This is a genomic window from Massilia sp. YIM B02443, assembly GCF_030411955.1.
Taxonomy (GTDB): domain Bacteria; phylum Pseudomonadota; class Gammaproteobacteria; order Burkholderiales; family Burkholderiaceae_D; genus Telluria.
Genome location: NZ_JASNRA010000013.1, coordinates 1 through 110934, shown reverse-complemented (window position 1 = coordinate 110934; position 110934 = coordinate 1). Strand labels below are relative to the sequence as shown.

The following is a 110934-nucleotide window of genomic DNA, read 5'->3' as shown; positions in this document are numbered from 1 at the left end:
CGGCACCGCCGGCGCATCGTCCGCAGGCGCGTCGGCGCCATCGTCCGGCGGCGCCGCGGCCGGATCATCGAGTGGCGGCGCGGCCGGTGGCCTGCCCCCGGGCGGCCCGCCGCCGGCGGTGGCCGCGCCGCGCATGGGTGGTCCGGGCCGCGCCGGCCTGCTCGACCGCCTGGCGCGTCCGCTGCCGATGGCGGTGATCGCGCTCGCGGTGCTGCTGGCGCTGCAGACCTTCTCCTCGCACAACCGCATCAATTCGCTGCGCCAGGACATGGCGCGCTCGCTGCAGAAGGGGAACGCGGTGAACGCCGAGACGGCGGCGCTGGCGCGCGACGTGGCCGACCAGTCCAAGGAACTGCAGATCAAGGTCGGGGTGCTGGAAAGCCGCCAGAGCGAGGCCCAGAGCCAGCAGCTGGCGCTCGAACAGCTGTACAAGGACCTGTCGCAGAACCGCGACGAGTGGGCGCTGTCGGAGATCGAGCAGGTGCTGTCGACCGCCAGCCAGCAGCTGCAACTGGCCGGCAACGTGCAGGGCGCGCTGATCGCGCTGCAGAACGCCGACCGCGCGGTGTCGCGTTCGGACACGCCGCAATTCCTGTCGATCCGGCGCGCGATCGCGGCCGACATCGAGAAGCTCAAGGGCCTGCCGGCGGTGGACCTGGCCGGCGTCGCGCTGCGGCTGGACAACGTGATCGGCCAGGTCGATGCGCTGCCGATGCTGGCCGACGAGACGCCGCTGCTGCCGGTGGCGCCGGTGCGCAGCACCCGTCAACATGAGAACAAGGCCGCCGCCAAGGCCGGCACTGCTGCCGCCGCCGAAGCTGCGCCGCTGGGCGTGGGCCAGCGCATGCTGCAGACCTGGCGCCTGTGGAGCCAGGAGATGTGGGACGACGTGCGCCAGCTGATCCGGGTGCGCAGCGTCGAGAAGCCGGAAGCGCTGATGCTGTCGCCGGCCGAATCGTTCTTCGTGCGCGAGAACCTGAAGCTGCGCCTGCTGAACGCGCGCCTGGCGCTGTTGTCGCGCAACGAAGCGACCTTCCGCGACGACATCGCCACCGCCCAGGCCACGCTGAACAAGTATTTCGATACGCGCGCCCGCGTCACCCAGTCGGCCCAGGCCGCGCTGCGCCAGGTGCAGGCGAATAACCTGACGATCGAGATACCGACGCTGGCGGACAGCCTGAACGCCGTGCGCAACTACAAAGCGAAACAATAAGCCATGCACAAAGCGAAGCGATAATAATGCGTTTACTCCTCTGGTTAGTCGCGCTGATGGCCACTGCCATCGGCATTGCCGTGACCGCGCGCTTCAATCCGGGCAACGTGGTGCTGTTCTATCCGCCGCACCGGATCGACATGTCGCTCAACCTGTTCGTGCTGATGCTGGGCGCGCTGTTCGTGGCCCTGTACGGGCTGGTGCGCGCCTTCTACGCCACCGCGCGCATGCCGCAGCGCGTGGCCGCCTATCGCCAGCGCAAGCGCGAGCGCGAAGGCAACAAAGGCTTGCGCGATGCGCTCAAGGCCCTGTTCGAAGGCCGCTTCGGCCACGCCGAAAAGGCCGCCATGCGCGCCGCCGAGCTGCCCGAGAACGCGGGCCTCGCGTCCCTGATCGGCGCGCGCGCCGCGCACCGCATGCGCGAGCCGGCGCGACGCGACGCCTGGCTGGCCGGCGTCGCCCACGACGCTTCGCTCAAGACCGCACGCCTGATGACGGTGACCGAGCTGCTGGTCGACGACCACCAGCACGACGCCGCGCTGCAGGCGGTGGACGAACTGTTCGCCAGCGGCCAGCGCCATATCCACGCCCTGCAATGGGCGATGAAGGCCAACCAGCAGGCGCGTAATTGGCCCGAAGTGCTGCGCCTGGTGCGCATCCTCGACAAGCGCAAGGCGCTGCATCCGGCCCTGGCCAAGCGCTTGCGCGAGCTGGCCTACCAGTCCTTGCTGGGCGAGGGCGGACACGATGCCGAATCGATCCGCCGTACCTGGGCCGGGGTGCCGGCGGCCGAGCGCACGGCGCCGTATATCGCGGCGCGCGCAGCCGAGGCCTTCAATGCGTGCGGCCTGCACGACGAAGCACGCGCCATCGCCGAAGAGTCGCTCAAGGCGGACTGGGACGAGCGGGTGGTGCGCGCCTACCGCGACGCCGCCGGTCCGGCCGGTTCGCCGACCCTGCTGGCCCAGATCGAAAGCTGCGAACAGTGGCGCAAGACGCGTCCGATGGATGCGCAGCTGGCGCTGACGCTCGGTTCCCTGTGCCTGAAGCAGAAACTGTGGGGCAAGGCGCAGCGCTACCTGGAGCAGGCGCTTTCAGACGCGCTGGACGCGGAGATGGTGCGCGAGGCGCACCTGAAGCTGGCCCAGATGCACGAGGCGCTGGGGCAGGAGCAGGAGGCGGCGAATCATTACCGGCAGTGTGCGCTGGTGGGTTGGACGGCGATGCCGTCGAAGCGGTCGGCGCTCGTCTGATCGGCGTTGCGCGTCGGGCCGTGCCGGCGGTGGGGGGGCAATACCTCCCGGCACGCGTGATTTGAACGCGTGGACGGGATGCCCGTCCACCCTGCGTCGCCATCAACGGTTGCCGGTCGATCGGGATCCACGGGCCGGTCACCGTTCGCGCAGCGCACGCACACCATTGCCTACCGACCACCCGCACAGGGATTGTGCGTTTCGCTATAATGACGGTCTATTATTGACTCTTGAGCAACCAAGGACCATCCATGAGCCTGAATAACGTCCCAGCCGGCAAAGACGTGCCGAACGACTTCAACGTCATCATCGAAATCCCGATGAACGCCGACCCGGTCAAGTACGAGGTCGACAAGGACAGCGGCGCGATCTTCGTCGACCGCTTCATGGGTACCGCCATGCACTATCCGTGCAACTACGGCTACGTGCCGCAGACCATCGCCGACGACGGCGACCCGTGCGACGTGCTGGTCATCACCCCGTTCCCGCTGCCGCCGGGCGTGGTGGTGCGTTGCCGCGCGCTGGGCGTGCTGAAGATGACCGATGACGGCGGCGGCGACGCCAAGGTGATCGCCGTGCCGGTCGAAAAAGTCCTGCCGATGTACAAGAAAATCCAGTCGCTGGACGACCTGGAAGAACTGCGCGTCAAGCAGATCCAGCACTTCTTCGAACACTACAAGGATCTGGAACCAGGCAAGTGGGTCAAGATCGAAGGCTGGGCCGGCATCGACGAAGCCAAGGCCGAGCTGGTCAACGGCGTGGAAGCGTTCAAGAAGCAAAGCCAGGCCTGAGCCACCGTCGGATCGTGCCGGGTCGAACCTGGACCGGGGCTGTGCGCAGCCTCGGCCAGTATCGAGCTGTTATTTGCCGAATGAAGCCGGCGCCCGCGAGGGCGGCCGGCTTTTTGCTTTTTGCGTGTCACATCTTGCGGCTACTTTCTATTGCCGCAGCCATTGTCGGACGATGGCCGATCAGCAGCCGCGCTTACCAGCCAATATCGCGCAGCAGCGGATAGGTCAGGTCGCGCGGCGGCGTCACCACGTGCGGCAGGTCGTCGTTGATCGCCGGTTCCATCAGCTGGTTCGGGCGCGCCTCGGTGGTGTAGTGCGATACCGAGGAGCCGGGCGCGTTGACGCTCGGCGTGTACATCAACATGCGCCGCTGGGCGTCGGCGCCGGCCAGCCTGGACGCGTCGGACGCCAGCCGCGCCACCACGCCCGAGCGGGTGCGCGAGCGCTGCTGCAGCGCCGTCTTCAGCGTCTGGCCGTCGGCCTGGGTGATGCGCACCGAGGTGATCGTGATCGCCGGATCGGTCCCCGGCAAGCCGGCCACCTCGCCCGGCACGACGTCGGCCAGCACCATGCCGATCGCGCCGGCCGCCTGGACGTTGCGGGCCTTGACCACGAAGTCGCAGCTGCCGCGATCGACCAGGGCGATGTTGCCGCGCACGGCGCGCGCATTGGTCGCGTTCAGCGCAGTGCAGGCCAGGCCAGTGCCGTTGCTCTGGTCGACCACCGGCATCAGCTGGCCGCTCACCGCGCTGCCCGACACCGGCGTGCCGAAGGTGGCGTCGCCGACCGCATAGGCGCCGGCCGCGCCGCCCGCGTTCGGCCCGCTGATGCTCAGCACCGAGGCCGGTCCCAGCGCGGCCGGGACGGCGGCGGTGACGTTGGCGCCGTTCCATGACAGGCCGCGCCAGGCGATGGCCGAGGCCACCCGTTCGGCGTCGGTCATCTGCACCCACAGGCGCTCGGTGCGGTTGTCGATCAGATAGTGGTCCCAGATCGACGGAATGTCGAGGATCCGGGCGCCGGTCTCGTCGTCGGTGAAGGTCTGGAAGCCGAGCCCGTGCGCGATCTCGTGCAACAGCGTGGTGACCAGGTCGATCCCGTCGCCGGCGTTGTTGTCGAAGCCCAGGTAGAAGGTCAGGCCGGGCACGCAGTCCGGGAACAGGCCGAGCCGCGAATTGAAGCGCGCGATGATGTGCGGCACGGTCGGGGCGCTGACGTCCAGGCCGAGCAGCTTGCTGGCCAGCGCGGCCGGATACCAGGTGTTGGCGCGCGGCGCGTTGGGGAAGTCGCTCCAGATCTCGTTGGCGCCGGCCGAGCCGAGCACGGCGCCGGTGGCGTCGCAGGCCAGCGGCACGAACGAGGCGCCGATCCGGATCGGCACGTCGCTGGTCAAGGTCGCGCCCCAGATGTCGGCGGCGCGCTGGAACGCGTTCAGGCGCTGCTCGCCCAGCGTGGTGCCGGGATTGCCGCCCACCGGCGCGGCCGGGGTCGGATCGTTGAAACCGACGCCGGCCGCGTTCTGGTTGACGATCACGATGGTGGCGGCGCGCGCGGCGCCGACGTTGGCGAAGGTGGCCAGCGCCAGCAGCACGATGGCGGTTGCGCGGGCGGCGAGATTAGCGGTGATCATGGCGGGCCTCCTGGACGGCGCCGTTGCGGTCGAGCGTGGGTTGGGCGAGGGCGCGCCCGGCGGCGGCGGCGCCGTGCACGCATTGCTGGTCGAGCTTGCCGTCAGGGGCGCGCTTGACCACCGAATACACCAGGCCGCGCTCGCCGAGCTGCACGTGGCGCCTGCCGTCGGGGCCGGTGATCATGGTCGGCGGCGGGGGCGCGGCCAGCGCTGACGGACCCTTGCGCTGCAGGGCGCGCATCTCGTCCGGGGTCGGGGCGCGCAGGCGGCCGGTTTCGGCGTCGCGCACGACGGTCAAGCCCTGGGCGCCGCCTGCGGGCGTCGAACCGGCGCCCGAACCCGGGACGCCATTCGAAGCCGGCGCCGGAGTCCGGGTCGAGGCCTGGGCCGGACTCTGGGCCGAAGCCTGTGGCGCCGGCTGTGCTGCGGGCGATGGCGGCGCCTGGTTGGTCGCGCCGGCTGCCGAACACAGCAGGGCCAGCGGCAGGATAAACAATGGGGCGGTGGTTCTCATGATCTTCTCCGGTAGCCTTATTGACCGAGGCGGCGCCGCGCCAGGCCGACCATGCCGAGGCCGCCGGCCAGCATCAGCCAGAAGGCCGGCTCCGGCACGGCGGTGACGACGCGCACGGTGTCCAGTCCGATGTAGCTGAGCGTGGCGGCGTCGCCCAGGTAGCGGAAGGCGAAGCGTCCTGGCCCTTCGACCGCGAGATCGGCGTTCCATTGCGTCCAGTCGGTCGGGAAGGCGCTGGCGCCGCCGATCGTGGCCAGGACGGTGTCGAACGAGGCGGCATCGGTGCCGCTGCCGGCGCCGAAGCGCACTTCGAGCAGGTCGGCAAAAGGCGCCGCGGCCTCGCGGTTGGTGAAGAACGACAGCGTGCTGAGGCCGGTCAGGGTGAGGGTGGGCGTGATCAGCCAATTGTCGACTGCGCCGGCGCCGTTGGCGGCGCCGAGGAAGTTGGCGCCGGCATACGAGTTCTCGGGCCCGGCCTGGGCGGCGAAGATGCCGGCATTGCCCTGGAACCAGCCGGTGCCGGGCGGGATGCTGCGGTTGATGCTGTCCCAACCGGTCAGCCCCGCCAGATTGGCGAAGCCTTCATCCAGCACGGTAACGCCGGCCTGCGCCTGCGCCGGCGCGGAGGCGGTTGCGGCCGCGGCGACGATCGCCGCGGCGGCCGCCGAACTACGGAATGTGAGCCGTTTCATGAAGATGTCTCTCTGTTGAGCCAGAAGGATGGGAGTCCCCGCGCTGGCAAACGACGAGGCCATTGCCATCTTCAGAATAAGAACGACAAGCGAAGCGGTATTGATGTGGTTTGGACGGCCCGAGCCGTTGATCACGGTTGGCTCAAGGTGGATTGTGGAACTGGGCCGTTAACCTTGCTTTTGCTGAACAGTCCGCCAAAAAAAATGGCCTCCGAAGAGGCCCCTGGAATAGTGACGGGCGCTAGCGTTGCCGTGCCAGCCAGGCGCGCAGGCGCAGCTTGCCGACGATCCCGATCGGGAAGAAGTAGATCGACAGGATGAACAGCACCCCCAGCCACAGCATCCAGCGGTCGGGATGCAGGGCGGCGGCCAGCATCGGCGCACCGGCCATGGCCTCGGAGCCGTGCGCCATCAGTTCCTTCAGGTAGTTCTGGGCCAGGATGAACAGGGTGGCGCCGACCACCGCGCCATACATCGTGCCCATGCCGCCGATGACCACGATCAGCAGGATGTCGGTCATCACCTCGAAGCCGAGCGAGGTCTTGGGGCCGACGTAGCGCAGCCACAGCGCCATCAGGGCGCCGGCCAGGCAGGCCACCAGCGCCGCCAGGCAGTTGGCCCAGATGCGGTACACCATGGTGCGGTAGCCGAGCGCCTCGGCGCGGAACTCGTTCTCGCGGATCGCCTGCAGCACGCGCCCGAACGGCGAATTCACCAGCCGCAGCAGGAAGAGGAACAGTACCAGGCAGCCGCAGAACACCAGGTAATAGGTCAGCACCTTGCCGTCGACGTAGCGGCCCAGCACGTCGTTCTCGAACAGGAGGAAACTCGGCGACAGCAGCTCGGGCACGCTGAAAGTGACGCCGTCCTCGCCGCCGGTGAAGTCCGACAGTTGCGAAGCCAGTACCGCGAACGAGGAGGCCACGGCCAGCGTGATCATGGCGTAGAAAATGGCGCGTACGCGCAGCGCGAACAGGCCGACCACCAGCGCCAGTGCCAGCGCCAGCAGCAGCGCGAGGCCAAGCCCGGCCAGCGCCACGCCCCAGGTCGGCTCGTCGACGCGTGCCAGCGCCAGGCCGATGCCGTAGGCCCCGATGCCGTAGAACATGGTGTGCGCGAACGAGACGATGCCGGTGTAGCCCAGCAGCAGGTCGTAGGAGGCGACCAGCACGATGTAGACGCAGATGGTGGCGGCGGTGTTGAGCGGACGCGCGCCCGAAAACAGGAACGGCGCCAGCGCCAGGCCGGCTACGATCAGTAGCAGGACGCCGGTGAGTACGCGGCTGCGCGGCAGGTCGCCGGAAAGGAGTCGGTGCAGCATGCTTACCTCCGCCTTATCGGCCAATGCGTGAATACAAGCCCGCCGGGCGCCACAGCAGGATCGCGATCATCAGGATGATGTTCGAGACCAGCGCGACCTTGGGCGCCAGGAAGCCGGCGTAATTGGCCACCAGCGCCGTCAACAGCGCGGCGATGAAGCAGCCACCCACCGAGCCGAGGCCGCCGATGATCACCACGATGAAGATCATCACCATCAGCTCGCCGCCCATGGCCGCGTTCAGGGTTTCCTTGTACAGGCCCCACATCACGCCGCCCAGGCCGGCCAGCGCCGAGCCGGCGGCGAACACGGCCACGAACAGGCGCCGGATGCGGTAGCCGAGCGCCTCGACCATCTCGCCGTTCTCGACACCGGCGCGGATCAACAGGCCGATCCTGGTGCGGTTCAGCACCAGGAACATGACGGCGAACACCACCAGGCCGACCACCACCGCCACCAGCCGGTATTTCTCGATCGCCGCGTCCTGGAACAGGATCGCTCCGCGCAGCGCGGTGGGCAGCGGCAGCGGGATGGTCTCGGCGCCCCAGATCACGTGGATCAGTTGCTCGGCGACGATCATGCCGCCCATCGTGATCAGGATCTGCTTCAGGTGCTGGCCATAGACCGGCATGATGATGATGCGTTCGAAGGCCCAGCCGAGCAGGCCGGTGACCAGCATCGCCAGCAGCACCGCCAGGCCCAGCACGCCCAGGTTGAGCAGCAGCGAGTCGACTTCGAGCCAGCCGCGCATTGGCAGCAGGACCATTGTGGCGGCGAAGGCGCCGACCGAGACGAAGGCGCCGTGGCCGAAGTTCAGCACGCTCATCAGGCCGAACACCAGCGTCAGGCCGCTGGCCATGATGAAGATCATCATGCCCATCGCCAGGCCGGCGACGCTCAGCGTGACCCAGGTGGGAAAGCTGCCAACTAGTGGCAGCATGGCCAGCATCAGGATCGGCACCAGCAAGGGCGGCGCGATGTCGCGCCTGGCGCCGGGGAGGGCGGCTTCATGCTGCGGGAGAGGAAGGGTTGCACTCATGATTGTTCCTATTGATGCGTATCGAGCGACAGGCCGAGCAGGCGTTGCTGCAGGGCGGCGTCGCCGGCCAGCGCCGCCATCGTGCCGGCGTGGGCCACGCGACCGTCGTCCATCACGCTCACGGTGTCGCCCAGCGAGCGGACGAAGTTGAAGTTCTGCTCGACCAGCAGGATGGTGGTTTCGCGCTCCTTGAGTTCGCGAAAGGCCGCGATCAGGCTGTGCACGATGCTCGGCGCCAGGCCCTTGGTCGGTTCGTCGACCAGCAGCAGTTTGCGCGGCTCGACGATGGCGCGCGCGATCGCCACCATCTGCTTCTGGCCGCCCGACAGGTTGCCGGCCGGGTAGTTCCAGAACTTGCGCAGGGCCGGGAAGAAGCCGCAGATCCAGTCCACGCGCGCCTGGTCCAGCGCGCCATTGCGCGCCGCCAGCACCAGGTTCTCGCGCACCGTCAGTTCGGAAAACACGGCCATGTTCTCGGGCACGTAGGCGATGCCGGCACGCGCGATGTCGGGCGTGGCCAGTGTCGTGATGTCGCGCCCGTCGAAGCGGATCGTGCCTTCGCTCGCCTTCCACAGGCCCATGATGGTGCGCAGGGTGGTGGTCTTGCCGGCGCCGTTGCGGCCCAGCAGCACCGACAGGCCGCCGCGCGGCACCGCCAGGTCGACGCCCTGCAGGATGTGGTACTGGCCGATGCGGGTGTGCACGCCAGTCAGCTGCAGCAGTGGTTCGGCGTGGCCCGGATCAGGCCTGAGCGTGTTCGGATTCGGCTGTTCCAAGATAGGCTTCCTGTACGATCTTCGATTGCATCACCGCGCCCGGTTCGCCGTCCGCCACCAGGGCGCCGTTGTGCAGCACCACGATGCGGTCGGCCAGCTGGCGCACCACGTCCATCTTGTGTTCGACCAGCAGCACGGTCTTGTCGCGCTCCTGCTTGACCTGGCGGATCAGGTCGAGCACGACCGGCACTTCGTCCACGCTCATGCCGGCGGTCGGCTCGTCGAACATCATCACGCTCGGCTCCAGCGCCAGCAGGATCGCGACCTCGAGCTTGCGTTGGTCGCCGTGCGACAGGGCGCCGACGAACATGTCGCGTCGTCCGATCAGGGCCACTCGCTCCAGGTAGTGTTCGGCGCGCGCGATCAGTTCCTTGTGGCTGGGCCAGATCGAGAAGAAATGCAGCCCAAGGCCGGCGCGGCTCTGCACCGCCAGGCGCACGTTCTCGATCACGGTCAGGTGCGGGAACAGGTTGGTCAGCTGGAAGGCGCGTCCGATGCCGAGCCGGGTGCGGCGCGCGGCGCCGTCCTTCGTGATGTCGCGCCCGTGCAGGTGCACGCTGCCGGCGCTGGCGGCGAGCTGGCCCGAGACCAGGTTGAAGTAGGTGGTCTTGCCGGCGCCGTTGGGGCCGACGATCACGGTCAGGGTGCCGGGATAGAAGTCGGCGCTGACCGCGTTCACCGCGACGTGGCCGCCGAAGCGGATGGTCAGGTCGCGGGTCGAGAGCGATGGCGCGCCGATGTCGATGGAGCTCGCCATGTCAGCGCTTGTTCCGCACCGGCAGCGGCATCTCGCTGGCCGGGATTTCGCGCACCAGTTCCAGCAGGTCCCACTCGTTCTTCTGGTCCTTCTTGATCTTGAAGTGGTACATCGGCTGGATCGCCTGGTGGTCTTCCTTGCGGAAAGTCATGGTGCCTTTCGGCGATTCAAAACTCATGCCTTCCATCGCCGCCACCATCTTGTCGCCGTTGCCGTCGCCGACCTTGGACAGCGCCGCCACCACGGCGCCGGCCGCCGCCATGCCGCCGGCGGTGAACATGTCGGGCGGGGCCTTGAAGCGCTTGACGTGCTCCTTGACGAACCAGTCGTTCATCTTGTTCTTCGGGAAGTCGTAGTAGTAATAAATCGTGCCCTGGGTGCCGGCAAAGTTCTTCCAGGTCTTCATCACCGGCAGGATGTTGCCGCCGGGGGAGAGCACGATGCCATGGCGTTCCGGCTTGAGGTCGGCGATCTTGTTCATCGGATTCGGGCCGGCCCAGACGATCTGCAGGATGCGCGGCTGCGGCTTGTCCTTCAGTGCATCGAACAGGCGCTGCGACGAGGCGGTGAAATCCGTGGTCGTCATCGGCGCATATTCCTCGTGCACCACCTTGGCCTTGCTGCCGGTGGCGCTCAAGGCTTCCTTGCCGGCCTTGATGGCGTCGCGGCCGAATGCGTAGTCCTGGGTCAGGAAGCCGATGCTGCCGCCCTTCAGGGTGCTGGCGGCGGCCAGCGCGTCCTGCATCGAGCTGCGCGCGGTGCGGAAGATGTACTTGTTCCACTTGTCGCCGGTGATGGCGTCGGCCACCGCCGGTTCGATGATCAGGACCTTTTTGTACTCCCGGGCCACCGGCAGCATCGCCAGCGCCGAGCCGGACGAGGTGGTGCCGACGGCGATGTCGACCCGGTCGTCGCCATAGGCTTCGGCCAGCAGGGTGCGGCCGAGGTCGGGTTTGCTCTGGTCGTCCTTGACGATCACCTTGATCTTGCGGCCATTGACGGCCATGGTGCCGTTGGTGAGGTATTCGAGGCCCAGCATGAAACCGGTCTCGGTCTCGCGCGCATAGGTTTCCAGGGCGCCGGTCTTGCCGGCGATCAGGGCGACCTTGAAGTCCTTGCCCTGGGCCAGGACGGATGGGACGGCGCTGATGGCGAAGGCAGCCATCAGGGACAGGGCGAGTGGTTTGATGGATTGCGGCATTTGCTTGGTCTCCTTGATCTCTTGTTTTTTACGTTATGGCACCCGCGCCAGGAAGGCGCGGATCGCCTCGAGGGCGTCGGGTTCGGTCAGCATCGGTGCATGGCCGACGCCGGGCACTTCGGCATAGTCCATGCCGGGGGCGGCGCCGCGCATCCAGGCCGCCTGGCGCGCTTCGACCAGGTCGGACAGCTCTCCGCGCACCAGCAGCGTGGGGCGTTGCCGGGTCAGGCGCCGGAACGCCATGCGCAAGGCGAGCGAGGTGGCCGGCAGTTTGCCGTTCAGCAGGCTGTTGGCGATGCCGGGGTCGTAGCGCGGGCACAGCGTGCCGTCGTCGCGCTGCTCGAACGCGCGCCGGGCCCACTTGGCCCATTCGCTGTCGGGGTTGGACGGGAAGGCGCAGGCGTTGATGTCGCGCACGTGGCCGGCCGCTTCGTCCCAGCTGGCGAAGGTCGGCTGCTTGCCGGCGTAGCCGGCGATGCGGCTCAGGCCGCGCTGGGACAGCACCGGGCCGACATCATTCAGCACCGCCGCCGCGATCAGGTCGAGGCGGCGCGCAGCCAGGGTCATCGTGATCAGGCCGCCCATCGACGTGCCGACGAAGACGGCGCGTTCGATGCCGAGCGCGTACATCAGCCCGGTGACGTCGTCGGCGTAGACCGACAAGGCATAGTTGTCGGGATTCGGGTCGCGTGCGGAGTGGCCGCGGCCGCGCACGTCGACGGCCAGCACGCGCCGGCCCATGGCGGCCAGCTGGGGGGCGAGCTCGTCGAAGTCGAGCGAATTGCGGGTCAGGCCGTGGATGCAGATCACCGGGAGGCGAGCCTGGCCGCCGGAGCCGGGGTAGTCGCGTGCGTAGAGCGAGAGGCCGTCGCTGCTGGGGTAGCTGATGGGGGTGAAGAGGGGCACGCTGGGTGGTTCCTGTGTTGAGCGATCTAGTGAACGGTTTACCTGTTCTGACGGTGCGGTTTCGGTTTGGGAACTTGGGTCCCCGCCTTCGCGGGGATGACAGGCTTGAGCCAACACATCGAACTGGATGTGTTGGCTGCTCATCGCGTTCACAGGCACTGCGTTAGAACCTCAGCTCGAGCGTGGCCGAGATCGTGCGCGGGTTGCCGTAGAAGGCGGTCAGGGTGCCTTCGTTGCCGAGGGTCGGGAACAGGTAGCCGGCGGTCTTGTAATGCTCGTCGTTCAGGTTCTTGCCGTGCAGGCCGGCGCGCACCTTGCCGTCGGCGCGGGTCCAGACGATGCTGGCGTCCCAGATCTTGTAAGATTCCTGGTCCAGCACCGACGGCGTCTCGAACTGGTAGGTGGCGCCCTTGTACGAGACGCTGCCGATCAGCGACACGCGCCCGGCGCGGCCCATGATCGGCAGCGGGATGTCGTAGTTGGCGCGCAGGTTGGCCGAGTTGCGCGGGGTGTTCTGGAACACCCGCGCGTCGGCCACGTTGACGCCGGCCACGATGTATTCCTTGTAGTCGGCGTCGATGTAGCTGTACATGCCGGCCACCATGAAATTCGGCGTGAAGTTGGCGATGGCTTCCAGCTCGGCGCCCTTGATCTTGGCCTTGCCGGCGTTGGTGGTGACGCCGGCGAAGCTGTCGTCGCGCCCGTCGCCATCCGAGTCGATCGCCACCGAGCCCGGAATCTGCACATCCTGGTAGTCGCTGTAGAACAGGGCGGCGTTGGTGGTGATGCGCCCGCCGTTGAAGGCGGACTTCAGACCCAGTTCCCAGGTCTCGATGGTTTCCGGTGCATAGCCGGCGCGCGCGGTGGCCAGCGGAATCCGGGTGCCGATCACGTTCAGGCGCGGATCGAACCCGCCGCCCTTGAAGCCTTCGGAATACGAGGCGTACAGGTTGTGGTCGTTGTGCAGCTTCCAGTTGACCGCCACGCGCGGGGTGAACTTTTTGTCCTCGCGCTCCAGCAGGCCGTTGCGCAAATCGGTGTCGGTGCGGAACAGGATCGCGCCCGGGTTGCCCATCTCGGGCGAGCCGCCCAGGCCGAAGTAGATCTGGCGCAGCACGTCGGCTTCGCGCTTGTCGACCGTGTAGCGCCCGCCCAGCGACAGGTTGAGGGTGTCGGTCAGGGCGTAGCTGCCGTCGAAGTAGGCGGCCCAGGCCTTGGTATCGATGTCTCCCATCGTGTAGGTGGACGTGGGTACGGCGCCGGCCAGGATGGTGTCGAACTTGTTGAAGGCGTTGGCGTCCATGTAGTACAGGCCGGCCACGCCCTGCAGCCGCGCGCCGGTATAGGTGACCTGCAGCTCCTGGCTGAACTGGCGGTTGGTGTACAGCGCCGGCACTTCCATGTCGACCACTGGCAGGGCGTCGAAGTCGATCGGCGCCCACGATTTGTCGCGGCGGGCGGCGGTGATCGACTTGACGCTCCAGACGTCGTCGATCCGGTACTCGATGGTGGCCGAGCCGCCGTAGGAACGCACTTCCTGGTCGCGGCCCAGCGCCCTGGTCAGGTTGCCCTGGGTGTCGAACACGTCGTCCAGCAGCGGCCAGTTGCCCGAGCGGCCGGGAATCAGGCGATGGCCGTTCTTGGGGTTCGAGTCGTCTTGCGTGAAGTCGCCGGCCAGGCGAATGAACAGGTCGGACGTTGGCGCGATCTCGGTCGACAGGCGCGCCGCGGTGACGTCCTTGTCGTAGTTGCCCTTGCCGGTGAACAGATTGTCGCCGAAGCCGTCGCGCTTGAAGCGCGCCACCGTGCCGCCGATGCGCACGGTCTCGGACAGCGGCGTGCTGGCCGTGATCACGGCTTCCTTCTGGCCGTATTCGCCGACCGTGGCGCGTACGCGCAGGTCTTGCTGGGGCCCGAGCTTGCGCGTGACGTACTTGACCGCGCCGCCGATGGTGTTGCGTCCGTACAGCGTGCCCTGCGGTCCGCGCAGCACCTCGATGCGTTCGACGTCGTAGATGTCGGCCACCGCCGCCTGCGGCCGGGCCAGGTAGATGTCGTCGATATAGATGCCGACGCCGGACTCGAAGCCGGCCAGCGGATCGGCCTGGCCGACGCCGCGGATGAAGGCGGTGAGGGTCGAGTTGGTGGCGCGCGACGCCTTGAGGGTGGTGTTGGGCAGGGCCAGCGCCAATGCGGTGACGTCCGGCACTGCCTGCTTGGACAACTGGTCGGCGCTGAAGGCGGTGACCGACACCGGCACGTCCTGCAGCGTTTCCTCGCGGCGGCGCGCGGTGACCACCACCTTGGACACGCTTTCCTCGCCCGCGGCCGGGGCGCCGGCAGCATCCTGGGCGTGCGCGGCGCCGATCCCCAGTGTCCCACCGGACAGCGCCAGCAGCGCGGCCGCCGACCCGTTCAGCAATTTGGCTTTCTTGTTGGTTCTACGCATTCTTGTCTCCATATTTGTCGGTATCGGCATGCGTGGTGGCGTTCTGTGACGCGCATGCCGAGCAGTGTGCATCGGTCGGGTTTGGTTGAACAGTCAACATTTGCCCACCCCGTTGTGCGTGAATGCACAGGCCGATGCACCGACTGCGTGCGCGCCGCGAACCAGGTTTTGACAGTAGGAACATGCCGCACTGCACAAATTCTGAGCGCGGGCAATCACCATGGGCAAACTGCTTGCAGGAGGAATGTGCACCGGTGCACAATGAATTACCTTGATCTGGGACAAGCGCTCTCATGAATACGCTGCCTGAGTGGACCGACCTGCGATTCTTCCTCGAGCTGGCGCGTGCCGGCACGCTCTCCGGCGCCTCGCGCCGCTTGGACGTCGAGCACACCACGGTGGCGCGCCGCATCGACCGTCTCGAGCACCAGCTTGGCGCGACGCTGTTCGACCGTTCGCGCGAGGGCTACGAGCTGACCGAGGTCGGCCAGGCGCTGCTGCCGCACGCCGAGGCGATGGAGGGCGCGGCGCTGGCCGCGGCCGAACAGATCGGCGGCGCCGAGGTGGCCGCGCACGGCGTGGTGCGCCTCGGCGTGCCCGAGGTGTATGGCGTAAAAGTTGTGGCGCCGCTGCTGGCGCGCCTGCTGGAGCAGCACCCCGACCTGCAGATCGACCTGCTGGCGCTGCCGCGCTTCGCCAACCTGGCCAACCGCGAGGCCGACCTGGGCGTGATGCTCGATCCGCCGTCCACCGGGCGCTACGTCGTCACGCGCCTGGCCACCTTCCGCTTCTACCTCTACGCGGCGCCGTCCTACCTGGCGCGCCACCCGCCGATCCGCACCCAGGCCGACCTGGCGCGCCACGACTTCGTCGACTACGTGCAGGACCGGCTGGCCAGCCGCGAGCTGTCCTACCTGAACGAGCTGGGTTTCACGCCACGGCGGCGCATGTGCTGCTCGGGCATGACCGCGCAACTGGAGGCGGCCGCGCTCGGCATGGGCCTGATGATGGCGCCGCCGTATGCGGTGCCGGGCGACGGCCGCCTGGTGCCGGTGCTGCCCGACTTCTTCGCCGAGCGATCGTTCTGGCTGGCCGCGCCGACCGACCTGTACCGGCTGCGCCGGGTGCGTGTGGTGTGGGACATGCTGCGTGAATACGCCGACAGCCGGCCCGGGCTGTTCGTGCACGGCGCGGCGCCGGTGATGGGGACCGGGCAGAGGGAGGGCGGGGCGCCGAAGAACGCGCTGCGGCGCGTCGCATTGCCCAAGCGCTGAACACGCGTTATCCTCGCGTTTTACCCGTGTCAGAAGGCCCCCATGCGCAGCCAGATCAGCGACGACATCACCTTCCGCAAGCTCGAAATCCTGCTTGCCTACATGGAAGGCGGCAACCTGAACGCCGCCGCGCGCATGCTCGACATCAGCGCCGTGAGCGTGCACCGGGCGCTGCATTCGCTGGAAGAGGGGATGCGTTGTCAGCTGTTCAGCCTGCAGGGCCGCAACCTGATCCCGAACGAGGCGGCGCAGGTGCTGGCCGACGTCAGCCGCGAGGTGGTCCGGCTGATGGCCGACGGCATCGCCGCCACCCGCTCGGCGGCCGGCTACTCGGCCGACCACCTCAAGATCGGCTCGCTGTATTCGCTGACCACCGGCGTCATCCCCGAGATCATCATCGGCATCAAGCTGCGCAAGCAGGAACTCGAGACCGAGCTGCTGCTCGGCTCGAACGCCGACCTGCTTCATAAACTCAAGGGCAACGTGATCGACGCCGCCCTGATGGCGCTGCCGGATCCCGATCCCGACATCGAGTCGATTCCCCTGTTCGAGGACGAGGTGTTCTTCGCCGCGCCCGCCAATTCGCCGTATGCGCACATGCCCGACGTCGACCTGCGCGAGTGCGCCAACGAAAAATTCGTGTGCCTCAAGGACGGCTTCGTGACCTTTACCGGCTTCCAGGAAGCGTTTCGGATCGCCGGCTTCACGCCCAGCATCGTCACCCGCGTGGGCGACATCTTCTCGCTGATGAACCTGGTGGGGGCGGGGATCGGCTACACCCTGCTGCCGGGACGGGTGCGCCATGCGTTCGGCGACAAGGTGCAGCTGATCCCGTTGAAGGGCGAGTACCCGATCCGCCAGACCATCGGCCTGAACTTCCTGCGCGTGCGCGAGCGCGACCCGAACCTGCTGGCGCTGGCGGCGGTGTGCCGCATGCTCAAGCACCAGCCGGCCTGATCGGGACCGCTTGCGGGCCCGTTCTCATCGCGCTTGCCGAGCCGGAAGCGCGCTGCGCTACCCACACGACATACCGTTACTGCCGATAGTTCCGCTGACAGTAAACGTCAGCGCAAGAACGTAATTGATCTCGGCAGGATTCACGGCTACCTTAACGTCACAAAATAGCATAACAAAAGAGCATGCCCGGGCCTGCCAGCGGCTGGCCGCAACGGCGGCGGTGCACGGCGCTGGCATGCATTTGGAGACGTATCACCAGCGGTGTCGGCCAGCCCACAGAGGCAATGGCGCCGCGCGTTGAAGGAGTTCCGCCGTGTCTTCTCATGTGATTTCGATTTGCGTGCTGGCGCTGATGTTCGTGGTGGCCACCGCCCTGCCCATCAATATGGGCGTAATTGCCTTCGTCGGCGCCTTCCTGGTCGGCACCCTGGTTGCCGCGATGCCGGCCAAGGCCATCATGGCCGGCTTCCCGGCCGAGCTGTTCCTGACCCTGGTCGGCATTACCTTCCTGTTCGCCCAGGCCCAGAACAACGGCACCATCGACTGGCTGGTGCGCCTCGCCGTGCGCGCGGTGGGCGGGCGCATCGCCGCCATTCCCTGGGTGATGTTCTTCATCACCGCGCTGCTGACCTCGGTCGGCGCGGTCAGCCCTGCGGCGGTGGCGATCATCGCCCCGATCGCGCTCGGCTTCGCCGCCAAGTACAACATCAATCCCTTGATGATGGGCCTGATGGTGATCCACGGCGCCCAGGGCGGTGGCTTCTCGCCGATCAGCATCTACGGCGGCATCACCAACAAGGTGGTGCAGGAAGCCGGCCTGCCGATCTCCGAACTGACCACCGCCTTCACCAGCCTGGGCGTGAACTTCGCCGTCTCGCTGCTGCTGTTCTTCGTGTTCGGCGGCGCCAAATTGATGCGCCAGCAGGTGCCGAAGTCGAAGAGCGCGGGCGGCATGCCGATCTCGCCGTTCGGCCCGCCGGTGGCGGTGGCGGCGCAGGGACCGCAGATCTATGGCGACGCCGAGAACGAATCGGGCAGCGAAGAGCGCCTGACCGCGCAGCGCTCGAGCGCGGCGGTGGGCGCGATCGGCGGCAGTGCCGGCGTCGGCGGGGCCGGGGCCGGGGCGGGCGTGGGCGCTGCCGGCGCCCGCGACGAGGTGCACGAAGGCCCGACCCTGCACCAGGTCGTCACCGTGGCCGGCCTGATCACGCTGGCCGTGCTGACCCTGATGTACAAGCTCGACCTGGGCTTCGTGGCGATCTCGATCGGCTTCATCATTTCGCTGCTGCAGCCGCAGGTGCAGAAACGCGCCATCGGCCAGGTGTCGTGGCCCGAGATCATGCTGATCGTCGGCGTCAGCACCTATGTCGGCGTGATGCAGAAGATGGGCACCATCACCTGGGTCGGCGACAGCGTCGCCAGCATGACCTCGCCGCTGATCGTCGCCTTATTGCTGCTGTTCGTCGGCGCCGTGGTGTCGGCCTTTGCTTCGTCCACCGCGGTGCTCGGTTCGCTGATCCCGCTGGCGGTGCCGTTCCTGTCGGCCGGCACCGGCGTCGATCCGATCGGTTTCATCGCGGCGATGGCGGTGGCCTCGACCATCGTCGACGTCAGCCCGTTCTCGACCAACGGCGCCCTGGTGCTGGCCAGCGCCCAGCACGTCGATCGCGACGTGTTCCTGCGCCAGTTGATGATTTATGGCGGCATCGTCACCCTGGTTGCGCCGGTGGTGGTGTGGCTGCTGTTCGTGGTGCTCTGACGCGCAACGCGTCGGGCGCCGGATTTTTTAAGGGATACCATGAATGCAGTAGCTGCTACCGAAGGTCGCTGGGGTACCCAGCAAAGCAACCGCAGCGCCCGCCTGGCCCGCGCCGGGCAGGCGCTGGGCAGCGCGCTGGACGGCAAGGTGGTCGAGGCCGGACGCATCGTCGACCTGCTGCACGCGGTGCTCGAGCCGGGCGACCGCGTGTGCCTGGAAGGGAACAACCAGAAGCAGGCCGACTTCCTCGGCAAGGCGCTCACGCGGCTCGACCCGCAGCGCGTCAACAACCTGCACATGTTGCTGTCGGTACTGTCGCTGCCCGAGCACCTCGACGTGTTCGACAAGGGTATCGCCGGTCGCCTCGACTTTTCATTCTCAGGGCCGCAGGCGGGGCGCCTGGCCAAGCTGGCCCAGACGGGCAAGCTGAACATTGGCGCGATCCATACCTACCTGGAACTGTTCGCGCGGTATTTCATCGACCTGACCCCGCGCGTGGCGCTGGTGGCGGCCGAGATGGCCGACCGCGAGGGCAACCTGTACACCGGCCCGAATACCGAGGACACGCCGGCCATCGCCGAAGCCACGGCGTTCAAGAGCGGGATCGTGATTGCCCAGGTCAACCGGATCGTCGACAAGCTGCCGCGCGTCGACATTCCGGGCGACTGGGTCGGCTACGTCGTGCAGTCGCCCACGCCGTACTACATCGAGCCGCTGTTCACGCGCGACCCGGCCCAGATCTCCGAGATCCAGGTGTTGATGGCGATGATGGCGATCAAGGGCATCTATGCCGAATACCAGATCGAGCGCCTGAACCACGGCATCGGCTTCGATACCGCCGCCATCGAGCTGCTGCTGCCGACCTACGCGGCCGAACTCGGCCTGAAGGGCAAGATTGCCCGCCATTGGGCCTTGAATCCGCACCCGGCCCTGATCCCGGCGATCGAAGCCGGCTTCGTCGAGTCGGTGCACTCGTTCGGCTCCGAGCTGGGCATGGAAAACTACATCCGCGCCCGGCCCGACGTGTTCTTCGTCGGCCCCGACGGCTCGATGCGCAGCAACCGCGCCTTCTCGCAGGCTGCCGGCCACTATGCCTGCGACATGTTCATCGGCTCGACGCTGCAGATCGACCTGCAGGGCAATTCGTCGACCGCGACGCTGGGCCGCATCGCCGGTTTCGGCGGCGCGCCGAACATGGGGGCGGACGCGCGCGGCCGCCGCCATCCGAGCGCGGCCTGGCTGAAAGCCGGGCAGCAGGCCAGGGAAGGCCGCAATACCATCCCGCGCGGCCAGAAGCTGGTGGTGCAGATGGTCGAGACCTTCCGCGAGCACATGGCGCCGGCCTTCGTCGAACGGCTCGACGCCTGGCAACTGGCCGAGCAGGCCGGCATGGCGATTCCGCCAGTGATGATCTACGGCGACGACGTCACCCACATCCTGACCGAAGAGGGCATTGCCAACCTGCTGCTGTGCCGCAGCGATGAAGAGCGCGAGCAGGCGATCCGCGGCGTGGCCGGCTACACCCCGGTGGGGATGGGGCGCGACAAGCGCATGGTGGAAAACCTGCGCGACCGCGGCATCATCCGCCGCCCGGAAGACCTCGGCATCGACAAGCGCATGGCGACCCGCGACCTGCTGGCCGCCAAGAACATGAAGGGCCTGGTACGCGCCTCCGGCGGCCTGTACGACCCGCCGAAGCGCTTCAGGAACTGGTAAGCGGAATAAGTAGACAAGCGCAAAAGGATTCACATGGAAACGCTGCAATTCAGATTCGGGCAGGGCAGTCGCCCACTGGCGGGCGACGCCCAGCTGGTGGGCGTGGTCGGCTCGGGCAACCTCGAAGTACTGATCGAAGCCGTGCCCCTGGACGGGGCCTGCGAGATCGACGTCCACACCGCCGCGGTCGGCTTCGGCGCCACCTGGGCGGCGGTGATGGACGATTTCCACGCACGCTGGAGCCTGGCGGACGCCCGCATCAGCATCAACGACAACGGCGCCACGCCGGCGGTGGTCAGCCTGCGCCTGGACCAGGCGGTCGAGTCGCTGATCTCCCCCGCGGCGCCATCGACCGGAGGCACGCCATGAGCAGTTACCTGGAACTGACCGCGCGCCAGCGCATCCCGGCCATCTTCGACGCCGGCAGCTTCGAAGAATTCCTGCCGCCCTCGGCGCGCGTGGCCAGCCCGCACCTGGCCCAGCTCGATTCGCCGGTGTCGTTCGACGACGGCGTGGTGGTCGGACGCGGCAAACTCGGCGGGCACACGGTGTTCGGCGCGGCGCAGGAAGGCGCCTTCATGGGCGGCGCGGTGGGCGAAGTCCACGGCGCCAAGCTGGCCGGCATGCTGCGCCGCGCGATCGACGAACGGGCGCATGCGGTGCTGCTGTTGCTGGAGTCGGGCGGCGTGCGCCTGCACGAAGCCAACGCCGGCCTGATCGCGGTGTCGGAAGTGATGCGCGCCATGCTCGACGTGCGCGCCGCAGGCATCCCCGTGGTGGCGGTGGTGGGCGGGGCCAACGGCTGCTTCGGCGGCATGGGCATCGCGGCGCGCTGCGCCAACACGGTGATCATGTCCGAGGAAGGGCGCCTGGCCATGTCCGGCCCCGAAGTGATCGAAACCGCCAACGGCGTCGAGGAATTCGATTCGCGCGACCGCGCCCTGGTATGGCGCACCACGGGCGGCAAGCACCGCTACCTGATGGGCGACTGCCAGGTGCTGGTGGCGGACGATACCGCGGCATTCCGCGCCGCCGCGCTGGACGCGATCGCCGCCCTGGTGCAAGGCGAAGTCGGGCTGACGCTGGAAGGCTTGCTGGCCGAGCAGGACATGCTGGCGCGCCGCCTGCAGGATGCCGAAGGGGCGAACGAACCGATGGAACTGTGGCGCCGGCTGGGCGTGCCCGATCCGGCCGGCGTGCCGATGCTCGAGGCCGACGCCTTCCTGGCGCTGGCGGCCCGGCACCGTGCCGGCCTGCAGCCGGCAGCTTCCGGCACGGGAGAACAATGATGGATTGGCAGACATTGGCAACACAGCTGTTCCCGGGTGGGCACGACATCGTCGAGCGCGACAACTTCTTGTCCGGCAGTGCGCAGGTCGAAGGACAAGCGGTGGCCATGATCGGCACCACCGGCCACGTGCCGATCGGGATCGAGATCGCGCTGGCCCAGGCCACGGCGATTTTGAGAACCGTGCAACAGCACCCGGGCCGGCCGATCCTGATCCTGGTCGACACCCAAGGCCAGCGCTTGCGCCACCGCGACGAGATGTTGGGCATCAACAGCTACATGGCGCACCTCGGCAAATGCGTCGACCTGGCGCGGCGCAAGGGCCATACCGTGATCGGCCTGGTGTACGACCAGGCGCTGTCGGGCGGCTTCATCACCAGCGGCCTGATCGCCAGCGCCTGCTATGCGCTGCCGCAGGCGACCATCCGCGTGATGGGCTTGCCGGCGATGGCGCGCATCACCAAGGTGCCCGAGGAACGCCTGACCGAGCTGGCGCGCGACAATCCGGTGTTCGCACCGGGGCCGGAAAACTACCTGCGCATGGGCGGCCTGCACGGCATCTGGGAGAAAGACCTGGCGCAGCAGCTGGCGCAGGCACTGGCCGAGTGCATCCCGGAAGACCGGCGCATGGCGCTGGGCCGTGAGCGCGGCGGACGCCTGCTGGCGCAGCCGGTCGCCGACGCGGTCAGGGCGGGCGGCGATGTTCGCGCGGCATGACCTGGTCTGGCTGACGCGCCGCGGCTGGCAGCGCGTGCGCGCCAGTGCCCCGCTGGAAGCGATTGGCGCCCTCGACGGCTGGCGCGACGGCGGCTGGCCGGCCGTGGTGCGCCGTGCCGAGGTCGACCTGGCGCCGGGCGAAGTGGCGATCGGCTTCGCGCTGCCGCCGCGCGCGGAAGATGGCGGCAAGCTGCGGGTCGGCTGCCGCGTCGAGCTGGCCGACGTCCAGCGCCGCACCCGCGCCTTGCCGCTGGTCGGCGCGCTCGACGCCGTGCCGGATGCATGGCGCGAAGGTCTGGCCGAACTCGAACGGCAGGCGGCCGACGCCGGCCTGGGCCTCGCGGTGTACGGATCGGTGGCGCTGGAAGCGCTGACCGGCCTGCATTACCTGACCCCGACTTCCGACGTCGACCTGCTGCTGCGGCCGCTGAGCCGCAAGCAGCTGATGGCCGGCCTCGAGCTGCTGGCCGCGCATGCGGCCACGCTGCCGCTCGACGGCGAAGTCGTCTTTCCGGACGGGCGCGCGGTGGCGTGGAAGGAGTTGCGCGCCGCATTCGACGGCGCGCCCGGGGCGCGCGTGCTGGCCAAGGGACTGGAGCGGGTGGCGCTGGTGCCGCCCGAAGCATTGTTGGCGACGCTGGAGGAACAACGATGGTTGAATTGACGGGACCCGGAATGGCCGCATCGAAGGACGCGGGCGCGGGCATTGCAGGCATCCGTGACGGGCAGGCCACGGCGTTCAGCCGCTCCCTGGCACGCCTGGCTGTACGCAGCCTGTACGCCGAACTGGCCCTGTACCCCAAGCCGGGCCTGGTCTCGCTGCTCGACAACGGCAGCCACGACGACATGGACGCCGCCACCTTCGTGCGCAGCATGTTCGCGCTGCGGCGCTACTTCGCGCAGATCGCACAAGCCGGCATGGTTGATGCTCCGTTCCACGAACTCAAGCAATTGGGCATCGAGGCCGAGCGCCGCATGCTGCGCGCGACCGGCGGCATCAACACCCACCGCGGCGCCATCTTCTGTCTCGGCCTGCTGTGCGCGGCGATCGGCCGTTGCCACGCGCAGGGATTGGCGCTGCGCCCTGAGACCATCCGGTCGACGCTGGTCGAACGCTGGGGCCGCGAACTCGCCGGCCACAGCTGCAATGCCGGCAGCCGCTCGCACGGCGCCCAGGCCCTGCTGCGCTACGCCGCCAGCGGCGCGCGCGAGGAGGGCGCGCGCGGCTTCCCGTCCGTGTTCGCGGTCGGCCTGCCGGCATTGCGCCGTACGCTGGCGGCGGGGCGCGGCATGCGCCTGGCGCGGGTCGATGCGCTGTTCGTGCTGATGGCCCACATCAGCGACACCAATGTGTACCACCGCGGCGGCCTCGAAGGTGCGCTGACCGTGCGGCGCCAGGCGCGCGCCTTCGTCGCCCGTGGCGGCACTGCCGCGTCCGACTGGGAAGCGCGGGCGCTGGCCAGCCATCGCGATTTCGTCGCGGCGCGCCTGTCGCCGGGCGGCGCTGCCGACCTGCTGGGCGCGGTGTGTTTGCTGCACGCCGTGTGCGGGGCCCGGCACTAGCATGGCGGGCCGGCTCGTCATCCTGTGCCCCGGCCAGGGCGCGCAACACGGCGCCATGTTCGACATGGCGCGCACCGATCCGGGCGCGTGCCGGTTGCTCGACGAATGGTTCGCCGACAGCGCGCTGGCCGCGACGCTCGACGACGCGGCGCGCTTCAGCAACCGCGTCGCGCAGCCCTCGATCGTGGCGGCGACGCTGGCGACCTGGGCCGCGCTCGGCCCCGGCATGCCGGCGCCGGCGCTGGTGGCCGGCTACAGCATCGGCGAGCTGAGCGCCTACGGGGTCGCCGGGGCGCTCGATCCCGTCGATGCGGTCAAGCTGGCGCTGCAGCGCGCCCGGCTGATGGATGCCTGCCTGGCCGAGGGCGCGCCGCAGGCGATGGTCGCCCTGTCGGGCTTGCCCAGGGTGGAGGTCGACGCGCTGCTGGCCCGCACCGGCTTCCATCCCGCGATCGTGACCGGCGACGACAGCCTGGTCGCAGGCGGCCCGTCGGCGCAGCAAGAGGCGCTGGCCCAGGCCGCGCTTGCCACAGGCGGCAAGCCCACCATCCTCCCGGTCGCCGTCGCCTCGCACACGCCGCTGATGCAGGGCGCGGTGGCGCCGTTCGCCGCGCTGTTGCGCGAGGCGCGCTGGCGCATGCCGGCCTTCCCGGTGCTGTCCGGTATCTCGGCCGAGCCGGTGCACGACGCCGCCAAAGCGATCGAGCATCTGCCGCGCCAGATTGCCGAACCGATTCTCTGGCGCGAGTGCATGGATGCACTGGCCGAAGCCGGCGCGACGGTCGCGCTCGAGCTGGGTCCGGGCGCGGCGTTGTCGCGCATGTTGCAGGCACGCCACCCGGAAATCGCCTGCCGCTCGGTGTCCGAATTCCGCTCGCTCGACGGCGTACGCTCCTGGCTTGATCGAAACATGGATTAGCATTCACAAGCGTGATGTCTGATATTGCCACTCAGAATTGGAAGTTCGCCTGAGTCGCCTATATAACGGTGGTATCGCAATCGTTATCGGGCGTTGCCGTCGACCGGCAATGCAATGAAGGAGTCACACCATGAAAAAGATCCTGAGCGCCGCAGCCCGCGCCCTGGTGGCCGCCGCCGGTGGCCGCGCCAAGAGCGTCATGCGCAAGCAAGCAGACGCCGCCAAGCCGTACAAGGAAGAATACCGCGCCAACGCGGGCGGCTGGAACTGATCCCAGCGTCCCGACGCCGGAAAACGGCGTCACCGACATGAAACCGGGTCCGCAAGCGCCCGGTTTTTTTACGCTTGTCTTTCTCCGTCATTTCCTCCGTCATCCCAGCTGGGGCAGTTCCGGGAAGCGCACACGAACTCGGCATCCCTCGATGCTGAGTGACGTCATCACCGCCGTGACGTCCTCTCCCAGGTTACGCATGCTTCCACTGCACGCTCTTGGACAAGGGCTTGCGGACAAAAATCAGGTTTGCGCCAAAAGTGAACATATTAGTGAATCATCGGTGTGCTCATGTTTTACCAAATTGCACCAATTCAATGCATCGTTGAAATCACGACCTTCGATCTGCACCGTTTTCGCTTGGCATGGTAGTTGCTGAAACAAGTTTTCCTGCCAAACGAAATAGATTGGAGTAACTATAACATTCCGTACCATCACGCTCATGATCGCATTGGCGATCGCCGGCTTCGCTTCGAACGCCGCATCGGCCCAGGCAGTGGACGCCAACATGCCGCTACAGCCGCTTGCCGACAAGCCCGGCCGCGTCGTGGTGCCCGGCACCGGTCACGCGGTGTATTACGTACCGTCGACGGTGGACACGGTGCAGTGGGGCTATCTGCCGAACGCCACCACCAAGCCGGTGCTGACGGTGCCGTCGGGCGCGACGGTCGTGTTCGACACGTTGTCGCACGAGGGGCTGGTGGAAGACCAGGGGCGCGATCCGGTCAAGTACTTCGGCAGCAAGGGCATCCCGGCGAACATGGTGCTGAAGGATGCGATCGCCATCACCGGCTCCAGCATGGCGCACGACTTCCACAAGGACGGCCCGCACATCGTCACCGGCCCGATCGGGGTCGAGGGCGCCGAGCCGGGCGACGTGCTCAAGGTCGAACTGCTGTCGGCGGTGCCGCGCGTGCCGTACGGCGTGGTATCGAACCGCCATGGCAAGGGCGCGCTGCCGGGCGAATTCCCCGAGACCCCGCTGCCGGCGGCGAACGCCTCGGCCGCCAACCCGTCCGCCTTCAACAACGTGTCGGTGTTCACCCCGATCCGGCGCGACAAGAACGGCAAATGGGAAGGCGTGATGAAGACCAGGGATGGAACCGAAGTCACGTTCCCGACCGCGCCGTTCATGGGCACCATGGGCGTGGCGGCGGCCACCACCGAGAAGGTCCACTCGGTGCCGCCGGGCCTGTATGGCGGCAATATGGACATCAACGACCTGGGCGTCGGCTCCACCGTGTACATGCCGGTGCTGGTCAAGGGCGGCAATTTCTATACGGGCGACCCGCACATGGTGCAGGGCGACGGCGAGGTGGCGCTGACCGCGCTTGAGCATTCGCTGCGCCCGACCTTCCGCATCACCCTGCTCAAGAAGGGCGACCCGGCGATCCCGTCCAGCGCGGGCAGCCTTGGCCGTCCGTTCGGCGAGACGGAGGACCACTGGGTCACGATCGACCTGAACCGCGACCTGGACGAAGCGATGAAGGACGCCGTGCGCGAGTCGATCCGCTTCCTGACCGAAGTGCTGGGCATGGACCGCGCCACCGCCTACGCCTATCTCAGCGCCGCCTCCGACTTCCAGGTGAGCCAGGTGGTGGACGGCGTCAAGGGCGTGCACGGCATGATCCGCAAGGCCGACTTCGAGAAAGTCACCAGCAAGAAGAAGTAAACGCTGCCGTCCCGGCCTGGCTTATGCGCCGGGGTCCGGGGCGCGCTGGCGGAACGGCGTGCGCTCGTTCAGCTCGTCCATGTAATCGTCGATCCCGCCCGCCTCGCGTTCCAGGAAGCGCTCGACCGCATCGGCGAACGCGGGATGGCCGAGCCAGTGCGCCGACCAGGTGCGGGTCGGCAGGAAGCCGCGCGCCATCTTGTGCTCGCCCTGGGCGCCGCCCTCGAAGGTGGCGATGCCCTGTTCGATGCAGAATTCCAGCGGCTGGTAATACGCCACTTCGAAATGCAGGCACGCCACGTGCTCCAGCGCGCCCCAGTAGCGGCCGTACAGCGTGTCGGCGTCGTGGATCACCAGCGAGGCGGCGATCGGCCGGCCTTCGCGTTCGGCGATCACGAGCAGGATATTCTCCGGCATCGCCTGGCCGATGCGCAGGAAGAAGTCCAGGTTCAGGTAAGGCGTCGAATGGTGCTCGCGGTAGGTGTTGCGGTAGCAGCGATTGAACAGCACCCAGTCTTCGCGCGTCGCCTCGGGGCCGCGCACCCGGCGCAGCGTTACGCCAGCCGCCTGCACCTTGCGCCGCTCGGCGCGGATGTTCTTGCGCTTTTTCTGTTCGAGCGTGGCCAGGAAGGCGTCGAACGATTCGTAGCCCGCGTTCAGCCAGTGAAACTGCACGCCCGAACGCAGCAGGAAGCCCGCCTCGCGCAGCGCCATGGCCTCGTCTTCGGGCGGAAACAGGACGTGGGTCGAGGACACTTCGGTCGCGCGCTGGGTTGCCGCCAGCACGTCGACCAGCGCCGCGCGCGCGTCGGCGTCGCGCGCCAGCAGCCGCCCGCCCGCCACCGGCGTGAACGGAATCGCCGACAGCAGCTTGGGGTAGTAGTCCAGGCCATTGCGCGCGTAGGCGTCGGCCCAGGCCCAGTCGAACACGTATTCGCCGTACGAGTGGCCCTTGACGTACAGGGGCAGGGCGGCGGCCAGGCTGTCGTCCTGTTCGTCGAACAGCACCAGGTATTGCGGCTGCCAGCCGGTGTCGGGCGCGGCGCTGCCGGATTCGTGCAGCGCGTGCAGGAAGGCATAGGACAGGAACGGGGTCGGATGCGACTGCTGCTTGACCAGCGCGTCCCAGCGCTGCTGGCCGATTTCCGACAGGGTCGAAACGATATGCGTGCGATAATTCAAAATGTCTTCCATCTAAGATGATGCGAGTGGCAGGCGAAGCGGCCCCATGATGGCATGCGCCGGCGCTTCGCGCTCCGGGTTACCCTGCGCCTGTCACAACGCGAAAGAACCAGCCATGAATAGCCAGAGCCGATTCCACAATCTCTATGCGCACCATTTCGCGCGCGTCGCCGTGGCCATCCCGCGCGTGCGCATCGCCGACCCGGCCTTCAACGTCGAGCAGACCATCGTCCTGGCGCGCCAGGCCGCCGGCGAAGGCGCGGCGCTGGTCGCGTTCCCGGAACTCGGCCTGTCCGCCTACACCTGCGACGACCTGTTCCACCAGGACGCGCTGCTGGGCGCCTGCCTCGACGGTCTGCAGGCGATTGTCGACGAATCGCGCGCGCTGCCGCTGGCCATGATCGTCGGCATGCCGCTGCGGGTCAACCACATGCTGTTCAACTGCGCGGTCGTGATCGCGAACGGCAAGGTGCTCGGCGTGGTGCCCAAGAGCTTCCTGCCCAATTATGGCGAGTTTTACGAATCCCGGCAGTTTACGCCCGCAGACTGTGCGGCGGTCGACAAGATCGCGCTGTTCGGCGAATCGATTCCTTTCGGCCCGAACCTGCTGTTCGAGGTCGCCAACCTGCCGCTGCTGCGTTTCCACGTCGAGATCTGCGAAGACGTGTGGGTGCCGGTGCCGCCGTCCTCGTTCGCGGCGATGGCCGGCGCCACGGTGCTGGTCAACCTGTCGGCCTCGAACGTCGTGGTGGGCAAGAGCGGCTACCGGCACCAGCTGGTGAGCCAGCAGTCGGCGCGCTGCATGGCGGCCTACCTGTACACCTCGGCCGGGCGCGGCGAATCGACCACCGACATGGCCTGGGACGGCCAGTCGCTGATCTACGAAAAGGGCGAGCTGCTGGCCGAGTCGGAACGCTTCAGCGACGACTCGCACATCATCTACGCCGACGTCGACCTCGAACGCCTGTCCACCGAACGCATGAAGGCGACCACCTTCGCGCAATCGGTGCGGCGCCATGCGGGCGAGGTGTCGAGCTTCCGCGTCATTGGCTTCGAGCTGGCGCTGCCGCTCGAAAAAACGCTGCCTTTGGACCGCGCCATCGAGCGCTTCCCCTACGTGCCGGCCGACCGCGCGCGGCGCGACGAGCGCTGCACCGAGGTGTACAACATCCAGGTCCAGGCCCTGATCCAGCGCCTGGCTTCGAGCGGCATCCAGAAGGTGGTGATCGGCGTCTCGGGCGGGCTCGATTCGACCCACGCGCTGCTGGTCTGCGCCAAGGCGATGGACCGCCTCGGCCTGCCGCGCACGAACATCCTGGCCTACACCATGCCCGGCTTCGCCACCAGCGAACGCACGCTGCGCCAGGCGCGCGAACTGATGGCGGCGGTCGGCTGCAGCGCCCAGGAAATCGACATCCGTCCGAGCTGCATCCAGATGCTCAAGGACCTGGGTCACCCGTATGTGGAAGGCAAGGCGGAATACGACATCACGTTCGAGAACGTGCAGGCCGGCGAGCGCACCAACCACCTGTTCCGCCTCGCGAATTTCCACAACGGGATCGTGATCGGCACCGGCGACCTGTCCGAGCTGGCATTGGGCTGGTGCACCTACGGCGTGGGCGACCACATGTCGCACTACAACGTCAACGCCAGCGTGCCCAAGACGCTGATCTCCTACCTGGTGCGCTGGGTCGCCGACACCGGCCTGGTGGGCGGCGGCGGCAAGGAAGTGCTGCTCAATATCCTCGACACCGAGATCAGTCCCGAGCTGGTGCCGGGCGGCCCCCAAGGGGTCGACGACGACAAGCCTGCCCAGAGCACCCAGGACAAGATCGGCCCCTACGAGCTGCAGGACTTCAACCTGTTCTACACGCTGCGCTACGGCTTCAGGCCGAGCAAGGTCGCCTTCCTGGCGTATTCGGCCTGGCACGACCACCAGAGCGGCCGCTGGCCGGACGAGCAGGGCCCGCGCAACGGCTACGACCTGGGCGCCATCAAGTGCAACCTGTCGATCTTCCTGTTCCGCTTCTTCAAGACCAGCCAGTTCAAGCGCAGCTGCGTGCCGAACGGTCCGAAGGTCGGCAACGGCGGTTCGCTGTCGCCGCGCGGCGACTGGCGCGCGCCGTCGGACTCCGAAGCCACGGTGTGGCTGGACGACCTGGCCAACATCCCCGATTAAACCGCATCATCGCATCAGAGAGGACCACACCATGAAACAGATTACCTGCGTGATCAAACCGTTCAAGCTCGACGAAGTGCGCGAAGCGCTGGCCGAGGTGAACGTGACCGGCCTGACGGTCACCGAAGTGAAGGGCTTCGGCCGCCAGAAGGGCCACACCGAACTGTATCGCGGCGCCGAGTACGTGGTCGACTTCCTGCCGAAGGTGAAGATCGAGGTGGTGGTCGACGATCCGATGGCCGAATCGGTGGTCGACGCCATCATCAAGGCCGCGCGCACCGGCAAGATCGGCGACGGCAAGATCTTCGTGCAGAACGTCGAGCAGGTGATCCGCATCCGCACCGGCGAAACCGGCGCCGACGCGGTTTAAGGGACCACGATCAAGGTAGGGTTGGCGGCTCTGCCGCCGACGCGGTGATTGTTGGCGGCTCCGACATCGTGCCGGATGATCTGGCAGCAAGCTATCACCGCGTCGGCGGCCGAGCGTGGGGCCGCCGAGGCCAACCCTACGTCGAATCAACGCCGGTTCACCGCCCCATCCGCATATCGAACTTCCAGGCAAACAGCCGCAGCCCGCTGATGAACAGCGCGCTCGACCACAGGGCAAAGTCGTACGACACCCCGTACTTGCCCATGATGAGGAACAGCCAGTTGCCGATGAAGGCGCAGATCGCGTACGGTTTGCCATCCCTGAACACCATCGGCACTTCGTTGCAGACGATGTCGCGCAGCACGCCGCCGAAGATCCCGGTGATCACGCCCATCATCGAGGCGATGAAGATCGGCATCTCGGCGGCCAGCGCGGCCGAGGTGCCGGCGATCGAGAACAGGCCCAGGCCTACCGCGTCGGCGATCACGATCAGGCGTTCGGAGACGATCTGGCGCAGCGTGCGGATCAGGGGCGAAGCCACCAGCGCCAGCACGAAGATCGCGATCGCGTACTCCTGGTGCGTGACCCAGAACAGGGGGCGCTTGTCGAGCAGGATGTCGCGCAGGGTGCCGCCGCCGAAGGCGGTGATGAAGGCGACGGTGAACACCCCGACCAGGTCCATGCGCTTGCGCCGCGCCTCGATGAAGCCGGAGAAGGCCCCGACCATGATCGCCATGATTTCGATAAACTTAATGAGGGTCATGCAGCAGCGGAAAGCGGATGGTGTTGTTAGACTACCATGCGCCCCGAACTTCACGTAAGCGAAATGTATCGCGGACCGACGCCCATGCCGGTGTCGACGCCGCGCCGACCCCGGAAAGACCAGAATACGATGCCGTTTTACCCCCGCCCGTGCGCCGCGCCTCTCCGCGCGCTGCGCGCCGTGCCAGCCATTCTCGTTGCCGCCGCCGGCCTGCTGTCGTGTGCCGCGATGGCGTCCGCCGACCCGTTCTCTGCCGCGCCGGAAATCGATATGCCGCAGGTACGCTTCAACCATCTCGACTGGGAGCTGGCCTGCGACAACACCCGCACCTGCCGCGCCGCCGGCTACCAGGCCGACGATGGCGACAATCCCCCGGTCAGCGTGCTCCTGCAGCGCAAGGCCGGGCCGGGCGAGCCGATCGTGGCCGAACTGCGCCTGGGCGACGCCGACGACACCGCGCTGCAGCCGCCGCTGCTGGCGATGCGCATCGACGGCCGCTCGCTCGGCACCGTCGTCATGGAACGCACCGAGCCGTCGTCGACGTTGTCGCGCACCCAGGCCGCGGCGCTGGTGAAGGCAGTCGCCGGCAGCGGCCGGGTGACCTGGCAGGGCGCCGGCCAGACCTGGACCTTGTCCAGCCGCGGCGCGGCGGCGGTGCTGCTCAAGATGGACGAATTCCAGGGCCGCCTGGGCACGCGCGGCGCGGCGATCCGCAAAGGGACCAGGCCGGACGACGAGGTGCTGCCACCGTTGCCGGCGCTGGCCGTGAAGCCGGCGCGCGTGCCGCACGGCGAAGTGCGTCCGCTCGGGCGCGACGCCGAACGGCGCCTGCTGGCGACCCTGCGCAAGAGCGCCGGCAGCCAGGAGTGCGCCGACCTGGCGCAAATCGCGAGCGGCGAGAACGCGTTCTTCTTCGCGCCGCTGGCGCGCGACAAGATGCTGGTCGGCGCGCGCTGCTGGCGCGGGGCCTACAACGAAGGCTATGGCTACTGGGTGGTGAGCAGCAGCGCGCCGTTCACGGCGGCGCTGGTGACGCTGCTGGGGAGCGACTACGAGAACGGGGTGATCCAGGCCATCCACCGCGGGCGCGGCATCGGCGACTGCTATGCGAGCGACACCTGGGTGTGGGACGGCAAGCGCTTCGTGCATGCCGAGTCGCTCACCACCGGCATGTGCCGCGGCATCACGGCCGGCGGGGCGTGGGTGTTGCCGACGATTGTCAGCGATGTGAAGAGGTAGGGTGGACGGCTGCGCCGTCCACGCGTTCAAGCGGCAGGAAGCAGCCGCGCGGCCGCCATAGGGCGGTTGGACGCGTGGACGGGAGACCCGTCACCCTACGCATCGTTCGGAATGGGATTGCCGGCGCCGGGCTTACGCCAGCGGCAAGCGCACCTCGAAGATCACCCGATCATCCTCGTGCCGGTAGCGGATCTCGCCGCGGTGCTCGCGCACGATCTGCTGCGCGATGTACAGGCCGAGACCCATGCCGGTGCGGTTGCGCGGGTTATTGAGCGAGGTGCGCTTGAACGGATTGAACAGCGTCGCCGCCACCTCGGGCGGGATCGACTTTCCCACGTTCGACACCTCGATCACGGCCTGGCCATCGCGGCGAGACAGGCACACGCCGATCGGCTTGCCCGGCTCGCCGTGGTGGCGCGCGTTACTCAGCAGGTTGGACAGCACCTGCGCCAGGCGCGAGCTGTCGGCGTTTACCGTGGCCGCTTCGTCGCAGGCCAGCTCGAACGCGATCGACGGATAGGCCATGCGCGCTTCGTCCAGCAGGTCTTCGACCAGCGCCGACAGTTCCACCGGCTCGGGCGCCACGCCCAGGCCCATGCCGCGGTCGATGCGGCTCATGTCCAGCACCTGGCCGATCATGCGCTGCATGCGGTTGGTCGAGGACTGGATGCGCTTGCCCAGCGTCGGCTGGTTGCCGCCGGCGGCGCCGCCGGTGCGTTCCAGCACCATGCCGGCCATATTGATCGAGTGCAGCGGATCGCGCAGGTCGTGGCCGAGCATCGCCAGCAACTGGGCGCGGGTGGCCTCGGTCTGGGCCCGGTGCGCGCTGACCGCGCGCACCAGTTCGGCCAGCGTCAGGCGCGCATTGGCCAGCACCGCCGGCTCCCACGGGTGGGCGCTGCCGCGCACCGTCTCGTACCAGGCGTCGAACGAGCCGCGCGGGGTCAGGCGTTCGCCCAGCGGGCCGGCGGCGATCTTGCCGGGGCGGCCGCCCCAGGTGACCTGTTCGATCTGCTCCACCCGCAGCAGCACGCACCAGCCGTGCGACAGCGGGTCGAACGGCAGGGCCAGCATCCCGACCCATTTGCCGAGCTGCGGCTGCAGCGCCGGCGGCCAGTCGGCCGCCATCTCGCGCACCACCAGGTCGTGCTGATGTTCGGGCAGCGAGGCGACGATCGACTCGGCCAGGCCCTCGGGCAGTTCCTTGGGCGCGCCGCCCAGGCCGGCGCAGAACGCCACGGTCTTGCCGTGCTGGGTGGCCAGCAGCGCCTGGGCGCCGGAAGCGCTCATCAGGGCGCGTGCGTGCGCGGTCAGCGTGTCGAGCGGATCGTCGTCCAGCAGCAGCGACTCGACCAGCGCGGTGCGTACCCGCGCCGACTGCTCGGCCAGGTCGGCGTCCAGGCGCGCCTCGATGCTGTGGATGGTCGAGGCCATCACTTGCGCCAGCACGTCGGCCGCCATCCGGATCGCATACGGCACCGGTTTCGGCGCCATGTGGTGGCAGGCGATCAGCCCCCACAGGCGGCCGTTGATCACGATCGACACGCTCATCGAGGCGCGCACGCCCATGTTCTTCAGGTATTCGACGTGGATCGGCGACACGCTGCGCAGCAGGGCGAAGCTCATGTCGAGCGGCGCCGCATCCGGCTCGCCCAGCAGCGGCACGGCGTCGTAGTCCATGTCGACGATCATGCGCAGGGTGTTCAGGATGTACAGGCGGCGCGCCTGGGCCGGGATGTCGCCGGCCGGATAGCGCTGGCCGAGGTAGGGCACCAGGTCGTCGCGCCGGCTTTCGGCGACCACGTCGCCGCTGTCGTCGGGGCGAAAGCGGTAGGCCATCACGCGGTCGAACCCGGTGAACTCGCGCACCTGCTGGACCGCGGCGCCCAGCAGGCCGTCGATGGTCTTCTGGCGCCGCAGGCGGTCGATCGAGCCGTGGGCTCGGATCGCGAACTGCGACACTTCGTCGGCGGAGACTTCGCGCTTTTCGAACTCGATGATGATGCGCTCGTACGAGCGGTGCGCCACGCAGTCGAATTCGGTGCCGCCGATGGTGGCCGCGCACACGCCCGGCGCGGCGTCGTCGTCGTCCAGGCCGACGCAATCGGCGATCAGCTCGCAGGCGCAGGCGGGCAGGCCAAGGACGTCATATGCCAGGCCCAGCTGCGGGGCGAGGCCGAGCAGGGCGGGGGCGTTGGCGCTCCAGCCGGCCAGCAGGCCGTCGCGACCGAAGAACAGCAAGGCGCCATGGGGCTGGACCGAGCCGGGGATGTGAATCGGCTCGTCCGCGCAGGATGACAGGTCAACCTGGCGTCCATGTTCCATTGGCACTGCTTGAGTTGCCTTCAAATCACACCACCCTTTATAGTGAATACCGGAAATTTCCGGCCAACAGGGATTCTACAATTAACGGACGAATTCTGGCGCAATTGCAACTTTGAAACAGCACATTGTCACATGCATGCCTGAAGCAAGCCTGAAGCTCAAGCGTGAAGGTCGATCAGGGCAGGGCGCAGCAGCACCACCAGTGCGCCGTGGCCGCCGTCCGAGCGGCCGGCGGCGCAGAAGGCGATCACTTCGTTCTTCTGCACCAGCCAGCTGTGCACCACGCCGCGCAGCACCGGTTCGCCGCGCGGCGAGCCGTAGCCGATGCCGTGGATGATGCGCACGCAGCGCACTCCGCGCCGGTTGGCGCGGTGCAGGAAGTCGGTGACGGCGTCGCGCGCGCCGTCGCGGGTCAGGCCGTGCAGGTCGAGCTCGTCCTGGATCGGCCAATGGCGCTTGCGCAGCTTCTTGACGACATCGGGGCCGACGCCGTCGCGGCTGTAGCTCAAGGCCGGGTCTTCGTCCAGCATGCCTTCGACGTCGAACAGGTCGGACAGCGATTCGCGCAGCACGGCGGCGGTTTCTTCCTCCGGGCTGAGCACGGCCCTGGCGATGGCCGCACGGTCGGGCGCCACATACACCGGGCGATGCACGTAGCGGTCCGATTCGGGCAGCTTGTGCACGCCTTCCATCGAGGTGCGGAACTCGACCGCGCGTTCGCGCGCGATGCGCTCGCGCTTCTCGCGCTCGGCCTGCTCGATGGCGCGCACGCGCTCCTCTTCCTTGAGCCGGTCGCGCAAGCCCTTGAGGTCAGCGAAATCCTTCATGCCCGCCATCGTGTCGTTCCTTCGTGTGCCTTATTTCGGATCGTCTTCCAGTGCTTCCAGGTAGCGCTGGGCGTCGAGCGCGGCCATGCAGCCGGTGCCCGAGCTGGTGATCGCCTGGCGGTAGATGTGGTCCTGCACGTCGCCGGCGGCGAACACGCCCGGGATGTTGGTGGCGGTGGCCATGCCTTCGGTGCCGGAACGGGTCTTGATGTAGCCGTCCTTCATGTCCAGCTGGCCTTCGAAGATGCCGGTGTTCGGCTTGTGGCCGATCGCCACGAACAGGCCATGCACGTTCAGTTCCTTGGTCTCGCCGGTGACCGACGACTTCAGGCGCAGCGCGGTGACGCCGCTGGCGTCGCCCAGCACTTCGTCCAGGGTGTGGTTGGTTTCCAACACAATCTTGCCTTCGGCGACCTTGTGCATCATGCGGTCGACCAGGATCGGCTCTGCACGGAACTTGTCGCGGCGGTGGATCACGGTGACTTTCGAGGCGATGCCGGCCAGGTACAGGGCTTCCTCGACCGCGGTGTTGCCGCCGCCGATCACCGCCACTTCCTGGTTGCGGTAGAAGAAGCCGTCGCAGGTGGCGCAGGCCGACACGCCGCGGCCCATGAAGGCCTGTTCCGATTCCAGGCCCAGGTACTGGGCCGAGGCGCCGGTGGCGATGATCAGGGCGTCGCAGGTATAGGTGTTGCTGTCGCCGACCAGGCGGATTGGACGCTCGTTCAGGTAGGTCGTGTGGATGTGGTCGAACACGATCTCGGTGTTGAAGCGCTCGGCATGCTGCAGCAGGCGCTGCATCAGTTCCGGACCTTGCACGCCCAGCGGGTCGCCCGGCCAGTTCTCGACGTCGGTGGTGGTCATCAGCTGGCCGCCCTGTTCGACGCCGGTCACCAGCATCGGCTTCAGGTTGGCGCGCGCGGCGTACACGGCGGCGCTGTAACCGGCTGGACCGGAACCGAGGATGAGGACTTTGGCGTGTTTGGTATTAGTCATGACGGCGCTAACGAAGTTGAGTTGTTGATTTGGTTGTTATCTGGACACACAGCTATGTGGGGCGATCCTGACCGTAATCAAGAGCGGTGTGGGTTCGGCACGGGCCATCCACCCGCGCCGGCTGTGTGTGCCAAAGTGAAAACCGGGACCGCAGATTATAGACGAGGTAAGGAACGACGATGCGGCTGAGCATGAATCGTAGGGGCAACGCAGCCATATATCGCTTAGAATGGTCGGATCGTCGATAGCACTTACTTCAGCAGTACCCCGCAATGAGCAAGAACAGCCAAGCCAGTACCTCCGGTTATACACGGACCAAGAGCACCAGCGGCAGCGCCGGCAGCAGCGCCGGCCGCAGGAGCAGTGCGCGCCAGCCGCTGCCGGGCCGCCTGTCGCGCCTGATTTCCGAAGCGCGCTGGATCGCCGGCGCGGTCGCCTTTTTGTATTTTGTCCTGATCCTGGTCAGCTACAGCAAGCTTGACCCGGGCTGGTCACACGCCAACGCCGTGCCCAGGATCGCCAACCTGGGCGGCAAGATGGGCGCCTGGCTGTCCGACCTGCTGCTGTTCATCTTCGGCTTCTCGGCCTGGTGGCTGGGCGTGATCTTCCTGCGCCAGGTGTGGCGCGGCTGGCAGCGCCTGACCGACAAGCTGGGCGCCAGCGCGAGCGAGCCCGAGCACCACGGCGAAATGTACGTGCGCTGGATCGGCTTTGCCTTCATGTTCGCCGGCAGCGTCGGCCTGGAATACCTGCGCATGTGGGCCTGGGACGTCGAATTGCCGCGCAAACCGGGCGGCGTGCTGGGCCAGCTGCTCGGCCACGCCTCGCACGTCGCCTTCGGCTACACCGGCGCCACGCTGCTGATGCTGCTGCTGTTCGGCCTCGGCTTCTCCTTGTTCTTCCAGGTGTCGTGGCTGGCCGTGGCCGAGCGCATCGGCGGCGCGATCGAGACCACCATGGACTGGTTCCGCCTGCGCATGGAAGACATCGAAGACCGGCGCCAGGGCGAAGTGGCCGCCGTCAAGCGCGACGAGACCGTGGTCAACGAGCGCGCCAAGTTCACCGAAAAGCATGCCGATGCGCCGATCGCGGTGGTCAAGGCCGAGCCGAGCTTCGACCTCGCGCCGCCGCGTGCGCCAGGTGCTGCCACCGCGGCGCCGATCGCTGCTGCTGCGACTGCCGCGACTGCTGCTACGGCTTCGAGCACGGCGTCGTCCCTGCCGCCTGCCTCGGCGCCCGTCCCAAGTATCAAGATCGAGCCGCAGATGGTCAGCGTGCCCAAGTCCGAACGCGCCGAGAAGGAGCGCCAGACGCCGCTGTTCCAGGAGCACCAGGGCGAGGGCGGCCTGCCGCCGCTGGCGCTGCTGGACGAAGCGCCGCCGGTGCAGGAAGCGGTTTCCGTCGAGACGCTGGAGTTCACCAGCCGCCTGATCGAGAAGAAACTGTCCGACTTCGGCGTCGAAGCCAAGGTCGTGGCCGCCTATCCGGGCCCGGTCGTCACCCGCTACGAGATCGAGCCGGCCACCGGCGTCAAGGGCAGCCAGATCGTCAACCTGGCGCGCGACCTGGCGCGTTCGCTGTCCCTGACCTCGATCCGGGTGGTCGAGACCATCCCGGGCAAGAACTACATGGCGCTCGAGCTGCCGAATCCGAAGCGCCAGATCGTGCGCCTGACCGAGATCCTGGGCTCAAAGGTGTATGGCGACAGCGTTTCCAGCCTGACGGTCGCGCTGGGCAAGGACATCGCTGGCAAGCCCGTGGTGGCCGACCTGGCCAAGATGCCGCACCTGCTGGTGGCGGGCACTACCGGTTCCGGTAAGTCGGTCGGCATCAACGCCACGATCCTGTCGCTGCTGTACAAGGCCGACCCGGCTGACGTGCGCCTGATCCTGATCGACCCGAAGATGCTGGAAATGTCGGTGTACGAGGGCATTCCGCACCTGCTGGCGCCGGTGGTCACGGACATGCGCCAGGCCGGCCATGCGCTGAACTGGGCGGTGAACGAGATGGAGCGCCGCTACAAGCTGATGTCGAAGCTGGGCGTGCGTAACCTGGCCGGTTACAACGGCAAGATCCTGGACGCAGCCAAGCGCGAAGAGCATATCCCGAACCCGTTCTCGATCACGCCGGACGCGCCGGAACCGCTGGAAAAACTGCCGACCATCGTCATCATCATCGACGAGCTGGCCGACCTGATGATGGTGGTCGGCAAGAAGGTGGAAGAACTGATCGCCCGCATCGCCCAGAAGGCGCGCGCGGCCGGCATCCACCTGATCCTGGCGACCCAGCGTCCGTCGGTTGACGTGATTACCGGCCTGATCAAGGCGAACATCCCGACCCGCATCGCGTTCCAGGTCTCGTCCAAGATCGACTCGCGCACGATTCTGGACCAGATGGGCGCCGAGACGCTGCTGGGCATGGGCGACATGCTGTACATGCCGCCCGGCACCGGCCTGCCGGTGCGGGTGCACGGCGCCTTCGTGTCGGACGACGAAGTGCATCGAGTTGTAAAACACCTGCAGTCGCTGGGCGAACCGAATTATATTGAAGGCATCCTCGAAGGCGGTACGCTGGAAGAGGGCGGCGCCGGCGGCGACGCCATGGCGGGCGAGGGTGGCGGCGAGTCCGACGCCCTGTACGACCAGGCGGTGCAGGTGGTGCTCAAGAACCGCCGTGCCTCGATCTCGCTGGTCCAGCGCCACCTGCGCATCGGCTACAACCGCGCCGCGCGCCTGCTGGAGCAGATGGAAACCAGCGGGGTGGTGTCGCCGATGCAGTCGAACGGCAACCGCGATATTCTGGTGCCGGCGACGAGCGCGGAATAAGGCGTGGTTCGGTCGACCTGGGTCGGCGAACGCCGGTTGGACGCGTCGGCAGCGAAGCTGCCAACCCTACGACGGCAAAGGCAGGGTGGACGCCCCCCCGTCCACGCGTCCAACAATTTCCGGTAAACAACGTTATCGTAGGGTTGGCGGCTCCGCCGCCGACGCGTCCAACCCGCCTTGATAAGGCCCGAACAAGAATAAAGGAACCCGCATGCACGCAATGAACAAAACCATGACCGCCGCACTGCTCGCCACGAGCGCCTTGGTCTTCTCCGGCGCATCCCACGCCGCCGCCCTCGACCAGTTCAAATCCTTCGTGGCCAGCACCAAGTCCGCCAAAGGCGACTTCACCCAGCAACAGCTCGGCAAACCCAAAGCCGGCAAGCCGACGCCAATCTCGAGCGGCACCTTCGTCTTCGCCCGCCCCGGCAAATTCATCTGGACCTACCAGAAGCCCTACGAACAAACCCTGCAAGCCGACGGCGAACAGCTGTACATCTACGACAAGGACCTGAACCAGGTCACCGTGCGCAAACTCGGCAACGCCCTCGGTTCGTCCCCGGCCGCCATCCTGTTCGGCAGCAACAACCTGGAACAGAACTTCACCCTTGCCGAAGCCGGCGAGCGCGACGGCCTGGAGTGGCTGAACGCCACCCCGAAAGCGAAGGACACCTCGTTCGAGCAGATCAGCATCGGCTTCAAGGGCGGCGTGCCGCTGGCGATGGAGCTGAAGGACTCCTTCGGCCAGACCTCGCTGCTGAAGTTCACCAACTTCCAGCGCAACCCGGCGCTCGGCGCGCAGCAGTTCAAGTTCGCCACGCCGCAGGGCGCCGACGTCGTTAATCAATAGGTTTGAATCGATAACGGCGCGCGCGTGCATCGGCTACACTACGGCCATGCACAACCATTCGCACCAATTCGCCGCCATGGTGCGCTCGCAAGGAGCGCGCCATGGATGACCTGTTCAAGACCGAGCCGGCCGCGCCGCTGGCCGAGGCGCTGCGTCCGCGCACCATCGACGAAGTGGTCGGCCAGAGCCATCTGCTGGCGCCCGGCAAGCCGCTGAACCTGGTCTTCAAGTCGGGCAAACCACACTCGATGATTCTGTGGGGCCCGCCGGGCGTCGGCAAGACCACGCTGGCGCGCCTGACCGCCCATGCCTTCGAATGCGAGTTCATTGCGCTGTCGGCGGTGCTGTCGGGCGTGAAGGACATCCGCGCCGCCATCGAGCAGGCCGAGCAGTACCTGGCCCGCGGCAAGCATACGATCCTGTTCATCGACGAGATCCACCGCTTCAACAAGTCGCAGCAGGACGCGCTGCTGCCGTTCGTCGAGAGCGGCCTGGTGACCCTGATCGGCGCCACCACCGAGAACCCGTCGTTCGAGGTCAATTCCGCGCTGCTGTCGCGTTCGCAGGTGTACGTGCTGAAAGCGCTGAGCGACGCCGAGATGCGCCAGCTGCTGGCGCGCGCGCGCGAGAAGGCGCTGCAGCACCTCGAGTTCGACGAGCTCGCCATAGACACCCTGATCGGCTATGCCGACGGCGACGCGCGCCGCTTCCTGAACCTGCTGGAGCAGACCAAGACGTCAAGCGACACTGCCGGCATCGGTCGCATCACGGCCGAATTCGTCGAGAACGCGCTGACGCTCAATGCGCGCCGCTTCGACAAGGGCGGCGACAATTTCTACGACCAGATCTCGGCCCTGCACAAATCGGTGCGCGGCTCGCATCCGGACGCCGCCTTGTACTGGCTGTGCCGCATGCTCGATGGCGGCGCCGACGCCAAGTACCTGTCGCGCCGCATCGTGCGCATGGCCTGGGAAGACATCGGCATCGCCGACCCGCGCGCGATCCAGCTCGCCAACGACGCCGCCGCCACCTATGAGCGGCTCGGTTCGCCCGAGGGCGAGCTGGCGCTGGGCCAGGCCGTGATCTACCTGGCGATCGCGGCCAAGAGCAATGCCGGCTACAACGCCTTCAACGCCGCGATGAGTTTTGTCCGCAAGGACAAGTCGCGCGAAGTGCCGGTACACCTGCGCAATGCGCCGACCAAGCTCATGAAAGAGCTCGGCTACGGCCACGAATACCGCTACGCGCACGACGAGCCGCATGCGTATGCGGCCGGCGAAACCTATCTGCCGGACGGGATGCCGGAGCCCGGCTGGTACCAGCCGGTGCCGCGCGGGATGGAAGCCAAGATCGCCGAGAAGATGGCCTGGCTGCGCAGCCTGGACGACGATGCGCGCTCCCAGGGCGACGCTTCTTAAGCGCCGTTCCAGGACGCGGCTGCGCCAACTTTCCTGAAGTTCGCTCAACCGGCCGCCAACGTGCGGCCGGTCGCGCATTCGCGCATTCTGCGCCGCGTTTCATGCGCTTCATCGCAAGCCGATGGCGATGCCTTGGGCTGGTGGCTACAGTACCACCATACCAACCCGCATCTGACCCCGAACTTGACCCTGAAGGAGCGCATCATGAACATCCGTAAAAACTTCGAAGCCCTGTTCCTCGCCGCCGCCGCACTGGGCCTGGCCGCCAGCTTCGCCATCGCCAACGAACGCCCGGTCGAGATCGCGGCGTCGACCGCGCCGGCGATCGACATGGCCACGATCCAGACCGTGGTCGTGAGCGCGCCGCGCCTGGCTGCACGTTGAGCCGCCGCCGGGCGGCTGCGGCCGCCGGCGGCTGGTAAGCAGGAAGAGAAGGAAGGCAGGAAGGCAAGCAGTACATAACCAGCTTCGCTTCTTGCAAGGAAGCGTCCTACGAAACAAGCAAAGTAAACCCGGTCGGCTTGGTACAATTGTGCTTTCGACATACACCAGTCCACCCCGACATGATTGACATCCAACTTCTCCGCAAAGACATCGACACCGCCAGCGCACGCCTGGCGACCCGCAAGTTCCAGCTCGACGTGGCCACTTTCAACGCGCTGGAATCGGAGCGCAAGTCGATCCAGACGCGTACCGAGGAACTGCAGGGCAAGCGCAACTCGCTGTCCAAGCAGATCGGCATGCTCAAGGGTAAAGGCGAAGACACCACGGCCGTGATGGCGGAAGTCGCCGGACTGGGCGACGAGCTCAAGGCCAACGAAGTCGCGCTGGCCGACGTCCAGGCCAAGATGGCAACCTTCATCGCCGCGATCCCGAACCTGCCGCACGAAAGCACCCCGCAGGGCCTTGATGAAAGCGGCAACGTCGAGGTGCGCAAGGTCGGCGCCCCGCGCGAATTCGACTTCGAGGTGCGCGACCACGTCGACATCGGCGAGCGCCTGGGCCTGGACTTCGAGACCGCGACCAAGGTCACCGGTTCGCGTTTCTCGATGATGAAGGGCGGCATGGCGCGCCTGCACCGCGCGCTGGCGCAGTTCATGCTCGATACGCACACGGGCAAGCACGGCTATACCGAGTGCTACACCCCGTACATGGTCAACGCCGATTCGCTGCGCGGCACCGGCCAGCTGCCGAAGTTCGAAGCCGACCTGTTCTCGGTGAAGAAGGGCGGCGCCGAAGGCGAGGGCGAGAACTTCTACCTGATCCCGACGTCGGAAGTCTCGCTGACCAACGTGGTGCGCGACGAGATCGTGGCGCTCGACCAGCTGCCGATCAGGATGACCGCCCACACCCCGTGCTTCCGCTCGGAAGCCGGCAGCTACGGCCGCGACACGCGCGGCATGATCCGCCAGCACCAGTTCGACAAGGTCGAGCTGGTCCAGGTGGTGCATCCGGAACAGTCGTACGCGGCGCTGGAAGAGATGGTCGGCCAGGCCGAATTCATCCTGACCTCGCTCGGCCTGCCGTACCGCGTGATGCAGCTGTGCACCGGCGACATGGGGTTCTCGGCCGCCATGACCTATGACCTGGAAGTGTGGCTGCCGGCACAGAACACCTACCGCGAGATCTCGTCGCTGTCGAACTGCGAAGCCTTCCAGGCGCGCCGCATGAGCGCGCGCTTCCGCAACGACAAGAACAAGCCGGAACTGGTGCACACCCTGAACGGCTCGGGCCTGGCCGTGGGCCGCACCCTGGTCGCGGTGCTGGAGAACTACCAGCAGGCCGACGGCAGCGTGATCATTCCGGAAGTGCTGCGTCCGTATATGGGCGGCCTGGAGCGTCTGGCGCCGGCGGCGTAAAGCGCTGAATGGAAGGGCGGATGCCGCTTGCATCAATTAACCCTTCCATTTTTCCAAAATGTCTCTATAATGGCGGTCTCTTGCAGCTCACAGCAAGAATCGACCGAATCAGGAGAGGTGGCAGAGTGGTCGAATGTACCTGACTCGAAATCAGGCGTACGGGTGACCGTACCGTGGGTTCGAATCCCACCCTCTCCGCCAAGTAGCATGGAACAAGCCACCTCAGGGTGGCTTTTTTCATTTCTGCGCAATGCCTAACAGAACAGAACCCCGGAATTCGTCATGAATCCGGGGTTTCTGTTTTCTTGTCGGCCCCACATAGCCGCCCTCTCGACAGGCGATGGTCCCCTTTAATAATGATAATGCGGTATCATTATCGAATGGCAATTTGCTGCCGTTCTCACAAAAAGGATAACCGTCAATGAAGAAGAAGTTGCTCCCGCTGGCCCTGGCCGCGGTCCTGCCGTTGTTCACTGCCACTGCCCAGGCGCAGGACGCCACGATCGTGATGGGCGAGGTGCGCGTCAACGCGCAAAGGAGCAGCGGTCCGCTGGTGAGCAACAGCGTCCTGACCTCGGTCGACGTGCTGGGCGCCGACAAGGTCGAGGACAAGAACGTGATGAACAGCTGGGAGCTGGTCGGCCAGCTGCCGGGCGTGCAGCTGACCGAGACGCGCATGGGCGCCGAGTCGGGCAAGGCGACTTTCCGCGCCTTCAACGGCGAAGGCTACATCAACGGCATCAAGGTGCTGATCGACGGCGTTCCGAGCAACGTCAACAGCGGCAACCAGCGCTTCATCGACATGATCTTCCCGCTCGAGGTCGATTACATCGAAGTGGTGCGCGGCACCAACGATCCGCGCTACGGCTTGCACAATATCGGCGGCAACATCAACTTCGGCACGCGCCAGGGCGGCAACTACACCGACGCCCGCTTCACCTACGGCAGCTACGACACCATGGAGGCGCAACTGGCGCTCGGCCGCGAGTCCAATGGCTTCGCCCAGAACTACATCCTGGCGCGCCAGGATTCGGACGAATACCGCGGCACCGATTCGAAGAAGTACACGCTGGGCGGCAAGTGGTTCCTGACCTCGAACGACAACAAGCTCAAGGCCGGCCTGGTGCTGCGCACCTACCATCATGAAGCGGGCGAGCCGGGCTTTCTCACCGCCGCCGAACTGGCGCAGGACCGGCGCCAGTCCCCGCTCAAGAATGCCAACGACCGCAGCGAGCGCGACATGCACCACGCCAGCGTCCACCTCGACTGGCAGATCTCGCCCGATGCCTTCCTCAGCAACAAGGTCTACTACAACAAGTACGAGGACGACCGCCGCGTCACCTTCACCAGCAACCCGGCCGGCAGCGCGCCGCGCCAGCGCCGCCTGTGGGACGAAGAGCAGATCGGCCTGATGAGCAACCTGACCTGGCGCACCGGCGACAAGGTCACGCTGGACGCCGGCGTCAACCTCGAGCAGCAGGACAACGCCTATGGCCGCCAGCGTTTTGCGTACGCCATGCCGACCGATTTCGGCAAGCCGGTCCAGGTCCAGAACGACGACCGCTACAGCTTTGACAACGTCGGCGCCTACGTGCAGGCCATCATCCGGCCGTTCGACGGACTCAAGATCGTCCCCGGCTACCGGGTCGACAAGTTCAACGGCCATACGCTGGCGCGCACCAGCGGCATCGAGGGACGGCTGCAGCATTCTGGCTGGATCGACCAGCCGAAGCTGAGCATGGTCTACAGCCCGGTCGACAGCGTCAGCGTCTACGCCAACTGGGGCCGCACATTCCAGGTGCTGACCGGCTCGGGCGGGCCGGCCTACCTGGTGCCGGGACAAACGACCTTCGCGCCGTCGATCAACACCGGCAAGGAGCTGGGCGTGAAGTTCAAGCCGGCGCCGCGCACCGACCTGCGCCTGGCCGTGTGGCGCCAGGACGCGACCGACGAAGTGGCCAACATGCCGGCCACCGGCACCACGGTCGGCCTGGGCGAGACGCGCCGCGAAGGCGTCGACCTCCAGCTCTCGGGCCGCTTGTTCGACAGGCTCGACCTGTGGATGTCGCACTCGCTGCAAAAGGCCGAAGTGACCAAGGCATTCGGCGCCGACGGCGTCTCGCTGGCCGGCAAGGAAGTATTCTCGACGCCGCGCCACATCACCACCGCCGGCGCCGAATACCGCCACTCGGACCGCCTGCGCTTCGGCCTGCAGGGCAGGGCGCAGGGCAACTACTTCGTCGACAGCCCGAACGGGCTCGGCAAGTACGGCGGCTTCGTGCTGTTCGACGCCAGCGTGCGTTACGCGCTGTCGCAGCGCGTCAGCCTCGATCTGCAGGTGCGCAACCTGGCCGATCGCAAGTACGAGTACGCGTGGTACGACAACTTCTTCTGGCCGGCGAGCCAGTACCAGCCGATGTTTTCGTCGGGGCCGGGGCGCTCGGCCTATCTCTCGTTGAACGTCAAGCTGTAAGCGGTCCACGACGGCGGGTGCACCTGCCGTTGTCGTTTGCAAATAATAATTAGGACTCCTTGACAAATACAGTGAAGCTGATATTCTGTGTCCATGGGCTTCGCTTGAGTTTCTTCTGAATGAACGCGATAAAGCCCATCTGTATAACATTAATACTTAGGATTCCTATGAAATAGGGTGAAGAGGCCGCACCCTCGACCGGCCCGACAACTGAAAGGAAACGCCATGTCCCGCATCGAACTCGTCAATCCCGCCACCGCCCAGGGCGCCAGTGCCGCACTGCTGCAGCAGATCCACGGCGCCTTCGGCGTCGTCCCCAACATGTTCCGCGGCGTGGCCAACTCGCCGGCGGCGCTGGCCAGCATGTGGGGCGCGTTCGGGGCGCTCGGCGAAGGCACGCTCGGCGCGCGCCTGGGCGAACAGATCGCGGTCGCGATCGCCGACCGCAACGAGTGCCACTACTGCCTGGCCGCGCACACGGCGCTGGGGCGCAAGGCCGGCGCCAGCGCCGACCAGATGGCGCAGGCCCAGGCCGGCCTGTCGGACGACCCGCGCAGCGCGGCCGCGCTGCGCTTCGCGCTGGCGGTGGTCGACCAGCGCGGGCACGTGGAAGCGGGCGAGGTGGCGGCATTGCGCGAGGCCGGCTTCGACGATGGCGCGATCGTCGAGATCATGGCGCACGTGGCGCTGAACCTGTTCACCAATTACGTGAACGTGGCCTTCGACGTGCCGCTCGACTTCCCCGGCGTCAAGCTGCGCGCACAATGAACGCCGCCCACCTTCATCTTGCGAGCGCGCCCGCGCCCGAGTTCGAGGTCAGCGGCTGGCTCAACGCCCCGCAGGCGCCGACGCTGGCCTCGCTGCGTGGCCGGGTGGTGGCGGTGTACGCCTTCCAGATGCTGTGCCCGGGATGCGTCTCGCACGGCATCCCGCAGGCCAAGGCGATCCGCCAGCTGTTCGCGCCTGACGAGGTCGCGGTGCTCGGCCTGCACACGGTGTTCGAGCACCACGCGGCGATGCAGCGCGCTGCGCTGGAAGCGTTCGTGCACGAATACCGGATCGGCTTCCCGGTCGGCATCGACAGCCCGGGCGAGGCGGGACCGGTGCCGCGCACCATGGCGCGCTACGGCCTGCGCGGCACGCCGACCCTGCTGCTGTTCGATCGGCACGGCGTGCTGCGTCACAGCCTGTTCGGCCGCGCCGAGGATTTGCAGGTAGGCGCGCTGATCGGACAGTTGCTGGCGCGAGAGCGTGAGGTGGCGGACGACCCGCCATGCGATGGCGACGCCTGCAGCTTGCAGTAAGGCCGGCCATGCGCCGCGCCGGCGCCACCCCTTGGGCGCCGGCGTTCAGCGTTCCAGTGCTTTTTCCAGGCGCACCGCATCCATGCCGTCGTGGTAGTAGGCGGCGTGGCGGCCGAAGCGGCGGTAGCCGCGGCTTTCGAACAGCGCCAGCGAGGCCGCATTGTCGGCGCGGATCTCGAGGTGCTGGCGTGTGTAGCCGTGGTCCAGCGCCAGCCGTTCGGCGGCGCGCAGCAGTTGCGCCGCCACGCCCTGCTTGACGTAGCGCGCGGCGGTGGCGATCGAGTACACGCGCGCCACCGGCGAATTCGAGCGAAACAGCAGCAGCACGTAGCCGCGCAGTTCGGTCGCGCCGTTCACGGCATCGACCAGGATCACGCCATGCGCATGCGCCAGCAGGTAGCGAAAGCGCCGCCGGTCGAGCCGGTTGCCGGGGAAGCTGGCGTTCTCGATCTCGACCAGCGCGGCCACGTCGGCCAGCGTGGCGCGCCGGATCGTGGCCGCCGCGGGTGCGCGCGCAGCCCGGCCGGCGCGCCTGTTCGTGTCAGCACGCATGCAGCTGTTCTCCTCGATGCGGCGCCGGCTGCCACGAGCAGCCCGGCAGGCGGCGCAGGACTTCGCGGCGCAGCGCCGGCGCGGCGTCCGCTTCCACACACAGCAGGGCGCGCACGGCACCGCTGCGGGCGCAGGCGTCGATGCGCAGGAAGCGCACCGCGTCGCCGCCGGCGCATATGACCACCGCACGCAGCAGCTCGCCCGAAGCGGCGTCCACTTCCAGCCGGACCATGCTGGGCGCGGCGTGCCGGCCGGACTGCGTGTCCTGGCGTTGTGGGGCGGGATAGCGGGAAGTCGATTGCCACATGATGAATCTCCTTGTCGAAGCGTCCGGGCCAGTCTGGCCAGGCGCCTGTAAAAACACAGCAAATAGTGGGGCCGGCGCCGTAAAGGGGTTGTCAGCGATACAGCGCGTGCGCCGCGCCCATCTGCACCTCTGGGACGAAGGCCAGCTGCGGCGCCGGCGCATACACTTCGTCGTACAGCGCGTGCATTTCGGCGGCGGCGTGCGGATCGCAGGTCTCGGCGTCGCACACGCAGCGCCCGGGACCGTGGTCGAGGGCGCAGGGGGCGTGCAGGACGGTGGCGGCCAGGCCCGCGTCGTGCACCCGCGCCACGTGCGCCAGCACCGCCGCGCGTTCGTCGGACGTCGGGCCGGCGCCATCGGTGACGGCCACGAACAGCACGCGCATGGCGCGATTGAAGGCGCGCGCGGCGTTGAGGCGGTGCAGCAGGCGGTACTGGCAATCAAGGTCGATGGCGTCGCCGCGCACCGGCACCAGGACCAGCCGCGCCGAGGCCAGCACGCAGCGGCCTTCCTCGCTGTCGCGCGTTCCCGCATCGATCAGGATGTCGTTGAACAGCGGGCGCAGGGCGCTCAAGCGCGCCTTGACCGCGCGGCTGCCGACCTGGCGCGTGTCGATCCAGGGCCGCAGGCCGGCCGCGGTGCGGTCATTGCCCCAATCGCCGCCGCTACGGGCATGGGCGCCGTCGGTGTTCATCAGGCACACGCGGCGGCCGCTGCGCGCGCGCAGCACGGCCAGGTTGCGCGCCACCACGGTGCGTTCGAGGTTGGCGTGCTGGTTGACGATGGCGATGATCATGCGGGTTCTCCAGGCAGATACGATGCGTCCAAGCGTAGCAAGCGGCGGGTAAAAAGAGCGAAAAAGACGGCGCCCCGCCAGTCAACGCCGTGTAAAAACGGCCTGCCGCGGCGCGCGCCGGCGGGGTAAGCTGCGCGCCCTTGTCACTACCCGGCTGCGCGATGAACGCTTTCGACTTCGATTTCCTGACGACCGGACGGCTGCAGCTGCGCATGCTGGCCGATGACGACGCGCCGGCGCTGCTGGCGCTGTATGGCGACGCGCAGGTGATGCGTCACTGGAGCCATGGTCCGTGGACGGACATCGCGCAGGCGCATGCGGCGATCCGGGAAGCACGCGACGACCTGCTGGCCGGCCGCGCGCTGCACCTGGCGATCGCGCCGTGTTCGGGAGAAGGGCTGATCGGCAGCTGCGCGCTGTTCGACGTCGTGGCCCAGCACCGGCGCGCCACGCTCGGCTACCTGCTGGCGCCAGCGTACTGGGGGCAGGGGCTGGCGCGCGAAGCGCTGGGCGCGCTGCTTGCGTACGGCATCGAGGTGCTCGGCTTGCAGCGCATCGAGGCCGAAGTCGATCCGCGCAACGGCGCGTCGCAAGCGCTGTTGCTGCGGCTGGGTTTTCGACGCGAAGGCCTGATGCATGCGCGCTGGCGCGTCGGCGATGAAGCGCGCGACGTCGAGTTGTGGGCGCTGCCGGCGCGCGCGTGAAGCACGGCGTTTACATCCGTTTGTCCCGGAGTCCGCGATTCTTTATGCGGTTTTTATGGCGCGCCCGCTAGAGTCGGTCCTGCGCTCGGCCGCTTGTCCCGGCGCGACCCGATCAACTTCGGCAGTTCACCATGACCACGCTTCGAACGATTGTCCCCGCCGCGCCCCGTGCGCCATCCGCGTCGACCGACGCCAACCCCGATTCCGATCCGCCCCGAACGCGCACCGTGTCGCTGGCCAGCGCCCGCAAGCAGTCCGCGCCGCGCGTGCTGGTGGTGGTCGACCATGCCGGCGACTGGCCGCGGGACGAGCGCTGCGCGGTCGTCGACGCCGCCACCTTCCTGGCCGGCGCGCAGCCGGCGCAAGGCCAGCCGCCGCTGGTGATCAACCTGTGCCGCAGCTACAAATACCTGTCGGTCGGGTATTACTGCTCGCTGATGGCGCAGGCGCGCGGCCAGCAGGTGCTGCCATCGGTGAAGACCATCAACGACCTGTCGCGCAAGGCGATCTACACGCTCGACACGGGCGAACTGGATCGCGCCCTGAACGACGCGCTGGGCGCCGATGTGACCATGCGGATGCCGATGCCGGTCGAGTTCTCGCTCGACATCGCGTTCGGCCATACCGACTACACGCCGCTGGCGACGCTGGCGCGCGGCATCTTCGAGACCTTCCCGGCGCCGCTGATGCGGGTCGACTTCGCGCGCGACGACGATGGCGGCGCGGCTGCCTGGCGCATCGCCGCGATCCGCACCCAGCACCTGGGCGCGCTGGGCGAGCGCCAGCGCGCCGCCTGCGCCGACGCGCTGCGTGGCTTCCACGGTTTGCCGCACACGGCGCCGGCCGCGCGCCGCTATCGCTACCGCATCGCCGTGCTGCACGACCCGCAGGAAGAGCTGGCCCCGAGCAATCCGGGCGCGCTGGCGCGCTTCGTCGCGGTCGGGCGCAGTCTCGGCCTCGAGGTCGAGCTGATCGAGCGCCACGACATCGCGCGCCTGGCCGAATTCGATGCCCTGTTCATCCGCGAGACCACGGCGGTCAATCATCATACCTACCTGTTCGCCAAGAAGGCCGAGCGCGAAGGACTGGTGGTGATCGACGATCCGGGCTCGATCCTGCGCTGCACCAACAAGGTCTATCTGGCGGATCTGCTGCGCCTGCACGACGTGCCGACCCCGCGCACCTTCACCCTGCAACGGGCCGACTCCGAAGACCTGGCCGCGATCGAGGCGCAGATCGGCTATCCGATGGTGATGAAGATCCCGGACGGCGCCTTTTCGCGCGGCGTGGTCAAGGTCAGGGATGGCGCCGAATTCGGGCGCACTGCGCGCGAACTGCTGCAGCAGTCGGCGCTGATCCTGGTGCAGGAATACATGTACACCGAGTTCGACTGGCGCATCGGCGTGCTCAATCGCCGGCCCATCTTCGCCAGCAAGTACTTCATGTCGAAGGGCCACTGGCAGGTGGCCAAGCGCGACGCCGACGGCAAGGCCGAATTCGGGATGGCGGCCGCGGTGCCGCTGCCCGAGGTGCCGCCGGACCTGCTGGCGCACGCGCTCGCCGCGGCCGACCTGATCGGCGACGGCCTGTATGGCGTGGACATGAAGATGACGCCGCGCGGGCCGGTCGTGATCGAGGTGAACGACAACCCGAACATCGACGCCGGCGCCGAGGACAGCGTGCTGGGCGACGAACTGTACCGCATCGTGCTGGGCGAACTGGTGCGCCGGCTCGACCTGCTGCACCGGAGCAGCGCGGCGCTGTGATTAGGACTCCTTGACACAGGCCGGCCGTTTGCTATGCTGGCGCGATGGACATCCAACCTGAAACTCCGTGGGACAGCACGCCCGACGTCTCGGCCCGCATCGTCACCGCCATCGGCCGCATCGCCACCGTGCTGCGCGCCGGCATGTGGGAAGTCTCGACCGCCGAGGGCCTGAACCCGGCCCAGGCCGAGATCCTGCACCTGCTGCAGCACCGCACGCGCGGCGTGCGCCTGTCGTGGCTGGCGAAACAGTTGTCGATCTCGGCGGCCAGCGCCAGCGATTCGGTGGCGGCGCTGGTCAACAAGGGCCTGGTGCGCAAGGCGCGCGCCGAGGACGACGGCCGCGCCAGCGCGCTGCACCTGACGCCGGAGGGCGAGCGCGTCGCCCAGCGCCTGGGCCATGCGCTGGCGTTCGCCGACAACGCCGCTTCGCAATTGCCGGCGGGGCAGCAGGTGCAACTGCTCACCGGCCTGTTCAAGCTGATCGCGCAGCTGCAGAAGACCGACCGCTTTCCCGAACTGCGGGCCTGTCTGTCGTGCCGCCACTTCGAGGCCGACAAGTATCCCGGCGCCGAGGTGGCGCACCACTGCGCGCTGGTGAATGCGCCGCTGCCGATCTCGTTCCTGCGCATCGACTGCGCCGAACACGAGCCGGCCGACCCGCTGGTGCGGCAGCGCAACTGGGCCGGCTTCGCCTGACATGCGCGCGGTCTGCGCAGTCGCGAAACAAGTCACAGCGAAGTTGCAGCGGATCACTTGCAACTTTCGCCAGGCCTCCGGTATAATGCGGCCTCTCGCAGCGATGCGAGATCGACCGAATCTGGAGAGGTGGCAGAGTGGTCGAATGTACCTGACTCGAAATCAGGCGTACGGGTGACCGTACCGTGGGTTCGAATCCCACCCTCTCCGCCAAGTAGCATGGGAAAAGCCACCGCAAGGTGGCTTTTTTCATTCCGGAACGTCACAGAGGAGCAGGGCGCCTGCGCGCCCTGCGCGTGGGATACGAAGGCTATCGCGTACTCGCGATAGCGCGGCCTGCAGAATGTAGGCGAATCCCACCCTCTCCGCCAAGTTGTACCCAGAAGGCCCTCATTCGTGAGGGCCTTTTGCTTTTTCGGGCTGCGTTGAGCGTCCGTTCTTCCGACGCCATCATTCAGCGGGTGCAGATGACGGCGTCAGATCTTTCTTAGCGCTTGACCGCATGCAGCCACACCGCCGCGATGCGCTCGACTTCTTCATACCCCGGTTCGCCCAGCTGGCCGCCGAAGATGTCCGGATCGAGTTCTTCGTAATGCCAGTTGCCGCAGGCCGCGTCCAGCAAGGGCCGCACGCTGTCCAGGAAATGGTCGCCGGGACCGGCCAGGGCGACCCCGGTGTACAGCATCAGGCTGCCGCCCGGGCGCAGGCGCGCCAGGCCGTCTTCGACGATGCGGCGCGACAGTTCGGCGCCGTGCTGGCCGCCGCCGTGGCGGTAGCGCCGCCCGTCCGGGTCCAGCACATAGGGCGGGTTCGAGACGATCAGGTCGAAGTCGCCATCCAGGCCGTCGAACAGGTCGCTGCGCCGCAGCAGCAGGTTGGCGGCGCCGGCCAGGCGCGCGTTGACCTGGGCCAGTTCCAGCGCCTTGTCATTGACGTCGGCGCCGAACACCTCGCAGTTGCCGAACTTGTGCGCGATGGCCAGCGCGCCGGCGCCGCCGCCGCAGCCGATGTCGACCGCGCGGGTGGGGCCGGCGCCGATCCACTCGAAGGCGCGCGCCATGGCGCCGACGAAGCGGTAGGTGTCGGGGCCGAAGAACACGGCGTCCTCGTCGCGCGTTGGATAGGCCGAATGAAACACGATCATCTGGTCCAGGGTCGAGGCGCGCACGGTCGAGCGCAGCAGAGCGCCGTCGCCTGCGCTGTTGACGACGCCGGCCTCCTGCATCAGGGCCAGCATGCCGGGCTCCAGCAGGTCGGGCGCGAACGGCCGGCTCCAGCCGAACACGCCGCGCAGGTCACGCGCCTGTTCGTTGCCGGGGCGGCCGTTGATGCGGCGGTGGGTGGACGGCGTCACCGTGATGAAGCGGTAGCGCGCCGCGTGCAGGGCGCGGCCGAGGGCGAGCAGGGCATTGGCTTGGGATGAGTTCATGCGGCGAGCGTCGCATGCGGCGCGGCGTTCATCCGTGCGCTGGCGTACATAGAACAAGGGGGCGCGAACGCGATCGTGTGCGCGCGATTTTTGGTGCATTATGTGTCTGCCCGAACAGTCCGGCCGCCAGCCGCTGTTCATACTGGGACCATCTGGCGTCGAAGCAGTGAACAATGTAAGCAACGACAGCGGCGTCCACAGCCGCAATGACACGAGAGAGAAAACCATGAGCACCAACATCCACGAACTCGACGCCGTCCCGCAGGGACGCGTGGCGCGCGAAGTCGCGCGCGAACGGCGCGAGCGCGCCTTGCATGACGAGCTGCGCGCCGGCCTGGCGCCGCTCGACGACCGCATCAAGGACGCGCGCGAGCGCATCGACACCTGCAACCTGAAACGACATCACGGGCGCTGACCCGTTCATCAAAGGAGAATTCATGCGTTGGGAAGGCGACCGGCAGAGCGATAATGTGGAAGACCGCCGTGGTGAAGGCGGCGGCGGAGGAGGGTTCGGCGGCTTCGGCGGCAGGTCGATCGGCATCGGCACCCTGGTCATCGCCCTGGTCGGCGGCTGGATCTTCGGCATCAACCCGATGACCATCCTGGGCCTGCTGTCCGGCGGCGCGCCGCAGCAGGTCCAGCAGCAATCCCAGCCTGGCTCATCCAAGGCGCCGGCCGACGACCGCGAATCGCAGTTCGTGGCCACCACGCTAGCCTACACCGAGGATGCCTGGGCCCAGGTGTTCCGCGAACAGGGTGCGCAGTACCAGCCGGCGCGCCTGGTGCTCTTCGAAAACAGCACCGGCACCGCCTGCGGCCGCGGCGAGAGCGCCACCGGACCGTTTTATTGTCCGGGCGACAGCACCGTCTATATCGACCTGGGTTTCTTCCGCACCATGCAGCAGCGCTTCAACGTCGAGGGCGAGTTTGCCCAGGCCTACGTGATCGCGCACGAGGTCGGGCACCACGTGCAGAACCTGCTCGGCATCTCGAACAAGGTGCACGCGGCCCAGCAGCGCGCTTCCGAGACCCAAGGCAACGCGTTGTCGGTGCGGCTCGAGCTGCAGGCCGACTGCTTCGCCGGCGTCTGGGCCAAGCGCACCAACAAGGAGAAGCAGATCCTGGAAAGCGGCGACGTCGAGACCGCCCTGAACGCCGCCAGCGCGATCGGCGACGACGCCCTGCAACGCCAGTCGCGCGGGGTGGTGGTGCCGGACTCGTTCACGCACGGCAGCTCGGCCCAGCGGGTGCGCTGGTTCCAGCGTGGCCTGGAGAGTGGGGAAGTTTCCGCCTGTAACACCTTTGAAGCGCGCCAGCTGTAAATCATTTCCGGTCGTTCACAAACTCGACCGGAAGTGTAAAAAAAGTTCTTCAAAACACGCGTTCGTTTCCGTGCGCGTATCGCCAATGGTGAATTTTTGGCATAACTTTGTGTCATATCGGCTCGTCTACGGACGAGCTTTGTCAATCGCCATCCCAGAGGAGGACTTATGCTGGCAATGAATTACCGCGGGCCGTACCGCGTCCGCGCCGATCACAAGCCCGATCCGGTCATCGAACACCCGGGCGACGCCATCGTGCGCGTCACCCGGGCCTGCATCTGCGGGTCGGACTTGCACCTGTACCATGGCCTGGTGCCCGACACCCGTGTCGGCCACACCTTCGGCCATGAGTTCATCGGCGTGGTGGAAGAGGTCGGCTCCGGCGTGCAGAAACTGAAGGTGGGCGACAAGGTCCTGGTGCCGTTCAACCTGTTTTGCGGTTCCTGCTTCTTTTGCCAGCACGAGCTGTTCGGCAATTGCCACAACACGAATGCGCAAGCCACGGCGGTGGGCGGCATCTACGGCTACTCGCACACGGCGGGCGGCTACGATGGCGGCCAGGCCGAATACGTGCGGGTGCCGATGGCCGACGTCGGCCCGATGGTGATCCCCGACGACATCCACGACGACGATGCGGTCCTGATGACCGACGCGCTGCCGACCGGCTACCAGGCGGCGGAAATGGGCGACATCAAGGAAGGCGACACCGTGGTCGTGTTCGGCGCCGGCCCGGTCGGCATCTTCGCTGCCAAGTCGGCCTGGCTGATGGGCGCCGGGCGCGTGATCGTGGTCGACCACGTGGAGTATCGCCTCGAGTTCGTCAAGCGCTACGCCCAGTGCGAAGTGGTGAACTTCAAGGAAGTGAAGGACATGGCGCTGCACATCAAGAAGATGACCGACTGGATGGGCGCCGACGTCTGCATCGACGCGGTCGGCTGTGAAGCGGCCGGCAACACCATGCAGACCATCACCGGCGTCTACACCATGATGCAGGCCGGCGCTGCCACCGTACTGCACTGGTGCATCAACTCGGTGCGCAAGGGCGGCAACGTGTCGATCGTCGGCGTGTATGGCCCGACCTTCAACGCGGTCCCGATCGGCAATGCGCTGAACAAGGGCCTGACCCTGCGCATGAACCAGGCCAGCGTGCGCCGCCACCTGCCGCGCCTGATCGAGCACACCCGCGCCGGCCGGATCGACCCGAAAGCCATCATCACCCACCGCGTGCCGCTGGAAGAAGTGTCGGATGCGTATCACATCTTCTCGAGCAAGCTCGACAATTGCATCAAGACCGTGCTGATCCCGCCACGCGCCAATGAAGTGCGCGCGGTCAAGGCGAGTGTCAGCAACGGCGCAGCACATTGAGAGGAACGACTATGGAAACATCCAAGGAAACAGTCAAGGACGTCGTCAGCGGCAACGACCAGCACGACGGCCACCAAGCTCCAGGCGAACACGACGGCCACGGCCACGTCGGCCACGTGCACGGCGCGATCGCGCCGCGCCGCCCGACCCGCGACCAGCTGCAGCACATCCAGGGCTGGGGCGCCGACCTCGACCGCAAGGACCGCCCCGGCGTGCCGATGGAACGCACGCCGCCGCGCTTCATCAACGCGCCCGAGCACGATCCGGTGCCGCAGCAGCAGCACGTCGAGGTGCTGGTCTCGACCGAGCGCCCGGGCAGAACGCCACTGTTCGGCTCGGCGCAACCGCCGTCCGGCCTGTCGGGCATGATCCGGCGCGGCGCCTTCAAGCTCAGCGAGAACGACGTGCGCCACTGGCTGCTCCTGATCCTGGCCGACCGCGTCAACGTGGTCGAGGGCATTGGCCAGGACCTGGCCCAGGGCCGCATCCCGAACGTGCTGGGCGAGATGGGCATCAAGGCTGAGCTCAAGCACAATCCGGCCGGGCTGGCGAAGAAGGTCGCCATCGGCGCCGCCGTGATCGGCGCGGCGGTGTACCTGATGAAGCGCCGTGGCGACGACGAGGATGACGAGCGCGCGCGCTATCGTTACCATCGCGACCGCTATCGCTGACCGGCCTTTGTAGCTCGCAGGTCAGACAGCGCGCCGCCTGCACAGTCAGGCGGCGCGTTATTGCGTCCAAGCAAATCCTTCATCAAAAGCTCGTCCATCATGGTCGATGACCGGCGCCACCCGGCCCGGCATACCGGATGGAGACGAGATGATTCCCACCAAGCGCTTCACGACGGCCCTGTTCGCGGCCGCCATCCTGTGCGCCCCGCTGTGCGCGAGCCTGCCCGCCGCCGCCCAGGGCGCCGGACCCATGATGGGCGCGCCCTACAAGCTCGACGCCAGGGCGCAGGCTGCGCTGCTGGCTGAACTGACGGCGCGCCGCACCGCGGCCGGGCTCGATGCCGGGCACGGCTACAAGGTGCAGTCGCAGCACCCGGGCGTGCAGGGCACGCAGGTGGTGCGCCTGGCCCACCTGTACAAGGGCTTGCGCATCTTCGGCTCGGAGTCGGTGGTGGTGCTGGACCAGAAGCGCCAGATCGTGTCCGAAAGCGCCTCGCCGCGTCGCATGAAGCTGGGCAAGATCGCCGGCGCCGCGGTGCCGCCGGTGACGGCGCCGGGCATCGAGCCGGCCATTAAACCGACGGTCGGGCGCGCCGCCGCCATCGCCGCCGCGCGCAAGGGGATGGCGACCGGCGCCGTCAACGTGGTGGCGCCGCGCGCCGAACTGCTGATCTATCCGCACATGGGCCAAGACCGCGCCCCCGGCGCCGAGAACAAGGCGCCAGCCGAACTGAACGCGCTCGACCTGGTCGAGACGGTCGATCGCTATGAGCTGGCCTGGCTGGTGCGCCTGCGCATGCGCAGCGGCGAGCAGCCGCTGTACTTCGACGTGGTGGTCAGCGCCGTCGACGGGCGCGTCATCGCGCGCTGGAGCATGGTGCAGACGGTGACCGGGATCGGCCACAGCCAGTACAACGGACAGGTGCCGCTGAGCACCACCTTCGCCAACGGCAGCTACCAGATGCTCGATCCGGAACGCGGCAAGGGCGGCGCCTTCGGCGCGATGGCGGTGACCAACGCCAACCACGGCACCAGCAGCGGCAGGGTGTACAGCAACGCCGCCAATACCTGGGGCGACGGCCAGCAGTTCGTCGAGGGATCGAGCACGACAAGCCCCAATGGCCAGACCGCGGCCGTGAACGCGATGTGGGGCTTGATGAATACCTACGACATGCTCAAGAACGTGCTCGGCTGGCGCGCGCTGGACGGGCAGGACACCGCCACCCACATCGCGGTGCACGTCAACCGCGGCTACGACAACGCCTATTACAGCGACACCTGCCGCTGCATGTTCATCGGCGACGGCACCTTCTTCACCAACCTGGGCGCGATCGACGTGGTCGGGCACGAGATGGGACACGGCGTGACGGCTGCGACGTCCGACCTGGTGTATTCGGGCGAGCCGGGTGGCCTCAACGAATCGAGTTCGGACATCGCCGGCGAAGCGGTGGAAGCGTATGCGCGCGCCGGCGGCCAGGGCGACAGCTTGCCGGTGCTGGGCAACGACTGGATGCTGGGCAGCGAGATCGCGCGCGACGGCCAGCCGCTGCGCTGGATGGCCAAACCGAGCCGCGACGGACGCAGCCCGGACGCCTGGAGCAGCGAGCTGCGCGGGCTGGACGTGCACTACAGCAGCGGGCCCAACAACCGGATGTTCTATTTCCTGGCCCAGGGTTCCAGCGCCGACAGCGAGCACGAGGCCTACAGCAAGTACCTGACTGCGCGCCCGGCGGCGATGAATGGGATCGGGCTCGACCGTGCCTACCGCATCTGGTTCCAGGCCAGTACCACGCGGTTTACCAGCAGCACCAATTATGCCGACGCGCGCGCCAAGATGATCGAGGCCGCCGAGCAGCTGTATGGCGCCGGCGGACGCGAAGCGATCGCGGTGCGGCGCGCCTACGCCGCCATCAATGTGGGCGCCGACGTCGACGAACCGGAAGCATCCGGGCCGCCGGTCGAGTCCACCATGCGGCGGGTGCGGGCAACCGCGTTGAATGTGCCGGTCAATCCGTCATCAGCGGGTAGGGATTGAGCGGCGTGCCTTTCCACCATTGCTTTTCCGGGGTGAGCTGGACCAGGGCGAAGTGCAGGTGCGGCGCGTTGGGGTCGGAATTGCCGGTCACGCCGACATAGCCGACCAGGTCGCCACGCTTGAGTTCCTTGCCCTCGACCACGCCGTCGGCGTAGCGGTCGAGGTGGGCGTAGTAATAGGCGTACTGTTCGGTCGGATCGAACTGGTACACGGTCAGGCCGCCCGGTTTGCTCTGGAACAGCTTGACCACCTTGCCGTCGGCGGCGGCGAGCACCGGCGTGCCTTTCGGCGCCATGATGTCCAGCGCTTCGTGGCGGCGCTGTTCGCCGCGCGCCTGGTCGAAGGTGTCGCTCAGCTCGGCCGCCTTGATGCCCTGCACCGGGACCAGCAACCTGGTCGCCGGCGCGGTCGGGACAGGCGTCGCGGCGCCGGCCGTGGCGTTGCCGCCGGCCGGCGGCGCGTCGGGACGCAGCGGCAGGTCGGCGTCGCTCAGGTCGGGCTCTACCACTGGCGCGGGAGGCAATTGCCCCTCGATCGCGTAAGCCGGCACGCCGGGCGCCGGCGGCGCCTCGGCGGTGACGATCTCGGGTGGCGGCGCTTCGTCGGGCACCCGGCCCAGCAACACGAACAGCACGCCGGCGCCGACCAGTAGCCCCACCACGAAGATCATCAGTTTTTTCATCGCGTTTCCTCTCGCGCCGCCGCGCTCGCTCAAGTTGAAAGAATTATTTTTGCAAGACGACTTCGACACCGGCCGCCACCAGCGCGCCGACCTCGGCCGCGCTCCAGTTGGTCAGGCGAATGCAGCCGTGCGACTCGGTCTTGCCGACGTGGCCCGGCACCGGGGTGCCGTGGATGCCGTAGTGCGGCTTGGACAGGTCGATCCACATCACGCCGACCGGGTTGTTCGGGCCGGGCTGGATCTGGGTCTTGCTGTCGCCGGCCTTGGCGTCCCAGAACAGTTTCGGGTTGTAGTTGTAGACCGGATTGGCGTGCACGCCTTCGATCTTCCAGGTGCCGATCGGCAGCGGATCGCGGCTGCTCCCGGTCGAGACCGGATACTGGGCCAGCAGCTGGCCCGAGGCGTCCAGCAGCTGCAGGGTCTTGGTGCTGTCGCGCACCACCACCTTGGCGGCCGGCGCCAGCGGCGCCTTGCCGTGCACGTTCGGCACCACGATCTGCTCGCCGCTGCGGCCCAGGTTCTTGCCCGGGTTCAGGCGCGCCAGCAGGGCCGGGCTGGCGTGGAATTTCTCGCCCAGGCCCTCGGCCGGGTTGGCGTAGCCGAGCTTGTTCAGCCTGGCCTTGCCCATCATGGTGTCGGGGATCGGCTGGAACGGGCCGGCGGTGTCTTCGTCGGCCAGCGTGTAGGTGGCCAGGGTCGGCGTGTTGTCGGTGTTCAGGGCGTTCCAGGTGGCTTCGTCCAGCTTGCCGGTGACGGGCAGGCTGCGGCTGGCCTGGAAGGTGTTCAGGGCCTGGCGCATATTGGAACCATAGGCGCCGTCGATCTCGCCCGGCGACAGGTACATGCGCTCGAGCAGCACCTGGGCGCGCAGCAGGCGTTCGAATTCGGCCTGCTCGGCAATGGCGGGATCCTGCACCGCGCCCGGGACGTTCGGGGCGCTGCCGGTCACCGCTTGCATCGTGGTTTGCGGCTGTTGCTGCGGCTGCATCGGTTGCTGCTGTTGCTGCACTGGCTGCTGCTGCGTTTGTTGTGCCAGCACGGCGTGAGGCAGGGCGCCGGCAAGGGCGGCGATCAGGGTAAGGGCGGTCGTTTTCTTCATCGGTGTTGCCTCCTGCTTATTTCTTCTGGAGACTCCAGCGTAGTGGCGCATGCGGGGCGGGTCTGTGCGAGAACGAACTCATCATCCGTCACGCGGACGGTGCCGCCGGAAGGCCGGCGGCGCTACAATCGGCGCCACCATGCCTGATCCGACCACCCACACCGTCATCGTGGCGCCGCTCGGCGCCAGCTTTCCCGCCCCCGAGGGCGCCAGCCTGCTGCAAGCGCTCGAAGCCGCCGGGCTGGATATGCCGAGCTCGTGCCGCAACGGCACCTGCCGCACCTGCATCTGCCGCGTGCGCACCGGGCTGGTGCGGCATCTGATCGAGTGGCCGGGGCTGTCGTTCGACGAAAAGCGCGAAGGCTATATTCTGCCCTGCGTGGCCGCGGCGTGCGGCGACGTGGTGCTGGAAGCGCCGCTGGCGCGGCGCGTTGTGTTCGACTAGTTTCGTCGGCTAGCTCAGCGGGTGGCTGGAAGGTCGAGCGCGCGCTCGATCACGCCCAGGACCTGGGGCCAGGCCGGCGATGTGGCGGCGACTTCGTCGTAGTGGCTGGCCTGCGGCAGGATCACGACTTCGGCACGGTCGCCGGCGGCCTGGGCGCGCCGGGCGTAGTCGTGCGCCACGCGCGGCGGCGAGATCGTGTCCAGTTCGCCCGTGACGAGCCAGGTGCGGCTGCCGTTCGGCATCAGCTCGGCGGCATTCGTATCGGCGAACACGTCGGGACGGGCGACGCTCGGCGTACCGGCCAGCTGGGCCGTGTCGCGATCGCAGCTGGTCTTGATCAGGGCTGCTTCATTGCGCAGGTCGGCCAGGCCGCCCAGGCTGACGATGCGTTCGACCTTCAGCGGATTGGCGCGGTACAGAGGGCTGGTCTGTGGAATGCGTGAACGGCCGGCGATCCACTGCACCAGCTGGCCGCCGGCCGAGTGGCCGACCGCGACGATGCGCTGCACGTCGAGCGGATGGCGCGGCGCCTGCGCCGCCAGGGCGCCGAGCGCGGCGTGCATGTCGAGGTACATGCCGGGATAGCCGCCGCCGTCCTCGTCCACGCGCCGGTATTCCACGTTCCACACCGCGATGCCGCGCGCCACCAGGGCGCCGGCCATGTTGCGCAGCTGGGTGATGCCACCGAACTCCTTCGTCCAGCAGCCGCCGTGCACCAGCAGCGCCACCGGGAACGGGCCGCCGCCTGCGGGCAGGAACAGTTCGGCGTACTGCGAAGGGGCGGACCCGTAGCGGACGGTGGCGGTCGGCGCGGGGCCGCTCAGGGCGAGATAGTCGGCAAGTTTCATCGGGGCGGCAATGGCGGAACAGTGGAGGATCGCGCCGAGCACGGCGGCCGGGAACAGGCGGTTCAGGCGCATGGGATGGTTCTGTGAAGACGGTCGAAACCCACACTATAGCCGAGCCGTGAGGGGCCCGGACGCCGGCCGATGCGCGCCGCACAATTGAAATCCGGCCCTGTGGGAACCATGCTAGGCTGCACCCAACGTACCATGTTCAACAGGAGGCAACCCATGAGCAATACGAAATCGAAGGCATCCGGCAACAGCAGCAGCGGCAGCCAGAACAAGCAGTCCGACCGCCTGTCCGAAGAGGACAAGGCCAAGCAGGCGGCCGGCAAGGCCGACAAGAGCAGCCATGACCAGAAGTCGCGGGTCAAGGCCAGCACCGGCGAAGGCGCCGGCGGTGGCGCCAAGCAGAAGCAGAATCACTGACCGGCAGCAGCGCGGCGGGTGCCTGCCCGCCGCAAGCACACAGGCAGCAGCGCAGGCAAAGCGTTGCCTTCCACGTACTCGCGCGGCACGCGGCGGCCGGATTGCCGGCGCGGCGGCGCGTCCAACCTGAGAGGCTCATATGAACCAACTTCATTCCTACGACCCAGCATACCGCGGCACGCTGCGTGCCCACACCACGCCTGATCCGGAAGCGCCCAACGATCCGGCCCCGCCGCATCCGACGCCGCCGGTGCCGGACGACGTTCCCGACCCGGTCAACGCACCGGTCGAAGAGCCGCGCCTGCCCGAGCCGCCGATCCGGGTCAGCTGAACGACATCGGTTCAATTGTTTGCACGGGTGCGTGCGAACGCGGCCGGCGCAGCGCTGCACCAGCGCCGCGCCGATGCGAGGTGCGGCCTCAGGCGCCGCTAGCCTCGCGTTTTTCTTCCGGCTTGTCTCCCTGCTTGTCTTCCTGCGCGCGCTCCTGGCCGGCCTGATCGTTCGACGGCGGCAGCGCGGGAATGCCGCGGATCATTTCATCGGTTTCGTGTTGTCCCGGGGATTTCTCGCCGCTACCGATGTCCGCTTCGTCGTACATCGTGCGGCCCTTGTTCTTGGGATCGACATTGGGTGTCGGCTGGTTCATGCTGTGCTCCGGTAAAGTTGTCAATGTCGTATCATCGTAACAGGCCATCCCCGCATCCGGCGCGCGCTAGATCGGCGTCGGGCAGGGCGCAGTATCGCGGCGCAAGTGTTGTATTCAGGTTGCAGCTGTCATGCCGTGTGCTCCCTGTCACACAAGCGCAACAATGCGATTTCTATAATGAGCCTGTAGTACAACACAGGAGGAGACGATGGGATCGACTTTGTACAACAAGATTTACCTGGGCCGCAGCCCACGCTTCGGCTCGCGCGGCATGCAATTGGTGCTGCTGGCAGGGCTGGCGGCCAGTGCCGGCCTCGGCTGGCTGGCCTTGCGCGCGCTGCGCTGAAGCGAGGCGGCTTGCCGCGGACCCCGGCGACGGGTACCATGTCGCCCTTTGGGTATTGACTACGCGGTAATGAAAAACGAAAAGCTGACGACGGACGAATACGATGCGCTGGAACTGATCCGGCGCGGCACACGGCAAGACCTGGCCACCGCCTGCGTCGGGCGCAACACCAAGCGCCTGTGCGGGATCAAGCTGGCCAGCAAGGCCAGGGACGGCCGCCTGACGCTGACCGACAAAGGCCAGGAGATGCTGTTCCTGCGCCGCTGCATCACCAGCCTGCGCGCGCTGGCGCTCGACCCGGCCGCGCACCTCGATGAGGACGTGCTGCGCTTCCTGAGCCGCAAGTCGCACGTGATGCCGATCGAGACCGGCGGCTACGCGCTGACCGACAAGGGCCGCGAATCGCTGGCCGACATCGAGCAGCAGGCGGCGCTGCGCTGAGCAGCCGCCTGCCGCGCCGCGTCAGTTGGCGCGGCGCCGGTGCGGATACACCAGCACCCGCACCGCCACTTCGGCCGGCACGTTCATGGTGGCCAGGAATTCGGCCGCGCGCTGCAGGCCGAGCGTGGGCACCGACGCCACCGCCTGGTTGACCAGGTCGCGCGTGCGGTGGTCGAGGCGCTGCCGGCGCGTGGCCGCCGTGACGGCGCCGGGCGCCAGGTCACGCATCTCGTTCATGATCATGTGGGACACTCCAGGTTGCAAAACAGGCACGGGCATTGTACGGCCAATAATGTCTGATTGGCCATAGAAATGTTTATTGCAACGCTGGCCGATGCCCGGCTTGCCGCTCCGGCCCGGGCGGCTCAGGCAGCTTCGGCGGCGGCGTGCGCCGCTTCTGTTTCCGTTTCCGTTTCCGCCTCCGGCCCCAGCGCCGGCAAGGCCAGCGCACGTCCCTCGCGCAACAGCTGTTCGAACTCGCGCGCCGGCAGCGGCCGGCTGAAGTAATAGCCCTGCATCTCGTCGCAGCCGTGGCTGCGCAGGTAGTCGAGCTGCTCGCGCGTCTCCACCCCTTCGGCGATCACCGCCAGCTTCAGGTTGTGCGCCAGCGCGATGATCGAGGTCACGATGGCGGCGTCGTTGGCGTCCACCGTGATGTCCGACACGAACGAGCGGTCGATCTTGAGCACGTCGATCGGGAAGCGCGACAGGTAGGAGAAGCTCGAGTAGCCGGTGCCGAAGTCGTCGATCGACAGGTTCACGCCGAGCGCCTTCATGCGGTGCAGCAGCTCGACCGCCGGCGTGACGTCGCTCATGAACAGGCTCTCGGTCAGCTCGATCTCGAGGCAGGCCGGATCGAGCCCGGTTTCGTTCAGCGCCGATTCCAGGCTCTCGAGCAGGTCGCTGGCGCCGAACTGGCGCGCCGACAGGTTGACCGCTACCCGCAGGCGCGGGAAACCGGCATCCTGCCAGGCCTTGTTCTGGGCGCAGGCGGTGCGCATCACCCAGGCTCCGATCTGGACGATCAGGCCGGTCTCTTCGGCAACGCTCACGAAGCGCCCTGGCGGCACCATGCCGAGTTCCGGATGGTTCCAGCGGATCAGCGCTTCCATGCCAACGATCCGGCCGCTCTTGAGGTCGACCTGCGGCTGGTAGTGCAGCACGAATTCGTCGCGTTCGAGCGCGTTGCGCAGCGCGCCTTCGATGCGCACCCGCTCGAGCGACTCCTCGTTCATGGCCGGCGTATAGAACTGGAAGTTGTTGCGGCCCAGTTTCTTGGCGCGGTACATGGCGATGTCGGCGTGTTCGGTGATGTTGTCGCCGGTGGTGCCTTCGCCCGGATACACCGCGACCCCGATCGAGCAGGTGACGAAGAATTCCTTGTTGCCGAGCAGGACCGGCTGCGCCACCGCGTCCATCACGCGCTGCACGATGGCCGGCGTCAAGGGCTCCTCGCTGTGTTCGGACAGGATCGCCACGAATTCGTCGCCCGACAGGCGCGCCACCGTGTCCGAGTCGCGCAGCGACGAGCGCAGGCGCGCCGCCACCGTCACCAGCAGCACGTCGCCGGCCTTGTGGCCCATGCTGTCGTTGACGAACTTGAAGCGATCGAGGTCGATCAGCATCACCCACACCGGCCGTCCGTTGCGGGTCGAACAGGCGATCGCCTGGCTCAGGCGGTCCTGCAGCAGCGAGCGGTTGGGCAGGCCGGTCAGCACGTCGTGCTGGGCCACGTGGTGCACGCGCTGCTCGGTCAGCTTGCGTTCGGTGATGTCGCTGCCGGTGCCGCGGTAGCCCATCAGGCGGCCCTGGTCGTCGAACACCGGCTGGCCGTTGACGCAGAACCAGCGGGTGTCGCCGCGGTCGTCGGTGATGCGGTATTCGAGGTTGGCGAACGGCTCGTGCGCCTGCATCGCCGCCAGGTGGGCGCGTCCGGCCTCCGAGTCGAGCAGGCCGGGCACGTATTCCCAGCGCGTCTTGCCCAGCAGGCCCTGGACCGCGACGCCGGATTTTTCGGTGAAGCCGCCGGTGATCATGGTGAAGCGCATCTGCGCGTCCTGTTCCCAGTACCAGTCGGACGACATCGAGACCAGCTGGCGGAAGCGCTGCTCGCTCTGCAGCAGCGCCTTCTCGGTGCGTTCGCGTGCCGCCATGTCCTCGATCAGGCGCCGGTTGGAGAGGCGCAGGTCGGCGGTGCGCTGGCGCACCAGGTGCAGCACGTCGCGTGCGCGCCGGCTGGAACCCTGCATGAAGGCGGCGCCGAGCAGGGTCACCAGCAGGCCGCCGACCAGCAGCGCGCTCGAGGCCATGTGGTCGGGCAGGAAGGGACGCGGCGCGGCCGCCACCTCGACCCGCCAGGCGCGCCCGCCGGCCTGGATCACCGTGCTCGCCGAACCGGGATGATCGGGCGCCAGCAGGGTTTCCAGCCAGTTGCGCTCGCTCGGGACGGTGTCGCCGGTGGACAGCAGCAGCGCGCCGGCAGTGGCGCCGGCGCCGGCGTACACCGACACCCGCACGTCCTGGCGGCCGAGCAGGCCGGCGCCGGCGAGCGACCCCCGCACCAGGTCGCGGCCGCGGATGAGAATCGTGGTGTCGCCGATCAGGGCGCCGGCGCCGTCCAGTCCTTGCCGCACCGCGGCCACGCGCGCATCGGCCTGTTGGGCGAAGCCGAGCGCCATGTTGCGGTATTCGAGGCGGCTGACGCCGACGAACAGCGCCGCGGTAGCGACCAGGCCGCCCCCGAGCGTGAGGGCTGCCGCAAGCGTCAACGTTCTGGTCAGGCGGCTCGGCATGATGGTGGTCGGTGGCTCGGTTCGAAAATGGTCGGTTCCTCTACCGGCGCGTCGGCTGGCATGCACAAGCTTGCCGGTAGGCATTAATGCGCGCCAGTGTGTCACAAACACCCAGTTGTCGCAAATAAATCCTACCGTGCGTGGCAGGCGTCAGACAGCCCGTGCTGTCAGCCATGCAAGCACGGCGCGCACCAGTAGCCGGTTGCTCCAGCCCCAGCCGAAGCCATCGCTGCGCGCCAGGCGCGTGAACCGTGTCAGGCCGGCGTTGGCGGAATCCGGCCGGCAGGCGAACAGGATGCGGTTGTTGCCGGCCACGCCGCGCGGCCAGGCCAGGCGTCCGCCGAAGGCCTCGCGCAGCCGCGCCAGCGCGCCGGCGTAATCCGGGTCGTAGGTAAAGATGTTCGCCACCATCACCCCGCCCGGGCGCAGCGCGCGCCAGCAATCGGCATAGAAGACGCGGCTCGACAGGGCGCAGGGCAGGCCGGCGCTGTCGAAACCGTCGACCAGCAGCACGTCGGCCTGGGTCTGGTGGCGCGCCAGGTAGTCGACGGCGTCGACGTGCAGCACGCGCAGGCGCGCGTCGTCGGGCGGCAGGCGGAAGGCGTCGCGCAGCGCGATCACGTCGGCGCGCACCTCGAGCACGGTGATGCGGGCGTCGGGAAAATGGCGGTAGCAGAACTTGGCCAGCGAACCGCCGCCCAGCCCGACCATCACGATGTGGCGCGGCCGCGGCTGCAGCAGCGCGAAGCCCATCATGGCGCGCGTGTAGTCCAGCACCAGGGCGTCGGGGCGCGACAGCAGCATCTCGCTCTGGACGTCGTCCGGGGTGAATTCGAGCGTGCGGCGGTCGCCCACGGTGCGCACCAGCGGGGCAGGTGGCGTGTCGGGTCGATCGGCTGGCGCGGGCGGTGCAGGCATGGGCCGAGTATACCCGGCCGGACCGGGAAGGCCGGGTTGGGGCGGCGTCCTGCGCTCGCCCCTGCTTGTTCCAAAGCATCTCTTTCTGCTAAGCTGGGTCCTTCGACGGAGAACCGATGTTGCTGGACCATCCCACCCTCAGCGCGACCGACGGTCACAGCGAGCCCGACCGGCTGGAACGGTTGCAGCGCGAATGTACTGCACCGAGTGCTGCACTGAGCGGAGATGTCATGGCGCTGGCGGACAGCGCCGGCAACCCGGGCTTCGTCGACAAGCTGGCCCAGCTCCACGACCACAAGGGCACCCTGATCGTGTTCTGGCACGCAGCGCCCGCCCCGGACGAGCGGGATTATTTCACCCGCGCCTGGGCCGGCAAGGTCGGCGGCGGCACCCCGAACGTCGAACATGAATACTGAACTGACTATGCTGCTGGACGCATCCACCATGGTGGTGATCCTGGCCCTGGGCAACCTGGCCTTGTGCGCACTGCTGACCTTTTTCGATCACGGCACGGCGCGCGCGCCGGCCCTGAACGTGTGGAGCCTGTCCAAGCAGATCCAGGGCGGCGCCTGGCTGCTGCTGGCGCTGGGCGACGCCGGCGTGGTGCCGGCGCCGCTCGCGGTGCCGGGCGGCTATGCGCTGCTGTTCGCCGGCGTGGCGATCGAGGCCGGCGCTTCCTGGGAGCTGGCGCGCCGCCCCGGCTGGCGCCGTCCGACCCTGGTTGCGGGCGCGCTGGCGATTCTGGCGTTCTTCCTGTGCTACCTGGTCGACGAAGAAGGCTTGCGCGGCCTGGCCGCCTCGCTGCTGCTCGGCGCATTCTATCTGTCCGGCTCGGTGGCGCTGGCCTGGCGCTGGGGCGAGGCCAGCCTGCTGCGCCGTTTCCTGGCCGTGGCCAGCGGCGCACTGGCGCTGGTGGTCGCGTCGCGCGGGCTGTCGGTGCTGTTCCTGCAGGGCGGCTGGGGCTGGATGTCGAACGAGCTGCTGGCGCAGCTGTCGAGCGGCGCGCTGTATCTGCTGATGCTGGGCAACGGCTTCGGCATGCTCCTGCTGGCGCGCGAGCGCCTGCAGGAAGCGCTGGCGCGGCTCGAGACAATCGACCCGCTGACCGACGTGCCGAACCGGCGCGGCTTCTTCCAGGCGCTGGCGCCGTGGATGGCGCTGGCGCGCCGTCCGGGCCTGCCGACCGCGCTGGTGGTGCTGGATCTCGACCAGTTCAAGCGCATCAACGACGGCTATGGTCACCCGGCCGGCGACGCCGTGCTGCGCCACGTGGTCGAACTGACCCGGCGCCAGCTACGCGACAGCGACCAGCTGGGGCGCCTGGTCGGGGTCGAGTTCGCGATCCTGCTGCCGCGCACCAACCTCGATGAAGCCACGCTGGTGGCCGAGCGCATCCGCGCCGCGATCGAGGCTACCCCGGTCAAGAGCGAGCGGGCGCTGATCAGGATGACGGCCAGTTTCGGCGTCACCACCATCCGCCCCGAGGACAGCACCACCACGCTGTTCGGACGCGCCGACGAGGCGCTGCTGCAGGCCAAGGGTGAGGGGCGCAACCGCGTGGCGCGCGCCAGCGCGGCGCCGGCCGAGGCGTGAGCGGACGCAGGCCGCGAGCCTGCTGTCATCGACCCGTCATGCGCGGCGCTTATCCTGCGCTCTGTTTTCGCAACACCGCGCCCCATGCCTTCATTCGCCGCTGAACCACCCGTCTATGCCGCCGTCGAACTCGGGTCCGACAGCTTCCGCCTGCACGTCGGCCGTTTCGAGGGCGGCTGCCTGCAGCTGGTCGCGAGCATGGCCGAGTCGGTGCGCCTGAGCGCCAGCATCGACGAAGACGGCATGCTGTGCCCGGCCGCGATGCGGCGCGCGCTGGCTTGCCTGGGCGAATTTCGCGCCGCGCTCGACGCCTGGCGTCCGGACGCCACGCGCGTGGTGGCCACCAGCGCGCTGCGCATGGCGCGCAACGCGTCGCTGTTCCTGCCGGCGGCCGGCCAGGCGCTGGGGCATCCGGTCGAGATCATCGCCGGCGACGAAGCCGGTCGCCTGGTCTACCTGGGCGTGGCCAGCACGCTCGACCCGCACGATTCCGGTCCGCGCCTGGTGATCGACGTCGGCAGCGGCACCACCGAGCTGGTGGCCGGGCAGGGCGCGGCCATCCGCCGCATCGAGACCTTCGCCGTCGGCGCGGTGCGCAAGAGCCTGACCTTCTTCCCGGACGGGCGCATCGACGGCGCCGGCTTCGAGGCGGCGGTGCGCTCCAGCCGCAGCCGCTTCGCCGATGCCGCCGTGGGCGCCTACGACGCTCAGGGCTGGCCGCTGGCCTATGGCGCCTGCGGCACCGTGCGTGCGCTGGCCGAGATCGTGCGCCAGGAGGAGGGGACGGATGCGCGCCTGACGCGCGCCGCACTGGCGCGGCTGCGCCATGCGTTCGTCGCCAGCGGCAATGTGGCGCGCGTGCGCCTGGCATGGGAGCCGGCGGCGCGGGTGTCGCACCTGCCGGGCGGACTGGCGATCCTGATCGGATTGATGGAAGAACTCGACATCGCCGAGCTGAAGCCGGTGCATGCCGGCCTGCGCGTGGGCGCGCTGTGGGATCTCTACCTGCGTACCGCGCCGGCGGCAGCGGGCGCGTCAGTCGAGCCGCTTGGCGTCGTCTGACGCCGCAGCCGGCGCCACCGGCGCCACCACCGCGATCTGGCCATCGCGCAGCCAGCCGAACAGGATCGCCATCATCAGCGGACCGACGAACAGGCCGATCACGCCCAGCGTCGAGACCCCGCCCAGCAGGCCGAACAGCACCGCCAGGAACGGCAAGTTGACCGCGTGGCCGATCAGTTTCGGGCGGATGAATTTATCGACCAGGAACAGCTCCACCGCGCCCCAGGTGAACAGGCCGAGCGCCTCGGCCGAGTGGCCCTGGCCGAACAGCAGCAGCGAGACCATGGTGAACGACAGCGGCGCGCCGCCCGGGATCAGCGCCATGTAGCCGGTGATCACGCCCAGCAGGGCCGGGGCCGGGGCGCCGGCGATCCAGTAGGCGATGCCCAGCACCACGCCTTCCAGCACCGCGATCGAACCGAGGCCGAGCGCCGTGCCGCGTACCGACAGCGGCAGCACGCGGCGCAGCCGGGCGTACTGTCTGGGCATCAGGCGCGCGCCGGCGCGGTCGAGGTAATGCATCACGGCCGGGCCGTGCAGGTACAGCACAAAGAGGGTCAGCAGCGTCAGGAACAGGTACAGGGCGTTGGCCAGGATGGTCGAGCCCCAGACGCGCGCGGCGTCGGTCAGGTGCGGCATGAAGTCGCCCACCGTGGTGCGGATCAGGGCGTTCAGGCCGCCGGGCACCGCCAGGTGCTCTTCCCACCACTTGACCGCCGGCTCGGCGACCATCGGCAGCCCGGCCAGCCAGGCCGGCACCGGGACGCCGGTTTCGTTGAAGGTGACCAGCATGCGCTGCAGCGCCGCCAGTTCGTAGCTGAGGGTATGGAACAGCAGCACCGAAGGGCCGACGAAGCTGACGATCAGCAGGGCCAGCATGAAGCTGGCGCTGGCCATCGGCGGCCAGCCGCGCGCCACCAGGCGCGCATGCAGGGGCCAGGTGATCACCGCCAGCAGACCGGCCCAGGCGATCGAGCCGAGGAAGTGCTGCAACAGCAGGGCCAGCGCGGCTGCGAACAGCAGCGGCAACATCAGGTGAGCGTTCTTGCGCATGCCGGGCCGTTCTTCTTTCCTAAAATATCCGCCAGCCGCTGCAGCGCGCCGGCGCGTTTCACACATTATCCTCGCGGCGGAGCGCGCGGCAGAAGTTTACAGCACAGTTGTTACCTTTGAAGAATAATTCAAGCGGCATTCCTATAAAAGAGGAGTTCGTGGAAGTAATGCTTCGTAAAAACGGAAGACGGGCGCAATCCGGCAGCGGTGTGTGCAGGGATGGTGCAAATCGTTTATATTGTTCGCCCTTTTCACGACGGAGGTGCACATGCCCCGCAAGATTGCCGCAGCAGAGCCGGCCAAACCAGCCCGCGCGCCGCGCGCGGCAGCCAATACCGCCAAGGGCGCGGTGCGCGCCGCGGCCAAGGCCCCGGTCAGGACCGCCGTCAAGACGGCATCCAAGATTGCCCCGAAGGCCGCAAGCAAGACCGCAAGCAAGACCGCAGATACGGCCCCAGTAAAGGCCGCAGGCAAGCCTGCCGTCAAGACCGCAGCCAAGGTGGTGGCCAAGGCGCCCGGCAAGACGGCCGCCAGGCCGGCACCGAAAAGCGCAGCGCCCAAAAAGGCCGGCATCGAGTCGGTCGCCAGAACGGCCGCCCGCAATCTCGTCCCTGCGGTCAAGCGCGCGGCACGCAAGGCCCCGGCCGTTGCAGCACCGGAACGTGCGCCCACCGTGGACGCGCGTCCGGCCCTGGTGCGCGACAGCTTCACCATGCCGGAAGGAGAGTACGTGGTGTTGGCCAATGTGAAGCAGGCTTGCCTGCGCGCCGGTGTCGACGTCAAGAAGAGCGAGTTGCTGCGCATCGGCGTGGCCCTGCTGGGCCAGCTCGACGTGCCGACCTTGCAGGCGGTGCTGGCGGCGCTGCCCCAGCTCAAGACGGGGCGCCCGCCGGCGCAATCCTGAAGTCCGCGGTTCAGTGGATCGCCGAGGCGCTGGTCAGTTCCTTCAGTTCGCGGATCGGGATGTTGGACTTCTCGTGCATCCGCAGCAGGATGGTGGCGCCGACGTTCAGCTTGCGGTGCCGGATCTTGCTGATGATCGGCGGCTGCACTTCCAGCACGCGGCACAGCTCGGCATCGTTCTTCAGCTGCATGCGCTCGATCAGCGTGTCGAGCAATTTGTTGGGCACGAAACTCGATGGCTCCAGTGCGCGGGCGCGATGCATCGCCTCGAGCATTTCCTGTTTTTTCTGTCGTACGCTCATGTTGAATTCTCCAAAATTAATGCATGAATTCAAGACAGATCGACTGTTCTGGAGAATACCCGCCTGTTGTGTTGGCTTATGCGTGGCGGTCGTTGTGATATTACTACGACTGTGTTGCGCACGATTAGGGTTATTTAACTAATTTCGTGCTATATGCGCGTTTCTTCGCGGAATTTACGCTAATTTCAATCCGGAATTAGTGAGCACAAGCACTTTATCGGCCATGGCGGCCGCGGCGTGCGAATGGGTCACCATGATCGCGCCGGCGCCGTGGGCGCGCGTTTCGGCGCGCAGCAGCTGCAGGATGCCATTGGCGGTGTCCGGGTCGAGGTTGCCGGTCGGTTCGTCGGCCAGCAGCAGCGCCGGACGGTGCACCAGGGCGCGCGCGATGGCGACCCGCTGCAGTTCGCCGCCCGACAGCTGGCGCGGGAAGTCGGCGCCGCGGCCGCGCAGGCCGACCGCATCGAGCATGGCGCCGGCGCGCATGGTGGCGTCGCCATTCGCGTCGCCATTCAAAAGCAGCGGCAGCGCCACGTTCTGGCGCAGCGTCAGGTGCGGCAGCACGTGGAAGGCCTGGAAGATGAAGCCCATGCGGGTGCGCCGCAGGCGGGTGGCGGCGTCGTCGTCGAGCGCCGACATCGGCACACCGTCGACCAGCACGCGCCCGGCCGTGGGCGCGTCCAGGCCCGCGATCAGGTTCAGCAGGGTCGACTTGCCGACCCCGGACTCGCCCATGATGGCGACGAACTCGCCCGGCTGGAACACGTGCGACAGCCGCGACAGCACGGTGCGGCCGCCGTAGGTCTTGGTGAGCTGGTCGAGTTCGAGCATCCGGTCCTGGTGGGGTTGAAATCGGGTAAAGATCAACGGGTAAGCGCGCGCCGCAGCGCATAGCTGACCGCATCCACCAGCGCCACCAGCACCAGCATCGCGAGCACCACCGTCGCCGCGCTCGGCATCTGGAACAGCGACAGGTGGTACTTCAGCATCTGGCCCAGACCGCCGGCGCCGACCACGCCCAGCACGGCCGCGGCGCGGATATTGTTCTCCCAGCGGTACAGCGTGTACGACAGCATCTGCGGCAGCGCCTGCGGCAGGGTAGCGTACAGGAAGGCTGCCAACGGCCGCGCGCCATTGGTGCGCAGGCTCTGTTCGGCCAGCGGTTCGACGTTTTCCAGCGCGTCGGCGAACAGCCGGCCCAGCACCCCGGCGGTATGCGCGGCCAGCGCCAGGGTGCCGGCCATCGGTCCCAGCCCGGCCAGCACCAGCAGCACCGCGGCCCACACCAGTTCCGGGATCGAGCGCAGCACGTTCAGGATCAGGCGCACCACGACGCGCGCCACGCGGCCCATGCGCCCGGCGCCGGCCAGTGCCAGCGGCAGGCCGAGAAGCGCCGCCAGCAGGGTGCCGACGGCCGACATGGCCAGCGTCTCGCCCAGCGCGCCCAGGGTCTTCTGCAAAAACGCGGGGCTGGTCTCGGGCGGTGCGAAGCCTTGCAGGAATTCACGCACCGAGGTCACCGCTTCGGCGGTGAAGAAGGCGCTCCAGGCCAGCGGCAGCGAAGCAAAGCTGGCCACCACCAGCGCCACGATGCCGAGCAGCAGCAGCCAGGCGCCGGGCGAGCGGGGTGGAGGAGGCGGCAGCTTGTTCGTCGCTCCCGTCATCCCAGCCTCCGGCGCAGGAATTTCGAGACCAGGTCGGCCGCCGCCACCAGCAGCACGAACATGGTCAAGATGGTCGCGACTTCGCCGCCGGCCATCATCCTGGTCGACTCGTCCAGGCGCTGGCCCAGGCCGCCGGCGCCGACGAAACCCATCACCGCCGAGCCGCGGATCGCGCACTCCCAGCGGTACACGGTGTAGGACACCAGTTCGGCGCTGGACTCGGGCAGGGCGCCGTACAGCAGCGCCGGCAGCCGCCCGCCGCCATTGGCCAGCAGGGCGTCGGTGGCGTGGGCGTCGCCCGATTCCAAAATCTCGGCATATACCTTGGCCAGCATGCCGCTATAGGAGAGGGCAATGGCCAGCACGCCGGCGGTGGGGCCGAGCCCGACGATGCGCACGAACAGCAGCGCCCACACCAGCTCGGGCACCGAGCGCAGGATCACCAGGATCCAGCGCAGCAGCTGGCGCACGCCGGCCGCCAGCGGGTGCATGCGGCCGGTGCCGAGGCGCGAGATCGACAGCCGTTCGCTGATGACGAAGGTGGCAGGGATCGCGGCCAGCAGCGCCAGGGTGAGGCCGGCGCTGGCGATGGCGACCGTCTGCCAGGTCTCGCGCAGCACCATTGCCAGGAATTCGGGTTCGCTGGACGGCGTCAGGAAGTCGCCCAGGAACATGCCGGTCGCGCGCAGGCTCTGGGCGTCGAACAGCGCCCAGGGCTTGAATTCGCTGGCCGCCAGCATCGGGACCAGCAGCACAATGAATACGGCAGCGGCGGTGACGCGCGTGCGCCAGGCCGGATCGGGGTGAAGAACCTTCGTCATGCGGCGTGCGGCAACGAAGGTTCAGAAGCAGGCGCCGACCGCGATGCGCTCGGGCGAATCGTGCAGGACCTCAAGCGCGGGCGTGACGCTCTCGTTGGCGTACAGGTCGGCAATCATGGCGTCGCTGACCTGTTCGCGCGGCGCGTCGAACACGATGCGCCCGTCGCGCAGGCCGATCAGGCGCGCGAAGCCTTCGCGCGCCAGGTCTACCTGGTGCAGGCTGCACACCAGCGTGGCGTTGCGTTTGGCCGCTTCCTGGCGCAGCGTGGCAAGGGTGTGGCGCGCCAGCGCCGGGTCGAGCGCGGAAATCGGCTCGTCGACCAGCAGCGCTTCGGCGTTCGACAGCAGCAGGCGCGCCAGGCCGCAGCGCTGGCGTTCGCCGCCGGACAGGCGGTCGACCCGCGCATACAGCTTGTCGCCCAGGCCGAAGCGGGCCAGCGCCGCGTGCGCGGCGTCGGGATCCTGCGGGCGCACCAGCGAACCGAGCGCCTGCCACAGGCTCCAGTGCGGCAGGCGCGCCGCCAGCACCGCGGTGACCACGCGCTGGCGCGGCGGCAGCGGCGGCGTCTGCGGCGCCAGGAACAGGTGGCTGCGCAGGCGATGGCGCGCGCCCCCGTTCAGCGCCCAAGGGTCGCGTCCGAACACTTCCAGGCTGCCCTCGGCGGGACGGTGGGCGCAGGCCAGGGTGGCCAGCAGCGTGGTCTTGCCGGCGCCGGAAGGACCGATCAGGGCGACCTGCTCGCCGGCGCCAATCTCGAGGTCGAGCGCGTGCAGCGCCGGCGCGCGGTTGCCGGTCAGGTGGCGCACGGTGAGTTGACGCAGGCGGTAGGTCGGCATCGGATCGGCGGGCCTTCGATTACTTCAGCAGGCCGGCGTTGCGCGCAGCGGCTTCGATCGCGCCGTAGTTGGCGGTCTTGGTCGGCACGAACCTGGTGGCGCGCTGCAGGTCCAGGATTTCCTTGCCCTGCGCGGTCGACGCGTCCAGCGCCAGGAAGGCGTCCGTGATCTTCTTCTTCAGCGCCGGGTCCATGTCGCTGCGCACGCTCCAGTTGTAGTCGAAGTAGCCCGGGGTGGTGTAGAACACGCGCACCTGTTTCGGATCGACCTTCTTGCCTTCGACCAGCTTTTCCCAGACCGAGATGTTGAGTGCGCCAGCATCGACCTTGCCGCCGGCCACGGCCGCCACGGTGGCGTCATGTGCGCCCGAGAAGGCGATGCGCTTGAGGTCGGTATCCGGGTTGATCTTGGCCTGCAGCAGGAACGAGCGCGGCATCAGGTGGCCCGAGGTTGACGATTCGGAACCGAAGGCCAGGGTCTTGCCCTTCAGGTCTTCCAGCTTGTTGATGCCCGGCTGGGTGGTGATGAATACCGAGCGGAACTTTTCATCCTCGGCGCGCTGCACCAGCGGGGTCACCTGGCCCTTGCTGCGCACATTGGCTTGCACGAAGGTGAAGCCGCCGAACCAGACCATGTCGATCTTGCGGTTGATCAGGCCTTCCACCGAGGCGGCATAGTCGGTCACCGGGGTGAACTCGACCTTCAGTCCCGTCTGCTTGGCCAGGTATTCGCCCAGCGGCTTGAACTTGCGCTGCAGTTCGGTCGGAGCTTCGTCGGGAATCGCCGAAACGCGCAGGACGCCGGCGCTCGATTGTGCGTGGGCGGCGCCCGCGATGGCCACGGTGCCGACGGCGGCGGCGATCAGGTGCTTGAGGACTTGGCGGCGGAAGGACAGGGTCATTTGCATTCTTATTGAAAAGTTAAGAGCGGGGCGCCCAAGGGCCTGCACGCTTGAACCGAGGCGAAAACGGCGTTTCGCGACAATCCGCTATGATAGCAAAAGCGGCAACAGAATCAGGCGATGCGCCTGGCCATCTCGCACGGTGCGGCGTGGCGGCACGAATGATAAACCTTATGCTGACCTCCTGTACATCCGATATAGCGCCTGCCGGTGCTTCCGACATTCCGGTCAATGCCCACGTGGCCGATGAATTGCACGCCTCGCTGGGCGCGCCGCAGGCCTGGATTTCGCCCAAATTCCTCTACGATTCGCTCGGCTCCAAGCTGTTCGAGGCGATCTGCGAACTGCCCGAATACTATCCGACCCGCACCGAAGCGGCGCTGTTCGCGCGCCATGGCGCCGAGATCGCGCGCGTGGCCGGCGCCGGCAGCACCCTGATCGATCTCGGCGCCGGCAACTGCGCCAAGGCGGCCGCGCTGTTTCCGCTGCTGGCGCCGGCCCAGTACGTGGCGGTCGACATCTCCAGCGAATTCCTGCACGACGCCCTGGGCCGCCTGCGCCAGCGCTTCCCGCACATCGCGATGGAAGCGCTGGGCATGGACTTCTCGCAGCAGTTCGAACTGCCGGCGCGGGTAACGGCCGCGCGGCGCCTGTTCTTCTATCCCGGTTCGTCGATCGGCAATTTCACGCCCGACGAAGCGCAAGCCTTCCTGCGCCGCCTGCGCGCCCAGTGCGGCGACGACGGCGGGGTCCTGATCGGGATCGACCTGGTCAAGGACAAGGCGGTGCTGGACGCCGCCTACGACGACGCGCTGGGCGTGACCGCCGCCTTCAACCTGAACGTGCTGCGCCACGTGAACACGCTGCTCGGCGCCGATTTCGACATCCGCGCCTGGCGCCACCGCGGCTTCTACAACGCCGCGCGCGGCCGGGTCGAGATGCACCTGGAAGCGACCCGCGACCAGGAGGTGCGCTGGCAGGGCGGCGCGCGCGCTTTCCGCGCCGGCGACTGCATCCACACCGAGAACAGCTACAAGTACCAGCAGGCCGACGCCGTCAAGCTGCTCGAGCGTTCCGGTTTCGAGGCGACCCGGATCTGGACCGATCCGCAATGTCCGTTCGCCGTGATCCACGCCCAGGCGATCCCGACATGAACATGTTGCGCGACGAGAGCCTGCAACGCCGCTTCGGGCAAGTGCGCGCCCGTTCGCTGCACCTGGCCGAGCCGCTCTCGAACGAGGATTGCTGCGCCCAGTCGATGCCCGACGCCAGCCCGATCAAGTGGCACCTGGCGCATACCACCTGGTTCTTCGAGACCTTCATCCTGGAGCCGCGCGAGGAAGGCTTCGCGCCTTTCCATCCGGCGTTCCGGGTGCTGTTCAATTCGTATTACAACGGCATCGGCGCCAGGCACCCGCGTCCGCAGCGCGGCCTGCTCACGCGGCCGTCGCTGGACGAGGTCAAGGCCTACCGCCTCGATGTCGACCGGCGCATGATGGCGCTCCTTGGTCGCGGCGTGGACGAGACGCTGGCGGCCACCGTCGAACTCGGCCTGCAGCACGAGCAGCAGCACCAGGAGTTGATGCTGACCGACGTCAAGCACCTGCTGTCATGCAATCCGCTGTATCCGGCCTATGCGCATGACACGCTGCCTGATGCCGCCCCGGCCCCGGCGCTGGAATGGCTGGACTTCGACGGTGGGCTGGCCGAGATCGGCTACAACGGCCGCGGCTTCTGCTTCGACAACGAATTGCCGCGCCACCGCACTTATGTCGCGCCCTTCGCGCTGGCCTCGCGCCTGGTGACCAACGGCGAATACCTGGCCTTCATCGAGGCCGGCGGCTACCGCGACCCGTCGCTGTGGCTGGCCGAAGGCTGGGACAAGGTGTGCTCGGGCGAGATCATCCATCCGCTGTACTGGTTCGAGGACGAGGGCGGCTGGCACGAGTTCACCCTGCACGGCGCCAGGCCGCTCGACCCCGAACGTCCGGTGACCCACGTCTCGCTGTACGAGGCCGACGCCTATGCGCGCTGGGCCGGCGTGCGTCTGCCGACCGAAGCCGAATGGGAATTCGCCGCGCGCCAGGCCGTGCTCGCCAAAGGCCCGGCCCATCATCCGGCGGCCGCCAGCGGGCAGGGCCTGCAACAGATGTTCGGCGCCTGCTGGCAGTGGACCGGCAGCAGCTATGCGCCATACCCGGGCTTTGCCCCGGCGCCGGGCGCCATCGGCGAATACAACGGCAAGTTCATGATCAACCAGTACGTCCTGCGCGGCTCGTCCTGCGCCACGCCGGACGGCCACGCGCGCGCCAGCTACCGCAACTTCTTCCCGACCGGCGCGCGCTGGCAATTCACCGGCATCCGGCTGGCACGATGAGCCGCCGGCGTGACTGGCGCGCGCGCCTGCTCGACCAGCGCGCCAACATCTACATCCTCTCGCACCCGCTGGCGTTCGCGCTGCAGGTGCTCAAGGGCTTCCGCGCCAACCAGGGCCTGCTGCTGGCCGGCGCGGTCGCCTATTACGCGCTGCTGTCGATCGTGCCGTTCCTGATGCTGGTGGTGGTGGTGCTGTCGCACTTCATCGACCAGGCCGAGCTGCTCGACACGCTGCGCCGCTACCTCGAACTGCTGGTGCCGGGCCAGTCGCGCCCGATCGTCACCGAGGTCGCCAGCTTCCTGGAAGACCGCCAGATCATCACCTGGGTGCTGGCGCTCACCATGCTGTTCTTCAGTTCGCTCGCGTTCACCGTGCTGGAAAACGCCATGAGCGTGATCTTCGTGCACCGGGTGGCGACCCGCCGGCGCCACTACGCGGTGTCGGCGCTGCTGCCGTACTGCTACATCGTGGCGCTCGGTTTCGGCATCATGATCGTGACCCTGGTGGCCGGCGCGCTGCAGGTGATGGGCACCGAGAGCGTGTGGCTGTTCAACTACCGCTGGTCGCTCGGCGGCGTCTCGGGCGCCTTGCTGTATCTGCTGGGCCTGCTGGGCGAGATCCTGGTGCTGACCTCGATCTACCTGGTGATGCCGGTCGGGCGGCTGTCGCTGTGGCACGCCACCATCGGCGGCGTCACCGCGGCGCTGCTGTGGGAAGCGGCGCGCCACGTGCTGGTCTGGTATTTCTCGACGCTGTCGCAGGTGAACGTGGTGTACGGCTCGATGACCACCGCCATCGTGGTCATGTTCAGCCTCGAAATCGCGGCCACGCTGCTGCTGCTCGGGGCGCAGGTAATCGCCGAATACGAGCGGGTGGGGCAGGCCGGCAGCGGCGTGCCGCCGGTCGACACCGGGGTGCCGCCGCTGGCGCGGCGCGGCTGACGGTGGCGGCGCGGCGTCTCTGCAACGCCCGGCTGAGGATTGCGGCCGGTCAAATTAATCCGTTTAAGGCGGTGGCACAGTACGGTCTTGCGCGAAACCAATCGGGCGCGCGATAACACTGACCGGGAGATGTCATGAGCCAAGATCTCGCTGCCGTATTCCCGTTGCCGGTCGTGCTGGCGCTGGCGGCCGTGCTGTTGCTGTTGCTGGTGGTGACGCCGGTGCTGCTGGCCTTGCGCCGGCCGGTCACGGTGCGCCATCCGGTCGACGAGCACGCGGCCCACCCCGGCGCCGACCGCGCCTGAAGGAGGGGACATGGCGACGCTCAAGGGATTCGATACGCCGCTCGACATGGGGCGGCACGCGCCGGCGCTGCGCCGGCGCGGCTACGATTTCGTCATGCGCTGCTACGGCCGCGATCCGGGCCGCAACCTGGGCCTGGACGAAGCGCGCAGCTTGTCCGACGCCGGGCTCAAGATCGGCGCATTGTGGGAGCACGGCGCCACCCACGAAGCCTATTTCACGCGCCAGCAGGGGCTGCTGGATGGCGCCGACGCGCTGCGCCTGGCGCGCGCCGCCGGCCAGCCGGCCGGCAGCGCGATCTATGTGGCGCTCGGGCACGACGCCACGCGCGAGGAAGTCGACGGCCCGATCGCCGCCTATTTCACCGGCATCCGCGCCACGCTCAGCGGGCCGGCCGGCTACCGCGTCGGCGTGCACGGTTCGGGGCGCTGCTGCGCGGCGATGATCGACCGCGGCCTCGCCACGCTGGCCTGGCTGTCGCAGGCGCGCGGCTTCGCCGGCACCCAGAGTTATGCGCACGCGATGCGCTACGACCTGCTGCAATGGATGCCGACCCGCATCGCGCTGGCCGGCGCGACCTTCGAGATCACGCCCGACATCGGCAATCCGGGACGCGATCCGGGCCTGTTCCAGGTGGAGGCGTGCGATGCGGTGGCGGAGCTGACGTTGCCGCTGCACCAGGAACTGGAACTGCGGACCTGATCGCAGGCGCGCGCTCAGGCCTTGACGGTGACGCCCGCCGTGCCGGCATCCATGCGGCCGATCACGGCGGCCTCGCCGAAGCCTTCGCGCGCGAACAGCGCCAGCACCTCGTCGACCGAATCCGGGTCGCACGACACCAGCAGGCCGCCCGAGGTTTGCGGGTCGGTCAGCAGGGCGCGCTGGGCCGGGGTGATGGCGGCGTCCAGCTGCACGTCCTTGCCGTAGGCGTCCCAGTTGCGGCCCGATGCGCCGGTGAAGTAGCCGTCGTGCGCCAGCTGCAGCACGCCGGGCAGCAGCGGGATCGCGTTCATCTCCAGCCGGGCCGACAATTGCGCGCCGCGCGCCAGTTCCAGCAGGTGGCCCAGGAGGCCAAAGCCGGTGACGTCGGTCAGCGCATGCACGCCCGCCATCTCGGCCAGCAGGCGGCCCGGCTTGTTGAGCTTGGTGGTGTTGGCGATCATGGCGTCGTAGTCCTCTTTGCCCAGCGCGTCCTTCTTGAGCGCGGCCGACAGCACGCCCACGCCCAGCGGTTTGCCCAGCACCAGCACGTCGCCCGCTTTGGCGTCGGCGTTGCGCTTGACCTTCGACGGATGCACCAGGCCCATCACCACCAGGCCATAGATCGGCTCGACCGAGTCGATGGTGTGGCCACCGGCGATCGGGATCCCGGCTTCGGCGCAGATGGATTCGCCGCCGCGGATGATCTGGCCGATGGTCTCGAGCGGCAGCTTGTTGACCGGCATGCCGACCAGCGCCAGCGCCATGATCGGGGTGCCGCCCATCGCGTACACGTCCGAGATCGCGTTGGTGGCGGCGATGCGGCCGAAGTCGAACGGATCGTCGACGATCGGCATGAAGAAATCGGTGGTGGCGATCAGCGCCTGCTCGTCGTTGAGCTTGTAGACCGCGGCGTCGTCCGCGGTCTCGATGCCGACCATCAGTTCCTTCGGCAGCGGGAAGCCGCTCGAGGACTTCAGGATCTCGGCCAGCACGCCGGGCGCGATCTTGCAGCCGCAGCCGCCGCCGTGGGAGAACGAGGTGAGTTTGATCGGTTGGTCGCTGATGCTCATGGGGATTTTTCCGGTGATGTTGTTTGACGCAGCAGATTATCCACCATGTCGCGCAGCAGCGCTTGCTCGGCGCTCGGGGCGAACAATGGCGCGCGCGCCGCGCACTGGCGCTTCAAGAGCGCGTGAAAGTCGGGGTCGTGCACGCTGCGCTCGGCCAGCCGCGCCAGTCCCGCGGCGTCGCCCGGCGCGAAATAGCCGGCATAGTCGCGGCCCAGCATGCCGACGTTGCCGCCGATATCCGAGGCCAGCACCGGCACGCCGCAGGTGACGGCTTCGATGATGACGTTGGCGCCGCCTTCCATGAGCGAGGTAATTGCCATCGCGTGGCTGCGCTTGAGGATCTGGCGCGTGCGGGCGCGCGGCAGGGCGCCCAGCCAGCGGTAGCGCGGATTGTCGTGCGCTGCTTCCCCGGCGGCCTGGCCCAGGACTGGATCCAGCACGCCGCCGATATGGGTCAGCAGCAGGCCGGGATCGTCGACCAGGCGCGCCGCGCGCATGAAGGTCAGCGGATCTTTTTCGGGACGCAGGTGGCCGATCATGCAGATCTCGCGCACCCGGCGCGCCGGACCCGCATACGGGGCGAGGGGCGGCGCGGATTGGTGGATCACGCTCGCCTTGGCGCGCACGCCGGCCGGCAGGCGCGTCATGGCGTCGGCCTGCAGCACCACGATGGCCTGGGCCAGCTCGAGCGAGGCGCGGGCGGCGGCGTCATGGTCGATGTCGCGATAGACGTCGGTCCCGGTCAGCACCAGCAGCGTCGGGCGCTGCGGGTGCGCAGCGCGAAATGCCGCCAGTGCCTGCGCCGAACGGCGCGCGTGCAGCGCGATCAACAGGTCGGGCACGGCGTCGCCTGCCGACCAGCCGGACGCGATCCCGACCCGGTATCCGGGTCGCAGGAAGCGCGCCCAGCGGCTGGCGCTTTGCCAGTTGCCATTGTTGTCGCGGGCGGAGGCGGGGCTGACGATCAGGATGCGGGGACGGGGCATTGCGAAGGGAGGCGGGGAGAGCGTATGCGGGAAGGATGAAAGATTATAGCGGGCACGAAAAAAAACGGCTGCCGAAGCAGCCGTTTTGCGTGTCACGCCAGGGCGATATTATTCGCCGAAGGTGCGGCGTGCGCCTTCCATCGAGCGCGGATGGGCGCCTTTGTAACCGCCTTCACGGCGCTGACCGTCGCGCGGTGCGCGGTCGGCCGCCGGACGGCCAGCGTAGCCGCCGCCTTCACGTGGTGCGCGGTCGGCGTAACCGCTACTGCGCTGGCCTTGATAGCCGCCTTCGCGCGGGCCGCGGTCTGCATAGCGGCTTTCGCTCGGGGCGCGGTCGCCCGCTGGACGGTCGCCATATGGACGCGGTGCGTAGGCTTCGCGCGGTGCGCGCTCGCCGTAGCCGCCTTCACGTGGGCTGCCGGAGCCAGGCTTACCGAAGCTGCGCTGGGCCGGCTTGCCGGCACTGCGGCCGTCGCCTGGCTTCCAGCCCGGACGGGCGCCGGCGCGCGAGCTCGGCGCGCTGCGCTTCGGTTCGAACCCTTCGACCACGCCGACCGGGATCGGCTGGCGCGTGAAGCGCTCGATGCGGCGCATGTTCATGCTTTCCGCGTGGTTGACCAGCGAGATCGCGGTGCCGTTGCGGCCGGCGCGGCCGGTACGGCCGATGCGGTGCACGTAGTCTTCCGGGAACTTCGGCAGGTCGTAGTTCACCACGTGGGTGATGTTCGGCACGTCGATGCCGCGCGCGGCGACGTCGGTTGCCACCAGCACCTTGACGCTGCCGCGGCGCAGGCTGTCCAGGGTGCGGTTGCGCGCGCCCTGGTGCATGTCGCCATGCAGTGCGGCGGCGGCGAAGCCGGCGATGTTCAGGCGGTCGGCGATCATGTCGGCGTCGCGCTTGGTGGCGGTGAACACCACGGCCTGGTCCAGGCCTTCGTCGCGCAGCAGGTGGTCGAGCAGGCGGTTCTTGTGCGACAGGTCGTCCACGAAGTGCACCTTCTGCACGATGTTCTCGTGGCGGTTGGTGGCGCTGGCGATCTGGATCGTCATCGGATCGGTGGTGATGCGGCGCGCCATGTTGCCGACCACGCCGTCCAGGGTGGCCGAGAACAGCATGGTCTGGCGGCTCGACGGGGTCGCGGCGACGATCTTCTCGATGTCGTCGATGAAGCCCATGTCCAGCATGCGGTCGGCTTCGTCCAGCACCAGGATCTGCAGTTCGGAGAAGTCGATCTTGCCCGACTCCATGTGGTCGATCAGGCGGCCCGGGGTGGCGACCAGGATCTCGGGATTCTTGGCCAGCAGTTGCATCTGCTTCGGGTACGGCATGCCGCCCAGGATCGAAACGCAGCGCAGGCGGCGCATGTGGGCAGTGTACTGGTCGGTTGCGCTGGTGACCTGCAGGGCCAGTTCGCGGGTCGGGGTCAGCACCAGCATTTTCGGCTGGGCCGGCTTGAAACGGACGCGCTCGCCGCGGGCGCGGGCGGCCTGCGCTTCTTGCGCAGGGGTCTTGCCGGCTGGCGCCGGTTCGAGGTTGGCCAGATGGTGCAGGGCCGGCAGCATGAAGGCTGCGGTCTTGCCCGAGCCGGTCTGCGACGAGACCAGCAGGTCGCGGCGTGCGATGGCTGCCGGGATGGCTTGCGCCTGGACCGGGGTCGGGTTGGTGTAGCCTGCGTCGGCGACTGCCTTGACGATGGACGCGTGGAGGCCTAGTGCTTCAAAACTCATGTGTTGTTACTTTCGGAATAAATCATGCACGCTCGCACGTTGGCGCGAACGAAAAATATGCAACGCGAACCGACAAACGAAATGACTCAGTAATGAAAGAAATTTCGGCACAAAAGCTTTGCGCCGGGATGGTGTCTGGTTGCTGACACCTGAAGGCGGAGGGCTTTTTTGAAGGGCGCTCAGGAACGAGCTGCCTGGGGTTTGCGTAGCTGCTAGGTACTACTTGTCAGCGATATACTTGTCAACGCTATCGCTGCATCTCGGTTGCACACTGCTGGTGTCGACAGATGTTGTCGGTATGACGCAGCGCACAAACCGTACTATACAGGTTTTTTGGACGGCGTGCACGCGGCGCCTCAAAACACCACAAGCGCCATCCGGAAGGCCCGGTGGCGCCTGCATTCGTCCTGCACTGCCGGCGCCGCCGGCAACAGCGGCGCCGACGATCAGCGCTGCTTGCGCTTGGACGAGGTGTTGCGCGCGATGCGCTTCGACTTGCCGCTGTCGGCCTTGGCCTTGAAGCGCGCGCTGCGCTTGGCATTGCCGCGGTCGGCTTCGAACGCCACCACCGCGTTCTCGATGATGTTCTCGGCGATGTCGCTGTGGCTGGAGGCCGACGTCTTCGGCACCAGGATGGTCGAGCCGGCCTTCAGGCGCGATTGCGCCGGGATGTTGTTGGCCTGGCGGATCACTTCCGGGGTGGTGCCGAACTTGGAGGCCAGCGAGGCGATGCTTTCGCGCGCGCTGGTGATCTTGTGCGTGGTCCAGCTCGACAGGGCATGGCCCCAGGACGCCAGGTTCAGGTGGAACTTCTCGGCGTTTTCCTTCGGCAGCAGGATCTTGGTCTCGGCGCCGGTGATCACCGGCTTCTTGAACTGCGGGTTCAGGGCCTTGAATTCGTCGAGCGACATCTCGGCCAGCTGGGCCGCCACGGTCAGGTCCATGTCGCTGGTCTTGTCGATCGTGGTGAAGTAGGGCTGGTTGTCGATCGCCGGCAGGGTGATGCCGTACTGCGAAGGATTGGCCACCACGTTCTTGACTGCTTGCAGCTTCGGTACGTAGTTGCGGGTCTCGGCCGGCATCAGGTCGGCCAGGCTGTCGAAGTCGGTCTGCTTGCCCAGTTCCTGGTTCTTCTTGATGGCGCGCTGGACATTGCCTTCGCCCCAGTTATAGGCCGCCAGGGCCAGTTGCCAGTCGCCGAACATGGTGTACAGGCGCTGCAGGTAAGTCAATGCGGCGTCGGTCGAGGCCAGCACGCCGCGCCGCTCGTCCTTGAACATGTTCTGCTTGAGGTCGAAGTCCTTGCCGGTGCCCGGCACGAACTGCCACAGGCCGGCGGCGTTGGCGCTCGACATCGCCTGCGGGTTGAACGCCGATTCGATCACCGGCAGCAGCGCCAGCTCGGTCGGCATGCCGCGCTTTTCGAGCTCGGACACCACGTGGTACAGGTAGGGCGAGGCGCGGCCGGAAATGCGCGCCAGGTTGCCGGGGTGGCTGGCGTAGGCCTGGGCATGGCGGGTGACCAGCGCGTTGTTCAGGTCGGGGATGGCGTAGCCGCTACGGATGCGGCCCCAGACGTCGGTCTCCCGGTATTCGTCCACCTTCAGCGCGTCGGCCTTGAGCGGCGCCTGCGCAGTCTGCAAACCGGAACGGGTGGTCTGGATGGCCTGGGTCTGGATCGTGGCCTGAACGGCCGACAGCGGGGCGGCATCCATGGCGTGGCTCAGGGGCGCGGCGCCCAGGAGTGCCAGAACTGCCAGCGCTGCGGAGGTGCGGGTCGTAGGGTGCATAGCTTTCCAATGTTGCGTTCAGGAACGAACGGACCGAGGACAAGGGGGCAGTGTACGAAGCAACGGTCGAGCGCGTCAAGAATTATGTCGCTGCCGTTACAATTTAATTCCGCTGGGAATCGCATCCGTTGGCACCACGAACCGCGCCAATGGCAGCATGATCACGAAAATTGCCGAACAGTCTTGTGTTGGATTGTCAAACCGGCATGTCATGTGCGCCATGGGCAAGCAGACGCGGCTGTCTGGGTTCCACTTTATGCCGGGCGGGAGGTGTACCTATGAGCTTGCGCAAAGAGTGCGTACAATCCCACTTTTGCTGTCCGCACTGAACGAAAGTATCTGTATGAGCACCCCCAACCTGAACGCCGATGATGACGCCATCGTCGCCGCCACCCGCCAATGGCTGGAACGGGCCGTCATCGGCCTGAACCTGTGCCCGTTCGCCAAATCGGTGTACGTCAAGGAGCAGGTGCGCTACGTCGTCTCGAATGCCACCGCGCCGGAAGCGCTGCTGGAAACCCTGATGGACGAACTGCAGCACCTGTCCGATACGCCAGCCGAGCAGGTCGACACCACGCTGCTGATCCACCCCTTCGTGCTGACCGACTTCGAGGATTACAACGAATTCCTGGACGTCGCCGACGCCGCGGTCGAGGACATGGCGCTCGACGGCGAGCTGCAGGTGGCCAGCTTCCACCCGCACTACCAGTTCGCCGACACCGACGTCAACGACATCTCGAACTACACCAACCGCGCGCCGTACCCGATCCTGCACCTGCTGCGCGAAGACAGCATCGCGCGCGCGGTGGAAGCCTTCCCGGATGCGGCCGACATCTTCGAGAAGAACATCGACACCATGGAAAGGCTCGGCCACGACGGCTGGGACAAGCTCGATGTCGGCCCCGCCCGCTAAGGATCAGGGCAAGGGCGGGGACATGCAGCAGTCCTGTCCCCTGATGGACGTGCCGGTGCGTCCCGACACGCCCTGCGTGGCGGTGTGCTCGACCACCTTCGACGAAGTCTGCCGCGGCTGCGGGCGCACCGTGGCCGAAGTGGCCAACTGGGTCTCGATGAACGCCGAGCAGAAAGAGGTGGTGTGGGTGCGCATCCTGGCCCAGGGCTACCCGCGCCGCAACACCTGATCCCATGCCGGGGTGCGGACCATGTCCGCACCCCGGTCTATCAGTACGACCCGATGAAATCCTTCTTGCCGATCGGCGCCCCGTTGTGGCGCAGGATCGCGTACGCGGTCGTCACGTGAAAATAGAAGTTCGGCAGCGCGAAGTGGGTCAGGTAGACCTGGCCGCTGTCGAAGTGGCGCGCGCGTTCGCCGTTGCCGTGGGTGATCGGACGGGTCTCTCCGGCGTCGACGTCGGCGCGCGCCACGCTGTCGATGAAGCCCAGCGTCCTGGTGATGCGCTGCTGCAGCTCGGTGAAGGTATGTTCGCCGTCCTCGTAGCGCGGCGGTTCGACCCCGGCCAGGCGCGCGGTGGCGCCCTTGGCGAAATCGGTCGCGATCTGGATCTGGCGCGCCAGCGGGAACATGTCCGGGTACAGGCGCGCCTGCAGCAGGGCGTCCGGTTCGATGCGGCGCTCGAGCGCCCAGGCTTCGCTTTGCTCCAGCACCGCGGCCAGGCTGCCCAGCAGCTGGCGGAACACGGGCACCGAAGCGGTGTACAGGGAGTGGCTCATGCGTTTCTCCTTTGAAAGAGTTCAATCATATCAATTCCATCGGCGCGTCGCCCGAGCGCCGTGCGGTCGCGTCTGTCGGTATTCTGTAGGAATAAAGTTGGTCACTAATTGCTTGTCAAGAATAGTGACGTAGAGCAATCATATCGTTCCGAATTGCATTGACTGACCCCGACCATCCGATTTCATGCCGATCGCCCGCTTCGCCGCCCGCACCATGCCCTCCCGCCTGCGCAAACTGTATGGACGCTCGATCTACGGCGCCTTGCTGCTGGTGGCGTTCGGTGCGCTGGCGCTGCCGGCACTGGTCGGCAGCTACCTGCTGGTCGGGGTCCAGGAGCGCGCCGCGGCAGCCGATGTGCTCGATGAAACGCTGCGGCGCAATGCCGACATCCTGGCGCTGGGGTTGCAGGACGCCTTGTGGAACATGAACATGGACGCCGCCCGTCCGCTGCTCGATTCGATGCTGCGCGACCCCTCGGTGGTGCAGGTCGAGGTGCGCGATCCGGCCGGCGCGCGTGCGCTCGACCTGCACTCGAAGACCCGCCCGCTGGGACGCATCGTGCGCGCCGAGCGTGAGCTGGTCGTGCGCGGCGAGCGGATCGGCAGCGTGGTGCTGGCGATGGACGACTACCGCAGCCAGCAGGACCTGCACGCCAAGCAGCGCCGCTACGCGCTGGTGCTGGTGCTGCAGGCGGCGGTGTCGCTGCTCTTGATCGCGCTGCTGGTCCGGCGCCGGCTGCTGGCGCCGCTGCGCAGCCTGATGCGCTTTTCCGACCGCCTGGCGCACGGCGACTTCGACACCCCGCTGGCGGTGTCGGCGCACGACGAACTGGGACGCCTGGGCGAGCAGATGGAGCGCATGCGCCTCGCCATTCGCGACCTGTTCGCCGACGTCGCGCGGCGCGAGGAGCGCTTCCGCACCATCGTGACCCAGGTGCCGGGCGCGGTGTTCCGGGTGCGCGCCGGGGCCGAGGTCGAATTCGTCAGCGACGCCATCGAAGACATCACCGGCTACCCGCCGGCCCACTTCATGCGCGCCACCACCGAGGACTGGGCCGACATCGTCCATCCCGAAGACCGGCGCCACTACCGCAAGCTGGCCAAGGATGCGGTGCTGGGCGGACGCGCCTACGAGATCGAATACCGCATCGTCGACGCCCATGGCATCGAGCGCTGGGTGCTGGAGCATGGCCAGCCGCAGGGCGTGCAGGGCGAAGACCGGTTGAGAGTGGACGGCATCCTGGTCGACATCAGCGAGCGCAAACACAACGAGATGCGCATCGAGGCGCTCTTGACCGAGCAGGGCGCGATCCTGGACAACGTGATGTTCGGGGTGCTGTTCGTGCGCCAGCGCCGCATCGTCTCCGCCAACCGCCGCGCCGAGGAACTGTTCGGCTACGCGGAAGGAGCCCTCGACGGCGCCTCGACCGAGGTGCTGTATCCGGACCGCGCCGCCTACGAGCACCTGGCCGCCGTGCTGTATCCGCGCATGACGGCAGGCGGCGCCACCAGCGCCGACCTGGAGGCCGAATGCCAGGCGCGGCGGCGCGACGGCAGCGTGTTCTGGTGCGCGGTGAGCGGCTGCGCGCTCGATCCGGCGCGGCCCGACGACGGCAGCATCTGGGTGTTCGCCGACGTCAGCGAACGCAAGCAGGCCGAGGCAAGGCTGCGCCTGTCGGCCACCGTGCTCGAACACATCGCCGACGGCGTGATGGTGCTCGATGCCGAGGGGCGCATCATCGCCGTCAATCCCGCCTTTACCGCGATCACCGGCTACGCCGAGAGCGAAGCCCTGGGCTTGCAGTCGACCCTGACGCGCGGCACGCGCAACGACGAAGGCTTCTACGCCGCGCTGTGGCGCGAGCTGGATGCGACCGGCTTCTGGCAGGGCGAGATCTGGGACACCAGGAAGGACGGCGAAGCCTACCTCGAATGGCTGACCGTGTCGGCGGTGCGCGCCGAGGGCGATGCGAGCAGCACCGCGGTCAGCCACTACGTCTGCGTGTTCAGCGACATCACCCGCGCCAAGGAATCGCAGGCGCAGCTCGACCACCTGGCGCACCACGATTCGCTCACCGGCCTGCCCAACCGCCTGCTGTACCAGGACCGCCTGCAGCACGCGCTGGTGCGCGCCGCGCGGGGCGGCGAGCAGCTGGCGGTGCTGTTCATCGACCTCGATCGCTTCAAGAACGTCAACGACACGCTCGGCCACCACGTCGGCGACGAGCTGTTGAAACAGGCTGCGGCCCAGCTTGCGCTGTGCCTGCGCGAAGGCGACACGCTGGCGCGCCTGGGCGGCGACGAATTCATCGTGCTGCTGGAAGACGTGGACGGCGCCGCCGGCGCGGCGCGTGTCGCCGACAAGCTGATAGCCATGTTCGAGCAGCCGTTCACCGTGTCTGGCTACGAACTGTTCGTCACCGGCAGCGTCGGCATCGCGCTGTTCCCGCAGGACGGGCAAGACCTGCACCTGTTGATCCGCAACGCCGACGTCGCCATGTACGGCGCCAAGGCGCGCGGCCGCAACGGCTACCAGTTCTACGCGCCGTCGATGAGCGGCGAAGGCGTCGAGCGCCTGCGCCTGGAAGCGATGCTGCGCCGCTCGATCGAGAAGCACGAGATCTTCCTGGTCTACCAGCCGCAGGTCGAGATCGACAGCGGACGCCTGGTCGGCGTCGAGGCGCTGGTGCGCTGGCGTCATCCGGAGCTGGGGCTGGTGACGCCCGACCGCTTCATCCCGCTGGCCGAGGACACCGGCTTCATCGGCCAGCTGGGACAATGGGTGCTGGCCGAAGCCTGCCGCCAGATGGTGGCGTGGGAAGACGCGGGCCTGGCGGTGCCGAAGATGGCGGTCAACCTGTCGGTGCGCCAGTTCGAGCGCGGCGGGATGGCGGCAACGGTTGCCTCCACGCTCAGTGCGGCCGGGCTGGCGCCGCAGCGGTTGCAACTGGAAGTGACGGAGTCGGTGATCATGAACACCGGCGACGCGCTGCAATACATCAACGACCTGCACGCGATCGGCGTGGGTCTCGCGATCGACGATTTCGGCACCGGCTACTCCTCGCTGGCCTATCTGAAGAAAATGCCGGTGCAGACGCTCAAGATCGACCGCAGCTTCATCAAGGACATCCCGCAGGACCCGGACGACGAAGCGATCGCGATCGCCATCATCCAGCTGGGCAAGAGCATGAACCTGTCGGTGATCGCCGAGGGCGTCGAGCGCGAAGACCAGGCGGCCTTCCTGCTGCGCCACGGCTGCAACCGGGCGCAGGGTTATTTGTATGGCAAGCCGCTGGCGGCGGACGAGGTGTTGGCATGCTGGGCGGTGGATGTCAATGCATGAGTTTGAGAAATATCGCTAAGTCAAATACTTGAACCGCGACACTATGGCGTCCTTCACTGCCAAAGGCTGCCATGAACTCGAACCGTGTTTTTCTCGCATTAACTGCCGGACTGCTCACCGTTGCCGACAACCGCCTCGCCGCGGCATTGGACAAGGCAGCCCAGTTCTGTCGACTCGATGCCGGCGAAGGTGATGCCGCACCCAATGCAGTAGTACGCAATGGGTTTGAACCAAACGTATCGCTGCTGCAGTGGATCGAAGCGCGGCGTGCCGAACACGTCGTCAGCGTGGTCGTGGTCACTTGTCCGGAATGCGATCACGCCGAGGATGATGACGAGGAGGGCAGCGAAGCGGAGGGTGACACCGACGACGAGGAAGACGAGGAAGACGAGGACGATGAGAACGATGAGGACGACGACGGGCGTCCGCCGCACATGATGGCCGGATTCGCCGGTGGACTGCCGATGCTGTTGAGTCTGAAAACTGACCGCGGACACTTCCTGCATGCGCAGGGTACTGCCACGGGCCCCAGGTTGTTATTGACCGCGCCCTTGTTCGTTCGTCTGCTGGCCCGGCAAACATGCCCGGACTTCTATTGGCCGATCGTCCTGTCAGAGATCAATCAATTCCACAGGTGCAACGGCATGGATGAGATCGCGCCGGCCAGCCTGCAAAGTCATTTCTCGTCGCAGGCGGGCGAGCACGACTGGGAAGTCATGGGCGACCAGATTTTTCGCGAGATCCAGGTCGAGGCACTGACCTTCGACGAACCATTTTCCATTCCATCCGAGTTCGCAGAACTTGTCAAAGCGGTCACACCGTTCTTCGAACACCTCGAACCGATGATATGGCTTGAAATCATTGACGAGGACGTCAGCGGTGCGCAACTGTTACGCTTGATCGAAGCCCAGGGATTCAGCGCCCGCATCTGGCAAATCACCGGGGATCAAGACAGGCTGCGTGAATCCCTGGACGAGGAAGAATACGACCTCGATGAATTTCCCAATATTGCCGCGTGCAATTGGCCGGATTATCTTGCCGGATTATCGGCAGACGAAGCGTGGCCGATATGTCATGAGCTGGTCGAATTGGTTCGGATTGAATGCCAGCGCTCGGGGACGCAGCCCGTTATTCCGCACGATCTCAAGCATGTGTTCGGCCCTGATGATGAAGAGCGGCGCCGCCTGCATTATCGGGGGCGTCTCCAGCACGATCTCGGTTGGAGAATGTGCAAAGTGGACCGGCCAAGGATGTCCTACGTGCTCGACCGGATTGAAGGCGCTGTTCCCATAGATGCGACGCCTCCACTCGGCCGGTCCAGGCAGGATTTCATTGCAGCACTGTGCGCGACCAGGGACTTCGCCCGCCGCGTCGAATCGCCGTTTGTCGACACGTTCGAGTTCGCATTGCATCTGGCCGCGCACGCCGAAGGCGATGACGTGCCTGATCTGGCTGCGCTTCGACGTAACGATTCCGGCCGGCCGTTGGCCACATGGCAGTCGGTCGATCGCTTCATCGACAAGTTCGGCGCGTTCGGATGGGGAGCAAGCCGCGTGCTCGGACTGGCCGCGATATCGGCCGCCGACGTATTTGGCGGCATGGGATCGTGGAACGACCAGGGATTCGATGGCGATGACGAGGCCGAGTTCCACGCGGTGTCCGAACAGCTGTTCGGCGCCATGAATCGATATTACGATGCGCTGGTCTCGTTCGAAACCTGAGGGCGGACGTGGTATTGCAAGCTGCTCGACCTTACGCCGCGCCGCCCAGCAGCACGCGCAGATTGCACTCGCGCTGCCACTCGCGCCGCTCGTCGGTCGACCCGGCCAGGCGCGCCAGTTCTTCGAGCGACTGTTCGGCCTGGGCCTGCACCAGGCGGTCGGCCACGCCGCCGTCCGGCACCATGGTGCCGAAGAAGGCGACCGTGCCGCCGCGTTGCAGCAGCAGGGTCGGGAAGTTCTCGACGTCGAGGTCGCCGACCAGGTCGGCCTGGTCTTCGATGTCGATCCAGACGAACTGCTTGTCCGGGTGGCGCGCGGCGATCTCTTCGAAGGTGGCGCGGTAGGTCGAGCAGGTGCCGCACCAGGCGGCGCACAGGCAGGCGACGGTCCAGCCGTCGCCGTCGAGGGTGGCGGCGATCCGGTCGCGGGTGGTGGAGTCGAGCGTCAGGCTATGCATGAGCGGCATTTTACAGCGAGTCGGACGCAAGCTGCGCGGCGGTCGCGAACGTGAACCCGCCGCGCCCGTTGTCGATCGGCCGTGGATGCGGTCGGGCCGAGCAGGTAAAATACCGGAATGCCTATTATCCTTGCCATTGAAACCTCGGCCGAGCTGGCGTCGTGCGCGCTGCTGACCGGCGAGCACGCAGCTCGGAAAGTCCTCACTCGCGCATCGTCCGGCGTGCGCACCCATTCGCAATCGGTCCTGCCCATGGTGCAGGAATTGCTGGGCGAAGCCGGCGTCACCCTGGCCCAGGTCGACGCGATCGCCTTCGGCGCCGGGCCCGGCTCGTTCACCGGCGTGCGTACCGCCTGCGGCGTGGCCCAGGGGCTGGCTTACGGCGCCAACCTGCCGGTGCTGCCGCTGGTGACGCTGGAAGCGATGGCCGAAGCGTGCCGCGCCAGCACCGGCGCCAGCGAGGTGCTGGCGGTGCTGGATGCGCGCATGGGCGAAGTCTACTGGGCTCAGTATAGATATGAAGACGCAGACGGTTGGCGCGAAGTGCTGGCGCCGGCCCTGAGCGCGCCGCAGGACGTGGCGCCGCTGCCGGCCGATGGCCTGCGCGCCTGCGGTAACGGCCTGAGCGAATACGCCGACGCCTTTGCCGGCAAGGCCTTTGCGCAGGACGCCATGCTTGATATCGTGCCGCACGCGCGCGAACTGGCGCTGCTGGCCGTGGCCGCGCTGGCGGCCGGGCAGGGCGTGCCGGCGGCCCAGGCCCAGCCGCTCTACCTGCGCAACAAGGTCGCCTATACCAGCGCCGAGCGCCAGGCGATCAATGCCGCCAAGGCCGGCCAAGGCGCATCATGAGCGAGGCACTGGAACACGGCCTGGTGGCGGCGCCGATGACGCACGCCGACGTCGACGAGGTGTGGGCGCTCGAATGCAGCGTGTTTCCGTATCCGTGGAGCCGCAAGAACTTCGCCGACTCGGTCGACAGCGGCTACGACTGCTGGACCGTGCGCGACGCCGCCGGCGGCCTGGCCGGCTACTACCTGCTGATGTACGCGGTCGACGAAGCGCATCTGCTCGACGTCGCCGTGGCCGCGCCGCTGCAGCGCCAGGGCCTGGGCCGGCGCCTGCTGGGGCGCATCGGCGCGCGCGCAAAACAGCAAGGCATGGCCTCGATCCTGCTCGAAGTGCGGCCCTCGAACGAGCGCGCGCTGGCGGTCTATCGCCGCTATGGTTATGTCGAGATCGGCCGCCGCAAGGGTTATTACCCGGCCGGGCCAGGCGGGCGCGAAGACGCCATCGTGATGAGGCTCGAACTATGAAGAACGTGAGCCAGCGCGACGCGCTGTTCCTGGCCGAGATGGGCATCGGGCCGCTGTGGCAGTTGCGCAGCGCGCCGCCGGCGGAGGCGGCGCCGGAATCGGAGCAGGACGTCGCAATTCTGGTGGCGCCGCAGGACGCCGCGCCGCGGCCTGTCGAGCAAGATCAGGACCAGCAGCCGGCGCCGGCCGCCAACCCCGCGCCGCCGGTGCGCCAGCATACCCCGCTGTCGGCGCCGCCGTACCGCAATCCCGCGCCCGAACCGGTGGAAGCGGCCTGGGACGACGACACGCCGGTCGAAGAAGCCGCGCCCGACGTCGCGGCCATGGACTGGCCGGCGCTGCGCGCCGCCATCGCCGACTGCAAGCACTGCAGCGCCTGCGGCGCAGGCCGCAAACCGGTGCAGGGCAGCGGTGCGCGCCAGGCGCGCTGGCTGGTCGCCGCCGGCACCGCCAGCGCGGTCGACGAAAGCGCCGGCCAGCCGCTCAGCGGCGACCCCGGCACGCTGCTCGACAACATGCTGCACGCGGTCGGCCTGTCGCGCGAACGCGATGTCTACGTCACGCCGCTGGTCAAGTGCCGTCCCACCAACGCCAAGGGCGGCGAGCGCGCTCCGACCGCCGAGGAAGTGGCGGCCTGCCGCCCGTTCCTGGAGCGCGAGCTGGCCCTGAGCGGCGCGCGCACCGTGCTGACGCTGGGCCAGGTCGCGGCCAACGGCCTGCTCGGCCGCGCGCTGCAGGAGCCGCTGGCCGGCTTGCGCGGCCAGGTCCATCAGTTCGGCGGCAAGCCGCTGGTGGCCACGCTGCATCCGGGCGAGCTGCTGCGGCGCGGCTTCGACAAGGCGCTGGCCTGGGCCGACCTGTGCCGGGCGCGTTCGCTCGATGGCGGCGACTGAGACTTACCAGGAGCAGTTCCACCGCCGCTGGGGCCATCTGCGGCGCGCGCAGGTGCGCGCGCTGGCCTGGCTGCTCGACGCGCCCGACCTGCTCGACGTCCATGCGCCCGAGTGGGCGGGCCGCGTCGCCACGCTGGGAGGCGTAGCGCCGGACGTCGCCGACTGGCTGGCGTGCCTGGACGCCGATCCCACCGAACTCGATGCCGCCCTTGGCGCCCGCACCCATACCCGGCTTGGCCTGTACGCCGAAAAGCTGATGGCGTTCTACTTCGCCCGGCAGGGCCGGCTGGTGGCGCACGGCCTGCAGATACGCGCCGCGCGCAACGACACGGTCGGCGAATTCGACTTCCTGCTCGACGCCGGGCCGGATGCGGTGGAGCACATCGAGTTTGCCACCAAGTTCTACCTGCTCGACGGCGGCGCCGGCCAGCAGTTCGACGCGCTGGTCGGCCCCAACCTGGCCGATAGCCTGGGCGTCAAGATGCGCAAGGTGTTCGAGCGCCAGCTGGCCCTTGGCCAGCATCCGGCCGCGCAGCCGCTGCTGCCGCGTCCCGTGACGCGCGCCCGGGCGCTGGTGAAAGGCTGGCTGTTCTACCCATCCGGCAGCTGGCCGGCGATGCAGGGCATCGCGGCGGGCCACTGCCGCGGCTTCTGGTGCGCGCTCGACGAATTCGACGCGCAGGCCGGCGAGGAATTCCTGGTCCTGCCCAAGCTGCAATGGCTGGCGCCGCTGCGCGCCTGTTCGGCCGCCCCGATGCTTGACCGCGCCCAGCTGATGCAGGAACTGGAAGAACAGTTCGCGACCTCGGGCACGCCGGTGCTGGTGGCAATCGTGCGCCGCCAGGGCGAGGTGATCGAAGAGGTCGAACGCGGCTTCGTCGTGCCGAACGACTGGCGCCAGCGCGCGGCCGACGTGCGGATGGTGAAGTCGGTATAAGCACATTCGCGCGCCGGGCCCGTCGTGCAGTGAGAATTGATGCGCTTTCGCGGCGTCGCCGTCTGCTAGCCTTGTGCATCGTGCGCCGCCCGTCGCCGGCATCCGCTCCGGCGGGGCGCGCCGCGAAAGGAAAGCACATGGCATTCGTATCGCTCGTCAGCGCGAACATGGTCGTGGCCTGTTCGGCGTATGCATTCGGCGCGGCCAGCCCCGGCCCCAGCAACCTGGCCATCATGGCGACCGCGATGCAGGGTGGGCGGCGGCGCGCGCTGGTATTCGCGCTGGGCGTGGTCAGCGGCTCGGCGATATGGGGCGCGTTGACCGCGTTCGGCGTGGCGGCGGCGCTGGTGAAGGCGCCGTCGATCCTGGTCGCGATGAAGACGGCCGGCGGCGTTTATCTCTTGTGGCTGTCTTTCAAGGCGCTGCGCAGGGCGCTGGCAGGCGACGTGCCGGGCGCCGCCGCAGCCGGATCGGACGCGCACGCCGGATCGGCGCTGGCGCTGTACTGCCGGGGCGCGGCGCTGCACCTGACCAATCCGAAAGCGATCCTGGTCTGGCTGTCGATCATCGCGCTGGCGCTCGACGGTGACGCCGGGGTCAGCGCCGGCTTGCCGGTGGTGGCAGCTTGCCTGGCAATCGGCGCCATCATTTTCCTGGGCTATGCCGTCGTGTTTTCGACCGCCGTCGCGCGCAGGCTGTACGTGCGCGCGCGGCGCTGGTTCGATGCGGTGGTGGGCCTGGCGTTCGGCGCCGCCGGCGTGGGCATGCTGGCCGGCCTGACGCTTGCGTGAGCGGCGCGGCCGTCCCGGGCCCGGTGAATCAGTGCTTGCCTTCGCCGATCAATCCCAGCGAATCGTGCTCGCGCTGGTTGAGCGTATGGCGGCGCTGGATCAGGAGCATGATCCCGGCCACCGACAGTCCGAAGATGACGATGATGAGGTCCAGGTCCAGGTTCAGCGTGATCATGATGGCGTAGGCCGCGAGCATGGTCAGGATCGACAGGTTTTCGTTGAAGTTCTGGACCGCGATCGAGTGGCCGGCGCTCATCAGTACGTGGCCGCGGTGCTGCAGCAGCGCGTTCATCGGCACCACGAAGAAGCCCGACAGGAAGCCGATCAGGGCCAGCAGCGGGTAAGCCAGCGAGACCGAGGTGACGAACACCATGCTGGTCACTACCAGCCCCATGACGATGCCCATCGGGATCACGGTGAGGGATTTCTTCAGCGGGACCATGCGCGCCGCCATCGCCGCGCCCAGCGCGACGCCGATCGCGACCACGCCGATCAGGTTGGTGGCTTTGTCGAGCGGCAGGTGCAGCGAGCGCTCGGCCCATTTCAGCACGATGAATTGCAGGGTGGCGCCGGCGCCCCAGAACAGGGTCGTCACCGCCAGCGAGATCTGGCCCAGCTTGTCGCGCCACAGCGTGGCCGAGCAGTTGGCGAAGTCGGTGATCAGCTTGATCGGATTGCGTTCCTGGTGTTCGTAGCGCGCGCCGGTGTCCGGGATGCGCAGGTTGAACAGCGCGGCCAGCAGATAGATCGCGACCACCACTGCCATCGCCGCTTCGGCGCCGGTGCCGATGCCGAGCAGGTGCGGGAGCTCGAACGACAACAGGAAATTGGCGCCGCGCTCGCTCACAAGGGCGCCGCCGAGGACGGTGCCGAGGATGATCGACATCACGGTCAGGCCTTCGATCCAGCCGTTGGCCGGCACCAGTTTTTCGGGCGGCAGCAGTTCGGTCAGGATGCCGTACTTGGCCGGCGAATACACGGCGGCGCCGAAGCCGACCACGGCGTAGGAGAGCAGGGGATGGACGGTATGGAACATCAGTCCACAGCCGAACACCTTGATGACGTTGGCGATGAACATCACGCGGCCCTTGGGCAGCGCATCGGCGAAGGCGCCGACAAAGGCGGCCAGCAAAACGTAGAACAGCACGAACGACAGTTTCAATAGCGGTGTCAGCGACGCCGGCGCGTCCATCGCCACCAGCAGGCTGATGGCGACGAACAGGAGCGCGTTATCCGCCAGCGACGAGAAGAACTGCGCCGCCATGATGGTATAGAAACCACGGTTCATTCGAGAATTCTAAAATCTGGTCCGGGTTGCTTTATACCATGAATGGCGGGCGCGACGAAGCGGAGAACGAACGTTCGATAGTCGCGAAACCCGCATGCGCCGTGCTTGACGGCGTGCGGCGACCAGTGCGGAACGACCTGGCGCCCGCCAGCGGCGCCGGCCGCGCTCCGGTAAAATACCCCTTTACGCCCAACCCAGAATCCCGCCATGCCGCGCCCGCTTTTTGCCACCATCCACCTCGACTCGATGCAGCACAACCTGTCGCAGGCGCGTACCTGCGCGCCCAGCGCCAGGATCTGGGCGGTCGTCAAGGCCGACGCCTATGGCCACGGCCTGGAGCGCGCCATGCGCGGCTTCGCCACCGCCGACGGCCTGGCCCTGGTCGAGCAGGACGCGGCGCTGCGCCTGCGCGAACTCGGCTGGATCAAGCCGATTCTCTTATTAGAGGGTTTCTTCGAGGCGGCCGACCTGCCGCAACTGGGCGAACACAATATCTCGACCGCCGTGCACTGCATCGAGCAGATCAAGATGCTGGAGTACACGCCATTGTACCGGCCGATCGACGTCTATCTCAAGATGAACACCGGCATGAACCGGCTCGGCTTCCGTCCGCACGAATACGCCGCCGCCTACGAGCGCCTGCGCGCGATCCGCGACGTGCGCAGCATCACCCACATGACCCACTTTGCCAATGCCGACGAGCTGGAACACCCGCGCCTGACCATCGGCGAGCAGGTGCGGTGCTTCCGCGAAGGCGCGGGCGACCTGGCGGGAGAGCGCAGCCTGTCGAATTCGGGCGGCGTGCTGCACCAGGCCGAACTCGCCGAGCAGCTCTCGAACGACTGGGTCCGCCCCGGCATCATGCTGTACGGCGGCACCCCGGGCGGGCGCAGCGCGGCGGAGTTCGGCCTGCGTCCGACCATGACGCTGCGCTCGGAAGTGATCGGGATCCAGGAAATCGCCCAGGGCGAGACGGTCGGCTACGGCAGCCGCTTCGAGGCCCCTGGCCCGATGAAGATCGGGGTGGTGGCCTGCGGCTATGCCGACGGCTATCCGCGCAGCGCGCCGCACGGCACGCCGGTGATCATCGACGGCGTGCGCACCACGCTGGTGGGCCGGGTCTCGATGGACATGATGACGGTCGACCTGACGCCGATCCCGAACGCGCGCGTCGGCAGCAAGGTCACCCTGTGGGGCGACGGACTGCCGATCGACGAGGTGGCGCACGCCGCCGGCACGATCGGCTATGAGCTGATGTGCGCGCTGGCGCCGCGCGTGCGCGTGACCGAAGGCCGGCTTGGAAGCGACGGCTGAGTCCCCATATACAGACGTCATAAAAACCAGGGAACAGCAAGAGCGCGATCATGGCAAAAGCAAAAACCAATTTTACCTGCAGCGAGTGCGGCGCGATCGCCACCCGCTGGACCGGCCAGTGCGCCGATTGCAAGGCCTGGAACACGATGGTCGAGACCGTGGTCGAGGCGCCCGGCGTGAACCGCATGTCGCAGACCCAGCACCGCAGCCTGGCCCAGACCGCGCCGGTGCTGTCCCTTAGCGACATCGAAGCGATCGACGTGCCGCGCTTCGGCACCGGCATCGAGGAATTCGACCGCGTGCTGGGCGGCGGCCTGGTGGCCGGCGGCGTGGTGCTGATCGGCGGCGACCCCGGCATCGGCAAGTCGACCCTGCTGCTGCAGGCGCTCTCCAGCCTGTCGGCGACGCGCAGCACCTTGTACGTCAGCGGCGAGGAATCCGGCGCCCAGATCGCGCTGCGCGCCAAGCGTCTGGCGGTGGACGCCCGCGACCTCAAGCTGCAGGCCGAGATCCAGCTCGAGAAAATCCTCGGCACCATCGCCGACATCAAGCCCGACGTGGTGGTGATCGACTCGATCCAGACCATGTATTCGGACGCGCTCACCGCCGCTCCCGGTTCGGTGTCGCAGGTGCGCGAATGCGCGGCGCAGCTGACGCGCGTGGCCAAGCAGACCGGCGTGACCATCATCCTGGTCGGCCACGTCACCAAGGAGGGCGCGCTGGCCGGTCCGCGCGTGCTGGAGCACATCGTCGACACCGTGCTGTATTTCGAGGGCGATACGCAGTCGAGCTTCCGCCTGGTGCGCGCCATCAAGAACCGCTTCGGCGCGGTGAACGAGCTGGGCGTGTTCGCGATGAGCGAGAAGGGCCTCAAGGGCGTGTCGAATCCGTCGGCGCTGTTCCTGTCGCAGCACGACAGCCAGGTGCCGGGATCGTGCGTGATGGTGACGCAGGAGGGCACGCGCCCGCTGCTGGTCGAGATCCAGGCGCTGGTCGACACCAGCCATCTGCCCAACGCGCGCCGGCTGTCGGTCGGCCTGGAACAGAACCGCCTGGCGATGCTGCTGGCGGTGCTGCACCGTCACGCCGGCATCGCGGCGTTCGACCAGGACGTGTTCATCAACGCGGTCGGCGGCGTGAAAATCGCCGAACCGGCGGCCGACCTGGCGGTGCTGTTGGCGATCAATTCGTCGATGCGCAACAAGCCGCTGCCGCGCGGGCTGGTGGTGTTCGGCGAAGTCGGCCTGGCCGGCGAGATCCGTCCGGCCCCGCGCGGCCAGGAGCGCCTGCGCGAAGCGGCCAAACTCGGCTTCTCGGTGGCGGTGATCCCGAAGGCGAATGCGCCCAAGCAGAAGGTCGAGGGCATGACCATCGTCGCGGTCGAGCGCATCGAGGAAGCGTTCGCCAAGCTGCGCGAGCTGGACTGAACCCGGATTGGACTGAACCGAGCGCTAGGCGGACACGCGCTCTTCTTCAGAGCGCTGCACGGTCCGCACCGTGCGTTCCATATTGGCTTTGACGATCAGGCGGTGGAACGGCGTGATCGCCGCCAGGTAGCAGTGTCCGAAGCGGTTGTGGCAATGCACCACCGTCACTGCGACCAGTTCGCGCCGGCCGCCAGCGTCCTCCTGCAGCGCGATCGCGGCGCGAAAATCGAGGTGGCGGTCGTCGGCGCCCAGCACGATCTCGCTCGCCGTCTGCGCCAGCACCGGAAAAAAGCCGATCGCCCGGCCGTGCGCTGCGGCGGCTATCTTGCAGGTCGACTTGACCCCGGCCGGCGCCACCAGCGCGTCGCGCAGGCGGGTCAGGGCGCGGATCCACCAGGCCTGATGTTCGCAGGCGATGCGCGCCAGGGTATCGACATTGGCGTCGCTACCAGGCGGCAGCTCGATCGCGAAGGCATCGAGCAGGTGGGCGCTGTCGTACAGCGCCGACAATGAAGTCGGCGGTGGGTCGATCTCACGGGCCTTGCCTGCAATCGCACTCCGACTGCCTGTCATCGACGCTCTCCTCAAATCGGATGCCACCGCCACGGTCACGGCGGATCGATAAGGAATGGTAACTCAAGTGCGCGGTAACTCAACAGTGACTGCGGTCACCCTCGCCAGCTTACTGCCGATTGTGACAGAATTGCCTATAATAAACATTCGTTTTTCACAGTCCGGACACATCGTGCAACAAGATCAACGACAATCCGCGCGCAAGGTCGTGCGTACCAAGATCGCGCTGGCCATGGAGGGCCGCGCGCCCGTGATGGGCAAGACCACCGACGTCGGCGCCAACGGCGTCAGCGTCAGCCTGCCGGACCCGCTGCCGGTGGGCCTGGCCGGCCAGGTCGGCTTCGACCTGCTGGTAGACGGCGTCTTCGCGCCGATCCAGGCTCGCGCCAAGGTCATGTACTGCATCTTCAGCGGCGGCGAATTCAAGGTCGGCTTCCAGTTCCTGAACCTGGAGCTGGCCGCGGTGACCGCGCTGGCGCGCTTCACGCGCTGACCGGGCGCCCAATGACAAGCGGCGAGCTCCATGGCTCGCCGCCGGCTATATGCACCCACTGAGCGGGTATATCGCTATTCGTGATAGCGGTCTTGTAGTGACTTGGAACTGCCGCGGACTTCCTGGAAGATTTCGAACGCGACCAGACCAACCAAGCCGCTCAGGATACCCATGACCATCAGATCAAACACCATATAAAACAAACGCTTTTCAGCATCCCCTCCATCTAGTGACGACACCTTCAGGGTAGCAGAATCGGGTGTATTTACAAGCGGTCCCGGCTGCATCAGCGCATCCGCGCGCCATGATGAGTGCTGACGCGGCATGCTGGCCACCGTGTCATGTCCGTGTCATATTTCGCAATATGTCATGAACCTGTCATATTCGCCCGTTAGACTGCGCAGCATCGTCAGCGGGGTATCCCGAGCTTTCACTTCCAGAGGATCTGATATGCGCATGAAGCATCTCTTCGTTTCCGTCGCCCTGGCCGCGGCCAGCATCGCCGCCACTGCACAGGCCGCCAACATCACCGGCGCCGGCGCCACCTTCCCATACCCGATCTACGCCAAGTGGGCCGAGATGTACAAGAAGGCGTCCGGCAATGGCCTGAACTACCAGTCGGTCGGCTCGGGCGCCGGCATCAAGCAGATCAAGGCCAAGACCGTCGACTTCGGCGCCTCCGACATGCCGCTCGCCGCAGCCGAACTCAACACTGCGGGCCTGATCCAGTTCCCGGCCATCATGGGCGGCGTGGTGCCGATCGTGAACCTGCCGGGCATCGCCCCGGGCCAGCTGAAGCTCACCGGCGCCGTGATCGCCGACATCTACCTGGGCAAGATCACCAAGTGGAACGCGCCGCAGATCGCCGCGCTGAACCCGGGCGTCAAGCTGCCGGATACCGACATTACCGTGGTGCGCCGCGCCGACAGCTCGGGCACCTCGTTCCTGTGGACCGACTTCCTGGCCAAGACCAGCCCGGCGTGGAAAACCACGATCGGTGCAGGCACCACCGTCAAGTGGGCGGTTGGCGTGGGCGGCAAGGGCAACGAAGGCGTGGCCGCCAACGTGCAGCGCATCAAGGGCGGCATCGGCTACGTCGAATGGGCCTACGCCAAGAAGAACAAGATGGCGCACACCCAGCTCCAGAACAAGGACGGCGTGTTCCTGCAACCGAGCGACGACGCCTTCATGGCGGCGGCAAGCGGCGCCAACTGGGCCGGAACCCCGGGCTTCGGCGTGGTCCTGACCGACCAGGCCGGCAAGGGCAGCTGGCCGATCACCGGCGCTTCGTACATCCTGGTGCACAAGTCGCAGGCCGACGCCAATAAAGGCAAGGAAGTGCTGAAGTTCTTCGACTGGGCCTACAAGAACGGCGACGCCGCCGCGGCCGAGCTGGACTACGTGCCGATGCCGGACGCCGTCACCAAGCTGGTGCAGGACGCGTGGAAGGCCAATATGAAGGACGCGGCCGGCAAGGCGCTCTGGTAATTCAGTCACACACCAAGGTGGGCCGGCGTGTTCCGGCCCTTCCGCACGCCAGCAATATTGACAAAAACGCTACTTATACCGATATGAGCGCCCACCCATCCGTGACACTGAACAAGCTGCCTGCCAAGGCGGTGGCCGATCCCGATCTGGAAGCGCGCCAGTACGCCGCCCTGCACAAGACCATGCGCAACCAGCGCATGCAGGACTTCTTCTTCCACAAGATCACGCTGCTGTTCGCCATCTCGGTGCTGGCGGCGCTGGTCGGCATCATCATCTCGCTGGCGATCGGCGCCGCCCCGGCCTTCGACAAATTCGGCGCCGCCTTCATCACGCGCGTGGAGTGGGATCCGGTGGGCGACGAATTCGGCGCCATGATCGCGATCTACGGCACCGTGGCTACCTCGTTCATCGCCCTGGCGGTGGCGTTCCCGATCAGCTTCGGCATCGCGCTGTTCCTGACCGAGATCTGCCCGACCTGGCTGCGCCGTCCGCTCGGCACCGCAGTCGAACTGCTGGCCGGCGTGCCGTCGATCATCTACGGCATGTGGGGCCTGTTCGTGTTCGCGCCGCTGTTCGCCGACCATATCCAGCCGTTCCTGAAAGCCACGCTGGGCCAGGTGCCGGTGCTGGGCGCGCTGTTCCAGGGCCCGACCATGGGCATCGGCATCCTGACCGCCGGCCTGATCCTGGCGATCATGATCATCCCCTTCATCGCCTCGGTGATGCGCGACGTGTTCGAGATCGTGCCGACCGTGCTCAAGGAGTCCGCTTACGGCCTCGGCTGCACCAAGTGGGAAGTGGTGCGCAAGGTGGTGCTGCCGTACACCCGCACCGGCGTGGTCGGCGGCGTGATGCTGGGCCTGGGCCGCGCCCTGGGCGAGACCATGGCGGTGACCTTCGTGATCGGCAATGCGCATGCATTGTCGGCCTCGCTGTTCATGCCGGGTAACTCGATCTCGTCGACGCTGGCCAACGAATTCGCCGAAGCGGCGACGCCGGAACACGTGGCTTCGCTGTTCGCCCTGGCCCTGATCCTGTTCGGTATCACCTTCCTGGTGCTGTCGGCCGCGAAACTGATGTTGGCGGGGATGTCCCGCAAGGAAGGTACGAAATGAACGTGAAGAACCCTGTCTACCGCAAGCGCCTGCTGGCGCACCGCGTCGGCATCATCCTGTCGGTGGTGGCGATGGCGATCGGCCTGGGCTTCCTGGCCTGGATCCTGTGGACCCTGCTGGTGAACGGCCTGGGCGCGCTGTCGGGCACCTTCTTCACCGGCGACACCCCGGCCCCGGGCAGCGAAGGCGGCGGCTTGCGCAACGCCATCGTGGGCAGCCTGATGATCGTCGGCCTGTCGACCCTGGTCAGCACCCCGATCGGCATCCTGGCCGGCATCTACCTGGCCGAATACGGCGACACCAACCGCTTCGGCCAGGTGACGCGCTTCGTCACCGACATCATGCTGTCGGCGCCGTCGATCGTGATCGGCCTGTTCGTCTACGCCCTGTACGTGGCCAAGGTGCAGCACTTCGCGGGCTACGCCGGCAGCATCGCGCTGACCCTGATCGCGGTGCCGGTGGTGGTGCGCACCACCGACAACATGCTGCGCCTGGTGCCGAACAGCCTGCTCGAAGCCGCGTTCGCCCTCGGCGCGCCGCGCTGGAAGGTGGCCCTGATGGTGCGCCTGCGCGCCGTGAAAGCCGGCGTGATCACCGGCGTGCTGCTGGCGCTGGCCCGCATCTCGGGCGAGACCGCGCCGCTCTTGTTCACCGCGCTCGACAACCAGTTCTTCAGCACCGACATGAACGCGCCGATGGCGAATCTGCCGTCCGTGATCTACAAGTTCGCGATGAGCCCGTATGACGACTGGCGTTCGCTGGCCTGGGGCGGGGCGCTGCTGGTGACCTTTACCGTGTTGTTCCTGAACATCCTGTCGCGTACCGTCTTTACCCAGAAGACTCCGCGTTAATTTATCCTGACGAAACCATGACCCAAGCTACTATGGCAACCCCGATCCCGGCCTCTGCTGCAGCCGCAAAGACCAAGACTATCGAGATCTCCGGCCTGAATTTCTTCTACGGTAAAACGCAGAGCCTGAAAAACGTCTCGCTCGACATCCACGACAAGCAGGTGACGGCCTTCATCGGCCCGTCGGGCTGCGGCAAGTCGACCCTGCTGCGCACCCTGAACCGGATGTACGATCTGTATCCGGGCCAGCGCGCCGAAGGATCGATCCAGTACCGCGGCCGCAACATCCTGGAGCCGGGCGTCGACGTCAACATGCTGCGCGCCAAGATCGGCATGGTGTTCCAGAAGCCGACCCCGTTCCCGATGTCGATCTACGACAACATCGCCTTCGGCGTGCGCCTGTACGAAAACCTGTCCAAGGGCGAGATGGACGAGCGCGTCGAATGGGCGCTGAAGAAGGCGGCGCTGTGGGAAGAAGCCAAGGATAAATTGGGCAAGAGCGGCCTGTCGCTGTCCGGCGGCCAGCAGCAGCGCCTGTGCATCGCGCGCGGCGTGGCGGTCAAGCCCGACGTGCTGCTGCTCGACGAACCGACCTCGGCGCTGGACCCGATCTCGACCGCCAAGATCGAAGAACTGATCAGCGAACTGAAGCAGGACTACACGATCACCATCGTGACCCACAATATGCAGCAGGCGGCGCGCTGCTCGGATTACACTGCGTACATGTACCTGGGGGAACTGGTCGAATTCGGCGAGACCGACCAGATCTTCATGAAGCCGGCGCGCAAGGAAACCCAGGATTACATCACCGGCCGCTTCGGCTGATCCCGGACCGCGCAGCACCGCAATCAGACCCATTCACAAGAACATCAGACGGAGAGTTGTATGACAGGCGAGCATTCATCCAAGCAGTACGACCATGAACTGGAGGGCATCCGTTCCAAGGTCCTGCTGATGGGCGGCATGGTGGAAACCCAGTTCGAAGACGCGATCGAGTGCTTCCGCATCGGCGACACCGCGCGCGCCGAGCGCGTGATGGCCGAGGACCAGGCGGTCAACCAGCTCGAAGTCTCGCTCGACGACGCCTGCAGCCACCTGATCGTCAAGCGCCAGCCGACCGCCAACGACCTGCGCACCGTGATGGCCACCATCAAGGTCATCACCGACCTCGAGCGCATCGGCGACGAGGCGACCAAGATCGCGCGCACCGCCAAGAGCCTGCACGAGCGCGGCGTGGTCGGCATCGCCCACTTCGACACCGTGCGCACCATCGCGCGCGCCACCGGCGACCTGCTGCACGACGCGCTGGACGCCTTCGCCCGCCTCGACGGCAAGCAGGCCCTGCAGCTGATTGCGGCCGACGAAGTGGTCGACCACGAATTCCGCACCATCCTGCGCAGCACCATCACCTTCATGATGGAAGACCCGCGCACGATCTCGTCGGCGCTCGACACGCTGTGGGTGGCCAAGGCCATCGAGCGCATCGGCGACCATGCCAAGAACATCGCCGAATACGTGATCTACGTGGTCGAAGGGCGCGACATCCGCCATACCAACGTGGCGCTGGACCAGATCCAGGCCCAGGCGGACTGACTCGATGGCAGACAACACTTCGGTCCTCGTGGTCGAGGACGAGCCGGCGATCCTGGAGCTGGTGACGTATTCGCTGCGCGAAGCGGGCTGGGACATCCGCAGCGCCGACACCACGGCGGCGGCCTGGGACAGCATCAGCCGCGGCAAGCCCGACCTGGTGCTGCTCGACTGGATGCTGCCCGACCAGAGCGGCCTGCGCCTGCTGTCGCGCCTGCGCGCCGACCGCGATTTCCAGGACCTGCCGGTGATCATGCTGACCGCCAAGAGCATGGAAGAGGACAAGCTGGCGGGCCTGAACAACGGCGCCGACGACTACATCACCAAGCCGTTCTCGCCGCGCGAACTGCTGGCCCGTTCGCGCGCGCTGCTGCGCCGCAAGAGCCCGCACCTGGCCGAGGCGCCGCTGCGCGCCGGCACGGTGACGCTCGATCCGAACAGCTGCACCGTGACGGTCGAGGGCCAGCAGATCGACATCGGCAACGCCGAATACAAGCTGCTCAAGTACCTGATGGCGCACCGCGAGCGCGTGTTCTCGCGCGCCCAGCTGCTCGACAAGGTGTGGGGCGACCACGCCGTGATCGAGGAGCGTACGGTCGACGTCCACGTGCTGCGGCTGAGGAAAGCGCTGCGCAGCGCCGATGGCCTGATCCGCACCGTGCGCAGCGTCGGCTACATGCTGTCCGAGAAATGACGTTCGTGGTCGGTACGCGATGAATCCCAAGCTGCTGTTCTGGGTGCCGGCGCTGCTGCGTCTCGGCCTGCTGCTCGCCGGCGCCGGCGTGGTGTGGTGGATGGCCGGTCCGGTCGCCGCGCTGGCGCTGGCGCTGCTGGGCGTGATCGTGGCGGTGTTCGTGCAGCTGAACTACCTGTACCGCCTCGGCCAATGGCTGAACGAGCCGCACAGCACGCGCCTGCCGGACGGCTGGGGCGCCTGGACCGATGCCTTTGCCCGTCTTTACCGCCTGCGCCGCGACGACGAGCGCCACCAGCTCGAACTGACCGAATGGCTGGCGCGCTTCCGCCAGGCGATGCAGCTGCTGCCGGAAGGCGTGGCGATCATGGACGACGTGCTGTTCCTGGAGTGGTGCAATCCGGCGGCCGAGAAGCACCTGGGCCTGACGATGGAGCGCGACAAGGGGCTGCGCGTCACGAACCTGGTGCGCCATCCGGACTTCATCGACTACATCATCCTAGGACGCTACGAGCAGCCGCTCACGCTGTCGCTGCGCGGCCGCAAGCTCGAATGCCGCATCATCCCGTTCGAGAACCGGCGCCAGATCCTGGTGACGCACGACGCCACCGACACCGAGCGGATCGAAGCGATGCGGCGCGACTTCATCGCCAACGCCTCGCACGAACTGCGCACGCCGCTGACGGTGATCGTCGGCTTCCTCGAGATCGCGCAGTCCGACCCCGGCATCGACGTCGCCACCCGCATGGCGCACCTGAACCTGATGACGGAGCAGGCGCACCGCATGCAGCGCCTGATCCAGGACATGCTAACCCTGTCGCGGCTGGAGTCGGACGAGTATCCGCTCAAGCGCGAGCGGGTCGACGTGCGCAGCATGATCGAATCGATCGCGGCGGAGGCGCGCGCGCTGTCCAGCGGGCGGCACCAGATCGAGGTCGAGGTCGACGGGCCGGACGTGATGGGCAGCATGGAAGAGCTGCGCAGCGCGTTTGCCAACCTGGCCTCGAACGCGGTGCGCTACTCGCCGAACGGCGGCACGATCCGCCTGAAATGGGCGCGCGCCAACGACGCCCTGAGTTTCGCGGTGACCGATTGCGGCATCGGCATCGACCCCGAGCACATCCCGCGCCTGACCGAGCGTTTCTACCGCGTCGACAAGAGCCGCTCGCGCGAAACGCAGGGCACGGGGCTGGGGCTGGCGATCGTCAAGCACGTGCTGCTGCGCCATGGCGGGCGGCTGACGATTACCTCGATGCCGGGCAAGGGCAGCACGTTTGCGGCATCGCTGCCGAATACCTCGCTGCCGGGGTGATGGCCCGGGGGTTATCGGTGTTACTGCTGCGCCGGCCTGGGGCCGGCATGGCGCTGGAACACGAACTCGTTGCAGCCCAGCCGTCCCCTGGCGGTCTTGAGTCTGGTGAGCGCATAGCCCTTGCGCTTGAAGTGTTCGAAAATCTGCTCGGGGGCGGAGACTTCGAACGGGTAGCCGCCCAGCCAGTCGTAGAGGTCGTACCAGACATTCATTCCGCGCACGTTGCCGCGTTTCCTGATCGCTCTTAGCAGCATCGAAGGCAGGGTCGGATAGATCGCATGAATCGCCACCCACAGTGGGCGCGTGAAGACATATTTGTTGTAGGTCTCCTTGACGAAGGTCCAGTATTTGCTGGCGATGGGCTGGTCGTTGTACAACGCAATGAACAGCTTGCCGTGCGGTGCGACATTCAGCGCGACGTTATCCAGGGCCGCCCACATGTTTCCGGTGTGGTGCAGCACGCCCCAGGAATAGACGATATCGAAGGTGCCCAGGCTGGCGAGATAGTCGGGGTCGAGCACCGAGCCCGATTGCACCAGCCAGTCGCCATCCTGTTCGAAATAGCGCCGTTTTAATTCCCGTGTGCAAGCGACCGATTGCGGATCGTAATCGAAGGACACCACTTTCGCGCCCAGCATGCGAGCGGCAAGCGAAAACAAACCGCTGCCGCTGCCGATGTCGAGGAATGTTTTTCCGTTCAGATGTTCGACTTCGAGCATTTCCCTGAGACTGACCTTCGCCTGCTTGATCCGTTCCTCGTTCAACAGTGTCAAAAATCGTTTCCAGTTCTCGCCGAAAGCGAAGCGTTCTCCCGCAGCCACTTCCTGTTGATGAGTTTTTTCCGCCACTGAAACTGCCATATCCAATCTCCTCTATACCAACGCAATGCGATACCGTTCTTATAGCTGGGTTCGTGGCATCCAATGCTGACGCTAGTCAGCTGCATTTCACTGCAAGTCCAGCGCAATCGAAAATGCAAACGGCAAGGCGGTAACCGTTCTTCCAAACTTATGCAAATCTAACCGGAATTAGC

110 protein-coding genes and 2 tRNA genes (1 of these 112 only partly in view) are annotated in these 110934 nt (G+C 67.3%); 69 read left to right on the top strand and 43 right to left on the bottom strand.

Annotated elements, in window-relative coordinates; genetic code table 11:
• From QPK27_RS14825 to ppa, 3 genes are all read left to right on the top strand, one after another.
• Window positions 1-1213, top strand: partial view of a uroporphyrinogen-III C-methyltransferase gene (locus QPK27_RS14825; protein WP_374047070.1) — the 3' portion only. The gene continues 101 nt to the left of window position 1, outside the view; only the last 1213 of its 1314 coding nucleotides appear in the window; its start codon lies beyond the left edge, outside the window; it ends in the stop codon at window positions 1211-1213.
• 26 nt (window positions 1214-1239) lie between these two features.
• A complete protein-coding gene (locus tag QPK27_RS14820; protein ID WP_290419024.1) occupies window positions 1240-2466 on the top strand; it encodes a heme biosynthesis protein HemY in 1227 nt (408 codons plus the stop codon).
• A gap of 251 nt (window positions 2467-2717) precedes the next feature.
• A complete protein-coding gene (gene ppa / locus QPK27_RS14815) occupies window positions 2718-3257 on the top strand; it encodes an inorganic diphosphatase (RefSeq protein ID WP_290419023.1) in 540 nt (179 codons plus the stop codon).
• Window positions 3258-3450: 193 nt separating this feature from the next.
• Here ppa and QPK27_RS14810 read toward each other — a convergent pair whose 3' ends face one another.
• From QPK27_RS14810 to QPK27_RS14765, 10 genes are all read right to left on the bottom strand, one after another.
• Window positions 3451-4887 (bottom strand): PA domain-containing protein, encoded by a 1437-nt coding sequence (locus tag QPK27_RS14810; protein ID WP_290419022.1) that lies wholly within the window; start codon window positions 4885-4887, stop codon window positions 3451-3453.
• Complete coding sequence (locus tag QPK27_RS14805) at window positions 4874-5401, bottom strand: post-PEP-CTERM-1 domain-containing protein (protein WP_290419021.1); 528 nt, start codon at window positions 5399-5401, stop codon at window positions 4874-4876. Before QPK27_RS14805 ends, QPK27_RS14810 begins: the two co-directional genes overlap by 14 nt.
• 17 nt (window positions 5402-5418) lie before the next feature.
• Entirely contained in the window at window positions 5419-6093 is a 675-nt protein-coding gene (locus QPK27_RS14800) for a choice-of-anchor J family PEP-CTERM protein (protein ID WP_290419020.1), read from the bottom strand.
• 241 nt (window positions 6094-6334) lie between these two features.
• Window positions 6335-7414, bottom strand: coding sequence for a branched-chain amino acid ABC transporter permease (locus tag QPK27_RS14795; RefSeq protein WP_290419019.1), 1080 nt, complete (start codon window positions 7412-7414; stop codon window positions 6335-6337).
• Window positions 7415-7427: 13 nt separating this feature from the next.
• Window positions 7428-8450, bottom strand: coding sequence for a branched-chain amino acid ABC transporter permease (locus QPK27_RS14790; RefSeq protein WP_290419018.1), 1023 nt, complete (start codon window positions 8448-8450; stop codon window positions 7428-7430).
• Window positions 8451-8458: 8 nt separating this feature from the next.
• Window positions 8459-9226, bottom strand: coding sequence for an ABC transporter ATP-binding protein (locus tag QPK27_RS14785; protein WP_290419017.1), 768 nt, complete (start codon window positions 9224-9226; stop codon window positions 8459-8461).
• Window positions 9192-9983 (bottom strand): ABC transporter ATP-binding protein, encoded by a 792-nt coding sequence (locus QPK27_RS14780; RefSeq protein ID WP_290419016.1) that lies wholly within the window; start codon window positions 9981-9983, stop codon window positions 9192-9194. Before QPK27_RS14780 ends, QPK27_RS14785 begins: the two co-directional genes overlap by 35 nt.
• A gap of 1 nt (window position 9984) precedes the next feature.
• Window positions 9985-11184, bottom strand: coding sequence for a substrate-binding domain-containing protein (locus tag QPK27_RS14775; RefSeq protein WP_290419015.1), 1200 nt, complete (start codon window positions 11182-11184; stop codon window positions 9985-9987).
• Between the two features lie 33 nt (window positions 11185-11217).
• On the bottom strand, window positions 11218-12090 hold the full coding sequence (locus QPK27_RS14770; protein ID WP_290419014.1) for an alpha/beta fold hydrolase: 873 nt from the start codon (window positions 12088-12090) through the stop codon (window positions 11218-11220).
• Between the two features lie 163 nt (window positions 12091-12253).
• Window positions 12254-14539, bottom strand: coding sequence for a TonB-dependent receptor (locus QPK27_RS14765; protein ID WP_290419013.1), 2286 nt, complete (start codon window positions 14537-14539; stop codon window positions 12254-12256).
• Window positions 14540-14832: 293 nt separating this feature from the next.
• Here QPK27_RS14765 and QPK27_RS14760 point away from each other — a divergent pair, with 293 nt between their 5' ends.
• From QPK27_RS14760 to QPK27_RS14705, 12 genes are all read left to right on the top strand, one after another.
• Window positions 14833-15813 (top strand): LysR family transcriptional regulator, encoded by a 981-nt coding sequence (locus tag QPK27_RS14760; protein WP_290419012.1) that lies wholly within the window; start codon window positions 14833-14835, stop codon window positions 15811-15813.
• A 42-nt stretch (window positions 15814-15855) separates the two neighbouring features.
• Window positions 15856-16770 (top strand): LysR family transcriptional regulator, encoded by a 915-nt coding sequence (locus tag QPK27_RS14755; protein WP_290419011.1) that lies wholly within the window; start codon window positions 15856-15858, stop codon window positions 16768-16770.
• 313 nt (window positions 16771-17083) lie between these two features.
• Window positions 17084-18529 carry an SLC13 family permease gene (locus QPK27_RS14750; RefSeq protein ID WP_290419010.1) on the top strand — a complete coding sequence of 482 codons (1446 nt, stop codon included), beginning with the start codon at window positions 17084-17086 and terminating at the stop codon, window positions 18527-18529.
• A 39-nt stretch (window positions 18530-18568) separates the two neighbouring features.
• Window positions 18569-20245, top strand: coding sequence for a malonate decarboxylase subunit alpha (gene mdcA, locus QPK27_RS14745; RefSeq protein WP_290419009.1), 1677 nt, complete (start codon window positions 18569-18571; stop codon window positions 20243-20245).
• Between the two features lie 33 nt (window positions 20246-20278).
• Entirely contained in the window at window positions 20279-20614 is a 336-nt protein-coding gene (gene mdcC / locus QPK27_RS14740; protein ID WP_290419008.1) for a malonate decarboxylase acyl carrier protein, read from the top strand.
• A complete protein-coding gene (locus QPK27_RS14735) occupies window positions 20611-21534 on the top strand; it encodes a biotin-independent malonate decarboxylase subunit beta (protein WP_290419007.1) in 924 nt (307 codons plus the stop codon). The genes mdcC and QPK27_RS14735 overlap by 4 nt, the downstream gene beginning before the upstream one ends.
• Entirely contained in the window at window positions 21534-22250 is a 717-nt protein-coding gene (mdcE, locus tag QPK27_RS14730; RefSeq protein ID WP_290419084.1) for a biotin-independent malonate decarboxylase subunit gamma, read from the top strand. Before QPK27_RS14735 ends, mdcE begins: the two co-directional genes overlap by 1 nt.
• A complete protein-coding gene (gene mdcG, locus QPK27_RS14725; protein ID WP_290419006.1) occupies window positions 22234-22914 on the top strand; it encodes a malonate decarboxylase holo-[acyl-carrier-protein] synthase in 681 nt (226 codons plus the stop codon). The genes mdcE and mdcG overlap by 17 nt, the downstream gene beginning before the upstream one ends.
• Before the next feature lie 11 nt (window positions 22915-22925).
• Window positions 22926-23813, top strand: a complete 888-nt coding sequence (gene mdcB, locus QPK27_RS14720; protein WP_290419005.1) for a triphosphoribosyl-dephospho-CoA synthase MdcB — start codon at window positions 22926-22928, stop codon at window positions 23811-23813.
• A 1-nt stretch (window position 23814) separates the two neighbouring features.
• Window positions 23815-24732 carry an ACP S-malonyltransferase gene (locus tag QPK27_RS14715; protein ID WP_290419004.1) on the top strand — a complete coding sequence of 306 codons (918 nt, stop codon included), beginning with the start codon at window positions 23815-23817 and terminating at the stop codon, window positions 24730-24732.
• A 130-nt stretch (window positions 24733-24862) separates the two neighbouring features.
• Window positions 24863-25003, top strand: a complete 141-nt coding sequence (locus QPK27_RS14710; RefSeq protein WP_290419003.1) for a hypothetical protein — start codon at window positions 24863-24865, stop codon at window positions 25001-25003.
• A gap of 442 nt (window positions 25004-25445) precedes the next feature.
• Window positions 25446-26675 (top strand): acetamidase/formamidase family protein, encoded by a 1230-nt coding sequence (locus QPK27_RS14705; RefSeq protein WP_290419002.1) that lies wholly within the window; start codon window positions 25446-25448, stop codon window positions 26673-26675.
• Window positions 26676-26696: 21 nt separating this feature from the next.
• Here the strand turns inward: QPK27_RS14705 and QPK27_RS14700 are convergent, their stop codons facing one another.
• Entirely contained in the window at window positions 26697-27869 is a 1173-nt protein-coding gene (locus QPK27_RS14700) for a GNAT family N-acetyltransferase (RefSeq protein WP_290419001.1), read from the bottom strand.
• A gap of 103 nt (window positions 27870-27972) precedes the next feature.
• Here QPK27_RS14700 and QPK27_RS14695 point away from each other — a divergent pair, with 103 nt between their 5' ends.
• Together QPK27_RS14695 and QPK27_RS14690 are read left to right on the top strand one after the other, a co-directional pair.
• Window positions 27973-30036 carry an NAD(+) synthase gene (locus QPK27_RS14695; protein ID WP_290419000.1) on the top strand — a complete coding sequence of 688 codons (2064 nt, stop codon included), beginning with the start codon at window positions 27973-27975 and terminating at the stop codon, window positions 30034-30036.
• Window positions 30037-30067: 31 nt separating this feature from the next.
• Complete coding sequence (locus tag QPK27_RS14690) at window positions 30068-30406, top strand: P-II family nitrogen regulator (protein WP_290418999.1); 339 nt, start codon at window positions 30068-30070, stop codon at window positions 30404-30406.
• A 157-nt stretch (window positions 30407-30563) separates the two neighbouring features.
• Here QPK27_RS14690 and QPK27_RS14685 read toward each other — a convergent pair whose 3' ends face one another.
• A complete protein-coding gene (locus QPK27_RS14685; protein WP_290418998.1) occupies window positions 30564-31169 on the bottom strand; it encodes a trimeric intracellular cation channel family protein in 606 nt (201 codons plus the stop codon).
• A 180-nt stretch (window positions 31170-31349) separates the two neighbouring features.
• Between QPK27_RS14685 and QPK27_RS14680 the strand changes: the two genes are divergently transcribed.
• Window positions 31350-32408 carry a DUF1176 domain-containing protein gene (locus QPK27_RS14680; RefSeq protein WP_290418997.1) on the top strand — a complete coding sequence of 353 codons (1059 nt, stop codon included), beginning with the start codon at window positions 31350-31352 and terminating at the stop codon, window positions 32406-32408.
• 132 nt (window positions 32409-32540) lie between these two features.
• Here the strand turns inward: QPK27_RS14680 and QPK27_RS14675 are convergent, their stop codons facing one another.
• From QPK27_RS14675 to trxB, 3 genes are all read right to left on the bottom strand, one after another.
• A complete protein-coding gene (locus QPK27_RS14675; RefSeq protein ID WP_290418996.1) occupies window positions 32541-34733 on the bottom strand; it encodes an ATP-binding protein in 2193 nt (730 codons plus the stop codon).
• A 158-nt stretch (window positions 34734-34891) separates the two neighbouring features.
• Window positions 34892-35569 carry a Smr/MutS family protein gene (locus tag QPK27_RS14670; RefSeq protein WP_290418995.1) on the bottom strand — a complete coding sequence of 226 codons (678 nt, stop codon included), beginning with the start codon at window positions 35567-35569 and terminating at the stop codon, window positions 34892-34894.
• Window positions 35570-35590: 21 nt separating this feature from the next.
• On the bottom strand, window positions 35591-36556 hold the full coding sequence (gene trxB, locus QPK27_RS14665; RefSeq protein WP_290418994.1) for a thioredoxin-disulfide reductase: 966 nt from the start codon (window positions 36554-36556) through the stop codon (window positions 35591-35593).
• Between the two features lie 272 nt (window positions 36557-36828).
• On the opposite strand from trxB, the gene QPK27_RS14660 reads away from it, so the two are divergent.
• The 9 genes from QPK27_RS14660 (at window position 36829) to QPK27_RS14620 (ending at window position 47285) form a co-directional block, all read left to right on the top strand.
• Complete coding sequence (locus QPK27_RS14660) at window positions 36829-39381, top strand: DNA translocase FtsK (RefSeq protein ID WP_290418993.1); 2553 nt, start codon at window positions 36829-36831, stop codon at window positions 39379-39381.
• 211 nt (window positions 39382-39592) lie between these two features.
• The gene (gene lolA, locus QPK27_RS14655) at window positions 39593-40231 is read left to right on the top strand and encodes an outer membrane lipoprotein chaperone LolA (protein WP_290418992.1); all 639 of its coding nucleotides are present in this window, start codon (window positions 39593-39595) and stop codon (window positions 40229-40231) included.
• Window positions 40232-40332: 101 nt separating this feature from the next.
• Window positions 40333-41649: a replication-associated recombination protein A gene (locus tag QPK27_RS14650; RefSeq protein WP_290418991.1), complete on the top strand. Its 1317-nt coding sequence runs from the start codon at window positions 40333-40335 to the stop codon at window positions 41647-41649.
• 204 nt (window positions 41650-41853) lie between these two features.
• Complete coding sequence (locus QPK27_RS14645; RefSeq protein ID WP_290418990.1) at window positions 41854-42033, top strand: hypothetical protein; 180 nt, start codon at window positions 41854-41856, stop codon at window positions 42031-42033.
• A 179-nt stretch (window positions 42034-42212) separates the two neighbouring features.
• On the top strand, window positions 42213-43508 hold the full coding sequence (gene serS / locus QPK27_RS14640; protein ID WP_290418989.1) for a serine--tRNA ligase: 1296 nt from the start codon (window positions 42213-42215) through the stop codon (window positions 43506-43508).
• A gap of 111 nt (window positions 43509-43619) precedes the next feature.
• Window positions 43620-43709: transfer RNA gene (locus QPK27_RS14635), tRNA-Ser, on the top strand.
• A 220-nt stretch (window positions 43710-43929) separates the two neighbouring features.
• A complete protein-coding gene (locus QPK27_RS14630; protein ID WP_290418988.1) occupies window positions 43930-45981 on the top strand; it encodes a TonB-dependent receptor in 2052 nt (683 codons plus the stop codon).
• Window positions 45982-46206: 225 nt separating this feature from the next.
• A complete protein-coding gene (locus QPK27_RS14625; protein ID WP_290418987.1) occupies window positions 46207-46749 on the top strand; it encodes a carboxymuconolactone decarboxylase family protein in 543 nt (180 codons plus the stop codon).
• Window positions 46746-47285 carry a redoxin domain-containing protein gene (locus tag QPK27_RS14620; protein WP_290418986.1) on the top strand — a complete coding sequence of 180 codons (540 nt, stop codon included), beginning with the start codon at window positions 46746-46748 and terminating at the stop codon, window positions 47283-47285. Before QPK27_RS14625 ends, QPK27_RS14620 begins: the two co-directional genes overlap by 4 nt.
• A 45-nt stretch (window positions 47286-47330) precedes the next feature.
• Here the strand turns inward: QPK27_RS14620 and QPK27_RS14615 are convergent, their stop codons facing one another.
• The 3 genes from QPK27_RS14615 to QPK27_RS14605 all read right to left on the bottom strand — a co-directional run bounded on the left by QPK27_RS14615 (window position 47331) and on the right by QPK27_RS14605 (window position 48940).
• Entirely contained in the window at window positions 47331-47837 is a 507-nt protein-coding gene (locus QPK27_RS14615; RefSeq protein ID WP_290418985.1) for an N-acetyltransferase, read from the bottom strand.
• Window positions 47827-48144: a hypothetical protein gene (locus tag QPK27_RS14610; protein ID WP_290418984.1), complete on the bottom strand. Its 318-nt coding sequence runs from the start codon at window positions 48142-48144 to the stop codon at window positions 47827-47829. The genes QPK27_RS14615 and QPK27_RS14610 overlap by 11 nt, the downstream gene beginning before the upstream one ends.
• Window positions 48145-48235: 91 nt before the next feature.
• The gene (locus tag QPK27_RS14605) at window positions 48236-48940 is read right to left on the bottom strand and encodes a hypothetical protein (protein WP_290418983.1); all 705 of its coding nucleotides are present in this window, start codon (window positions 48938-48940) and stop codon (window positions 48236-48238) included.
• A gap of 161 nt (window positions 48941-49101) precedes the next feature.
• Here QPK27_RS14605 and QPK27_RS14600 point away from each other — a divergent pair, with 161 nt between their 5' ends.
• From QPK27_RS14600 to QPK27_RS14585, 4 genes are all read left to right on the top strand, one after another.
• Window positions 49102-49644 carry a GNAT family N-acetyltransferase gene (locus QPK27_RS14600; protein WP_290418982.1) on the top strand — a complete coding sequence of 181 codons (543 nt, stop codon included), beginning with the start codon at window positions 49102-49104 and terminating at the stop codon, window positions 49642-49644.
• A 131-nt stretch (window positions 49645-49775) separates the two neighbouring features.
• Complete coding sequence (locus QPK27_RS14595) at window positions 49776-51410, top strand: RimK family protein (RefSeq protein WP_290418981.1); 1635 nt, start codon at window positions 49776-49778, stop codon at window positions 51408-51410.
• Window positions 51411-51454: 44 nt separating this feature from the next.
• Window positions 51455-52108 (top strand): MarR family winged helix-turn-helix transcriptional regulator, encoded by a 654-nt coding sequence (locus QPK27_RS14590; RefSeq protein ID WP_290418980.1) that lies wholly within the window; start codon window positions 51455-51457, stop codon window positions 52106-52108.
• 123 nt (window positions 52109-52231) lie between these two features.
• Window positions 52232-52321, top strand: a tRNA-Ser gene (locus QPK27_RS14585).
• A gap of 274 nt (window positions 52322-52595) precedes the next feature.
• Here the strand turns inward: QPK27_RS14585 and QPK27_RS14580 are convergent.
• Window positions 52596-53537 (bottom strand): class I SAM-dependent methyltransferase, encoded by a 942-nt coding sequence (locus tag QPK27_RS14580; protein WP_290418979.1) that lies wholly within the window; start codon window positions 53535-53537, stop codon window positions 52596-52598.
• A 226-nt stretch (window positions 53538-53763) separates the two neighbouring features.
• Here QPK27_RS14580 and QPK27_RS14575 point away from each other — a divergent pair, with 226 nt between their 5' ends.
• The 5 genes from QPK27_RS14575 (at window position 53764) to QPK27_RS14555 (ending at window position 58930) form a co-directional block, all read left to right on the top strand.
• Entirely contained in the window at window positions 53764-53952 is a 189-nt protein-coding gene (locus tag QPK27_RS14575) for a hypothetical protein (RefSeq protein ID WP_290418978.1), read from the top strand.
• Window positions 53953-53974: 22 nt separating this feature from the next.
• Entirely contained in the window at window positions 53975-54859 is an 885-nt protein-coding gene (locus tag QPK27_RS14570; RefSeq protein WP_290418977.1) for a neutral zinc metallopeptidase, read from the top strand.
• A 168-nt stretch (window positions 54860-55027) separates the two neighbouring features.
• Entirely contained in the window at window positions 55028-56224 is a 1197-nt protein-coding gene (locus QPK27_RS14565) for a zinc-dependent alcohol dehydrogenase (RefSeq protein ID WP_290418976.1), read from the top strand.
• Window positions 56225-56235: 11 nt separating this feature from the next.
• Window positions 56236-56895 (top strand): hypothetical protein, encoded by a 660-nt coding sequence (locus QPK27_RS14560; RefSeq protein ID WP_290418975.1) that lies wholly within the window; start codon window positions 56236-56238, stop codon window positions 56893-56895.
• Window positions 56896-57043: 148 nt separating this feature from the next.
• Window positions 57044-58930, top strand: coding sequence for a M4 family metallopeptidase (locus QPK27_RS14555; protein ID WP_290418974.1), 1887 nt, complete (start codon window positions 57044-57046; stop codon window positions 58928-58930).
• On the opposite strand, the gene QPK27_RS14550 is transcribed toward QPK27_RS14555, so the two are convergent.
• The gene (locus tag QPK27_RS14550; RefSeq protein WP_290418973.1) at window positions 58902-59612 is read right to left on the bottom strand and encodes a peptidoglycan DD-metalloendopeptidase family protein; all 711 of its coding nucleotides are present in this window, start codon (window positions 59610-59612) and stop codon (window positions 58902-58904) included. The two genes, QPK27_RS14555 and QPK27_RS14550, sit on opposite strands and share 29 nt — an antisense overlap.
• A gap of 43 nt (window positions 59613-59655) precedes the next feature.
• Window positions 59656-60711, bottom strand: coding sequence for a L,D-transpeptidase (locus tag QPK27_RS14545; protein WP_290418972.1), 1056 nt, complete (start codon window positions 60709-60711; stop codon window positions 59656-59658).
• A gap of 139 nt (window positions 60712-60850) precedes the next feature.
• Here QPK27_RS14545 and QPK27_RS14540 point away from each other — a divergent pair, with 139 nt between their 5' ends.
• On the top strand, window positions 60851-61156 hold the full coding sequence (locus tag QPK27_RS14540) for a 2Fe-2S iron-sulfur cluster binding domain-containing protein (protein ID WP_290418971.1): 306 nt from the start codon (window positions 60851-60853) through the stop codon (window positions 61154-61156).
• Between the two features lie 14 nt (window positions 61157-61170).
• Here QPK27_RS14540 and QPK27_RS14535 read toward each other — a convergent pair whose 3' ends face one another.
• Window positions 61171-62076, bottom strand: a complete 906-nt coding sequence (locus QPK27_RS14535; protein ID WP_290418970.1) for an alpha/beta hydrolase — start codon at window positions 62074-62076, stop codon at window positions 61171-61173.
• A gap of 153 nt (window positions 62077-62229) precedes the next feature.
• Between QPK27_RS14535 and QPK27_RS14530 the strand changes: the two genes are divergently transcribed.
• A complete protein-coding gene (locus tag QPK27_RS14530; RefSeq protein WP_290418969.1) occupies window positions 62230-62430 on the top strand; it encodes a hypothetical protein in 201 nt (66 codons plus the stop codon).
• A gap of 139 nt (window positions 62431-62569) precedes the next feature.
• Window positions 62570-62761, top strand: a complete 192-nt coding sequence (locus tag QPK27_RS14525; RefSeq protein ID WP_290418968.1) for a hypothetical protein — start codon at window positions 62570-62572, stop codon at window positions 62759-62761.
• An 88-nt stretch (window positions 62762-62849) separates the two neighbouring features.
• On the opposite strand, the gene QPK27_RS14520 is transcribed toward QPK27_RS14525, so the two are convergent.
• The gene (locus QPK27_RS14520; protein ID WP_290418967.1) at window positions 62850-63077 is read right to left on the bottom strand and encodes a hypothetical protein; all 228 of its coding nucleotides are present in this window, start codon (window positions 63075-63077) and stop codon (window positions 62850-62852) included.
• Between the two features lie 208 nt (window positions 63078-63285).
• On the opposite strand from QPK27_RS14520, the gene QPK27_RS14515 reads away from it, so the two are divergent.
• Together QPK27_RS14515 and QPK27_RS14510 are read left to right on the top strand one after the other, a co-directional pair.
• Complete coding sequence (locus tag QPK27_RS14515; protein WP_290418966.1) at window positions 63286-63423, top strand: hypothetical protein; 138 nt, start codon at window positions 63286-63288, stop codon at window positions 63421-63423.
• A 69-nt stretch (window positions 63424-63492) separates the two neighbouring features.
• Complete coding sequence (locus QPK27_RS14510; protein WP_290418965.1) at window positions 63493-63864, top strand: hypothetical protein; 372 nt, start codon at window positions 63493-63495, stop codon at window positions 63862-63864.
• A 21-nt stretch (window positions 63865-63885) separates the two neighbouring features.
• Here QPK27_RS14510 and QPK27_RS14505 read toward each other — a convergent pair whose 3' ends face one another.
• The 3 genes from QPK27_RS14505 to QPK27_RS14495 all read right to left on the bottom strand — a co-directional run bounded on the left by QPK27_RS14505 (window position 63886) and on the right by QPK27_RS14495 (window position 67574).
• Window positions 63886-64107, bottom strand: a complete 222-nt coding sequence (locus QPK27_RS14505; RefSeq protein WP_290418964.1) for a hypothetical protein — start codon at window positions 64105-64107, stop codon at window positions 63886-63888.
• Window positions 64108-64229: 122 nt separating this feature from the next.
• Window positions 64230-66656 (bottom strand): bifunctional diguanylate cyclase/phosphodiesterase, encoded by a 2427-nt coding sequence (locus tag QPK27_RS14500; protein WP_290418963.1) that lies wholly within the window; start codon window positions 66654-66656, stop codon window positions 64230-64232.
• A 150-nt stretch (window positions 66657-66806) separates the two neighbouring features.
• Window positions 66807-67574 (bottom strand): transferase spermidine synthase, encoded by a 768-nt coding sequence (locus QPK27_RS14495; RefSeq protein WP_290418962.1) that lies wholly within the window; start codon window positions 67572-67574, stop codon window positions 66807-66809.
• 230 nt (window positions 67575-67804) lie between these two features.
• Between QPK27_RS14495 and QPK27_RS14490 the strand changes: the two genes are divergently transcribed.
• The 3 genes from QPK27_RS14490 to QPK27_RS14480 all read left to right on the top strand — a co-directional run bounded on the left by QPK27_RS14490 (window position 67805) and on the right by QPK27_RS14480 (window position 70229).
• Window positions 67805-67990: a hypothetical protein gene (locus tag QPK27_RS14490; RefSeq protein WP_290418961.1), complete on the top strand. Its 186-nt coding sequence runs from the start codon at window positions 67805-67807 to the stop codon at window positions 67988-67990.
• On the top strand, window positions 67980-69167 hold the full coding sequence (locus tag QPK27_RS14485; RefSeq protein WP_290418960.1) for a GGDEF domain-containing protein: 1188 nt from the start codon (window positions 67980-67982) through the stop codon (window positions 69165-69167). Before QPK27_RS14490 ends, QPK27_RS14485 begins: the two co-directional genes overlap by 11 nt.
• 84 nt (window positions 69168-69251) lie before the next feature.
• On the top strand, window positions 69252-70229 hold the full coding sequence (locus QPK27_RS14480) for a hypothetical protein (RefSeq protein ID WP_290418959.1): 978 nt from the start codon (window positions 69252-69254) through the stop codon (window positions 70227-70229).
• Here QPK27_RS14480 and QPK27_RS14475 read toward each other — a convergent pair.
• A complete protein-coding gene (locus QPK27_RS14475; RefSeq protein ID WP_290418958.1) occupies window positions 70203-71282 on the bottom strand; it encodes an AI-2E family transporter in 1080 nt (359 codons plus the stop codon). The two genes, QPK27_RS14480 and QPK27_RS14475, sit on opposite strands and share 27 nt — an antisense overlap.
• Before the next feature lie 268 nt (window positions 71283-71550).
• Here QPK27_RS14475 and QPK27_RS14470 point away from each other — a divergent pair, with 268 nt between their 5' ends.
• A complete protein-coding gene (locus QPK27_RS14470; protein ID WP_290418957.1) occupies window positions 71551-72186 on the top strand; it encodes a hypothetical protein in 636 nt (211 codons plus the stop codon).
• Window positions 72187-72196: 10 nt separating this feature from the next.
• On the opposite strand, the gene QPK27_RS14465 is transcribed toward QPK27_RS14470, so the two are convergent.
• From QPK27_RS14465 to QPK27_RS14440, 6 genes are all read right to left on the bottom strand, one after another.
• Window positions 72197-72487 carry a hypothetical protein gene (locus QPK27_RS14465; protein WP_290418956.1) on the bottom strand — a complete coding sequence of 97 codons (291 nt, stop codon included), beginning with the start codon at window positions 72485-72487 and terminating at the stop codon, window positions 72197-72199.
• Window positions 72488-72661: 174 nt separating this feature from the next.
• Complete coding sequence (locus QPK27_RS14460) at window positions 72662-73318, bottom strand: ABC transporter ATP-binding protein (RefSeq protein WP_290418955.1); 657 nt, start codon at window positions 73316-73318, stop codon at window positions 72662-72664.
• 32 nt (window positions 73319-73350) lie between these two features.
• Window positions 73351-74151 carry a phosphonate ABC transporter, permease protein PhnE gene (gene phnE, locus QPK27_RS14455; protein ID WP_290418954.1) on the bottom strand — a complete coding sequence of 267 codons (801 nt, stop codon included), beginning with the start codon at window positions 74149-74151 and terminating at the stop codon, window positions 73351-73353.
• Window positions 74148-74972: an ABC transporter permease gene (locus QPK27_RS14450; protein ID WP_290418953.1), complete on the bottom strand. Its 825-nt coding sequence runs from the start codon at window positions 74970-74972 to the stop codon at window positions 74148-74150. Before QPK27_RS14450 ends, phnE begins: the two co-directional genes overlap by 4 nt.
• A 21-nt stretch (window positions 74973-74993) precedes the next feature.
• Window positions 74994-75809, bottom strand: a complete 816-nt coding sequence (locus QPK27_RS14445) for a phosphonate ABC transporter ATP-binding protein (RefSeq protein WP_290418952.1) — start codon at window positions 75807-75809, stop codon at window positions 74994-74996.
• Between the two features lie 19 nt (window positions 75810-75828).
• Window positions 75829-76710, bottom strand: coding sequence for a putative selenate ABC transporter substrate-binding protein (locus QPK27_RS14440; protein WP_290418951.1), 882 nt, complete (start codon window positions 76708-76710; stop codon window positions 75829-75831).
• A gap of 173 nt (window positions 76711-76883) precedes the next feature.
• Between QPK27_RS14440 and egtD the strand changes: the two genes are divergently transcribed.
• The 5 genes from egtD to QPK27_RS14415 all read left to right on the top strand — a co-directional run bounded on the left by egtD (window position 76884) and on the right by QPK27_RS14415 (window position 81033).
• The gene (gene egtD / locus QPK27_RS14435) at window positions 76884-77864 is read left to right on the top strand and encodes an L-histidine N(alpha)-methyltransferase (RefSeq protein ID WP_290418950.1); all 981 of its coding nucleotides are present in this window, start codon (window positions 76884-76886) and stop codon (window positions 77862-77864) included.
• The gene (gene egtB, locus QPK27_RS14430; RefSeq protein ID WP_290418949.1) at window positions 77861-79087 is read left to right on the top strand and encodes an ergothioneine biosynthesis protein EgtB; all 1227 of its coding nucleotides are present in this window, start codon (window positions 77861-77863) and stop codon (window positions 79085-79087) included. Before egtD ends, egtB begins: the two co-directional genes overlap by 4 nt.
• Entirely contained in the window at window positions 79084-80028 is a 945-nt protein-coding gene (locus QPK27_RS14425; protein ID WP_290418948.1) for a YihY/virulence factor BrkB family protein, read from the top strand. Before egtB ends, QPK27_RS14425 begins: the two co-directional genes overlap by 4 nt.
• 134 nt (window positions 80029-80162) lie before the next feature.
• Window positions 80163-80333, top strand: coding sequence for a hypothetical protein (locus QPK27_RS14420; RefSeq protein WP_290418947.1), 171 nt, complete (start codon window positions 80163-80165; stop codon window positions 80331-80333).
• A gap of 10 nt (window positions 80334-80343) precedes the next feature.
• Complete coding sequence (locus tag QPK27_RS14415) at window positions 80344-81033, top strand: glycoside hydrolase domain-containing protein (protein WP_290418946.1); 690 nt, start codon at window positions 80344-80346, stop codon at window positions 81031-81033.
• Window positions 81034-81047: 14 nt separating this feature from the next.
• Here the strand turns inward: QPK27_RS14415 and selD are convergent, their stop codons facing one another.
• The 4 genes from selD to QPK27_RS14395 form a co-directional block, all read right to left on the bottom strand.
• Entirely contained in the window at window positions 81048-82103 is a 1056-nt protein-coding gene (gene selD / locus QPK27_RS14410; RefSeq protein ID WP_290418945.1) for a selenide, water dikinase SelD, read from the bottom strand.
• Window positions 82100-83089, bottom strand: coding sequence for a selenoneine biosynthesis selenosugar synthase SenB (gene senB / locus QPK27_RS14405; RefSeq protein ID WP_290418944.1), 990 nt, complete (start codon window positions 83087-83089; stop codon window positions 82100-82102). The genes selD and senB overlap by 4 nt, the downstream gene beginning before the upstream one ends.
• Before the next feature lie 108 nt (window positions 83090-83197).
• Window positions 83198-84817, bottom strand: a complete 1620-nt coding sequence (locus QPK27_RS14400; RefSeq protein WP_290418943.1) for a DEAD/DEAH box helicase — start codon at window positions 84815-84817, stop codon at window positions 83198-83200.
• Between the two features lie 446 nt (window positions 84818-85263).
• Window positions 85264-86607, bottom strand: a complete 1344-nt coding sequence (locus QPK27_RS14395) for a transglycosylase SLT domain-containing protein (protein WP_290418942.1) — start codon at window positions 86605-86607, stop codon at window positions 85264-85266.
• A 343-nt stretch (window positions 86608-86950) separates the two neighbouring features.
• On the opposite strand from QPK27_RS14395, the gene QPK27_RS14390 reads away from it, so the two are divergent.
• On the top strand, window positions 86951-87520 hold the full coding sequence (locus QPK27_RS14390) for a DUF1415 domain-containing protein (protein WP_290418941.1): 570 nt from the start codon (window positions 86951-86953) through the stop codon (window positions 87518-87520).
• Between the two features lie 22 nt (window positions 87521-87542).
• The gene (locus tag QPK27_RS14385) at window positions 87543-87749 is read left to right on the top strand and encodes a DUF1289 domain-containing protein (RefSeq protein WP_290418940.1); all 207 of its coding nucleotides are present in this window, start codon (window positions 87543-87545) and stop codon (window positions 87747-87749) included.
• A gap of 40 nt (window positions 87750-87789) precedes the next feature.
• Here QPK27_RS14385 and QPK27_RS14380 read toward each other — a convergent pair whose 3' ends face one another.
• Window positions 87790-88299: a DUF1993 family protein gene (locus QPK27_RS14380; RefSeq protein ID WP_290418939.1), complete on the bottom strand. Its 510-nt coding sequence runs from the start codon at window positions 88297-88299 to the stop codon at window positions 87790-87792.
• A gap of 184 nt (window positions 88300-88483) precedes the next feature.
• Here QPK27_RS14380 and QPK27_RS14375 point away from each other — a divergent pair, with 184 nt between their 5' ends.
• Both QPK27_RS14375 and QPK27_RS14370 read left to right on the top strand, forming a co-directional pair.
• Entirely contained in the window at window positions 88484-91642 is a 3159-nt protein-coding gene (locus tag QPK27_RS14375; protein WP_290418938.1) for an EAL domain-containing protein, read from the top strand.
• A 71-nt stretch (window positions 91643-91713) separates the two neighbouring features.
• Window positions 91714-93363 carry a hypothetical protein gene (locus QPK27_RS14370; protein ID WP_290418937.1) on the top strand — a complete coding sequence of 550 codons (1650 nt, stop codon included), beginning with the start codon at window positions 91714-91716 and terminating at the stop codon, window positions 93361-93363.
• Window positions 93364-93394: 31 nt separating this feature from the next.
• On the opposite strand, the gene QPK27_RS14365 is transcribed toward QPK27_RS14370, so the two are convergent.
• On the bottom strand, window positions 93395-93820 hold the full coding sequence (locus QPK27_RS14365) for a co-chaperone YbbN (RefSeq protein WP_290418936.1): 426 nt from the start codon (window positions 93818-93820) through the stop codon (window positions 93395-93397).
• Window positions 93821-93937: 117 nt separating this feature from the next.
• On the opposite strand from QPK27_RS14365, the gene tsaB reads away from it, so the two are divergent.
• The 5 genes from tsaB (at window position 93938) to QPK27_RS14340 (ending at window position 97757) form a co-directional block, all read left to right on the top strand.
• The gene (tsaB, locus tag QPK27_RS14360; protein WP_290418935.1) at window positions 93938-94672 is read left to right on the top strand and encodes a tRNA (adenosine(37)-N6)-threonylcarbamoyltransferase complex dimerization subunit type 1 TsaB; all 735 of its coding nucleotides are present in this window, start codon (window positions 93938-93940) and stop codon (window positions 94670-94672) included.
• The gene (gene rimI, locus QPK27_RS14355) at window positions 94669-95136 is read left to right on the top strand and encodes a ribosomal protein S18-alanine N-acetyltransferase (RefSeq protein WP_290418934.1); all 468 of its coding nucleotides are present in this window, start codon (window positions 94669-94671) and stop codon (window positions 95134-95136) included. Before tsaB ends, rimI begins: the two co-directional genes overlap by 4 nt.
• On the top strand, window positions 95133-96029 hold the full coding sequence (locus QPK27_RS14350) for a uracil-DNA glycosylase family protein (RefSeq protein ID WP_290418933.1): 897 nt from the start codon (window positions 95133-95135) through the stop codon (window positions 96027-96029). The genes rimI and QPK27_RS14350 overlap by 4 nt, the downstream gene beginning before the upstream one ends.
• Window positions 96016-96966 carry a DUF1853 family protein gene (locus QPK27_RS14345; protein WP_290418932.1) on the top strand — a complete coding sequence of 317 codons (951 nt, stop codon included), beginning with the start codon at window positions 96016-96018 and terminating at the stop codon, window positions 96964-96966. The genes QPK27_RS14350 and QPK27_RS14345 overlap by 14 nt, the downstream gene beginning before the upstream one ends.
• A 137-nt stretch (window positions 96967-97103) precedes the next feature.
• Window positions 97104-97757 carry a LysE family translocator gene (locus QPK27_RS14340; RefSeq protein WP_290418931.1) on the top strand — a complete coding sequence of 218 codons (654 nt, stop codon included), beginning with the start codon at window positions 97104-97106 and terminating at the stop codon, window positions 97755-97757.
• Between the two features lie 28 nt (window positions 97758-97785).
• On the opposite strand, the gene lplT is transcribed toward QPK27_RS14340, so the two are convergent.
• Entirely contained in the window at window positions 97786-99045 is a 1260-nt protein-coding gene (gene lplT / locus QPK27_RS14335; RefSeq protein ID WP_290418930.1) for a lysophospholipid transporter LplT, read from the bottom strand.
• Window positions 99046-99252: 207 nt separating this feature from the next.
• Between lplT and alr the strand changes: the two genes are divergently transcribed.
• On the top strand, window positions 99253-100359 hold the full coding sequence (alr, locus tag QPK27_RS14330; RefSeq protein ID WP_290418929.1) for an alanine racemase: 1107 nt from the start codon (window positions 99253-99255) through the stop codon (window positions 100357-100359).
• Between the two features lie 50 nt (window positions 100360-100409).
• A complete protein-coding gene (radA, locus tag QPK27_RS14325) occupies window positions 100410-101786 on the top strand; it encodes a DNA repair protein RadA (RefSeq protein ID WP_290418928.1) in 1377 nt (458 codons plus the stop codon).
• 24 nt (window positions 101787-101810) lie between these two features.
• Here the strand turns inward: radA and QPK27_RS14320 are convergent, their stop codons facing one another.
• Window positions 101811-102359: a DUF2867 domain-containing protein gene (locus QPK27_RS14320; RefSeq protein ID WP_290418927.1), complete on the bottom strand. Its 549-nt coding sequence runs from the start codon at window positions 102357-102359 to the stop codon at window positions 101811-101813.
• A gap of 172 nt (window positions 102360-102531) precedes the next feature.
• Here QPK27_RS14320 and QPK27_RS14315 point away from each other — a divergent pair, with 172 nt between their 5' ends.
• Window positions 102532-102852 (top strand): PilZ domain-containing protein, encoded by a 321-nt coding sequence (locus QPK27_RS14315; RefSeq protein ID WP_290418926.1) that lies wholly within the window; start codon window positions 102532-102534, stop codon window positions 102850-102852.
• Between the two features lie 74 nt (window positions 102853-102926).
• Here the strand turns inward: QPK27_RS14315 and QPK27_RS14310 are convergent, their stop codons facing one another.
• Window positions 102927-103178, bottom strand: a complete 252-nt coding sequence (locus QPK27_RS14310) for a hypothetical protein (protein WP_290418925.1) — start codon at window positions 103176-103178, stop codon at window positions 102927-102929.
• A gap of 124 nt (window positions 103179-103302) precedes the next feature.
• On the opposite strand from QPK27_RS14310, the gene pstS reads away from it, so the two are divergent.
• The 7 genes from pstS (at window position 103303) to phoR (ending at window position 109901) form a co-directional block, all read left to right on the top strand.
• On the top strand, window positions 103303-104340 hold the full coding sequence (gene pstS, locus QPK27_RS14305; protein WP_290418924.1) for a phosphate ABC transporter substrate-binding protein PstS: 1038 nt from the start codon (window positions 103303-103305) through the stop codon (window positions 104338-104340).
• 83 nt (window positions 104341-104423) lie between these two features.
• Window positions 104424-105455: a phosphate ABC transporter permease subunit PstC gene (gene pstC, locus QPK27_RS14300; protein ID WP_290418923.1), complete on the top strand. Its 1032-nt coding sequence runs from the start codon at window positions 104424-104426 to the stop codon at window positions 105453-105455.
• Entirely contained in the window at window positions 105452-106306 is an 855-nt protein-coding gene (pstA, locus tag QPK27_RS14295) for a phosphate ABC transporter permease PstA (RefSeq protein WP_290418922.1), read from the top strand. Before pstC ends, pstA begins: the two co-directional genes overlap by 4 nt.
• 17 nt (window positions 106307-106323) lie before the next feature.
• Window positions 106324-107130, top strand: coding sequence for a phosphate ABC transporter ATP-binding protein PstB (gene pstB, locus QPK27_RS14290; RefSeq protein ID WP_290418921.1), 807 nt, complete (start codon window positions 106324-106326; stop codon window positions 107128-107130).
• A 60-nt stretch (window positions 107131-107190) separates the two neighbouring features.
• Window positions 107191-107898, top strand: a complete 708-nt coding sequence (phoU, locus tag QPK27_RS14285) for a phosphate signaling complex protein PhoU (protein WP_290418920.1) — start codon at window positions 107191-107193, stop codon at window positions 107896-107898.
• A gap of 4 nt (window positions 107899-107902) precedes the next feature.
• Window positions 107903-108589, top strand: coding sequence for a response regulator (locus QPK27_RS14280; protein ID WP_290418919.1), 687 nt, complete (start codon window positions 107903-107905; stop codon window positions 108587-108589).
• Between the two features lie 19 nt (window positions 108590-108608).
• A complete protein-coding gene (gene phoR / locus QPK27_RS14275; RefSeq protein WP_290418918.1) occupies window positions 108609-109901 on the top strand; it encodes a phosphate regulon sensor histidine kinase PhoR in 1293 nt (430 codons plus the stop codon).
• 20 nt (window positions 109902-109921) lie between these two features.
• Here the strand turns inward: phoR and QPK27_RS14270 are convergent, their stop codons facing one another.
• Window positions 109922-110761 carry a bifunctional 2-polyprenyl-6-hydroxyphenol methylase/3-demethylubiquinol 3-O-methyltransferase UbiG gene (locus QPK27_RS14270; RefSeq protein WP_290418917.1) on the bottom strand — a complete coding sequence of 280 codons (840 nt, stop codon included), beginning with the start codon at window positions 110759-110761 and terminating at the stop codon, window positions 109922-109924.
• Window positions 110762-110934: the final 173 nt, after the last annotated feature.

What these genes read in the sequence shown, in the direction of transcription:
- QPK27_RS14820 (WP_290419024.1), top strand. Translation starts at nt 1,240, where the DNA reads ATGCGTTTACTCCTCTGGTTAGTCGCGCTGATGGCCACTGCCATCGGC.
- ppa (WP_290419023.1), top strand. Translation starts at nt 2,718, where the DNA reads ATGAGCCTGAATAACGTCCCAGCCGGCAAAGACGTGCCGAACGACTTC.
- QPK27_RS14810 (WP_290419022.1), bottom strand. Translation starts at nt 4,887, where the DNA reads ATGATCACCGCTAATCTCGCCGCCCGCGCAACCGCCATCGTGCTGCTG.
- QPK27_RS14805 (WP_290419021.1), bottom strand. Translation starts at nt 5,401, where the DNA reads ATGAGAACCACCGCCCCATTGTTTATCCTGCCGCTGGCCCTGCTGTGT.
- QPK27_RS14800 (WP_290419020.1), bottom strand. Translation starts at nt 6,093, where the DNA reads ATGAAACGGCTCACATTCCGTAGTTCGGCGGCCGCCGCGGCGATCGTC.
- QPK27_RS14795 (WP_290419019.1), bottom strand. Translation starts at nt 7,414, where the DNA reads ATGCTGCACCGACTCCTTTCCGGCGACCTGCCGCGCAGCCGCGTACTC.
- QPK27_RS14790 (WP_290419018.1), bottom strand. Translation starts at nt 8,450, where the DNA reads ATGAGTGCAACCCTTCCTCTCCCGCAGCATGAAGCCGCCCTCCCCGGC.
- QPK27_RS14780 (WP_290419016.1), bottom strand. Translation starts at nt 9,983, where the DNA reads ATGGCGAGCTCCATCGACATCGGCGCGCCATCGCTCTCGACCCGCGAC.
- QPK27_RS14775 (WP_290419015.1), bottom strand. Translation starts at nt 11,184, where the DNA reads ATGCCGCAATCCATCAAACCACTCGCCCTGTCCCTGATGGCTGCCTTC.
- QPK27_RS14765 (WP_290419013.1), bottom strand. Translation starts at nt 14,539, where the DNA reads ATGCGTAGAACCAACAAGAAAGCCAAATTGCTGAACGGGTCGGCGGCC.
- QPK27_RS14760 (WP_290419012.1), top strand. Translation starts at nt 14,833, where the DNA reads ATGAATACGCTGCCTGAGTGGACCGACCTGCGATTCTTCCTCGAGCTG.
- QPK27_RS14755 (WP_290419011.1), top strand. Translation starts at nt 15,856, where the DNA reads ATGCGCAGCCAGATCAGCGACGACATCACCTTCCGCAAGCTCGAAATC.
- mdcA (WP_290419009.1), top strand. Translation starts at nt 18,569, where the DNA reads ATGAATGCAGTAGCTGCTACCGAAGGTCGCTGGGGTACCCAGCAAAGC.
- mdcC (WP_290419008.1), top strand. Translation starts at nt 20,279, where the DNA reads ATGGAAACGCTGCAATTCAGATTCGGGCAGGGCAGTCGCCCACTGGCG.
- QPK27_RS14735 (WP_290419007.1), top strand. Translation starts at nt 20,611, where the DNA reads ATGAGCAGTTACCTGGAACTGACCGCGCGCCAGCGCATCCCGGCCATC.
- mdcE (WP_290419084.1), top strand. Translation starts at nt 21,534, where the DNA reads ATGGATTGGCAGACATTGGCAACACAGCTGTTCCCGGGTGGGCACGAC.
- mdcG (WP_290419006.1), top strand. Translation starts at nt 22,234, where the DNA reads ATGTTCGCGCGGCATGACCTGGTCTGGCTGACGCGCCGCGGCTGGCAG.
- mdcB (WP_290419005.1), top strand. Translation starts at nt 22,926, where the DNA reads ATGGCCGCATCGAAGGACGCGGGCGCGGGCATTGCAGGCATCCGTGAC.
- QPK27_RS14715 (WP_290419004.1), top strand. Translation starts at nt 23,815, where the DNA reads ATGGCGGGCCGGCTCGTCATCCTGTGCCCCGGCCAGGGCGCGCAACAC.
- QPK27_RS14710 (WP_290419003.1), top strand. Translation starts at nt 24,863, where the DNA reads ATGAAAAAGATCCTGAGCGCCGCAGCCCGCGCCCTGGTGGCCGCCGCC.
- QPK27_RS14705 (WP_290419002.1), top strand. Translation starts at nt 25,446, where the DNA reads ATGATCGCATTGGCGATCGCCGGCTTCGCTTCGAACGCCGCATCGGCC.
- QPK27_RS14700 (WP_290419001.1), bottom strand. Translation starts at nt 27,869, where the DNA reads ATGGAAGACATTTTGAATTATCGCACGCATATCGTTTCGACCCTGTCG.
- QPK27_RS14695 (WP_290419000.1), top strand. Translation starts at nt 27,973, where the DNA reads ATGAATAGCCAGAGCCGATTCCACAATCTCTATGCGCACCATTTCGCG.
- QPK27_RS14690 (WP_290418999.1), top strand. Translation starts at nt 30,068, where the DNA reads ATGAAACAGATTACCTGCGTGATCAAACCGTTCAAGCTCGACGAAGTG.
- QPK27_RS14685 (WP_290418998.1), bottom strand. Translation starts at nt 31,169, where the DNA reads ATGACCCTCATTAAGTTTATCGAAATCATGGCGATCATGGTCGGGGCC.
- QPK27_RS14675 (WP_290418996.1), bottom strand. Translation starts at nt 34,733, where the DNA reads ATGGAACATGGACGCCAGGTTGACCTGTCATCCTGCGCGGACGAGCCG.
- QPK27_RS14670 (WP_290418995.1), bottom strand. Translation starts at nt 35,569, where the DNA reads ATGGCGGGCATGAAGGATTTCGCTGACCTCAAGGGCTTGCGCGACCGG.
- trxB (WP_290418994.1), bottom strand. Translation starts at nt 36,556, where the DNA reads ATGACTAATACCAAACACGCCAAAGTCCTCATCCTCGGTTCCGGTCCA.
- QPK27_RS14660 (WP_290418993.1), top strand. Translation starts at nt 36,829, where the DNA reads ATGAGCAAGAACAGCCAAGCCAGTACCTCCGGTTATACACGGACCAAG.
- lolA (WP_290418992.1), top strand. Translation starts at nt 39,593, where the DNA reads ATGCACGCAATGAACAAAACCATGACCGCCGCACTGCTCGCCACGAGC.
- QPK27_RS14650 (WP_290418991.1), top strand. Translation starts at nt 40,333, where the DNA reads ATGGATGACCTGTTCAAGACCGAGCCGGCCGCGCCGCTGGCCGAGGCG.
- QPK27_RS14645 (WP_290418990.1), top strand. Translation starts at nt 41,854, where the DNA reads ATGAACATCCGTAAAAACTTCGAAGCCCTGTTCCTCGCCGCCGCCGCA.
- serS (WP_290418989.1), top strand. Translation starts at nt 42,213, where the DNA reads ATGATTGACATCCAACTTCTCCGCAAAGACATCGACACCGCCAGCGCA.
- QPK27_RS14630 (WP_290418988.1), top strand. Translation starts at nt 43,930, where the DNA reads ATGAAGAAGAAGTTGCTCCCGCTGGCCCTGGCCGCGGTCCTGCCGTTG.
- QPK27_RS14625 (WP_290418987.1), top strand. Translation starts at nt 46,207, where the DNA reads ATGTCCCGCATCGAACTCGTCAATCCCGCCACCGCCCAGGGCGCCAGT.
- QPK27_RS14620 (WP_290418986.1), top strand. Translation starts at nt 46,746, where the DNA reads ATGAACGCCGCCCACCTTCATCTTGCGAGCGCGCCCGCGCCCGAGTTC.
- QPK27_RS14615 (WP_290418985.1), bottom strand. Translation starts at nt 47,837, where the DNA reads ATGCGTGCTGACACGAACAGGCGCGCCGGCCGGGCTGCGCGCGCACCC.
- QPK27_RS14610 (WP_290418984.1), bottom strand. Translation starts at nt 48,144, where the DNA reads ATGTGGCAATCGACTTCCCGCTATCCCGCCCCACAACGCCAGGACACG.
- QPK27_RS14605 (WP_290418983.1), bottom strand. Translation starts at nt 48,940, where the DNA reads ATGATCATCGCCATCGTCAACCAGCACGCCAACCTCGAACGCACCGTG.
- QPK27_RS14600 (WP_290418982.1), top strand. Translation starts at nt 49,102, where the DNA reads ATGAACGCTTTCGACTTCGATTTCCTGACGACCGGACGGCTGCAGCTG.
- QPK27_RS14595 (WP_290418981.1), top strand. Translation starts at nt 49,776, where the DNA reads ATGACCACGCTTCGAACGATTGTCCCCGCCGCGCCCCGTGCGCCATCC.
- QPK27_RS14590 (WP_290418980.1), top strand. Translation starts at nt 51,455, where the DNA reads ATGGACATCCAACCTGAAACTCCGTGGGACAGCACGCCCGACGTCTCG.
- QPK27_RS14580 (WP_290418979.1), bottom strand. Translation starts at nt 53,537, where the DNA reads ATGAACTCATCCCAAGCCAATGCCCTGCTCGCCCTCGGCCGCGCCCTG.
- QPK27_RS14575 (WP_290418978.1), top strand. Translation starts at nt 53,764, where the DNA reads ATGAGCACCAACATCCACGAACTCGACGCCGTCCCGCAGGGACGCGTG.
- QPK27_RS14570 (WP_290418977.1), top strand. Translation starts at nt 53,975, where the DNA reads ATGCGTTGGGAAGGCGACCGGCAGAGCGATAATGTGGAAGACCGCCGT.
- QPK27_RS14565 (WP_290418976.1), top strand. Translation starts at nt 55,028, where the DNA reads ATGCTGGCAATGAATTACCGCGGGCCGTACCGCGTCCGCGCCGATCAC.
- QPK27_RS14560 (WP_290418975.1), top strand. Translation starts at nt 56,236, where the DNA reads ATGGAAACATCCAAGGAAACAGTCAAGGACGTCGTCAGCGGCAACGAC.
- QPK27_RS14555 (WP_290418974.1), top strand. Translation starts at nt 57,044, where the DNA reads ATGATTCCCACCAAGCGCTTCACGACGGCCCTGTTCGCGGCCGCCATC.
- QPK27_RS14550 (WP_290418973.1), bottom strand. Translation starts at nt 59,612, where the DNA reads ATGAAAAAACTGATGATCTTCGTGGTGGGGCTACTGGTCGGCGCCGGC.
- QPK27_RS14545 (WP_290418972.1), bottom strand. Translation starts at nt 60,711, where the DNA reads ATGAAGAAAACGACCGCCCTTACCCTGATCGCCGCCCTTGCCGGCGCC.
- QPK27_RS14540 (WP_290418971.1), top strand. Translation starts at nt 60,851, where the DNA reads ATGCCTGATCCGACCACCCACACCGTCATCGTGGCGCCGCTCGGCGCC.
- QPK27_RS14535 (WP_290418970.1), bottom strand. Translation starts at nt 62,076, where the DNA reads ATGCGCCTGAACCGCCTGTTCCCGGCCGCCGTGCTCGGCGCGATCCTC.
- QPK27_RS14530 (WP_290418969.1), top strand. Translation starts at nt 62,230, where the DNA reads ATGAGCAATACGAAATCGAAGGCATCCGGCAACAGCAGCAGCGGCAGC.
- QPK27_RS14525 (WP_290418968.1), top strand. Translation starts at nt 62,570, where the DNA reads ATGAACCAACTTCATTCCTACGACCCAGCATACCGCGGCACGCTGCGT.
- QPK27_RS14520 (WP_290418967.1), bottom strand. Translation starts at nt 63,077, where the DNA reads ATGAACCAGCCGACACCCAATGTCGATCCCAAGAACAAGGGCCGCACG.
- QPK27_RS14515 (WP_290418966.1), top strand. Translation starts at nt 63,286, where the DNA reads ATGGGATCGACTTTGTACAACAAGATTTACCTGGGCCGCAGCCCACGC.
- QPK27_RS14510 (WP_290418965.1), top strand. Translation starts at nt 63,493, where the DNA reads ATGAAAAACGAAAAGCTGACGACGGACGAATACGATGCGCTGGAACTG.
- QPK27_RS14505 (WP_290418964.1), bottom strand. Translation starts at nt 64,107, where the DNA reads ATGATCATGAACGAGATGCGTGACCTGGCGCCCGGCGCCGTCACGGCG.
- QPK27_RS14500 (WP_290418963.1), bottom strand. Translation starts at nt 66,656, where the DNA reads ATGCCGAGCCGCCTGACCAGAACGTTGACGCTTGCGGCAGCCCTCACG.
- QPK27_RS14495 (WP_290418962.1), bottom strand. Translation starts at nt 67,574, where the DNA reads ATGCCTGCACCGCCCGCGCCAGCCGATCGACCCGACACGCCACCTGCC.
- QPK27_RS14490 (WP_290418961.1), top strand. Translation starts at nt 67,805, where the DNA reads ATGGCGCTGGCGGACAGCGCCGGCAACCCGGGCTTCGTCGACAAGCTG.
- QPK27_RS14485 (WP_290418960.1), top strand. Translation starts at nt 67,980, where the DNA reads ATGAATACTGAACTGACTATGCTGCTGGACGCATCCACCATGGTGGTG.
- QPK27_RS14480 (WP_290418959.1), top strand. Translation starts at nt 69,252, where the DNA reads ATGCCTTCATTCGCCGCTGAACCACCCGTCTATGCCGCCGTCGAACTC.
- QPK27_RS14475 (WP_290418958.1), bottom strand. Translation starts at nt 71,282, where the DNA reads ATGCGCAAGAACGCTCACCTGATGTTGCCGCTGCTGTTCGCAGCCGCG.
- QPK27_RS14470 (WP_290418957.1), top strand. Translation starts at nt 71,551, where the DNA reads ATGCCCCGCAAGATTGCCGCAGCAGAGCCGGCCAAACCAGCCCGCGCG.
- QPK27_RS14465 (WP_290418956.1), bottom strand. Translation starts at nt 72,487, where the DNA reads ATGAGCGTACGACAGAAAAAACAGGAAATGCTCGAGGCGATGCATCGC.
- QPK27_RS14460 (WP_290418955.1), bottom strand. Translation starts at nt 73,318, where the DNA reads ATGCTCGAACTCGACCAGCTCACCAAGACCTACGGCGGCCGCACCGTG.
- phnE (WP_290418954.1), bottom strand. Translation starts at nt 74,151, where the DNA reads ATGACGGGAGCGACGAACAAGCTGCCGCCTCCTCCACCCCGCTCGCCC.
- QPK27_RS14450 (WP_290418953.1), bottom strand. Translation starts at nt 74,972, where the DNA reads ATGACGAAGGTTCTTCACCCCGATCCGGCCTGGCGCACGCGCGTCACC.
- QPK27_RS14445 (WP_290418952.1), bottom strand. Translation starts at nt 75,809, where the DNA reads ATGCCGACCTACCGCCTGCGTCAACTCACCGTGCGCCACCTGACCGGC.
- QPK27_RS14440 (WP_290418951.1), bottom strand. Translation starts at nt 76,710, where the DNA reads ATGACCCTGTCCTTCCGCCGCCAAGTCCTCAAGCACCTGATCGCCGCC.
- egtD (WP_290418950.1), top strand. Translation starts at nt 76,884, where the DNA reads ATGCTGACCTCCTGTACATCCGATATAGCGCCTGCCGGTGCTTCCGAC.
- egtB (WP_290418949.1), top strand. Translation starts at nt 77,861, where the DNA reads ATGAACATGTTGCGCGACGAGAGCCTGCAACGCCGCTTCGGGCAAGTG.
- QPK27_RS14425 (WP_290418948.1), top strand. Translation starts at nt 79,084, where the DNA reads ATGAGCCGCCGGCGTGACTGGCGCGCGCGCCTGCTCGACCAGCGCGCC.
- QPK27_RS14420 (WP_290418947.1), top strand. Translation starts at nt 80,163, where the DNA reads ATGAGCCAAGATCTCGCTGCCGTATTCCCGTTGCCGGTCGTGCTGGCG.
- QPK27_RS14415 (WP_290418946.1), top strand. Translation starts at nt 80,344, where the DNA reads ATGGCGACGCTCAAGGGATTCGATACGCCGCTCGACATGGGGCGGCAC.
- selD (WP_290418945.1), bottom strand. Translation starts at nt 82,103, where the DNA reads ATGAGCATCAGCGACCAACCGATCAAACTCACCTCGTTCTCCCACGGC.
- senB (WP_290418944.1), bottom strand. Translation starts at nt 83,089, where the DNA reads ATGCCCCGTCCCCGCATCCTGATCGTCAGCCCCGCCTCCGCCCGCGAC.
- QPK27_RS14400 (WP_290418943.1), bottom strand. Translation starts at nt 84,817, where the DNA reads ATGAGTTTTGAAGCACTAGGCCTCCACGCGTCCATCGTCAAGGCAGTC.
- QPK27_RS14395 (WP_290418942.1), bottom strand. Translation starts at nt 86,607, where the DNA reads ATGCACCCTACGACCCGCACCTCCGCAGCGCTGGCAGTTCTGGCACTC.
- QPK27_RS14390 (WP_290418941.1), top strand. Translation starts at nt 86,951, where the DNA reads ATGAGCACCCCCAACCTGAACGCCGATGATGACGCCATCGTCGCCGCC.
- QPK27_RS14385 (WP_290418940.1), top strand. Translation starts at nt 87,543, where the DNA reads ATGCAGCAGTCCTGTCCCCTGATGGACGTGCCGGTGCGTCCCGACACG.
- QPK27_RS14380 (WP_290418939.1), bottom strand. Translation starts at nt 88,299, where the DNA reads ATGAGCCACTCCCTGTACACCGCTTCGGTGCCCGTGTTCCGCCAGCTG.
- QPK27_RS14375 (WP_290418938.1), top strand. Translation starts at nt 88,484, where the DNA reads ATGCCGATCGCCCGCTTCGCCGCCCGCACCATGCCCTCCCGCCTGCGC.
- QPK27_RS14370 (WP_290418937.1), top strand. Translation starts at nt 91,714, where the DNA reads ATGAACTCGAACCGTGTTTTTCTCGCATTAACTGCCGGACTGCTCACC.
- QPK27_RS14365 (WP_290418936.1), bottom strand. Translation starts at nt 93,820, where the DNA reads ATGCATAGCCTGACGCTCGACTCCACCACCCGCGACCGGATCGCCGCC.
- tsaB (WP_290418935.1), top strand. Translation starts at nt 93,938, where the DNA reads ATGCCTATTATCCTTGCCATTGAAACCTCGGCCGAGCTGGCGTCGTGC.
- rimI (WP_290418934.1), top strand. Translation starts at nt 94,669, where the DNA reads ATGAGCGAGGCACTGGAACACGGCCTGGTGGCGGCGCCGATGACGCAC.
- QPK27_RS14350 (WP_290418933.1), top strand. Translation starts at nt 95,133, where the DNA reads ATGAAGAACGTGAGCCAGCGCGACGCGCTGTTCCTGGCCGAGATGGGC.
- QPK27_RS14345 (WP_290418932.1), top strand. Translation starts at nt 96,016, where the DNA reads ATGGCGGCGACTGAGACTTACCAGGAGCAGTTCCACCGCCGCTGGGGC.
- QPK27_RS14340 (WP_290418931.1), top strand. Translation starts at nt 97,104, where the DNA reads ATGGCATTCGTATCGCTCGTCAGCGCGAACATGGTCGTGGCCTGTTCG.
- lplT (WP_290418930.1), bottom strand. Translation starts at nt 99,045, where the DNA reads ATGAACCGTGGTTTCTATACCATCATGGCGGCGCAGTTCTTCTCGTCG.
- alr (WP_290418929.1), top strand. Translation starts at nt 99,253, where the DNA reads ATGCCGCGCCCGCTTTTTGCCACCATCCACCTCGACTCGATGCAGCAC.
- radA (WP_290418928.1), top strand. Translation starts at nt 100,410, where the DNA reads ATGGCAAAAGCAAAAACCAATTTTACCTGCAGCGAGTGCGGCGCGATC.
- QPK27_RS14320 (WP_290418927.1), bottom strand. Translation starts at nt 102,359, where the DNA reads ATGACAGGCAGTCGGAGTGCGATTGCAGGCAAGGCCCGTGAGATCGAC.
- QPK27_RS14310 (WP_290418925.1), bottom strand. Translation starts at nt 103,178, where the DNA reads ATGCCGCGTCAGCACTCATCATGGCGCGCGGATGCGCTGATGCAGCCG.
- pstS (WP_290418924.1), top strand. Translation starts at nt 103,303, where the DNA reads ATGCGCATGAAGCATCTCTTCGTTTCCGTCGCCCTGGCCGCGGCCAGC.
- pstC (WP_290418923.1), top strand. Translation starts at nt 104,424, where the DNA reads ATGAGCGCCCACCCATCCGTGACACTGAACAAGCTGCCTGCCAAGGCG.
- pstA (WP_290418922.1), top strand. Translation starts at nt 105,452, where the DNA reads ATGAACGTGAAGAACCCTGTCTACCGCAAGCGCCTGCTGGCGCACCGC.
- pstB (WP_290418921.1), top strand. Translation starts at nt 106,324, where the DNA reads ATGACCCAAGCTACTATGGCAACCCCGATCCCGGCCTCTGCTGCAGCC.
- phoU (WP_290418920.1), top strand. Translation starts at nt 107,191, where the DNA reads ATGACAGGCGAGCATTCATCCAAGCAGTACGACCATGAACTGGAGGGC.
- QPK27_RS14280 (WP_290418919.1), top strand. Translation starts at nt 107,903, where the DNA reads ATGGCAGACAACACTTCGGTCCTCGTGGTCGAGGACGAGCCGGCGATC.
- phoR (WP_290418918.1), top strand. Translation starts at nt 108,609, where the DNA reads ATGAATCCCAAGCTGCTGTTCTGGGTGCCGGCGCTGCTGCGTCTCGGC.
- QPK27_RS14270 (WP_290418917.1), bottom strand. Translation starts at nt 110,761, where the DNA reads ATGGCAGTTTCAGTGGCGGAAAAAACTCATCAACAGGAAGTGGCTGCG.